General features: G+C 68.8%; 94 protein-coding genes (1 of these 94 running past the window's edge). 29 read left to right on the forward strand and 65 right to left on the reverse strand.

The features are described from left to right. Nucleotides 1–1,501: excinuclease ABC subunit UvrB (gene uvrB, locus ACK4TH_RS00005; protein WP_409620831.1), on the reverse strand; the 1,501-nt coding region annotated here is incomplete at its 3' end. 67 nt (nt 1,502–1,568) lie between these two features. On the opposite strand from uvrB, the gene ACK4TH_RS00010 reads away from it, so the two are divergent. The 3 genes from ACK4TH_RS00010 (at nt 1,569) to rsxB (ending at nt 4,940) form a co-directional block, all read left to right on the forward strand. Further along, a complete protein-coding gene (locus ACK4TH_RS00010) occupies nt 1,569–2,765 on the forward strand; it encodes an amino acid aminotransferase (protein WP_409620834.1) in 1,197 nt (398 codons plus the stop codon). 106 nt (nt 2,766–2,871) lie between these two features. Further along, the gene (locus ACK4TH_RS00015) at nt 2,872–4,257 is read left to right on the forward strand and encodes a polyhydroxyalkanoate depolymerase (RefSeq protein WP_409620837.1); all 1,386 of its coding nucleotides are present in this window, start codon (nt 2,872–2,874) and stop codon (nt 4,255–4,257) included. Beyond that, entirely contained in the window at nt 4,254–4,940 is a 687-nt protein-coding gene (rsxB, locus tag ACK4TH_RS00020; protein ID WP_409620840.1) for an electron transport complex subunit RsxB, read from the forward strand. Before ACK4TH_RS00015 ends, rsxB begins: the two co-directional genes overlap by 4 nt. A gap of 13 nt (nt 4,941–4,953) precedes the next feature. Here rsxB and ACK4TH_RS00025 read toward each other — a convergent pair whose 3' ends face one another. Genes ACK4TH_RS00025 through scpA form a run of 7 tightly spaced genes read right to left on the reverse strand, consistent with a single transcriptional unit; the run spans nt 4,954 to nt 12,994 of the window. Beyond that, entirely contained in the window at nt 4,954–5,439 is a 486-nt protein-coding gene (locus ACK4TH_RS00025) for a VOC family protein (RefSeq protein WP_409620842.1), read from the reverse strand. Next, nucleotides 5,436–7,487, reverse strand: coding sequence for an acetyl-CoA carboxylase biotin carboxylase subunit (gene accC, locus ACK4TH_RS00030; protein WP_409620844.1), 2,052 nt, complete (start codon nt 7,485–7,487; stop codon nt 5,436–5,438). Before accC ends, ACK4TH_RS00025 begins: the two co-directional genes overlap by 4 nt. A 21-nt stretch (nt 7,488–7,508) precedes the next feature. After that, nucleotides 7,509–9,041, reverse strand: a complete 1,533-nt coding sequence (locus ACK4TH_RS00035) for an acyl-CoA carboxylase subunit beta (RefSeq protein WP_409620847.1) — start codon at nt 9,039–9,041, stop codon at nt 7,509–7,511. Between the two features lie 2 nt (nt 9,042–9,043). Further along, complete coding sequence (meaB, locus tag ACK4TH_RS00040) at nt 9,044–10,117, reverse strand: methylmalonyl Co-A mutase-associated GTPase MeaB (RefSeq protein WP_409620850.1); 1,074 nt, start codon at nt 10,115–10,117, stop codon at nt 9,044–9,046. Further along, nucleotides 10,114–10,512, reverse strand: a complete 399-nt coding sequence (locus ACK4TH_RS00045) for a type II toxin-antitoxin system VapC family toxin (RefSeq protein ID WP_409620853.1) — start codon at nt 10,510–10,512, stop codon at nt 10,114–10,116. Before ACK4TH_RS00045 ends, meaB begins: the two co-directional genes overlap by 4 nt. 5 nt (nt 10,513–10,517) lie before the next feature. Next, nucleotides 10,518–10,775 carry an antitoxin gene (locus tag ACK4TH_RS00050; protein WP_409620856.1) on the reverse strand — a complete coding sequence of 86 codons (258 nt, stop codon included), beginning with the start codon at nt 10,773–10,775 and terminating at the stop codon, nt 10,518–10,520. A gap of 53 nt (nt 10,776–10,828) precedes the next feature. Continuing rightward, complete coding sequence (scpA, locus tag ACK4TH_RS00055; protein WP_409620859.1) at nt 10,829–12,994, reverse strand: methylmalonyl-CoA mutase; 2,166 nt, start codon at nt 12,992–12,994, stop codon at nt 10,829–10,831. A gap of 166 nt (nt 12,995–13,160) precedes the next feature. On the opposite strand from scpA, the gene ACK4TH_RS00060 reads away from it, so the two are divergent. After that, the gene (locus tag ACK4TH_RS00060; protein ID WP_409620862.1) at nt 13,161–13,808 is read left to right on the forward strand and encodes a GntR family transcriptional regulator; all 648 of its coding nucleotides are present in this window, start codon (nt 13,161–13,163) and stop codon (nt 13,806–13,808) included. A gap of 24 nt (nt 13,809–13,832) precedes the next feature. Here ACK4TH_RS00060 and dusA read toward each other — a convergent pair whose 3' ends face one another. The 4 genes from dusA to phaC all read right to left on the reverse strand — a co-directional run bounded on the left by dusA (nt 13,833) and on the right by phaC (nt 18,746). After that, nucleotides 13,833–14,846 (reverse strand): tRNA dihydrouridine(20/20a) synthase DusA, encoded by a 1,014-nt coding sequence (gene dusA / locus ACK4TH_RS00065; RefSeq protein WP_409620865.1) that lies wholly within the window; start codon nt 14,844–14,846, stop codon nt 13,833–13,835. Between the two features lie 82 nt (nt 14,847–14,928). Further along, the gene (gene phbB / locus ACK4TH_RS00070; RefSeq protein ID WP_409620868.1) at nt 14,929–15,669 is read right to left on the reverse strand and encodes an acetoacetyl-CoA reductase; all 741 of its coding nucleotides are present in this window, start codon (nt 15,667–15,669) and stop codon (nt 14,929–14,931) included. Between the two features lie 60 nt (nt 15,670–15,729). After that, on the reverse strand, nt 15,730–16,908 hold the full coding sequence (locus ACK4TH_RS00075; RefSeq protein ID WP_409620871.1) for an acetyl-CoA C-acetyltransferase: 1,179 nt from the start codon (nt 16,906–16,908) through the stop codon (nt 15,730–15,732). Nucleotides 16,909–16,913: 5 nt separating this feature from the next. Beyond that, nucleotides 16,914–18,746 carry a class I poly(R)-hydroxyalkanoic acid synthase gene (gene phaC, locus ACK4TH_RS00080; protein ID WP_409620874.1) on the reverse strand — a complete coding sequence of 611 codons (1,833 nt, stop codon included), beginning with the start codon at nt 18,744–18,746 and terminating at the stop codon, nt 16,914–16,916. A 216-nt stretch (nt 18,747–18,962) separates the two neighbouring features. On the opposite strand from phaC, the gene ACK4TH_RS00085 reads away from it, so the two are divergent. Continuing rightward, nucleotides 18,963–19,244, forward strand: a complete 282-nt coding sequence (locus tag ACK4TH_RS00085) for a hypothetical protein (protein WP_409620877.1) — start codon at nt 18,963–18,965, stop codon at nt 19,242–19,244. Here ACK4TH_RS00085 and pgeF read toward each other — a convergent pair. Beyond that, the gene (pgeF, locus tag ACK4TH_RS00090; RefSeq protein WP_409620880.1) at nt 19,164–19,991 is read right to left on the reverse strand and encodes a peptidoglycan editing factor PgeF; all 828 of its coding nucleotides are present in this window, start codon (nt 19,989–19,991) and stop codon (nt 19,164–19,166) included. The two genes, ACK4TH_RS00085 and pgeF, sit on opposite strands and share 81 nt — an antisense overlap. Next, nucleotides 19,981–20,655, reverse strand: coding sequence for a maleylacetoacetate isomerase (gene maiA / locus ACK4TH_RS00095; protein ID WP_409620883.1), 675 nt, complete (start codon nt 20,653–20,655; stop codon nt 19,981–19,983). Before maiA ends, pgeF begins: the two co-directional genes overlap by 11 nt. Nucleotides 20,656–20,851: 196 nt before the next feature. Here maiA and ACK4TH_RS00100 point away from each other — a divergent pair, with 196 nt between their 5' ends. Both ACK4TH_RS00100 and ACK4TH_RS00105 read left to right on the forward strand, forming a co-directional pair. Further along, nucleotides 20,852–21,895: a TRAP transporter substrate-binding protein gene (locus ACK4TH_RS00100; RefSeq protein ID WP_409620886.1), complete on the forward strand. Its 1,044-nt coding sequence runs from the start codon at nt 20,852–20,854 to the stop codon at nt 21,893–21,895. Nucleotides 21,896–21,949: 54 nt separating this feature from the next. Further along, complete coding sequence (locus tag ACK4TH_RS00105; RefSeq protein ID WP_409620889.1) at nt 21,950–22,504, forward strand: NUDIX hydrolase; 555 nt, start codon at nt 21,950–21,952, stop codon at nt 22,502–22,504. Between the two features lie 27 nt (nt 22,505–22,531). On the opposite strand, the gene ACK4TH_RS00110 is transcribed toward ACK4TH_RS00105, so the two are convergent. Then, entirely contained in the window at nt 22,532–24,622 is a 2,091-nt protein-coding gene (locus tag ACK4TH_RS00110; RefSeq protein ID WP_409620892.1) for a putative bifunctional diguanylate cyclase/phosphodiesterase, read from the reverse strand. A gap of 136 nt (nt 24,623–24,758) precedes the next feature. On the opposite strand from ACK4TH_RS00110, the gene ACK4TH_RS00115 reads away from it, so the two are divergent. Continuing rightward, nucleotides 24,759–25,103, forward strand: coding sequence for an Hpt domain-containing protein (locus tag ACK4TH_RS00115; protein ID WP_409620895.1), 345 nt, complete (start codon nt 24,759–24,761; stop codon nt 25,101–25,103). Nucleotides 25,104–25,121: 18 nt separating this feature from the next. Here ACK4TH_RS00115 and ACK4TH_RS00120 read toward each other — a convergent pair whose 3' ends face one another. Together ACK4TH_RS00120 and smc are read right to left on the reverse strand one after the other, a co-directional pair. Continuing rightward, entirely contained in the window at nt 25,122–26,183 is a 1,062-nt protein-coding gene (locus ACK4TH_RS00120; protein ID WP_409620898.1) for a cell division protein FtsZ, read from the reverse strand. Beyond that, nucleotides 26,180–29,713 (reverse strand): chromosome segregation protein SMC, encoded by a 3,534-nt coding sequence (smc, locus tag ACK4TH_RS00125; protein ID WP_409620901.1) that lies wholly within the window; start codon nt 29,711–29,713, stop codon nt 26,180–26,182. Before smc ends, ACK4TH_RS00120 begins: the two co-directional genes overlap by 4 nt. Before the next feature lie 43 nt (nt 29,714–29,756). Between smc and dapC the strand changes: the two genes are divergently transcribed. From dapC to ACK4TH_RS00160, 7 genes are read left to right on the forward strand one after another with little or no spacing between them, the layout of a single operon-like run. Continuing rightward, nucleotides 29,757–31,001: a succinyldiaminopimelate transaminase gene (gene dapC / locus ACK4TH_RS00130; RefSeq protein WP_409620904.1), complete on the forward strand. Its 1,245-nt coding sequence runs from the start codon at nt 29,757–29,759 to the stop codon at nt 30,999–31,001. Nucleotides 31,002–31,044: 43 nt separating this feature from the next. Continuing rightward, nucleotides 31,045–31,869 (forward strand): 2,3,4,5-tetrahydropyridine-2,6-dicarboxylate N-succinyltransferase, encoded by an 825-nt coding sequence (dapD, locus tag ACK4TH_RS00135; protein WP_409620907.1) that lies wholly within the window; start codon nt 31,045–31,047, stop codon nt 31,867–31,869. A gap of 38 nt (nt 31,870–31,907) precedes the next feature. Next, nucleotides 31,908–33,074: a PilT/PilU family type 4a pilus ATPase gene (locus ACK4TH_RS00140; RefSeq protein WP_409620909.1), complete on the forward strand. Its 1,167-nt coding sequence runs from the start codon at nt 31,908–31,910 to the stop codon at nt 33,072–33,074. A gap of 27 nt (nt 33,075–33,101) precedes the next feature. After that, nucleotides 33,102–34,268, forward strand: coding sequence for a succinyl-diaminopimelate desuccinylase (dapE, locus tag ACK4TH_RS00145; RefSeq protein WP_409620912.1), 1,167 nt, complete (start codon nt 33,102–33,104; stop codon nt 34,266–34,268). Nucleotides 34,269–34,273: 5 nt separating this feature from the next. Further along, nucleotides 34,274–35,209, forward strand: a complete 936-nt coding sequence (prmB, locus tag ACK4TH_RS00150) for a 50S ribosomal protein L3 N(5)-glutamine methyltransferase (protein WP_409620917.1) — start codon at nt 34,274–34,276, stop codon at nt 35,207–35,209. Continuing rightward, nucleotides 35,206–37,206, forward strand: coding sequence for an ABC-F family ATP-binding cassette domain-containing protein (locus ACK4TH_RS00155; protein WP_409620920.1), 2,001 nt, complete (start codon nt 35,206–35,208; stop codon nt 37,204–37,206). The genes prmB and ACK4TH_RS00155 overlap by 4 nt, the downstream gene beginning before the upstream one ends. A gap of 5 nt (nt 37,207–37,211) precedes the next feature. Next, nucleotides 37,212–38,195 (forward strand): RsmB/NOP family class I SAM-dependent RNA methyltransferase, encoded by a 984-nt coding sequence (locus tag ACK4TH_RS00160; RefSeq protein WP_409620923.1) that lies wholly within the window; start codon nt 37,212–37,214, stop codon nt 38,193–38,195. Nucleotides 38,196–38,202: 7 nt separating this feature from the next. Here ACK4TH_RS00160 and ACK4TH_RS00165 read toward each other — a convergent pair whose 3' ends face one another. Further along, nucleotides 38,203–39,432: an MFS transporter gene (locus ACK4TH_RS00165; RefSeq protein WP_409620926.1), complete on the reverse strand. Its 1,230-nt coding sequence runs from the start codon at nt 39,430–39,432 to the stop codon at nt 38,203–38,205. A 108-nt stretch (nt 39,433–39,540) separates the two neighbouring features. Between ACK4TH_RS00165 and ACK4TH_RS00170 the strand changes: the two genes are divergently transcribed. Beyond that, nucleotides 39,541–40,548, forward strand: a complete 1,008-nt coding sequence (locus ACK4TH_RS00170) for a D-2-hydroxyacid dehydrogenase family protein (protein ID WP_409620929.1) — start codon at nt 39,541–39,543, stop codon at nt 40,546–40,548. A 43-nt stretch (nt 40,549–40,591) separates the two neighbouring features. Here ACK4TH_RS00170 and ACK4TH_RS00175 read toward each other — a convergent pair whose 3' ends face one another. Then, a complete protein-coding gene (locus ACK4TH_RS00175; RefSeq protein WP_409620932.1) occupies nt 40,592–42,484 on the reverse strand; it encodes a FimV family protein in 1,893 nt (630 codons plus the stop codon). A gap of 100 nt (nt 42,485–42,584) precedes the next feature. Here ACK4TH_RS00175 and ACK4TH_RS00180 point away from each other — a divergent pair, with 100 nt between their 5' ends. From ACK4TH_RS00180 to ACK4TH_RS00200, 5 genes are all read left to right on the forward strand, one after another. Continuing rightward, nucleotides 42,585–44,120: a 3-hydroxyacyl-CoA dehydrogenase gene (locus ACK4TH_RS00180; RefSeq protein ID WP_409620935.1), complete on the forward strand. Its 1,536-nt coding sequence runs from the start codon at nt 42,585–42,587 to the stop codon at nt 44,118–44,120. Nucleotides 44,121–44,124: 4 nt separating this feature from the next. Further along, nucleotides 44,125–44,904 (forward strand): oxepin-CoA hydrolase, alternative type, encoded by a 780-nt coding sequence (locus ACK4TH_RS00185; RefSeq protein ID WP_409620938.1) that lies wholly within the window; start codon nt 44,125–44,127, stop codon nt 44,902–44,904. A 75-nt stretch (nt 44,905–44,979) separates the two neighbouring features. After that, the gene (locus ACK4TH_RS00190) at nt 44,980–45,726 is read left to right on the forward strand and encodes a Crp/Fnr family transcriptional regulator (RefSeq protein WP_409621631.1); all 747 of its coding nucleotides are present in this window, start codon (nt 44,980–44,982) and stop codon (nt 45,724–45,726) included. A gap of 45 nt (nt 45,727–45,771) precedes the next feature. Beyond that, complete coding sequence (locus tag ACK4TH_RS00195; protein ID WP_409620941.1) at nt 45,772–46,851, forward strand: phosphotransferase; 1,080 nt, start codon at nt 45,772–45,774, stop codon at nt 46,849–46,851. A 32-nt stretch (nt 46,852–46,883) separates the two neighbouring features. Beyond that, nucleotides 46,884–48,143 carry an acyl-CoA dehydrogenase family protein gene (locus tag ACK4TH_RS00200; RefSeq protein ID WP_409620944.1) on the forward strand — a complete coding sequence of 420 codons (1,260 nt, stop codon included), beginning with the start codon at nt 46,884–46,886 and terminating at the stop codon, nt 48,141–48,143. A 61-nt stretch (nt 48,144–48,204) separates the two neighbouring features. Here the strand turns inward: ACK4TH_RS00200 and ACK4TH_RS00205 are convergent, their stop codons facing one another. From ACK4TH_RS00205 to ACK4TH_RS00235, 7 genes are all read right to left on the reverse strand, one after another. Further along, nucleotides 48,205–50,628, reverse strand: coding sequence for a GspE/PulE family protein (locus tag ACK4TH_RS00205; protein ID WP_409620947.1), 2,424 nt, complete (start codon nt 50,626–50,628; stop codon nt 48,205–48,207). 42 nt (nt 50,629–50,670) lie between these two features. Continuing rightward, the gene (locus ACK4TH_RS00210; RefSeq protein WP_409620949.1) at nt 50,671–50,892 is read right to left on the reverse strand and encodes a DUF2788 domain-containing protein; all 222 of its coding nucleotides are present in this window, start codon (nt 50,890–50,892) and stop codon (nt 50,671–50,673) included. An 8-nt stretch (nt 50,893–50,900) separates the two neighbouring features. Continuing rightward, on the reverse strand, nt 50,901–51,698 hold the full coding sequence (locus ACK4TH_RS00215) for a DUF2189 domain-containing protein (protein ID WP_409620952.1): 798 nt from the start codon (nt 51,696–51,698) through the stop codon (nt 50,901–50,903). Between the two features lie 149 nt (nt 51,699–51,847). Continuing rightward, on the reverse strand, nt 51,848–53,479 hold the full coding sequence (locus ACK4TH_RS00220; RefSeq protein ID WP_409620955.1) for an ABC transporter ATP-binding protein: 1,632 nt from the start codon (nt 53,477–53,479) through the stop codon (nt 51,848–51,850). Beyond that, nucleotides 53,479–54,528: an ABC transporter permease gene (locus ACK4TH_RS00225; RefSeq protein WP_409620958.1), complete on the reverse strand. Its 1,050-nt coding sequence runs from the start codon at nt 54,526–54,528 to the stop codon at nt 53,479–53,481. The genes ACK4TH_RS00220 and ACK4TH_RS00225 overlap by 1 nt, the downstream gene beginning before the upstream one ends. Then, nucleotides 54,512–55,540 (reverse strand): microcin C ABC transporter permease YejB, encoded by a 1,029-nt coding sequence (locus tag ACK4TH_RS00230; protein ID WP_409620961.1) that lies wholly within the window; start codon nt 55,538–55,540, stop codon nt 54,512–54,514. Before ACK4TH_RS00230 ends, ACK4TH_RS00225 begins: the two co-directional genes overlap by 17 nt. A gap of 14 nt (nt 55,541–55,554) precedes the next feature. Beyond that, a complete protein-coding gene (locus ACK4TH_RS00235) occupies nt 55,555–57,513 on the reverse strand; it encodes an extracellular solute-binding protein (RefSeq protein WP_409620964.1) in 1,959 nt (652 codons plus the stop codon). A gap of 46 nt (nt 57,514–57,559) precedes the next feature. Between ACK4TH_RS00235 and fabI the strand changes: the two genes are divergently transcribed. Further along, the gene (fabI, locus tag ACK4TH_RS00240; RefSeq protein ID WP_409620967.1) at nt 57,560–58,366 is read left to right on the forward strand and encodes an enoyl-ACP reductase FabI; all 807 of its coding nucleotides are present in this window, start codon (nt 57,560–57,562) and stop codon (nt 58,364–58,366) included. A 16-nt stretch (nt 58,367–58,382) separates the two neighbouring features. On the opposite strand, the gene ACK4TH_RS00245 is transcribed toward fabI, so the two are convergent. The 4 genes from ACK4TH_RS00245 to aceE form a co-directional block, all read right to left on the reverse strand. Continuing rightward, entirely contained in the window at nt 58,383–59,009 is a 627-nt protein-coding gene (locus ACK4TH_RS00245; RefSeq protein WP_409620970.1) for a c-type cytochrome, read from the reverse strand. 177 nt (nt 59,010–59,186) lie between these two features. Then, nucleotides 59,187–61,046, reverse strand: coding sequence for a dihydrolipoyl dehydrogenase (gene lpdA / locus ACK4TH_RS00250; RefSeq protein WP_409620972.1), 1,860 nt, complete (start codon nt 61,044–61,046; stop codon nt 59,187–59,189). Nucleotides 61,047–61,059: 13 nt separating this feature from the next. Next, nucleotides 61,060–62,415, reverse strand: coding sequence for a dihydrolipoyllysine-residue acetyltransferase (gene aceF / locus ACK4TH_RS00255; protein WP_409620975.1), 1,356 nt, complete (start codon nt 62,413–62,415; stop codon nt 61,060–61,062). A gap of 17 nt (nt 62,416–62,432) precedes the next feature. Beyond that, a complete protein-coding gene (aceE, locus tag ACK4TH_RS00260) occupies nt 62,433–65,153 on the reverse strand; it encodes a pyruvate dehydrogenase (acetyl-transferring), homodimeric type (RefSeq protein WP_409620978.1) in 2,721 nt (906 codons plus the stop codon). Nucleotides 65,154–65,322: 169 nt separating this feature from the next. Here aceE and ACK4TH_RS00265 point away from each other — a divergent pair, with 169 nt between their 5' ends. The 3 genes from ACK4TH_RS00265 to folD are packed head-to-tail and all read left to right on the forward strand — an operon-like array spanning nt 65,323 to nt 69,390. Further along, nucleotides 65,323–67,896 carry a PAS domain S-box protein gene (locus ACK4TH_RS00265; protein ID WP_409620981.1) on the forward strand — a complete coding sequence of 858 codons (2,574 nt, stop codon included), beginning with the start codon at nt 65,323–65,325 and terminating at the stop codon, nt 67,894–67,896. After that, nucleotides 67,893–68,522 carry a response regulator transcription factor gene (locus ACK4TH_RS00270; protein ID WP_409620984.1) on the forward strand — a complete coding sequence of 210 codons (630 nt, stop codon included), beginning with the start codon at nt 67,893–67,895 and terminating at the stop codon, nt 68,520–68,522. Before ACK4TH_RS00265 ends, ACK4TH_RS00270 begins: the two co-directional genes overlap by 4 nt. 13 nt (nt 68,523–68,535) lie before the next feature. After that, nucleotides 68,536–69,390: a bifunctional methylenetetrahydrofolate dehydrogenase/methenyltetrahydrofolate cyclohydrolase FolD gene (folD, locus tag ACK4TH_RS00275; RefSeq protein WP_409620987.1), complete on the forward strand. Its 855-nt coding sequence runs from the start codon at nt 68,536–68,538 to the stop codon at nt 69,388–69,390. 20 nt (nt 69,391–69,410) lie between these two features. Here the strand turns inward: folD and ACK4TH_RS00280 are convergent, their stop codons facing one another. From ACK4TH_RS00280 to rpsB, 20 genes are all read right to left on the reverse strand, one after another. Continuing rightward, the gene (locus ACK4TH_RS00280; RefSeq protein WP_409620990.1) at nt 69,411–69,908 is read right to left on the reverse strand and encodes a DUF4149 domain-containing protein; all 498 of its coding nucleotides are present in this window, start codon (nt 69,906–69,908) and stop codon (nt 69,411–69,413) included. Beyond that, entirely contained in the window at nt 69,905–70,381 is a 477-nt protein-coding gene (greA, locus tag ACK4TH_RS00285) for a transcription elongation factor GreA (protein ID WP_409620993.1), read from the reverse strand. Before greA ends, ACK4TH_RS00280 begins: the two co-directional genes overlap by 4 nt. 138 nt (nt 70,382–70,519) lie before the next feature. Continuing rightward, nucleotides 70,520–73,786 (reverse strand): carbamoyl-phosphate synthase large subunit, encoded by a 3,267-nt coding sequence (gene carB, locus ACK4TH_RS00290; RefSeq protein WP_409620996.1) that lies wholly within the window; start codon nt 73,784–73,786, stop codon nt 70,520–70,522. Between the two features lie 4 nt (nt 73,787–73,790). Then, on the reverse strand, nt 73,791–74,963 hold the full coding sequence (carA, locus tag ACK4TH_RS00295; protein WP_409620999.1) for a glutamine-hydrolyzing carbamoyl-phosphate synthase small subunit: 1,173 nt from the start codon (nt 74,961–74,963) through the stop codon (nt 73,791–73,793). A gap of 138 nt (nt 74,964–75,101) precedes the next feature. Next, a complete protein-coding gene (locus ACK4TH_RS00300; RefSeq protein WP_409621002.1) occupies nt 75,102–75,902 on the reverse strand; it encodes a TrmH family RNA methyltransferase in 801 nt (266 codons plus the stop codon). Further along, on the reverse strand, nt 75,899–76,624 hold the full coding sequence (gene rnhB, locus ACK4TH_RS00305) for a ribonuclease HII (RefSeq protein WP_409621005.1): 726 nt from the start codon (nt 76,622–76,624) through the stop codon (nt 75,899–75,901). The genes ACK4TH_RS00300 and rnhB overlap by 4 nt, the downstream gene beginning before the upstream one ends. Next, nucleotides 76,597–77,793, reverse strand: a complete 1,197-nt coding sequence (gene lpxB / locus ACK4TH_RS00310; RefSeq protein ID WP_409621008.1) for a lipid-A-disaccharide synthase — start codon at nt 77,791–77,793, stop codon at nt 76,597–76,599. Before lpxB ends, rnhB begins: the two co-directional genes overlap by 28 nt. Before the next feature lie 19 nt (nt 77,794–77,812). After that, nucleotides 77,813–78,625 (reverse strand): acyl-ACP--UDP-N-acetylglucosamine O-acyltransferase, encoded by an 813-nt coding sequence (gene lpxA / locus ACK4TH_RS00315; protein ID WP_409621011.1) that lies wholly within the window; start codon nt 78,623–78,625, stop codon nt 77,813–77,815. Between the two features lie 16 nt (nt 78,626–78,641). Continuing rightward, entirely contained in the window at nt 78,642–79,085 is a 444-nt protein-coding gene (fabZ, locus tag ACK4TH_RS00320; protein ID WP_409621014.1) for a 3-hydroxyacyl-ACP dehydratase FabZ, read from the reverse strand. Then, nucleotides 79,082–80,152: a UDP-3-O-(3-hydroxymyristoyl)glucosamine N-acyltransferase gene (gene lpxD, locus ACK4TH_RS00325; RefSeq protein WP_409621017.1), complete on the reverse strand. Its 1,071-nt coding sequence runs from the start codon at nt 80,150–80,152 to the stop codon at nt 79,082–79,084. The genes fabZ and lpxD overlap by 4 nt, the downstream gene beginning before the upstream one ends. Continuing rightward, the gene (locus ACK4TH_RS00330) at nt 80,149–80,667 is read right to left on the reverse strand and encodes an OmpH family outer membrane protein (protein WP_409621020.1); all 519 of its coding nucleotides are present in this window, start codon (nt 80,665–80,667) and stop codon (nt 80,149–80,151) included. Before ACK4TH_RS00330 ends, lpxD begins: the two co-directional genes overlap by 4 nt. Further along, a complete protein-coding gene (bamA, locus tag ACK4TH_RS00335) occupies nt 80,667–82,979 on the reverse strand; it encodes an outer membrane protein assembly factor BamA (protein ID WP_409621023.1) in 2,313 nt (770 codons plus the stop codon). Before bamA ends, ACK4TH_RS00330 begins: the two co-directional genes overlap by 1 nt. Before the next feature lie 21 nt (nt 82,980–83,000). Next, entirely contained in the window at nt 83,001–84,362 is a 1,362-nt protein-coding gene (gene rseP, locus ACK4TH_RS00340) for an RIP metalloprotease RseP (protein WP_409621026.1), read from the reverse strand. 38 nt (nt 84,363–84,400) lie between these two features. Beyond that, nucleotides 84,401–85,612 carry a 1-deoxy-D-xylulose-5-phosphate reductoisomerase gene (dxr, locus tag ACK4TH_RS00345; protein WP_409621028.1) on the reverse strand — a complete coding sequence of 404 codons (1,212 nt, stop codon included), beginning with the start codon at nt 85,610–85,612 and terminating at the stop codon, nt 84,401–84,403. A gap of 55 nt (nt 85,613–85,667) precedes the next feature. Then, a complete protein-coding gene (locus tag ACK4TH_RS00350; protein ID WP_409621031.1) occupies nt 85,668–86,507 on the reverse strand; it encodes a phosphatidate cytidylyltransferase in 840 nt (279 codons plus the stop codon). Nucleotides 86,508–86,538: 31 nt separating this feature from the next. Further along, nucleotides 86,539–87,294, reverse strand: coding sequence for a polyprenyl diphosphate synthase (uppS, locus tag ACK4TH_RS00355; RefSeq protein WP_409621033.1), 756 nt, complete (start codon nt 87,292–87,294; stop codon nt 86,539–86,541). Nucleotides 87,295–87,304: 10 nt separating this feature from the next. Next, the gene (gene frr / locus ACK4TH_RS00360; protein ID WP_409621036.1) at nt 87,305–87,868 is read right to left on the reverse strand and encodes a ribosome recycling factor; all 564 of its coding nucleotides are present in this window, start codon (nt 87,866–87,868) and stop codon (nt 87,305–87,307) included. 19 nt (nt 87,869–87,887) lie between these two features. Beyond that, on the reverse strand, nt 87,888–88,598 hold the full coding sequence (gene pyrH, locus ACK4TH_RS00365) for a UMP kinase (protein WP_143968113.1): 711 nt from the start codon (nt 88,596–88,598) through the stop codon (nt 87,888–87,890). A gap of 114 nt (nt 88,599–88,712) precedes the next feature. Then, nucleotides 88,713–89,609 (reverse strand): translation elongation factor Ts, encoded by an 897-nt coding sequence (gene tsf, locus ACK4TH_RS00370; protein ID WP_409621039.1) that lies wholly within the window; start codon nt 89,607–89,609, stop codon nt 88,713–88,715. Between the two features lie 108 nt (nt 89,610–89,717). Further along, the gene (gene rpsB, locus ACK4TH_RS00375; protein WP_409621042.1) at nt 89,718–90,461 is read right to left on the reverse strand and encodes a 30S ribosomal protein S2; all 744 of its coding nucleotides are present in this window, start codon (nt 90,459–90,461) and stop codon (nt 89,718–89,720) included. A 216-nt stretch (nt 90,462–90,677) separates the two neighbouring features. On the opposite strand from rpsB, the gene ACK4TH_RS00380 reads away from it, so the two are divergent. Beyond that, nucleotides 90,678–92,270, forward strand: a complete 1,593-nt coding sequence (locus ACK4TH_RS00380) for an NAD(P)H-hydrate dehydratase (RefSeq protein WP_409621045.1) — start codon at nt 90,678–90,680, stop codon at nt 92,268–92,270. A 24-nt stretch (nt 92,271–92,294) separates the two neighbouring features. Then, a complete protein-coding gene (locus ACK4TH_RS00385; RefSeq protein WP_409621048.1) occupies nt 92,295–93,950 on the forward strand; it encodes an acyl-CoA synthetase in 1,656 nt (551 codons plus the stop codon). Between the two features lie 12 nt (nt 93,951–93,962). Here the strand turns inward: ACK4TH_RS00385 and ACK4TH_RS00390 are convergent, their stop codons facing one another. Both ACK4TH_RS00390 and ACK4TH_RS00395 read right to left on the reverse strand, forming a co-directional pair. After that, nucleotides 93,963–94,559, reverse strand: a complete 597-nt coding sequence (locus ACK4TH_RS00390; RefSeq protein WP_409621051.1) for a thermonuclease family protein — start codon at nt 94,557–94,559, stop codon at nt 93,963–93,965. Continuing rightward, nucleotides 94,556–95,398: an IclR family transcriptional regulator C-terminal domain-containing protein gene (locus ACK4TH_RS00395; RefSeq protein ID WP_409621054.1), complete on the reverse strand. Its 843-nt coding sequence runs from the start codon at nt 95,396–95,398 to the stop codon at nt 94,556–94,558. Before ACK4TH_RS00395 ends, ACK4TH_RS00390 begins: the two co-directional genes overlap by 4 nt. Before the next feature lie 158 nt (nt 95,399–95,556). Between ACK4TH_RS00395 and pobA the strand changes: the two genes are divergently transcribed. Then, nucleotides 95,557–96,750 carry a 4-hydroxybenzoate 3-monooxygenase gene (gene pobA, locus ACK4TH_RS00400; protein ID WP_409621057.1) on the forward strand — a complete coding sequence of 398 codons (1,194 nt, stop codon included), beginning with the start codon at nt 95,557–95,559 and terminating at the stop codon, nt 96,748–96,750. Here pobA and ACK4TH_RS00405 read toward each other — a convergent pair. Continuing rightward, nucleotides 96,708–99,164 carry a YgiQ family radical SAM protein gene (locus ACK4TH_RS00405; protein ID WP_409621060.1) on the reverse strand — a complete coding sequence of 819 codons (2,457 nt, stop codon included), beginning with the start codon at nt 99,162–99,164 and terminating at the stop codon, nt 96,708–96,710. The genes pobA and ACK4TH_RS00405 overlap by 43 nt on opposite strands. Nucleotides 99,165–99,304: 140 nt before the next feature. Continuing rightward, nucleotides 99,305–100,276: an alpha/beta hydrolase gene (locus ACK4TH_RS00410; protein WP_409621063.1), complete on the reverse strand. Its 972-nt coding sequence runs from the start codon at nt 100,274–100,276 to the stop codon at nt 99,305–99,307. A gap of 87 nt (nt 100,277–100,363) precedes the next feature. Here ACK4TH_RS00410 and ACK4TH_RS00415 point away from each other — a divergent pair, with 87 nt between their 5' ends. Then, nucleotides 100,364–101,512, forward strand: coding sequence for an iron-containing alcohol dehydrogenase (locus tag ACK4TH_RS00415; protein ID WP_409621066.1), 1,149 nt, complete (start codon nt 100,364–100,366; stop codon nt 101,510–101,512). A 37-nt stretch (nt 101,513–101,549) separates the two neighbouring features. On the opposite strand, the gene ACK4TH_RS00420 is transcribed toward ACK4TH_RS00415, so the two are convergent. The 11 genes from ACK4TH_RS00420 to ACK4TH_RS00470 form a co-directional block, all read right to left on the reverse strand. Beyond that, entirely contained in the window at nt 101,550–102,650 is a 1,101-nt protein-coding gene (locus tag ACK4TH_RS00420; protein ID WP_409621069.1) for a patatin-like phospholipase family protein, read from the reverse strand. Further along, nucleotides 102,647–103,453, reverse strand: coding sequence for an HDOD domain-containing protein (locus tag ACK4TH_RS00425; RefSeq protein WP_409621072.1), 807 nt, complete (start codon nt 103,451–103,453; stop codon nt 102,647–102,649). Before ACK4TH_RS00425 ends, ACK4TH_RS00420 begins: the two co-directional genes overlap by 4 nt. Before the next feature lie 9 nt (nt 103,454–103,462). Then, on the reverse strand, nt 103,463–104,290 hold the full coding sequence (locus tag ACK4TH_RS00430) for an HDOD domain-containing protein (RefSeq protein WP_409621075.1): 828 nt from the start codon (nt 104,288–104,290) through the stop codon (nt 103,463–103,465). A gap of 12 nt (nt 104,291–104,302) precedes the next feature. After that, complete coding sequence (locus tag ACK4TH_RS00435; RefSeq protein ID WP_409621078.1) at nt 104,303–106,669, reverse strand: Tex family protein; 2,367 nt, start codon at nt 106,667–106,669, stop codon at nt 104,303–104,305. A gap of 471 nt (nt 106,670–107,140) precedes the next feature. Further along, nucleotides 107,141–108,049: an SDR family oxidoreductase gene (locus ACK4TH_RS00440; protein ID WP_409621081.1), complete on the reverse strand. Its 909-nt coding sequence runs from the start codon at nt 108,047–108,049 to the stop codon at nt 107,141–107,143. A gap of 17 nt (nt 108,050–108,066) precedes the next feature. Further along, on the reverse strand, nt 108,067–109,086 hold the full coding sequence (locus ACK4TH_RS00445; protein WP_409621084.1) for an NADP-dependent oxidoreductase: 1,020 nt from the start codon (nt 109,084–109,086) through the stop codon (nt 108,067–108,069). Nucleotides 109,087–109,125: 39 nt separating this feature from the next. Further along, a complete protein-coding gene (locus ACK4TH_RS00450) occupies nt 109,126–109,596 on the reverse strand; it encodes a PaaI family thioesterase (protein WP_409621087.1) in 471 nt (156 codons plus the stop codon). Then, nucleotides 109,577–110,368 (reverse strand): SDR family oxidoreductase, encoded by a 792-nt coding sequence (locus ACK4TH_RS00455; RefSeq protein ID WP_409621090.1) that lies wholly within the window; start codon nt 110,366–110,368, stop codon nt 109,577–109,579. Before ACK4TH_RS00455 ends, ACK4TH_RS00450 begins: the two co-directional genes overlap by 20 nt. A 59-nt stretch (nt 110,369–110,427) precedes the next feature. Next, on the reverse strand, nt 110,428–112,272 hold the full coding sequence (locus tag ACK4TH_RS00460) for an acyl-CoA dehydrogenase (protein WP_409621093.1): 1,845 nt from the start codon (nt 112,270–112,272) through the stop codon (nt 110,428–110,430). Further along, on the reverse strand, nt 112,272–113,447 hold the full coding sequence (locus ACK4TH_RS00465; RefSeq protein WP_143968133.1) for an acetyl-CoA C-acyltransferase: 1,176 nt from the start codon (nt 113,445–113,447) through the stop codon (nt 112,272–112,274). The genes ACK4TH_RS00460 and ACK4TH_RS00465 overlap by 1 nt, the downstream gene beginning before the upstream one ends. A 29-nt stretch (nt 113,448–113,476) precedes the next feature. Continuing rightward, nucleotides 113,477–115,343 carry the 3' portion of a 3-hydroxyacyl-CoA dehydrogenase NAD-binding domain-containing protein gene (locus ACK4TH_RS00470; protein WP_409621096.1) on the reverse strand. 251 nt of this gene lie beyond the right edge of the window, so only the last 1,867 of its 2,118 coding nucleotides appear in the window; its start codon lies off the right edge, out of view — the gene reads right to left on this strand; the stop codon is at nt 113,477–113,479.

Below are 115,343 nucleotides of genomic sequence, written 5' to 3' on the forward strand. Positions count from 1 at the left end.
AGTGCAGGTAGCGCACACGCACACCGTTTTCGGACAGGTAATCGGTGAGTTGTTCGGCCATGCGTTTGGTCAGCGTGGTCACCAGCACGCGCTCGTCCCGCTGCACGCGCAGGCGGATCTCCTGCAGCACATCGTCCACCTGATGGGTGGCCGGCCGCACCTCCACCACGGGATCGACGAGACCGGTGGGGCGAACCACCTGCTCCACCACCTGCGAGGAGCGACGCAGCTCGTATTCCCCCGGGGTGGCCGAGACAAAGATCACCTGCCGCATGCGTTGCTCGAATTCCTCGAACTTCAACGGCCGATTGTCCAGCGCGCTCGGCAGGCGAAAGCCGTACTCCACCAGGGTGGTCTTGCGCGCCCTGTCCCCGTTGTACATGCCGCCCAACTGGCCGATCATCACATGGCTCTCGTCCAGGAACATCAGCGCATCGCGCGGCAGGTAGTCGGTGAGCGTGCTGGGGGGCTCGCCGGGCGCGGCCCCCGACAGGTGACGCGTGTAGTTTTCGATGCCCTTGCAGTGCCCCACTTCGACCAGCATCTCCAGGTCGAAACGGGTTCGCTGCTCCAGCCGCTGGGCCTCGAGCAGCTTGCCCATGCTGACCAGTTCCTTCAATCGGGCGTCCAGCTCGTGCTTGATGCCCTCCACCGCCTGCAGCACCTGCTCGCGCGGGGTCACATAGTGGCTGCTGGGGTAGATGGTGAAGCGCGGCAGCTTGTGCCGGACCCGTCCGGTCAGCGGGTCGAACAGGGCCAGAGACTCCACCTCGTCGTCAAAGAGCTCGATGCGCACCGCCAGCTCGGAATGCTCGGCGGGGAAGACGTCGATGGTGTCGCCGCGCACGCGGAACTTGCCGCGCACGAACTCCTGCTCGTTGCGCTGGTACTGCATGCGCACCAGTTGCGCGATGATGTCGCGCTGCCCCAGCCGGTCGCCGGTGCGCAGTGTCAGGATCATGCGGTGGTAGTTCTCGGGCTTGCCGATGCCGTAGATGGCGCTGACGGTGGCGACGATGACGACATCGCGCCGCTCCAGCAGGCTTTTGGTACACGACAGGCGCATCTGCTCGATGTGCTCGTTGATCGCGCTGTCCTTTTCGATGTAGAGATCCCGCTGCGGGACGTAGGCCTCGGGTTGGTAGTAGTCGTAATAGCTGACGAAGTATTCGACCGCGTTCTTGGGAAAGAACTCGCGGAATTCGCTGTAGAGCTGCGCCGCGAGCGTCTTGTTGGGGGCAAACACGATGGCCGGCCGTCCGAGCCGCGCGATGACGTTGGCCATCGTGAACGTCTTGCCCGAGCCCGTCACCCCGAGCAGCGTCTGGAAAGCCTCGCCGTCCTGCACCCCCTCGACCAAGCGGGCGATGGCCTGCGGCTGATCGCCGGCGGGCGGATAGGGCTGATACAGCTCGAAAGGTGAGCCGGGAAAGGTCACGAACGCCCCCGGGGCGGCATGGCCGTCCTGGGTGGCAGCGTCGACGATCGTCTCGGTGGTCATGGCGGCGGGCCGCGGGCAGGCCGCGGGTAAAATTTCGGATTATCTAACCGCCCCCGAAGGACTGCACATGTCGCTTTTCTCCGCTGTCGAAATGGCCCCTCGTGATCCCATCCTGGGCCTGAACGAACAGTTTGCCGCGGACACCCGCCCCAACAAGGTCAACCTGGGCGTTGGCGTTTATTACGACGACAACGGCAAGTTGCCGCTGCTGCAATGCGTGCAGGCGGCCGAGCAGCACCTGATGGAAAAGCCCGCCCCGCGCGGCTACCTGCCCATCGACGGCATCGCGGCCTATGACAACGCCGTCAAGGCGCTGGTGTTTGGCGCCGACAGCGACGTGGTGCGCAGCGGCCGCGTGGCCACGGTGCAGGCGCTGGGCGGCACGGGCGGCCTGAAGATCGGCGCCGATTTCCTGAAAAAGCTCACCCCGGCCGCCAAGGTGCTGATCAGCGACCCGAGCTGGGAGAACCACCGAGCCCTGTTTGCCAACGCGGGCTTTGCGGTGGACACGTATACCTATTACGACGCGGCCAAGCGCGGCGTGAACGTGGATGGCATGCTGGCCAGCCTGCGCGCGGCCGAGGCGGGCACCATCGTCGTGCTGCACGCCTGCTGCCACAACCCGACCGGCTACGACCTGACGCCTGAGCAGTGGGACGCCGTCGTGGCCGTGGTGCGCGAGCGCGGCCTGGTGCCCTTCCTCGACATGGCCTACCAGGGCTTCGGTCACGGCATCGCCGAGGACGGTGCGGCGGTGGGCAAGTTCGTCGCGGCCGGACTGGACGTGTTCGTCGCCACGTCGTTCTCCAAGAGCTTCAGCCTCTACGGTGAGCGCGTCGGCGCGTTGTCGGTGGTGTGCGCCAGCAAGGACGAGGCCGAGCGCGTGCTGTCGCAGCTCAAGATCGTGGTGCGCACCAACTACTCCAACCCGCCGACGCATGGCGCCGCCGTGGTGGCCATGGTACTGAACACGCCCGAGCTGCGCGCGCTGTGGGAACAGGAGCTGGGCGCCATGCGCACCCGCATCAAGGCCATGCGCCAGCGGCTGGTGGACGGGCTGGCGGCCGCCGGCGTCCGGCAGGATATGTCCTTCATCACCCAGCAGATCGGCATGTTCAGCTACTCGGGGCTGACCAAAGAGCAGATGGTGCGCCTGCGCACCGAGTTTGGCGTCTACGGCACCGATACGGGCCGCATGTGTGTGGCTGCCCTCAACAGCCGCAACATCGACTACGTCTGCCAGTCGATCGCGGCCATCCTTTGATCCGCATGACTGTCCCCGAGGCGACGACGCCTCGGGGTTCGGCCGCATGGCGCCCTGGACGACTTCCTGCTATATTTGCTGCACTGCAACATAACCAACCGACGCCATGCTGTATCACCTGTACGAAGCCCAACGGGCGTTGATGGAGCCGTTTTCCGACTTCGCGCTGGTGACGGCCAAGCTGTTTGCCAACCCCTCCTCGCCCCTGGCGCAGACGCCGTTTTCGCAGCGTGTGGCAGCCGCCTATGACCTGCTGCACCGTCTGGGCAAGGACTACGAAAAACCCGAGTTCGGCATCCGCAGCGTGGACATCGGCGGGGTGCATGTCGTGATCCACGAGCGGGTGGAGATCGACAAACCCTTCTGTGAGTTGCGCCGCTTCAAGCGCTATTCGGACGATCCCCAGACGCTGCTGCGCTTGAAGGCGCAGCCGGTGGTGCTGATCGTGGCGCCGCTGTCGGGGCACTACGCGACGCTGCTGCGCGACACCGTGCGCACCATGCTGCGTGACCACAAGGTCTACATCACCGACTGGAAAAACGCCCGAACCGTCCCGCTGTCCGAGGGGGAGTTCCACCTCGACGATTATGTCAACTACGTGCAGGAGTTCATCCGCTACCTGCAACGGCAGTACGGCAACTGCCATGTGATGAGCGTGTGTCAGCCTACGGTGCCGGTGCTGGCCGCCGTATCGCTGATGGCCAGCCGTGGCGAAAAAACGCCGCTGTCCATGACCATGATGGGCGGCCCGATCGACGCGCGCCGCTCGCCCACCGCGGTCAACAACCTGGCCGTGCAGCGCAGCTACGAATGGTTTGAAAACAACGTGATCTACCGTGTGCCGGCGGGCTTCCCCGGCGAAGGGCGGCGCGTTTATCCGGGCTTTTTGCAGCACGCCGGATTCATTGCGATGAACCCGGACCGCCATGTCAACAGCCACTACGACTACTTCCTGCAACTGATCAAGGGCGACAACGAAAGCGCCGAGGCGCACCGCCAGTTCTACGACGAGTACAACGCGGTGCTCGACATGGACGCGAACTACTACCTGGAGACCATCCGCACGGTATTCCAGGAATTCAAGCTGGTGCACGGCACCTGGGACGTTCGCGCACCCGACGGCACGCTGGAGCGGGTGCGCCCGCAGGACATCCGGAACACGGGCCTGCTGACGGTCGAAGGCGAGCTGGACGACATTTCTGGCAGCGGGCAGACGCGCGCGGCACATGACCTGTGCACGGGCATCGAGTCCCGCGAGCAGCGTCATTTCGAAGTCGCGGGTGCCGGCCATTACGGCATCTTCAGCGGGCGGCGCTGGCGCGAGAAGGTCTACCCCGTGGTGCGGGACTTCATCCTGGCGCACCAACCGCCGGCGGGTGGCGCCGATGTGGCCGCTGCCCAGGCCGAGGCCGATTTGATGGCGTCTGCCATCCGCCAGGACGAGCCGGCGCCGACGCGCGGCCGTCGCCGCAAGACCGAACCGGGGGCATGAGCGCGGGCGACGCAAACGCCAGCGCCCCGACGCTGGCCGACCGCATCGATGCCGCCCTGCCGCAGACGCAGTGCACACGCTGCGGCTATCCGGATTGCCGCCGCTACGCGGAGGCGATTGCCCACGGTGAAGCGGACATCGACCAGTGCCCGCCGGGGGGCGAAGAAGGCGTGCACCGGCTGGCGGCACTGACCGGCCGCGCGCCCAAACCCCTGAACGCCGCCCACGGAACCGAGGGGCCGATGGGTGTGGCCGTCATCGACGAGACCTGGTGCATTGGCTGCACCCTGTGCATCAAGGCCTGTCCGACCGATGCCATCGTCGGTGCGCACAAGCGCATGCACACCGTGATCGAGCTCTACTGCACCGGCTGCGAGCTGTGCATCCCGGCGTGCCCGGTGGACTGCATCGCGATGGTCCCCATCAGCGGAGACCGGCGCGGCTGGGCCGCGTGGTCACCCCGGCAGGCCGAGCAGGCCCGCACCCGCTATCAAGCCCGGCTCGCTCGCCTGGCCCGCGCGGCCGACGAGCAGGCCGAACGCCGCTTGCGCAAAGCCGAGGCCAAGCTGGCCGACCTGCCGGCCCACTCCAAGCACACCGACCCTGCCGTTCTCGACCGCAAGCGCGCCCTGATCGAGGCGGCCATCGCCAAGGCGCGTGCAGCCCGCACCGCACCGTCTTAGTCGAGCGCGCCGGTCACCGATGGGCGGCCGCCAGCGCGCGAAAGGCCTGGATCACCTCGGGCGGGGCTTGCACCAGCTCGATCAGCACGCCCTCCCCGCCCACGGGGAACTCGTCGTTGCCTTTGGGGTGGATGAAGCAGATGTCGAAGCCCGCGGCCCCCCGGCGAATACCGCCGGGGGCAAAACGCACCCCTTGGGCGCTGAGCCAGTCGACCGCGCGCGGCAGATCGTCCACCCATAGGCCGACGTGATTCAGCGGGGTGGCGTGGACCGCGGGTTTTTTCTCCGGGTCCAGCGGCTGCATCAGATCCACCTCGACCTTGAACGGGCCGCTCCCGGTAGCACAGATGTCCTCGTCCACGTTCTCGCGCTCGCTGACGAAGGTGCCGGTCACCTCCAGCCCGAACAGGTCCACCCACAGGCGGCGCAACCGCGCCTTGTCCGGCCCGCCGATCGCGATTTGCTGGATGCCCAGCACCTGAAACGGGCGCACGCTCACTTTTCGAACTCCACGATAGGCTGATCCACGACGAGGGATTCGCCCTTGCTGGCCAACACCTTGGCCACGACACCGTCGGCCGCGGCGAACAGCACGTTCTCCATCTTCATGGCCTCGATGACGGCGACGCGCTCGCCGGCCTGCACTTTCTGACCGGGCTGGACCGCCACATCGACCAGCAGCCCCGGCATGGGGGACAGCACGTAGCGGCTCATGTCCGGTGGCGCCTTGAAGGGCATCAGCCGGTGCAGCTCCGCCATGCGGGGCGACACCACCAAGCACTCCAGCTTGGTGCCGTTGTGTTGCACGACCAGGGCCAGGGGATTGCGGGGGCTGCCGCGTTCGATCTGTGCGGTGAAGGGCTGGCCGTTGACCTCACCGGTGATGATGATGTCGTTCAGGCGCGAGGGCGAGCTGATCTTGTAGCGCTTGTCCCCCACCAGCACTGAGGCGTAGCCGGTTTCGCCCGCGAACTCGTCCACATGGACCGGGATGTGGCGGTGCTGGCCGTCGGCGGACAGGCGAATGACGGTGTAGTCTTTGCCGACCTTGACGCCGTAGCCGGGGAGCTGGCCGCTGATCGCGGCCGCCCGCTCGCGGCTCTTGCGGCGCACGAAGGCGGCCAGTGCCACCAGGAAGTCCTCGTCGTCGTGCGGCACGTCTTCGGCGCGGAAACCGCTGGCATAGTGCTGGGCGATGAAGCCGGTGTTGAAACGGCCGGCGACGAATTCCGGATGCGCCAGCAGCGCAGCCTGGAACGGGATGTTGCTGTTGATGCCGCGGATGGCAAAGCCGTTGAGCGCCTCGCGCATCTTGGCAATGGCGTCCAGGCGGTCCTTGCCGTGCACGATGAGTTTGGCGATCATCGAGTCGTAGTACATCGGGATCTCGCCGCCCTCGAACACCCCGGTGTCCACGCGCACGCCGTAGCGGTGTGCGGTGTCGGCCGCCCACATGGTCTCCTTGGGCGGTTTGAAGTGCACCAGCCGCCCGGTGGAGGGCAGGAAGTTGCGGAACGGGTCTTCGGCGTTGATGCGGCACTCGATCGCCCAGCCTTCGCGCGTGACATCGGCTTGCGTCAGCGGCAGTGGCTCGCCGGCGGCCACGCGGATCATCAGCTCCACCAGATCCAGCCCGGTGATGCACTCGGTGACCGGGTGCTCGACCTGCAGGCGGGTGTTCATCTCCAGGAAGTAAAAGCTCTGATCCTTGCCGACCACGAACTCCACGGTACCGGCGCTTTGGTACTTCACCGCTTTGGCCAGCGCCACGGCCTGCTCGCCCATGGCCTTGCGGGTGGTGTCGCTGATGAAGGGGCTGGGCGCCTCCTCGATCACCTTTTGGTGGCGGCGCTGGATGGAGCATTCGCGCTCGTTCAGGTAGATCACGTTGCCGTGCGCATCGCCCAGCACCTGGATCTCGATGTGGCGCGGCTCCTCGACGAACTTCTCAATGAAGACGCGGTCGTCGCCGAAGCTGTTGCGCGCCTCGTTGCGGCAGGAGGTGAAGCCCTCCAGCGCCTCCTTGTCGTTGAAGGCCACGCGCAGGCCCTTGCCGCCGCCGCCGGCGCTGGCCTTGATCATCACGGGGTAACCGATGCCGCGCGCGATCTCCACCGCCTGCTCGGCCGACTCGATCGGGTCGTTCCAGCCCGGGATGGTGTTGACGCCGGCCTCCTGGGCGAGCTTCTTGGAGGCGATCTTGTCGCCCATGGCCGCGATGCTGTGGTGCTTCGGCCCGATGAAGACGAGGCCCTCCTCCTCGACGCGGCGGGCGAAGTCCTCGTTTTCGGACAGGAAGCCGTAGCCGGGGTGGATGGCCTCGGCGCCGGTGGACTTGGCCGCGGCGATGATCTTGTCGGCCACCAGATAGCTCTCGCGGCTGGGCGCCGGGCCGATGCAGACGGCCTCGTCGGCCAGGCGCACATGGCGCGCCTCGCGGTCGGCCTCGGAATAGACGGCCACGGTGGCGATGCCCATCTTGCGGGCGGTGGCGATGACGCGGCAGGCGATTTCACCGCGGTTGGCAATCAGGATTTTCTTGAACATGGTGTGTGCTCCCCCCTCGCCTCACAGCGGGATGTTGCCGTGCTTGCGCCACGGGTTGTCCAGCTTCTTGTCCTTGAGCATGACGAGGCTGCGGCAGATGCGCTTGCGCGTCTCGTGCGGCAGGATGACGTCGTCGATGTAGCCGCGCTCGGCGGCGACGAACGGGTTGGCGAAGCGGCGCTTGTACTCGGCCTCGCGTTCGGCCAGCTTGGCCGGGTCCTTCTTGTCCTCGCGGAAGATGATCTCCACCGCCCCCTTGGCGCCCATGACGGCGATTTCGGCGTTGGGCCAGGCCAGGTTCACATCGCCACGCAGGTGTTTGGAGGCCATCACGTCATACGCACCGCCGTAGGCCTTGCGCGTGATGACGGTGATCTTGGGCACGGTGGCCTCGGCATAGGCGTACAGCAGCTTGGCGCCGTGCTTGATGATGCCACCGTATTCCTGCGCCGTGCCGGGCATGAAGCCGGGCACGTCGACGAAGGTGATGACCGGGATGTGGAAGGCGTCGCAGAAGCGCACGAAGCGCGCGGCCTTGATGCTGCTCTTGATGTCCAGACAGCCGGCCAGCACCAGCGGCTGGTTGGCCACGATGCCCACCGTCTGGCCGTCCATGCGCGCAAAGCCCACGATGATGTTCTTCGCGTAATCGGGCTGGATCTCGAAGAAGTCGCCGTCATCGACGGTCTTCAGGATCAGCTCCTTCATGTCGTAGGGCTTGTTGGGATTGTCCGGCACCAGGGTGTCCAGGCTCAGCTCGGCACGGTCGATCGGGTCGCCGCTTTGGCGAACGGGCGCCTTCTCCCGGTTGGACAGCGGCAGGTAGTTGAACAGACGGCGCACCATCAGCAGTGCCTCGACGTCGTTGTCGAAGGCGCGGTCGGCCACGCCGCTCTTGGTGGTGTGGGTGAGCGCTCCGCCCAGTTCCTCGGCCGTCACCTCCTCGTGCGTCACGGTCTTGACCACGTCGGGGCCGGTGACGAACATGTACGAGGTGTCCTGCACCATGAAGATGAAGTCCGTCATCGCAGGCGAATAGACCGCCCCGCCTGCGCACGGCCCCATGATGACGCTGATCTGCGGGATGACGCCGGAGGCCAGCACGTTGCGCTGGAACACCTCGGCATAGCCGCCCAGGCTGGCCACGCCCTCCTGGATGCGCGCGCCGCCCGAATCGTTGAGGCCGATGACCGGGGCGCCCACCTTCATGGCCTGGTCCATGATCTTGCAGATCTTCTCGGCGTGCGCCTCGGACAGCGCGCCGCCAAAGACGGTGAAATCCTGGCTGAAGACGAACACCAGCCGACCATTGATCATGCCGTAGCCGGTGACCACGCCGTCGCCCGGCACCTTCTGCTCGGCCATGCCGAAGTCGGTGCAGCGGTGCTCGACGAACATGTCCCACTCTTCGAACGTGCCTTCGTCGAGCAGGACTTCGATGCGCTCGCGCGCGGTCAGCTTGCCCTTGGCGTGCTGGGCGTCGATGCGCTTGACCCCACCGCCCAGGCGGGCGGCGGCGCGCTTGCGCTCGAGCTGTTCGAGTATTTCGTGCATGGTCACAGGCTCCTGTCGTTCAGGGAAGGTGAAGGGGTCGCGTCGCTGCCCAGCGGCAGGGCGTGGAAAAAGGCGGCCAGCAAGGTGCGTGCGGCGGCCGAGGCCACCATGCGCCCTGCCAGCACGTCTTCGGTGAGCTGGGGTAGGCGCTCGCGCACCGCGGCATGGTGGGCAAACGCCTCGCGCAGGCCGCTGTCGATGCGCTCCCACATCCAGGCGCGGGCCTGCCGTTGGCGGCGCGCGGCCAGCCGTCCGTTGGCCTGCTGCAGGCGCCGGTAATCGCTGACTGCCTGCCAGAAGGCATCCACCCCGCGGCCCTGCAGGGCGCTGAGCTGGATGACGCGCGGGTGCCACAGTGTCTCGTCGTGGTGGGCCGTCTCCGGCCGTCCATGCAGGCCCAGCAGGCGCAGCGCCGACGTGATCTGGGCCTGGGCGCGCATGGCGGCGTCGGGGTCGAGATCGGCCTTGTTGATGACGACCAGATCCGCCAGCTCCATGATGCCCTTCTTGATCGCCTGCAGGTCGTCGCCGGCGTTGGGCAGCTGCAGCACGCAGAACATGTCGGTCATGTCGGCCACGGCCGTTTCGCTCTGGCCGACGCCGACCGTCTCGACGATCACGATGTCGTAGCCCGCCGCTTCGCAGACCAGCATGGCTTCGCGCGTCTTGGCCGCCACGCCACCCAGGTTGCCGCCGCTGGGACTGGGCCGGATGTAGGCATGCTCATGCACGGAGAGATGCTCCATGCGCGTCTTGTCACCGAGGATAGAGCCGCCCGAGACGCTGCTGCTCGGATCCACCGCCAACACGGCAACGCGGTGCCCCTGCCCGATCAGGTACAGCCCCAGCGCCTCGATGAAGGTGCTTTTGCCCACGCCGGGCACACCGCTGATGCCCAGACGAAACGCCTGCCCCGTGTGCGGCAGCAAGGCGTTGAGCAGGGCGTCGGCCTCGCGCCGGTGGTCGGGCCGCGTGGACTCCAGCAGCGTGATCGCCTTGGCCATCGCCCGCCGCTTTTGGGGGGGCGTGCCGTGCAGCACGTCGGCCAGAAGGCGGGATGCTTGCAGCGCGCTCATGCCGCCCAGTTCTCCAGCTTCAGGCCGTCGATGCGCTCGAATTCGCGGGTGTTGTTGGTGACCAGCACCGCATCCAAGGCCAGAGCCTGGGAGGCGATGAGCAAATCCAACTCGCCAATGGGCTGGCCCAGCCTTTTGAGCCGCGTTTTGTGCTGCGCGAAGTGCCACATGGCGGATGCGTCCCACGGCACCACTGTGATGAGCCGCATAAAACCTTCCAACGCCAGCCGGTTTTGCTCCACACGCGTGCTGTGCTCGACGCCGTAGGCCAGCTCCGCCGCCACCAGTGCCGAGATGGCCAACTCATGGGGCTCAACTGCACGAAACCTGGCCGTGACCGCGGGGTAGCGCCTCGAAATGAAGTAGGCGCAGATGTTGGTGTCCAGGAAATACATGCCCATCAGTCCAGGCGCACCGGATCACCCAGCCCTGAGCGGTCGCGCTCGATGTGTTCGGGCATGCCCTCAAAACCGTCGAGCACCCTTTCCATCGCAGCCCACCATTCGTCTTTGCGCGTCAACTTGGGCCTCAAAACAACGGCATCGCCCACCTTTTCAATGGTGACTTCCGCCGTGTCAAACCGAAACGCCTTGGGCAGGCGCACGGCCTGGCTGCGGCCGGTGGTAAACACTTTGGCAGTGGCAACTGGGGGGGTCATGGCTCGCCTCCTTTGATTGAGTACATATTAAAAATATATACCCAAACCACCCATCACGCGGCACCCGCTGAGGCCACCGCCCTCTTGATGTGCTCCAGCACATCCTTGGCGCTGGCTGGGATGGGGGTGCCGGGGCCGTAGATGCCCTTCACCCCGGCGTCGTAGAGGAATTCGTAGTCCTGCCGAGGGATGACGCCCCCCACGAAGACGATGATGTCGTCGGCGCCCTGATCTTTCAGCGCCTGAATGATGGCGGGCACCAGCGTCTTGTGGCCGGCCGCCAGCGTCGAAATACCGACCGCATGCACGTCGTTCTCGATGGCTTGGCGCGCGCACTCCTCGGGGGTCTGGAACAGCGGGCCGATGTCGACGTCGAAACCCAGGTCGGCGTAGGCCGTGGCCACCACCTTGGCGCCCCGGTCGTGTCCATCCTGGCCCAGCTTGGCGATCATCACGCGCGGGCGGCGGCCGTGCTGTTCGGCAAATGCAGCGATTTCCTGCTGGAGCTTTTCCCACCCTTCGGCGGAGTCGTAGGCGGCGGCATACACCCCGGTCACCTTTTGTGTATCGGCGCGGTGGCGCCCGAAGACTTTTTCCAGCGCGTCGGACACCTCGCCGACGGTGGCCCGCAGGCGAATGGCCTCGACGCTGAGCGCCAACAGGTTGCCCTGACCCGTGCGCGCGCACTCGGTCAGCGCATCCAGCGCACGTTGCACGGCGGCGGCGTCGCGCGTGGCGCGGATGCGCTGCAACCGCGCGATCTGCGCCTCGCGCACTTTCAGGTTATCGACTTCGAGAATCTCGACCGGGTCCTCTTTGGCCAGCTTGTACTTGTTGACGCCGACGATGACGTCCTTGCCGCTGTCGATGCGCGCCTGCTTCTCGGCGGCGCTGGCCTCGATCTTGAGCTTGGCCCAGCCGCTGGAGACGGCCTGCGTCATCCCGCCCATGGCATCGACTTCTTCGATGATGGCCCAGGCCTTGTCCGCCATGTCCTGGGTGAGCTTTTCCATCATGTACGAGCCGGCCCAGGGGTCGATCACACTGGTGATGTGCGTCTCTTCCTGCAGGATCAGCTGCGTGTTGCGCGCGATGCGGGCACTGAACTCGGTGGGCAGCGCGATCGCCTCATCGAAACTGTTGGTGTGCAGGCTCTGCGTGCCGCCGAACACCGCCGCCATCGCCTCGATGGTGGTGCGCACGATGTTGTTGTAGGGGTCCTGCTCGGTCAGCGACCAGCCGCTGGTCTGGCAGTGGGTGCGCAGCATCAGGCTCTTGGGGTTCTTGGCACCGAAGCCTTTCATGATGCGGCACCACAGCAGGCGCGCGGCGCGCATCTTGGCGATCTCGAGATAGAAGTTCATCCCGATCGCCCAGAAGAAGCTCAGCCGCCCGGCGAACTCGTCGACATCCAGCCCCTTGGCCAGCGCGGTCTTGACGTACTCCTTGCCGTCGGCCAGCGTGAAGGCCAGCTCCAGCGCCTGGTTGGCGCCCGCCTCCTGCATGTGGTAGCCGGAGATGCTGATCGAGTTGAACTTGGGCATGTGTCGCGCCGTGTACTCGATGATGTCGCCGATGATGCGCATCGAGGGTTCGGGCGGGTAGATGTAGGTGTTGCGGACCATGAACTCCTTGAGGATGTCGTTCTGGATGGTCCCCGAGAGCTGGTCCTGCGCCACCCCCTGTTCCTCGGCCGCGACGATGTAGCCCGCCAACACGGGCAGCACCGCGCCGTTCATCGTCATCGACACGCTGACCTTGTCCAGTGGAATCCCGTCGAACAGGATCTTCATGTCCTCCACGCTGTCGATGGCGACGCCCGCCTTGCCGACGTCGCCGACCACGCGCGGGTTGTCGCTGTCGTAGCCGCGGTGCGTGGCCAGATCGAAGGCGACGCTGACCCCCTGCCCGCCAGCGGCCAGCGCCTTGCGGTAGAAGGCGTTGGACTCCTCCGCCGTGGAGAAGCCCGCATATTGCCGAATGGTCCACGGACGCACCGCGTACATGGTCGCCTGCGGCCCGCGGATGAACGGCTCGAAGCCCGGCAGCGTGTCCGTGTACGGCAAGCCCTGCAGATCGGCAGCGGTGTACAGCGGCTTGACCGTGATGCCCTCGGGCGTGACCCAATGGAGCTGCTCGATCGAGCCGCCCTTGAGGGATTTGCGGGCGGCGGCCTCCCAGTCGGCGAGCGTGGCGGTGCGGAATTCGGTGTTGGACATGGAACCCCCGAGGTCGGCAGGTGGATGACGGTCGGTGCGGCGCGGGCGCACGTGGTGCGCAATCCCGCGCAAACCGATGCGATGATGGCGCAAACGCCGGACAACGCCGAGTGTAACGCATTCATAATTATTGATGCAGAATCTCTCTGACGCTATCATCGCGCCCATGACTGCCGTTCCCCTGCTGTCGCGCGCACTGTACGAGGAAGTGGCCGAGCTGCTGCGCCAACGCATCTTCAGCCGCGAACTGCCCCCCGGCGCCTGGATCGACGAACTCAAAATCGCCGAGGAGCTGGGCATCAGCCGAACGCCCTTGCGCGAGGCGATCAAGGTGCTGGCGGCCGAGGGGCTGGTGACGATGAAGGTGCGCCGCGGCGCCTACGTGACCGAGGTGTCGCAGCAGGACTTGCGCGAGGTGTACGAGCTGCTGGCGCTGCTGGAGGCGGACGCCGCCGAATCCGCCTGCTGGCGCGCCACCGACGAGGACCTTGCCGCGCTGGAGCGGATGCACACCGATCTGGAAGCCGCCGCCGACCCCGAGACGGGGTCACGCGAGCGGTTTTTCGAGCTCAACGAGGCGTTTCACTTGCGTCTGCTCGATCTCGGACAAAACCGCTGGCGCAAGCAACTCGTCAACGACCTGCGCAAGGTCATGAAACTCAACCGCCACGGCTCGCTGTTCAAGCAGGGGCGCATCGCCGAGTCGCTGGCCGAACACCGCGCCATCCTGGACGCCTTGCGCCGGCGCGACGCCGCCGGGGCCGCGCAAGCGGTGCGGGTGCACTTTGCCAACGGGTTGCAGGCGGCGGTGTGAACAAGGGCGCGCGCCGGGCGCGCATCACGCGGCGCTGGAGGCAGGGGCGCGCAGCGCCGAGCGGGCGAGTTCGGCCACCTCGTGCGGCGGCCGGCGTTTGAGCCGGTGATCGCTCCAGACTTGGCGCCAGCGCCTCGCCCCCGGCTGGCCGTGGCGCAACCCCAGCATATGGCGCGCGATGGCGTACCAGCCGCCGGGCAACGACGGCCCTTCGCGCGCCATGTAGTCCACCATGCGCGCCTCCACCGTGTCGCGGTCGGGCACGGCGTGTGGCGCGCCAAAGTACGCCGCGTCCCACGAGGCCAGCCACCACGGGTTGTGGTAGGCCTCCCGGCCCACCATCACCCCGTCGACCTGGGCCAGGTGCTCCGCCACTTGGGCGTCGGTGGTGATGCCGCCGTTGATGGCGATCGTCAAATGCGGAAAGTCGCGCTTGAGCAGATGAACCACCTCGTAGCGCAGCGGCGGCACGGTGCGGTTCTCGGCGGGGCTGAGGCCATCGAGCCAGGCGTTGCGCGCGTGCACGATGAAGACCTCGCAGCCGGCCTGCGCCACCGTGCCGACGAAGTCGCGCACGAAGCCGTAATCCTCCACCCGGTCGATGCCGATGCGGTGCTTGACCGTCACGGGCACGCGCACGGCGTCGCGCATCGCGCGCACGCAGTCGGCCACCAGGCGCGGGTGCTCCATCAGGCAGGCGCCGAACGCGCCGCGCTGCACGCGCGGACTGGGGCAGCCGCAGTTGAGGTTGATCTCGTCGTAGCCCCAGGCCTCGCCCATGCGGGCCGCCACGGCCAGCTCGCGCGGGACATTACCGCCGAGTTGCAGCGCCACCGGATGCTCTTCCGCCCCAAAGCGCAGATGGCGCGCGACATCGCCGTGCAGCAACGCGCCGGTGGTGACCATCTCGGTGTACAGGCGCGTATGGCGGGTGAGCTGGCGGTGAAACCAGCGGCAGTGGCGATCGGTCCACTCCATCATCGGCGCGACGCTCAGGCGCCAGGGGTTGTGGCCAGGGTTGGGCAGCGACTCACTCATGGGGCGGCGATTATCCCCGACGCCAAGAAAAACGCCCGCCAGAGGCGGGCGCTGGGGCGGTTCGCGATGGCGCTCAGGCCCGTCAGCCCATATGCAGACCGCCGTTGCATGAGAAATCAGCCCCGGTGGTGAAGCCCGCATCGTCGCTGGCCAGCCAAGCGACGATGGAGGCGATTTCGCGCGGCTCGCCCAGGCGCTTGACGGGGATGGTGGCGATGATTTTTTCCAGCACGTCGGGGCGGATGGCCTTGACCATGTCCGTGGCGATGTAGCCCGGGCTGACGGTGTTGACGGTCACGCCCTTGGAGGCCAGCTCCTGCGCCAGGGCCATGGTGAAGCCGTGCATACCCGCCTTGGCCGCCGAGTAGTTGGTCTGGCCAGCCTGCCCCTTCTCGCCGTTGACGGACGAGATCTGGATGATGCGCCCCCAGCCCCGTTCGACCATGTCCGGCACGACCTGTTTGGTGACGTTGAACATGGAGGTCAGGTTGGTGTTGATGACGGCGTCCCAGTCCTCCTTGGTCATCTTGAGGAACAGGCGGTCGCGCGTGATGCCGGCGTTGTTGACCAGCACATCGATCGGGCCATGCTCGGCCTTGGCCTTGGTGAAGGCCTGGACCGTGGAATCCCAGTCGCCGACGTTACCCACGCTGGCATAAAAGGTGTAGCCGAGCGCCTTTTGCTCGTCCAGCCACTTTTGATAGTCGCGCGTGGGGCCGCAGCCGGCGATGACTTTGAAACCCGCATTGGCGAGCGCCTGACAAATGGCGGTGCCGATGCCGCCCATGCCGCCGGTGACGTATGCGACGCGTTGTTGACTCATGAAACTGCTCCTCTGTGTGTTGGACGTGGGTGGAGTGGCAAAAACCAGGGGACGGTGGACTCAGCGCTCGACGCACAGCGCCACGCCCATGCCGCCGCCGATGCACAGCGCGGCCAGGCCCTTGCGGGCGTCGCGGCGCTGCATCTCGTGCAGCAGCGTGACCAGCACGCGACAGCCAGAGGCACCGATCGGGTGGCCCAGCGCGATGGCGCCGCCGTTGACGTTGACCTTGGCCGGATCGACCCCGAGCGCCTGGTTGACCGCGCAGGCCTGGGCGGCGAAGGCCTCGTTGAGCTCGAACAGGTCGACGTCGGCCACCGACCAGCCGGCGCGCGCCAGCGCCTTTTGCGAGGCCGGCACCGGGCCCATGCCCATGGTGGCCGGATCCAGCCCGCTGGTGCCGAAGCTGGCGACGCGCGCCAGCGGCTGCAAGCCGAGTTGCGCGGCTCTGGAGGCCTTCATGACCATCACGGCAGCCGCGCCGTCGTTGATGCCGCTGGCGTTGCCGGCGGTCACCGTGCCGGCCTTGTCGAAGGCGGGCTTCAGGCCCGCCAAGGCCTCGGCGCTGGTCTTGCGGTTGAGGTACTCGTCGGTGTCGAAGACGAGCGGATCGCCCTTGCGCTGCGGGATCGTCACCGGCACGATCTCGTCCTTGAACTTGCCAGCGTCCTGCGCGGCGGCAGCGCGGCGCTGGCTCTCCAGCGCGAGCGCGTCTTGCATCTCGCGCGTGATGCCGTGGGCCTTGGCGACGTTTTCGGCCGTGATGCCCATGTGGTACTGGTGGTAGACGTCCCACAGGCCGTCGACAATCATCGAGTCGATCATCTTCCAGTCGCCCATGCGCTGGCCCTCGCGGCTGCCCATCAGCACGTGCGGAGCGAGCGACATGTTCTCCTGCCCGCCGGCGATGACGACCTCGCTGTCGCCCCAGGCCACCGCCTGCGCGGCCAGCATCACGGCCTTCAGGCCCGAGCCGCACACGGCGTTGATGGTCAGCGCCGGGGTTTCCTTGGGCACGCCAGCCTTCATCGCGGCCTGGCGCGCCGGGTTCTGGCCACAGCCGGCCGCCAGCACCTGGCCCATGATGACCTCGCCGACCCGCTCGGCCGGCACGCCGGTGCGCTCCAGCAGGGCGCGGATCACGGTGGCGCCGAGATCCATCGCAGGGGTCTTGGCGAGCGTGCCGCCGAACTTGCCGATGGCGGTGCGCACGGCACCGACGATGACGATGTCGTCCATAGAAATCATCCTTTCGCTGCGGAGGTGACGGGGGTGAGCGGGGTGGTGACGAGCGTGGCCAGGGCCTCGTCGGCCTTGACGCGCACATAGCGACCGGGGGCCGGCTCGATCGGGCGGTAGCGGCGGTTGCCGTAGCTGCGCGGAGCCGGGATCTGGCGGCCGCCGTGGGCTGCCAGCCACGGCGCCCAGTCGGTCCACCAGCTGCCCTTGTGCTCGGTGGCGGCGGCGATCCAGTCGTCCACCGATTCGGGAAAGTGCCCTTCGGGCCCGGTCCAGAAACTGCGCTTGCCCTTGGAGGCCGGGTTGATGACGCCGGCGATGTGCCCCGAGGCGCCCATGACAAAGCGCATCGGCCCCCCGAGGTGACGCGTGGTGGCGTAGGCGCCGCCGATCGGCACGATGTGGTCCTCGCGCGAGCCGTAGATGTAGGCCGGGATGTCGATCGCGCCCAGGTCCACCGGCACGCCGCAGACGGTCAGCTTGCCGGGCTGGCAGAGTTCATTCTGCAGGTAGGTGTGGCGAAGGTACCACGCGTACCACTTGCCCGGCAGGTTGGTGCTGTCGCTGTTCCAGTACAGCAGGTCGAACGGCGGCGGTGTCTCGCCCTTGAGGTAGTTTCCGACGACGTAGTTCCAGACCAGGTCGTTCGGGCGCAGGAAGCTGAAGGTGGTGGCCAGATCCCGCCCGGGCAGCAGCCCGCCGTGCGCGTACTGCAGCTCGCGCAGCGCGACGAAGGCCTCGTCGATGAAGACGTCGAGCACCCCGGTGTCGGTGAAGTCCAGCAGCGTGGTCAGGAAGGTGACGCTTTCGACCTTGCGCTCGCCACGCGCGGCCAGCACCGCCAGCGCCGTGCCCAGCATCGTGCCGCCGACGCAGAAGCCCAGCGTGTTGATGGTGTCGGCCTTGCCGATCTCGCGCACGACGTCGATGGCGCGGATGACGGCGTCGTCGATGTAATCGTCCCAGGTGGCCTGCGCGAGCGTCGCATCCGGGTTGCGCCAGCTGATGACGAAGGTGCGGTGGCCCTGCTCGACCGCGAAGCGCAGGAAGGAATTGTCCGGCTGCAGGTCGAGGATGTAGTACTTGTTGATGCACGGCGGCACGACGAGGAACGGCCGCTCGTGCACCTTGGCGGTCAGGGGCTTGTACTCGATGAGCTGGAACAGCGCGTTCTCGTAGACCACCTGCCCTTCGGTGGTGGCCACGTTGCGCCCGACCTCGAAGGCGTTGTGATCCGTCATGGAGACGAACCCCTGCTTCATGTCGTGGAGCAGGTTTTGCACGCCCTTGGCGATGCTCTCGCCCTGGGTGTCCAGGGCTTTTTGCTGGGCCTCGGCGTTGAAGGCGAGGAAGTTGCTCGGGGCGGTGGCGTCGATCCACTGCTGCACCGCAAACCGGAGGCGCGCCTTGGTTTTCGCGTCGGCCTGCACGGCCTCGGCCATGCGCATGAGCGTGCGGGCGTTGAGCAGGTACAGCGCTGCGCTGTACGCCGCAACGGGGTTGCGCGCCCAGGCATCGGCCGCAAAGCGCCGATCCTCGCGCGGTGGCTGGATCTGCAACCCCTGCTGCCAGAGTTCACCCGCCTCGCGAAGGTAGTCCCGCTGGATCTCGGCCCAGGCGCCGGGGTCCAGTTGCACCGCCGAGCCCACCAGACGACGCAACAGGTCTGACAGACCCCCGACCTGACCCCAGCCCGGCCCGGCAGCACCCGCCGCGGCCGCAAAGGCCGGTTGCCCGCCCCCTTGCAGGGCCGCCTGCACCGCCTGCGTCCATTGCTGGAAGGCCTGTTGCGACCATTCGATCCAGGACGATTGACCGTCGGTGCGGAATTGCGTCATGCGCGTGTCTCCTGTCGGTATTACGCCGTTATCGTAACGCGCTCGGCCGTCGTTTCGATGACAATCGGGGCCATGCCGCGTTCGGGCTTACCCGGGGAACGTTGCGCCGCGCCACGGGATGGATGCAGTGTCGCAGCAACGCCTTCCATGACGCTGACACCGCGAGGCTTCCGTCGCCCGGATCGGTCATTCGACACCCACTCGAGTCCAGCGCCGATGTATCTCGTCCTTCTTGCCTGGGGTTATGTCGTCGTCATGATGGCGATCGCCGAGGCCTTGAGTCCGCAGGGCACGGTGTTGGGTGCGTTTTTCACGTTGCTGCTGTACGGCTTGGGCCCGATGGCGCTGGCGATCTATGTCATGGGCACACCCCTGCGGCGCAAAGCGCGGCGCCGGCAGGCCGCCACGGCCAGCGGTTCAGGCGCGCCAGATGGCCGCGCCGAGCCGCCCGCTGTGCCCCAGGAACCGCGCATCCCGCCGGTGCGAGAAGAACCGTGAGGGGTTGCCGACCGTGCACCAGGGAGCGGTCCCGTCGTTGCCCGTGACGGGGCCAAAGCCCAGCCGCGCCAGGCGGCGTCGTGCCAGCCCCGGCAGATCGGCCAGCCACCGGTCGGCGTTTTGCGCAGAGGGCCGAAACGCCTCGGCATCGCTGGCGCACGCCGCCACGAAGGCGTCCCGCACGTCGCTCCCGACTTCGAAGGCCTGCGGGCCGATCGCCGCACCGATCCACACCCGGATCGTGCGTCGGCGCTCGGGGTCTTGGGCGGCTGGCCAGTGAGCGCACAGGGCTTCGAGCACCCCGTGTCCGTCGTGACCCGCCAGCCCACGCCAGCCCGCGTGGACCGCGGCCACCGATTGTCCGTTTGGGGCGGCCAGCAGGATGGGCAGGCAGTCGGCCACCAAAACGGTGCAGGCCACCCCACGCGCGTCGGTCCAGCAGGCGTCGGCCTCGGTGCCGTCTGGCGTTGCCGCGTCGAGCCGCACCACCCGCGTGCCGTGGACTTGCCGCAAAAAGACCGGCCGCCCCCCCAGAGCCCGTGCCCACTGCGCGCGGTTGCGGGCTACGGCATCGGGCGCATCCCCGACGTGATCGCCCAGATTCAGCGACGCCCACGGCCCGACCGACACGCCGCCGGCCCGGGTGCTCATCCAGCCCTGCGCGCCGGGGCCCACGTCGGCCGCCAGGCCGATCAATCCCCCACGAACCACCTCGGTGGGCCGGGTGGCGCCGGCCTCATTCGGCATCGGGGCAGCGCGACGGGTGCGCGCGTTGGAAGGCGTCGAGTTGCATGCAACGCTCGAACACCGCCAGCGTCAGCGGGATGCCCTCGTACGCCAGGCCGAAACGCCGCCCGTTGACGATCTGCGGCACCAGGCAGCAGTCGGCCAGCGTGGGCGTGTCGCCATAGGAGTACACCGAGGGCGGCAAGCCCAGACGGGCGCGCTCCTGTGCCAAATCTTGCAGACGGCGTTCGTAGGCGCGCAGGCCCTCCATCACCCAATGGTTGTACCAGTCGGTGCGCTGCTGCTCCGAAAGGCCCAGCGGCCCGGCCAGGTATTTGAGGATGCGCAGGTTGTTGATCGGGTGGATTTCACAGGCGATGGTCTGCGCCAGCGCCCGCACCCGCGCGCGGCCGAGCGGATCGCGCGGCAGCAGCGGCGGCTCGGGGTGGGTTTCGTCCAGATATTCGATGATGGCCATCGACTGGCTTAAGCGCGAATGGTCGGGATCGCCCTCCACGTCGAGCACCGGCACGAGCGAATCGGGGCTGAGGGCGCGGTAGGCGTCGCCGTGCTGCTCCCCTTTGGCCAGGTGCACGGGGATGTACTCGTAGTCGAGTCCTTTGAGGTGCAGGGCGATGCGCACGCGGAACGAGGTGCCGGAGCGGAAGTAGTTGTAGAGCTTCATGAATCGACGACGGGGGAAGGCGACAGCCCCGCAGTCTAGCGGCTGTGTCGCCACCCGGGCAAACCCCGATGAACCGCATCGGGGCAATCGCCTCCAAGCGCGTACACTGCGACGCGTGCAAGCGCCGCCGAAATGCCGGTCCGTGCGGCAGGCGTGGCGCTTCGATCACTTTCGTCGTTGCCTGGAGTTCGATGCCATGATCCACCGCCGCACCGTGCTGAAGTCGGGTGCCGCCGCCGCGCTGGGCGCCCCCGGCCTGATCGGTTTTGCGCAGCAGAGCGTCACGCTCAAGTTCCACACCTTCATGTCGCCCACCTCCAACGTGTGGCTGAACATGCACAAGGCGTGGATGGACAAGGTGGGGAAAGAGTCGGGCGGGCGCATCAAGTTCGAGGCCTACCCTGCGATGCAGCTCGGCGGCTCGCCGGTGCAGTTGTACGACCAGGCCAAAGATGGGGTGGTCGATATCGTGTGGACGCTGCCGGGCAACACCCCGGGGCGCTTTCCGCGCACCGAGGTGTTCGAGCTGCCTTTCATGATGACGAACGCCGAAGCCACCTCCAAAGCGTTTTGGGAGTTCGTCCAGACCAAGGCGGCCGACGAGTACCGCGACATCCACCCGATCGCCTTTCAGGTGCACGGCCCCGGCATGTTCCATGTCAAGACGCGCCTGATCACGCAACCGGATGATTTGCGCGGCCTCAAGATGCGCGGCCCGACGCGCCAGATCACGAAGATGCTGGGCTATCTGGGCGCCACCCCAGTCGGCATGCCGCTGCCGCAAATCCCCGATGCGCTGTCCAAAGGCGTCATCGACGGCTGCGTCATCCCCTGGGAAGTGGTGCCCTCGGTCAAGGTGCACGAGCTGGTGAACAACCACAGCGAATTCGACCCCAAGGGCGGCGCGCTGTACACGACGACCTTCGTCATGGGGATGAACAAGGCGCGCTACGCCTCGCTGCCGCCCGACCTCAAGAAGGTGATCGACGCCAACTCGGGGTTGGAGACGTCCGCCTTCCTGGGGCGCACCCAGCAAGCGGGCGACACGCCGGCGCGCAAGCAGGCCGTGGACCGCGGCAACAAAATCCACACCATCGGGCAGGCCGAGGCGCAGGAATTCCGCCGCAAGGCCCGCCAGGTGGAAGTCGAGTGGGTGCAGGACATGGACAAGCGCGGCCTCAATGGCCGCGAGCTGCTGGACACCGCCCGCAAGCTGATCGAGAAGCACACCAAGGCCTAAGCCCGCCCTGCCCCGCCCCGGCGCGTCGGGTGGGGCGGCACTACACTTGGGCGCATGTTTCGCAGTCCCATCCGGTTTTGTCGTGCCTGTGCGGCGGCGGTGGAGCATCGCATTCCCGACGACGGGGACACCCGCGTGCGGGCGGTGTGCCCCTCGTGCGGCACCATCCACTACGAAAACCCCCTCAACGTCGTGGGGACGGTTCCCTATTGGGGGCAGGACGGCGCCCAGGTGTTGCTGTGCCGGCGCGCCATCGAGCCGCGCTGGGGCAAGTGGACGCTACCGGCCGGCTTCATGGAACTGGGTGAAACGACCGAGCAAGGCGCCCTGCGCGAGACGGTGGAGGAAGCGGGCGCGCAGATTGCGCTGGAGGGCTTGTTCACGCTGCTCAACGTTGCGCGGGTGGGGCAGGTGCACATCTACTACCGGGCGCGCCTGTTGAGCGATCGCTTCGATCCCGGGCACGAGACGCTGGAGGCGCGGCTGTTCCACGAACACGAAATCCCATGGGAGGAACTCGCCTTCCGCACGGTCCACGAGACGCTGCGCCGCTACTTCGATGACCGCCGCAAGGGGTGTTTCGGCGTGCACACCGGCGACATCGCCTGATGGGCCGAGCGGGCAGCCCGCGCGGAATCAGACCTCACGGCGGTAGCTGCGCGCGAGAGCTTCGAGCTGGTCCGGCGGCATCGGGCGACCGATCAGGTAGCCCTGCACCTGGGTGACACCGATGGCCTCCAGAAAATCGCACTGACGCTGGTTTTCCACGCCTTCCGCGATGATCTCCACCCCCAAGGACTGCCCCAGGGCGACCACTGCCCGCACGATGGCGCGGTCGGCGCGTCCGCGCGTGATGTGGGTGACGAACGCCCGGTCGATCTTGATCGCATCGATGGGGAACTGCAGAGCATACGCCAGCGACGAGTGGCCGACCCCGAAGTCGTCGATGGCCACCATGACCCCGGCGTCACGGCAGCGGTGCAGCAGGCGGATCGCATGATCGACGTCCTGCATGGTGAGACTTTCGGTGATTTCCAGCTCGATGCATCCAGGCGAAACACCGGACGACTGCAGCGCGGACTGGATGTGCTCCATCAGCGACGGGGCCAGAAACTGCCGCGGCGACAGGTTGATGCCCACCCGCAAAGGCAGCCCGGCGCGCTCCCAGGCGGCAGCCTGTTGCGCGGCGCTGGCCAGCACCCATGCCCCGACGTCGATGATCGATCCTGACTCCTCCAGCAGCGGCACGAACTCCGCCGGTGACACCTCGCCCCATTCCGGGCTGCGCCAACGGATCAAGGCCTCGCAGCCGACGATGCGCCCGGAGGCAAAATCCATCTGCGGCTGATAGGCCAGGTAGAACTCCTGCCGCTCCAAGGCCCGGTGCAGCGCCTGCTCGAATGCCAGGAGCCGCTGGCGGCGCTGCGACAGCGCATCATCGGCCTCGGCCCCCAGATCGTCTCGCCCTTGGGCGCGGGCGCGGCGCTGCGCCTCTTGCGCCAGGGTCAGCAGCGGCTCCGCCTCGTGGCCGTGGGTGGGGCAGACGGCCCAGCCGGCGCTGAACGGCACCACCAGTTCCTGCTGTTCCAGATGCACCGGCTGTCGCAGGGTCTGTAGCACACGTTGGAAAACGGCTATGGCGGCTGTACTGTCGTTGGCCTGGATCGCGACCGCGAACTCATCACCACCGACACGAGCCACTTCGAGCACGGTTCCGGCGTCCTGGTGGTGCTTCAGGCGCTGGCCCCACAGCGCCAGCAGACGGTTGGCCCCGCCCTCCCCCAAACTTTCGTTGAAGCGCGCAAAGCGGTGGATGTCGATGGTGCCGATGAGCAGGACGCGGTCGCTTTTGACGCGCAACGCCTCGATGCGCTCGGCTGCGCGGCGCAGAAACAGTCGGCGATTGGGCAAACCCGTGGTCTCGTCGTGCAGCGCGAGGTAGTCGACCAACGCCTCGGTGCGGCGGATGCCCGTCAAATCCTGGAATACGCCGAACACGCGGTCGGCGTCCTCCCCTTGCAGGCCCCGCTCGCCCACCACGCGCAAAATGCAGTCCGACGACCGCAAGTGGATGCGAAACTCCAGGTCCAGGCGCGCACCGACATCGCGCGCACGCTCCATGGCATGGTGTAGCCGCTGCCGGTCATCCGGGTGGACGCGGGTCAGAAACTCCTCGCGCGGCACGCTGTCTTGCGCGCGAATGCCGGCCAGCGGCTCGAACTCCTCGCTCCAGCTCAAGCGGTCGCTGGACAGCAGCCACTCCCAATACCCCAACCCGGCGATGCGGCGTACCGACAGCTCGCGCAGCCGCGCACGCCGCACTTCGCGCGTCAGGTTGCCGGCGCGCAGGGCGTAGCGCACACGCTCGCGCAGCAACGGCCAACTGATGGGCTTGGTGATGAAATCCGTCGCCCCGGCCTCGAAGGCGGTCTCGATCGACGCAATGTCGTCGGCGGCCGTCAGCATGACGATGGGCAGTGCGTCATCCGCCAGCAGCACCCGGATTTGTGCACACGCCGCATGGCCGTCCAGCCCCGGCATCATGACGTCCATCAGGATCAGATCGGGCCGCTCGGTCTGCACGGCGGCGACCGCCTCGTGTCCGTCGCCCGCCTCCAGGATGCGATAGCGCTCGCGCGCCAGCACGGCGCGCACCACGGCCCGGGTGGCGCGATCGTCGTCGACGACCAGCACGGTCGCGACTGGCGCCTCGGGCGCCGGGGCCATCTGTGGTGGGCTGGATGTGGCCGCAGGAAGGTCCAAGGTGTTCATCGTCAGCGAGGGCGCCCGCACGGGTGGGCAGGCTCACCCCGTACAATAGCATCGACCGGGAGCCCCCGGTTGGGCGACACCGGTTTTTTCCATGACCTCCCCGCTGATCAACTCCGCCAACCTCGACGAGCTGCTGTCTCTGCTGGGGGACGAGTTTCGCGATATCACTCGGCTGTTCGTCGAGCAGCTCGAGGGCGAGCTGGCGGACCTGCGCGCGGCGCGGGCCGCGCAGGATTGGCAGGCACTGTATCGCCGCGCGCACGCGCTCAAAGGCAGCAGCGGCAACATGGGCGCCACCGCGCTGTCCGAATCGGCCGCGCGCCTGGAGCGGGCTGCACGCGATGGTGACGCGGATGGGGTCGAGCGGGAGATAGCCGCCATCGAGCTCTTGGCACCTCAGACGGTACAGGCGCTGCGGGCTGGTCGCTACGTGTGACAGGCCCGCACCCGCCGTTCAACTGAACAGGCGGCGGGCATCGGGCGACCCGGCAGGGAATGCCCGCTCCTCCAGAGCCTCGTAGAGCTGCTCGAGCTCACCGCCGATGCGGTCCAGCGCTTCGGTGTCCAGCAACTGCCCCGCCTCATCCGTCACCCAGCCGTCCATCGAGGCGGCCAGCGCCGTGGACAGTTCGCGCAAGCGCTGATAGGGGCGCTCCTCGCGCGGCACATGGGTGGCTTCGAGGGTCAAGCGGACTTCGCGCAACACGGCGAGTTCGGGGTCGTCGGCCAACGCGGCCTGGGTTTCGAACCGCAGCACCAGCAGTGGCGCCCCCCCGGGCTGGGTGGCCGGCAATACCATGCGGCCCGGCAGGGCCCCGGGCACGAAGCCCAGACGGCCCGCGTGCTGCGCCACGTAACCCGGGCTCCAGGCGGCGCGCTGCGCCCGCAGGGTGAAGGTGAGCTGGGCGTCGTGCACGGCGGCGAACTGGTCCAGTTCGCGGGCTTGCTGCACGACGGCCATCATGTCGGGAAAATCCGCCACGCCCAACAGGTGCTCGGCCCAGGCTTCGAGCTTTTGGACGAATTCGGAGTACTCGATTTCGTTGAGCGGGCCGGCCCGGTTGGCCAGTTGCAACCCGGCGCGCAGGGCGCGGTAGCGCTGACCCGGGCGCGGCGGCTCCCAGGCGCTGTCGTCGGCGGCGTCCTCGGGCAAACCTTCGATGAAGAAGGGCTTGCTGCCAATGCGCCGTGTGCCCGGCAAGGACTGCAGCACGGCATCGCCGGAGACGGGCTTTTCCAATTGCAGCGGCACGATCACGTCCAGCCGCGGCGACAGTCCTCCCAGCCCGGCGGCGGCCGGGGCGGCCGTGCGGTCGGGGCTGACGGTGGCGGCGTCGGCACCCAGGGTGGGTTCGAGCCGCTCGGCGCTGGGCGGTGCCCCGTCCGCATCGGCCGCGGCGGCAGGCGCGCGGCGCGGCGCCAACCGCCGCGTCTGCCACCGGTGATAGGCCCAGACGCCCAGGAGCACGACCACGCCGACGGCGATCAGGCCGATTTGCAAGGGACTCAGCGTCATGGTGTCGGGTTCTCCATCATGGACACGGCGCCGGCGATGTCGACGGCGACGATGCGCGAGACGCCCTGCTCCTGCATGGTCACGCCCACGAGTTGCTGGGCCATCTCCATGGCGATGCGGTTGTGGCTGATGAACAGGAATTGGGTCTCGCGGCTCATTTGGGTCACGAGGCGTGCGTAGCGTTCCGTATTGGCATCGTCCAGCGGCGCGTCCACCTCGTCCAGCAGGCAAAACGGCGCCGGATTGAGCTGGAAGATCGCAAACACCAGGGCGATGGCGGTGAGCGCCTTTTCGCCACCGGACAGCAGATGGATGGTCTGGTTCTTCTTGCCCGGGGGTTGGGCCATGACCTGCACACCAGCATCCAGGATTTCCTCGCCGGTCATGATCAGGCGCGCCTGTCCACCGCCGAACAGTTCGGGGAACATGCGGCCGAAGTGGCCGTTGACGGTCTCGAAGGTGTGCGCGAGCAGTTCGCGTGTCTCGGCGTCGATCTTGCGGATGGCGTCCTCCAGCGTCTGGATGGCCTGCTGCAGATCCTGCGATTGGCCGGCCAGAAACTGCTGCCGCTCGCGCGCGGCGCTGAGCTCCTCGAGGGCCGCGAGGTTGACCGCCCCCAGGGCCGCGATCTCGCGCTGCAATCGGTCGATCTCGCCCTGCAGGCCTTGCAGGCGTACGCCGTCGGCCTCGACCGACTGGCCGACCGCCTCCAGATCGACCCCCGCCTCGGCCAGCCATTGGCTGTATTGGTCCAGAGCCAGTTGCGCCGCCTGTTCCTTGAGTTGGAACTCGGTGATGCGCGCGCGCAGGGGCTCGAGTTCGCGCTCGCCACGCAGCCGGTGCTCGTCCGCCGCGCGCAGCCGCGCGGTCAGCTCGTCGTAGCGGCTGCGCTCGGCGGCCAGGGCCTCTTCGCGCCGCTGGCGCTCGGCGAGCGCGTCCTGCAGGCCGTTGCGCGCGGCGTCATCGGTCAAGCGTTGCAACTCGGTCTGCAGGTGGTCGTATTCGGCCGCCAGACGCGCCTGCTGCTCCTGCGCCGTGTCGGCCTGGCGCTGCAGTTCGGCGCGGCGCGCAGCCATGGCGCGCTGGGCAAACGCGGCTTCCTGCGCCTGGCGCTCGGCTGCGCGCACCTGCTCGCGCGCCGCAGCCACATGGCGCTCGGCCTCCAGGGCGGCGTCTTCCAGGTGGGTCAACTGCTCCTGCGTGTCGGCCAATTGCAGATCCAGCGCCTCGAAGCGCGCTTGGGCCTCCAGACGCCGCGCCTCCAGCGCCTCGAGGTCAGCCTGCACCTCGGCCATGTCCTGCGCCAGCCGCTCCTGCCGCAGGCGCACCTGCTCGGCCGCCTGCTCGCCTTTGAGCAGCTCGACCTGGATGGCGTGGCGGCGCTGCTGCGCCTCGGCCAGATCACGGCGGGCTTGCTGAACCTGCTGCATGGTCTCGGCCAGTTGGGCCTCGGCACGCTGCACGCGGGTGCGCGCCTCGTCGTGGATCAGGGTCTGGGCGCGCAGGGCGCGTTCCAGGTTATCGATCTCGTGGGCCCGCGCCAACAGGCCGGATTGCGGATCATCGGCGGCATAGAAGGCCACGTCGTGTGCCCCGACGCTGTGGCCCTGCGGGGTGTAGATGCGCTGACCAGGCGTGAGGCTGCCGCGCAGGTGCAGGGCGGTGTCCAGATCGGGCGCCGTCCAGTCGCCGTGCAACCATGCGGCCAGCACGGGGTGCAAGGTCGCATCGTGCAGCCGCAGGCGCTCGATCAGGGGTGTGCAACCGGGTAGAGCGTCGGCCTGTGCCGCCGATGTCCCGCCCACCACGGCGGTGAAGAAGGCCATCTTGGCCGGTGGGGCCTCGCGCGCCAGAGCGCGCACGGCGTCGAGCTGGCCGATCTGCAGGGCACGCAGGCGTTCGCGCAGCGCGGCCTCCAGCGCAGTCTCCCACCCCGGCTCGGTATCCAGCCGGGTCCACAGGCCAGCCAACCCCTCCAGGCCGTGGTGCTGCAGCCAGGGTTGCAGTCGCTCGTCGGTCTGCAGCTTGTCCTGCAGGGCGCGCAAGGCCTGCAGGCGGGCCTGCAACTCGGCCGCGCGTCGCGCCTCGGCGTGCTCGGCCTGCTGGGCGTCGCGGCGCTCGGCCTCGGTGTGCGGCAACGCGGCTTCACCGTCGGCGAGGCGTTCCTCGGCGATGGCCAGGGCGGCCTCGGCCGCCTCCAGCTCCGCGCGCCAATGGAGCAGGCGCTCGGCATCGGGCGGGGCGACGGCGGTTCGCTCACCGTGCAACCGGTCGAGGCGCTGCCGCAGCTGCCGGGCCTGCTCGTCCAGGGCACGCTGCTCGGCCGCCAGCACGCCGATGGCCTGCTGGACCTCGTGCACGCGCTGGCGCTGCTGGGCCAGGCGCGCTTGTGCCTGGCGTTGGGCATCCTCCAGCGCCGGCAGGCGCAACGACTGCTCTTCCAGCCGAGCGGCCAGCACCTCGGCCTGCTCGGCGGCGCCGACCTCTTGCTCGTCCAGCGCTGCCAGCGCGTCGGCGGCGGCCTCGGCGCGTGCGCGCCAGTCGGCGATTTGCTGGGTCAGGGCCACCTGGCGCTGCTCGGCGCGCTGGCGGCCCTCGACGACGAAGCGGATTTCCGCTTCCAAGCGGGCCACCTCGGCGCCCGCCTCGTACAGGCGACCCTGGGCACGGTTGACGGTCTCACCCGCGTCGTAGTGGGCCTGGCGGATGGCCTCCAGGTCCGCCTCGATGCGGCGCAGCTCGGCCATGCGCGCCTCCAGCGCATTGAGGGCCTGCAGCCCCTCCGCGCGCACCTGGGCGAGCTGGGCATCGGCCTCGCGGCGCTTGAGCCACCAGAGCTGGTGCTGGCGGCGCGTGGCGGCGGACTGCAGTTCGTGGTAGCGCCGGGCGACGGCGGCTTGCTGCTCCAGCCGCTCCAGATTGGCGTTGAGTTCGCGCAGGATGTCCTCGACCCGGGTGAGGTTCTCGCGCGTGTCGGCCAGTCGGTTGGCGGTTTCGCGCCGCCGCTCCTTGTACTTGGAGACGCCCGCGGCCTCTTCCAAAAACAGGCGAAGTTCCTCCGGGCGGCTCTCGATGATGCGGCTGATGGTGCCCTGGCCGATGATGGCATACGCGCGCGGCCCGAGGCCCGTGCCAAGGAAGACGTCCTGCACGTCGCGCCGGCGCACGGGTTGCTGGTTGATGTAGTAGCTGCTGGTTCCGTCGCGCGTCAGCACGCGCTTGACGGAAATCTCGGCATACTGGTTCCAGGGGCCGCCGGCACGGCGCGCGCTGTTGTCGAACACCAGCTCGACGCTGGCGCGCTGGGCGGGCTTGCGCGTGGTGGTGCCGTTGAAGATGACGTCCTGCATGGACTCGCCGCGCAGCTCGCTGGCCTTGGACTCGCCCAGCACCCAGCGCACGGCATCCATGATGTTGGATTTGCCGCAGCCGTTCGGGCCCACCACCCCGACCAGCTGCCCCGGGAGCTGGAAGGTGGTCGGCTCGGCAAACGACTTGAAGCCGGATAACTTGATGGTCTGCAGGCGCACGGGACGCTAGTGTACGTGCCCACAACGGCTACCATTGCGGCCCATGGTCCCCGACGTCAACCCGCTGCTGCAGCGGCTGCAGCCCTACCCCTTCGAACGCTTGCGCGCGCTGCTGGCCGGCGTCACCCCCAACCCGGCCCTGCGCCCCATCAACCTGGGCATCGGCGAGCCCCGGCACCCCACGCCGGCGGTGCTCAAGGACGCGCTGCACGCCGCCATCGACGACCCTGCAGGCGGGCTGTCCGCCTACCCCGCCACGGCCGGCACGCCCGTGCTGCGCAACGCCTGCGCCGACTGGCTGCGGCGCCGCTACGGCATCGCGGTCGATGCCGCCACGCAGGTGCTGCCGACGCTGGGCTCGCGCGAGGCGCTGTTCGCGCTGGCGCAGGTGGTCATCGACCCGCGCGCCTTCGTCCGCGGCCCGGAGCCCGTGGTCGTCTGCCCGAATCCGTTCTATCAGATCTACGAAGGCGCGGCGCTGCTGGCCGGGGCCACCCCCTGGTACGCGCCCAGCGACCCGGCACGCAACTTTGCCGTGGATTGGGACAGCGTGCCCGACGCGGTGTGGGCGCGCACCCGGCTGGTGTATGCCTGCTCGCCGGGCAACCCGACCGGGGCGGTGATGCCGCTGGCGGAGTGGCAGCGCCTGTTCGAGCTGAGCGACCGGCATGGCTTCGTCATTGCCAGTGACGAGTGCTACAGCGAGATCTATTTCCGCGACGAACCGCCACTGGGCGCGCTACAGGCCGCGGCCGCGCTGGGCCGCAGCGACTTCCGCCGCCTGATCATGCTGACCAGCCTGTCCAAACGCAGCAATGCCCCCGGGTTGCGCAGCGGCTTCGTCGCGGGGGACGCCGCGCTGATCCGTGCCTTCACCCTCTACCGCACCTACCACGGCAGCGCCATGAGCGTGGCCGTGCAGCAAGCCAGCGCTGCCGCCTGGGCGGACGAGACCCACGTCATCGCCAACCGCGAGCAGTACCGCGCCAAGTTTGCCCAAGTGACGCCGCGGCTGGCGCAGGTGATGGATGTGCGATTGCCCGATGCGGGTTTTTATCTGTGGGCGCGGGTGCCGCCGCGCTTTGGCGGGCGCGAGGGCGGCAGCGACGCCGACTTTGCCCGGGATTTGCTCGCCCAATACAATGTGACGGTGCTGCCGGGCAGTTATCTGGCCCGCGAGGCGCAGGGAATCAACCCCGGCGCCGGCCGCATTCGAATGGCGCTGGTGGCCGAGGTGGACGAATGCCTCGAAGCTGCCGAGCGCATCGTCCGCTTCATCCGGGGTTGAAGGCCGTTCCTGCCGCCCCGCCCCACGATCCACGCTTACGACCATGACCCAACAACTGCAGCAGATCATCGAAAACGCCTGGGACAACCGTGCCCAGCTCTCGCCCGGCAACGCCCCGCAGGAAGTCGTCGATGCCGTCGAGCACGTGATCAGCGAACTCAACAATGGGCGGCTGCGCGTCGCCACCCGCCAGGGCGTGGGGCAGTGGACGGTGCATCAGTGGATCAAGAAGGCGGTGCTGCTGAGCTTTCGCCTGAACGACAACGAAATCATGCAGGCGGGGGATCTGGCCTTCTACGACAAGGTCAAGACCAAGTTTGCCCACCTCAGCCCGCAGGAGATGGCCGCCACCGGCGTGCGTGTGGTGCCGCCGGCGGTGGCGCGCCGCGGCAGCTTCATCGCCAAGGGCGCGATCCTGATGCCGAGCTACGTCAACATCGGCGCCTACGTCGACGAGGGCACGATGGTGGACACTTGGGCCACGGTCGGCTCGTGCGCCCAGGTCGGCAAGAACGTGCACCTGTCGGGCGGCGTGGGCCTGGGCGGCGTGCTGGAGCCGCTGCAGGCCAACCCGACCATCATCGAGGACAACTGCTTCATCGGCGCGCGCTCCGAAATCGTCGAGGGCGTGATCGTCGAGGAAAACTCCGTCATCTCGATGGGCGTCTACATCGGCCAGAGCACGCCGATCTACGACCGCACCACGGGCGAGATCCTGTACGGGCGCGTGCCGGCCGGCTCGGTGGTCATCAGCGGCAGCCTGCCCAAGGACGGCGGCCGGTACAGCCTGTACGCCGCCATCATCGTCAAGCGCGTGGACGCGCAGACGCGCGCCAAGACCAGCCTCAACGAGCTGCTGCGCGACTGAAACCGACCCCGAGCGTTACCGCAAGAAAGACACTGGCGATGGGCCCGATGGAGCAGCTGCTGCGGCTGATGGCCGAGAAGAAGGCGTCCGACATCTATCTGTCGGCCGCGTCGCCCGTGCTCATCAAAATCAACGGCGTGTCCATGCCAGTCAACGCCCAGGCCTTGCCAGCGGACGGTCCGTACCGGCTGCTGGCGGAGGTGGTCACGCCCGAGCAGTTGCAGGAGTACGACCGCACGGGCGAGCTCAACATCGCCATACCCATGCCCGAGGTCGGGCGCTTCCGCATCAGCGCGATGCGCCAGCGGGGCACCTGCGCGGTGGTGGTGCGCTTCATCAGCGGGCAGATCCCCAAGGTCAGCGAGCTCGGCATCCCGCCGGTGTTGACGCAGATGATCATGGCCAAGCGCGGCCTGATGCTGGTGGTGGGTTCGACCGGCTCGGGCAAGAGCACGACGCTGGCCGCGCTGCTGGACCATCGCAACGAGAACACCACCGGCCATATCCTGACGATCGAAGATCCGATCGAGTACCTGTTCAAGAACAAAAAGAGTGTGGTCAACCAGCGCGAGGTGGGCACCGACACCGCCTCGCTCAACGTCGCGCTGAAGAACGCGCTGCGCCAGGCGCCGGACGTCATCCTGATCGGCGAGATCCGCGACCGCGAGACGATGTCGCAGGCCATCGCCTACGCGCAGTCGGGCCACCTGGTGCTGGCCACGCTGCACGCCAACAACAGCTACCAGGCGCTCAACCGCATTCTCAACTTCTACCCGGTGGAGGTGCGGCCGACCATGCTGAACGACCTGGCTTCGTCGCTGAAGGCCATCGTGTCGCAGCGGCTGCTGCGCACGGTCGACGGCGGCCGCACGCCGGCGGTGGAGGTCATGGTCAACACGCGGCTGATCAGCGAGCTGATTGAGAAAGCCGACTTCTTCGGCGTGCGCGAGGCGCTGGAAAAGTCCATGGCCGAGGAGTCGCAGACCTTCGAGGCCGACCTGGCGCGGCTGATCCTGTCCGGGCGCATCACGCGCGAGGAGGGACTGGCCTACGCCGATTCGCCGACCAACCTGCTGTGGCGGCTGCAAAATGACGACCGCGCACGCGCCGCGGCGACCGCACACGCCGCGGCGCCCGCCACTACGGGCGAGCCCGGAAAGGGTGGCGGCCCGTCGTTCGACGGTTTTCTTCCCCCCAAATCCTGAGCGCCACGGGCGCTGCGCTTTGTCCCGATGACCGAGACCCTCCGCCTCACCGAGGCTTTGATTCGCCGTCCCTCCGTCACGCCCGACGACGCCGGCTGCCAGGCGCTGCTGGCCGAGCGGCTGACGGCGTTGGGCTTTGCTTGCGAGACGATCGCCAGTGGCCCGGATGATTTTCGCGTGACGAACCTGTGGGCGCTGCGGCCCGCAGCCAGCCCTGACGCGCCGGTGCTGGTCTTTGCCGGCCATACCGACGTGGTGCCGACCGGGCCCCTGGAGCGCTGGCACAGCGACCCGTTTGCCCCCACCATCCGCGATGGCAAGCTCTACGGCCGCGGTGCCAGCGACATGAAGGCGTCGCTGGCCGCCATGGTCGTCGCGTGCGAGGCGTTTTTGCATGCGCACCCGACACCGGCGTTGTCGATCGGCTTTTTGCTCACGAGCGACGAGGAGGGACCCGCGCGCGACGGTACCGTGGTGGTGTGCGAGGCGCTGCGCCAGCGCGGCCAGCGGCTGGACTGGTGCATCGTCGGCGAGCCCACCAGCGTGCAGCGCACCGGCGACATGATCAAAAACGGCCGCCGCGGCACCATGAGCGGGCGACTGACCGTCAAGGGCATCCAGGGCCACATCGCCTATCCGCACCTGGCACGCAACCCCATCCACCTGTTGGCGCCCGCCTTGGCCGAGCTGGTGGCCACGCGCTGGGACGAGGGCAACGCCCACTTCCCGCCCACCAGCTGGCAGGTCAGCAATATCCATGGCGGCACCGGAGCCAGCAACGTCATCCCCGGCACCGTGGTGGTGGACTTCAATTTCCGCTTCAGCACCGAATCCACCCCGCAGGGGCTGCAAACCCGCGTGCACGAGATTTTGGAGCGGCACGGCCTGCAGCCCGGCACCGACTACGAGCTGAGCTGGACGGTCGGTGGCCTGCCCTTCCTGACCCCACGCGGGCCGTTGGTCGATGCGGTGAGCGCCGCGATCCGCGACGTCACGGGACTCGACACCGAACTCTCCACCACCGGCGGCACCAGCGACGGGCGCTTCATCGCGCAGATTTGCCCGCAGGTGGTGGAACTGGGCCCGCCCAACGCCACCATTCACCAGATCGACGAGTGCATTGCGCTGGCCGATCTGGAGCCGCTCACGGAGATCTACCGCCGCACGCTGGAGCGGTTGGCGGGCGTGGCATGACGGGGATGAGCACCCTCGCCGCCCTCATCGACGAGGCCGAACGCCGGCTCGACGCCGCCGGCGTCGCCTTTGGGCACGGCACCACCAACGCCCGGGACGAAGCCGCCTGGCTGGTGCTGTGGCGGCTGGGCCTCCCCCTCGACCTCGACCTGCACGCCCACGCCGCCGACCCGGTGGCACCCGGCGACGCCGAGGCGGTGCGCACGCTGATCGACACCCGCATCCGCACCCGCAAGCCGGCCGCCTACCTGACCGGTGAGGCATGGCTGCAGGGCGTGCCGTTCGATGTGGACGAGCGCGTGATCGTGCCGCGCAGCTTCATCGCGGAGCTGATCGCGGCCGCCCCGCAGGCCGACCCCATCGACCCCTGGCTGGGCGCGCACACGCACCGGGTGCTGGACCTGTGTACGGGCAACGGGTCGCTGGCCGTATTGGCGGCACTCGCGTGGCCCGAGGTCACGGTCGATGCGAGCGACGTCAGCGCCGATGCCCTGGCGGTCGCGGCCCGCAACGTCGCGCGCCACGGACTGCAGGACCGCATCCGCCTGCTGCAGTCGGACGGTTGGTCCGCGCTGGGCGACCGCTACGACCTGATTTTGTGCAACCCCCCTTACGTCAGCCGCGCGCGCATGGACGCCCTACCGGCGGAGTATCGTGCCGAGCCGGCACTGGCCCTGGATGGCGGGCCTGACGGTGGCGACGACGGCATGGACTTCGTGCGGCACCTGCTCGCCCATGCGCTCGACCACATGAATCCGGACGCCGTGCTGGTGCTGGAAATCGGGCACGAGCGGGCGCACTTCGAGCGCGCTTTTCCCACCCTGCCCGTGGTTTGGCTGCACACCAGCGGCGGCGATCATGCCGTGCTGCTGATCACCCGCGACGCACTGGCCGCGGCTCAGGCCGATCTGCCCCCCGACCCGCACCGTCCCACACCATGATCACCTTGCGCGACGTCAGCCTGCGACGGGGCGCCAAGGTCGTGCTGAACGGCGCCAGCGTCACCCTCCACCCCGGCGAGAAGGTCGGCCTGGTGGGCCGCAACGGTGCCGGCAAATCCAGTCTGTTCGCGCTGTGGCTCGGGGATTTGCACGAGGATGGCGGTGAATCCACCCTGCCCCGCCACTGGCGCATCAGCCATGTGGCGCAAGACATGCCCGAGACGGCCGAGCCGGCCACCGACTTCGTGGTGGCGGGCGACACCCGTTTGCTCGAGGCGCGCGCGCAACAGGCCGCGGCCGACGCCAGCGGCGATGGCGAGGCGATCGCGCTGGCACACACGGCCCTCGCCGATGCCGGTGCCCACGACGCCCGGGCACGTGCCCAGGCCCTGATGCTGGGCCTGGGCTTCGGTCCCGCGGATTGGGACCGGCCGGTCAACGGATTTTCCGGCGGATGGCGCATGCGGTTGCAACTGGCCCGCGCGCTGATGTGCCCGAGCGACCTGCTGCTGCTCGACGAACCAACCAACCACCTGGACCTGGACGCCCTCGTCTGGCTGGAGAGCTGGCTGCAGCGCTATGAAGGGACGCTGGTCGTCATCAGCCACGACCGGGAGTTTTTGGACGCGGTCACCCGCGTCACCCTGCATCTGGATCAGGGCCGGCTCACGCGCTACGGCGGCAACTACAGCCGCTTCGAAGAGATGCGCGCCGAGCAGATCGAGCAGCAGCAGGCGGCCTATGCGCGTCAGCAGGAGCGCATCGCGCACTTGCAGCGCTTCATCGACCGCTTCCGGGCCAAGGCCACGAAGGCGCGACAGGCGCAAAGCCGCCTCAAGGCGCTGGCGCGCATGGAGCGCCTCGCCCCCGTGCTGACGAGCGCGGACTTTCAGTTCGAGTTCGCCAACCCCGACGCCCTGCCCAACCCCATGCTCACGCTGCACGACGTGTCCGCCGGCTACCCGGGTGCCGACGGTCAGGCCCCGCGCGCCGTCGTGCAAGGCATCCGGCGCAGCGTGTTGCCGGGGCAGCGCATTGGCATTCTGGGCGCCAACGGCCAGGGCAAGTCCACGGTGGTCAAGACCATCGCTGGCGCGTTGCCGCCGCTGGCAGGCCGCATCGTGCCCGGCAAGGGCCTGCGCATCGGCTACTTTGCGCAGCAGGAACTGGACATCCTGCGCGCCGACGACAACCCGCTGCAACACCTGGTGCGCATCGCCCGCGAGGCCGAGGCGGCCGGAACCCTGATCGGCCAGTCCACCCGAGAGCAGGATTTGCGCACCTTTCTGGGCAGCTTCCAGTTCAGCGGCGACGCCGTGACGCAGCCCGTGGGCACGATGAGCGGTGGCGAGAAAGCGCGGCTGGTGCTGGCCCTGCTGGTGTGGCAGCGGCCCAACCTGCTGCTGCTGGACGAGCCGACCAACCACCTCGATCTCACCACCCGCGAGGCGCTCGGCATGGCCCTCAACGCCTTCGAGGGCACGGTGATGCTGGTCAGCCACGACCGCGCCCTCCTGCGCACCGTCTGCGATGAGTTTTGGCTGGTCAGCGACGGACGGCTCGCGCCGTTCGAGGGGGATTTGGACGACTACCAGCGCCACTTGCTGGACGTGGCCCGCCAGCGCCGCGAGGCCCTGACCCACCGCGCCGACGGGCGTGAAAACACCGCGCCACGCTCCCCCTCCGTCACCCCCCAGGAGCGGCGCCGCCAACAAGCGCAGCGACGCCAACAACTGGCCGAACGCCTCAAGCCCCACCGGCGCGAGCGCGATGCGCTGGAAGCGCGGCTGCATACCCTGCAGGCCGAGCAGAGCGCTCTGCACGAGCGGCTGGCCCACAGCGCCGACCGCACCGACATCGCCGAAGCCGGCCGGCGCCTCAAGGCCGTCGAGGCCGAACTCGCAGAAGTCGAGGAGCGTTGGCTGATCGTCGCAGAAACCATTGAAACGCTGGAGCGCGAGTCGGCCCAGGCCGATGCGGACGCCACACCAACCTGACCGCCGTGACCGCGCCGCTGTCATCCCCGACCTTGCTCGCCCAGCCGGCACTGCCCCCGTTGCCGCCAGCCTTCTCGGCCGTGCTGGACGCGTTGATACCGCCTGTTCTGCGGCCGCGCGTGGACGCCAGCTACACCGCGCCGAAGGCGGTGGTGTTTCGCGTCAATCCGCTACGCGCGCCGGAAGCGGCGGCGGTACTGGCCGCCCTGGCACCGCTGCGCCCGGAGCCGGTGGCGGGCGTCGAGGGCGTGTTCCGACTGCTGGCGAATGAACGGGACGCGCTGACCCGCCATCCGCTGGCCACCGATGGCAGCCTTTACATTCAGGGCGTGGCCAGCATGGCGGCGGTGTGGGCGCTGCAGCCCCAACCGGGTGAAGAGGTGCTCGATCTGGCCGCCGCCCCCGGCGGCAAGACGGCGTTGATTGCTGCCTGCATGGCCAACCGGGGGCGCCTGGCCGCGGTGGAGCCGGTGCGGGCGCGTTTCTTTCGCCTCAAGGCCAATTTGCAGCGGCTGGGGGTGCGCAACGCCCAGCTCTACCTGAAAGACGGCGCCCAGGTCGGGCGTCTGGTCCCCGGTCGATTCGACCGTGTGCTGCTGGACGCTCCCTGCTCGTCCGAAGCGCAGTTCACGCGGCTAGACCCCACGTCGTGGGCGCACTGGAGCCCCAAAAAAGTTCGGACCAGCGCCACGCTGCAAAGCCGGCTGCTGCGCTCCGCGGCCGATGCGCTCAAACCGGGGGGCGTGCTCGTCTACAGCACCTGCTCCCTGTCGCCCGAGGAGGACGAGTGCGTACTGGATGCGCTGCTGCGCGAGCGAGATGATCTCTGGCCAGAGCCCCTGCCCTGGCCGGTGGATTTGCCCGCGCTGCCCGGCCTGACGGCGTGGCGCCAGCAGCCCCTGCATCCGGACCTGGCACTCGCCCGTCGCGTGCTGCCCACCGAATGGACGGACGCTTTTTTCCTGTGCCGGCTGCGCAAGCGCGGCTGACCTTGGCTCACGCCGCGCGCGTGCGGCCACCCACCGCCAGCGCCGCGCCGACGGCCAGCACCAGCGTCAGCGCGCCGCCCGCCAACGTCGCGGCGTACCAGCCGTGGTCCATGAGCACGCCAAACACCAGCGGCGCAATCGCAAAACCGGTATCCAGGCCAGAGTACACCGTGCCGTAGACGCGCCCTGTGGCGCCTTTCGGAGTGGCGCGCTTGATCAACATATCGCGGCTCGGCCCCCCGATGCCGACCGCCAGCCCCGTGATCGCCAGCAAGGCCATCGAGCCGCTGCCCCCCAGCCAGCCGGTCGCGGCCAGCAGCATCAGTGCCGCGCCCGCGGCCATGGCCCAGGCCACCACGCGATCGACGGCGCGCGCCCGGGCGGCGACGAAACCGCCCACGAACATACCCACTGCCCCCGCCAGCATGTAGGCGGTCACGGTCAACGTCGCCGTCTCGAACGGCACGGCGTGCACCGCCTTCAGTATCGACACCGAATAGGTCTGAACCACCGCCAGCGTCATGGTGGACAGCAGGAAGAAGCCAAAACACCACCACACCACGGGCAGCCGCAAAAAGGCCAGATCGTCAGCTCGGGTGGCCCCGTGGCGGCGCGGCACCACCTCGGTGTAGAGATGTTCGCGCTGCCACCACAGCACCGCCAGCACCCCCGCATACACGGCAATGGCCGCCCAATACGCCCAGCGCCAGTCGCCCAGCGCGGTAATCCCCACGAGAAACACCGGCGCCAGGGCCCAGCCCAGGTTGCCGGTGAGCCCGTGCGCGCTGAAGGCGTGCCCCAGGCGCGGAGGCGAGACCCGCTGGTTGAGGATGGAGAAATCCACCGGGTGGAACGGCGCATTGCCCAGCCCGGCCAGGACCGCGGCGAGCAACAGCCCGGCATACCCGTGGGACAGGGCCGCCGCCAGGGCCGACCCCATGAACAGCAGGATGGAGCCGAACAGCACGGGCCGGGCCCCGACGCGGTCGACCAGAAAACCCGACAGCGCCTGCCCCACACCCGAGATGACGAAAAACACGCTGGTCAACAGCCCCACCTGGGAGAAGCTCAGCCCGAACTCCCGCATGAACAGCGGAAACAGCGGCGCCAGCAGCAGGTGCGAAAAATGGGAGGTGGCGTGCGCCAGCCCGACCAGACCGATCACGGTCGCATCGCGCTGCCAGGGCACGGGGGCGGGCGCGTGGGGACGGCCCGCTTCGGGAGGGACGGTGGACATGACCGCCATGGTACGCGAGCCGCCCCCGCGCAGCGGGCGCCGGGGTGACAGTGGCCCGGAAGGCGGCGCGAGGCGGCGGGCGCCGGCCAAGGGGCACAATAGCCCTCTATGAACATCGTGATCCTCGACGATTACCAGGACGCCGTGCGCAAGCTCGCCTGCGCGCACAAGCTCGACCCCTACCCGGCCAAGGTGTACACCAACAACGTCAAGGGGGTGGGGCAGCTATCCGTACGCTTGCGCGACGCGGACATCGTCGTGCTGATCCGCGAACGCACCCAGATCACGCGCCAGTTGCTCGACAAATTGCCGCGGCTCAAGCTGATCGCTCAGACGGGCTCGGTCGGCCGCCACATCGATGTGCAGGCCTGTACCGAGCATGGGGTGGCCGTGGCGGAAGGGGTGGGCGACCCAGTAGCCCCCGCCGAGCTGACCTGGGCGCTGATCATGGCCGCCATGCGGCGCATCCCGCAGTATGTGAGCCACCTCAAGCACGGGGCTTGGCAGCAGTCGGGGCTGAAGGCGGCGTCCATGCCACCCAATTTTGGGCTGGGGCAGGTGCTGCGCGGTCGAACACTGGGTATCTGGGGCTATGGCCGGATCGGGCAGATCGTCGCCGGATACGGACGGGCCTTCGGCATGCGCGTCGCCGTCTGGGGCAGCGAAGCCAGTCGTGCGCGCGCCGCGGCCGATGGTCACGACACCTTCGACAACCAAGCCGACCTGTTCGCCCACAGCGATGTGCTGAGCCTGCATCTGCGGCTGGCGGATGCAACGACGGGCTGCGTCACGCTGGAGGACTTGTCGCGCATGAAACCCACCGCGCTGCTGGTCAACACCTCGCGCGCCGAACTGATCGAGCCCGATGCCCTGGTCGCGGCCCTCAACCGCGGTCGCCCCGGCATGGCCGCCGTCGATGTGTTCGAGACCGAACCCATCCTGCAAGGCCACGCCCTGCTGCGGCTGGAAAACTGCATCTGCACGCCGCACATCGGCTTCGTCGAGCTCGACAGCTACGAGAAATATTTTTCGGCCGCGTTTGACAATGTGGTCAACTACATCAAAGGCACGCCCACCCACATCGTCAACCCGGGGGCGCTGCACGTGCGCCGCTGACGCCGTACGCCAAAGCCGCCCGGGCTCCGAGAGCCTCGACTCTTCAGCGGGGCGGGGGCGCGCTGCTGGCTGGCGGCTGCCAACCGCTCCAATTGAAGTCCAGCGCCCCATCGGATGGCGCAGCACCGGCGGCAAGCGGTGCCGGTGTGGGTGTCATCGTGGGCGCGGGCGGCAAATCGGTGATGTCCGGCAGCTCGAAGTCGAGCGCCGAGGCCACGCCATCGGCCGCAGCCGCCGGCGAGTCTGCCGGTGCGGCCGATGGAGCCTGCGGGGCCTGTGCCAACACCGGCAGCAGATCCAGCACCCCGTGCAGCACGATCAGATCATCGAACGCCGCCAGGGTGCGCACCTGCAGTGGCGCGGAAGGATCCCCCGGTTGGGAGGCGAGCGCCGACTCGAGCATCGCCCGCGCGGCATCCCCCGGCCAGCCACGCGTCAAGGCTCGCACCAGCCCCGGGTCGGCCTCCACGCCATCGGCCGACTCGGCAACCGCCAGCAGGCGCTGGTAATGCTGTTCGTACATGGCCTGGGGCGAGCGTGTGTCCAGACCGTGCTTGCGGGCCAGGGCCCACCAGCGCAAATACGGCGCTTCGCTGGCGCGGGGGTGCGCCAGCACGAAGGCCCGCAAGGCGGCCACTGCATCCGCAGCCTGCCCGAGCGACTCGAAGAAATCGACCCGCTCCCACAGCTCGTGCAGCGCAGCGACGTCGAGCAGCGCAATCGGCACCTCCTGGAACACCGATGCCCCGGCCTCGCTGACCTCCAGACCGGCCATGTGATCGCCCAGCCTCGGAGCGCTCGACCCGGTCGTGGCCGCCGTGACATCGCCCGCTGTGGCCGACTGGATCGGTGCCATCGCCTCGGCGGCGGGCGTCGGCACCGGCGCCGGGGGAGCATCCGCCCCCGCACCGCGCTGTGCGGGCGCCGCCCACCACGGGGCGGAGGGGACCGGGGCCACCGGTGCGGGACGCCGCCGCAGCAGCCACAGCAGGGCGCCCAACAGCACCACGATCACCCCGGCGAGGGCATACAGAATGCCGTCACCGCGGGTGTTGCGGGCGGCCGTCAATTCGCGGTTCAGGCTCTCGACGGCAAGCAGCAGGCGCTGTTGCTCGGCGCGCAGCGAGGCCAGCTCCTGCTGCACGGCCGGGTTCGGCTCCGCGGCGGGTGCCGTGGCATCGGCAGGGGCGGCTGCCGGTACACCGGCCGGGTCGCCACCCGCCTTGGTGCCGGGCGCCTGTGCGATATCCACCGGCTCCAGCTCCAGCCGGGGCCCGGCAGGGGATGCGGGCACCGGGGGGGCGGGGCGGGCTTGTCCCCTCGCCTCGCGCACCGCAGGCGCCGCCGCAGCCACCGGCTTGGCCTTGGAGGCCAGACGCGCGACGCCCGCCGGGCGCGGGGCCGTGGTCAGCGGCCGGATTGGGGTCTCCGGTGCCGATTGTCGTGCGACGGGGGCAACGGGGTTGGCCGGTGAGACCACCGCCGCGCTGGGCCGATCCGCCGGCGCCGGGGCGGCCGACGGCGCCCGAACGGGCGCCGCTACCGCAGACGGGGGCGCGGGGCGAACCGGCTCCACATCTGCCAACAGCATGTAAGCGCGGGTCAAGCGCATGGGGCAGCCGACGCGCAGTTCGAGGGTGACGAACGGCTCGTTGACCGGCAGGCGTGTGCGCACCCGCAACACGCCCGTCGCCTGCGCCGCATCGCGCTCGACAGTGACGCTGACATCCGACGGGCTCAGGCGCATTTCGCCATAGCGGACATCCGCCTGCACGCACTGAGCGCCCGAGTCGTCCCCCGTGGCCCCTGGGCTTTGCACCACAATATCGAGCGGCCGCCCGATAATGACGGCGCCTTGTACCGCCCCCAGCGATTGGGCGTGACCCTGCACGGCCGCCACGAGCAGCAAGCTGGTCAACGCGGATTTGGGGTGCATGCGGGGATTTCTGTGGACTGACCGATACGCGCTTCGAAACGCACTCTCACTCTGGTTGGCCGATTCTGTCACATCCGTTCCAAACGAGACCGCATTGAGCATGTCCCAAGCCTCCAACCGTTTGACTTTTTGCAACATTGGCCTCGTGGGCACCGGCGCCATGGGTCGCGGCATCGCCCAAATCGCCGCCCAGGCCGGCAGCACCGTGCACCTGGTGGATGCGCAACCCGCTGCCGTCGAGGCCGCCCGCACCGCCCTGCGCGACACCTGGGACAAGCTGGTGGCCAAGGGCCGCATGACCGCCGATGAGGCCGCGGCGTGCCTGCAACGGCTGGTGCCGGCGGCGGGGGTGGAGGCGCTGGCGGACTGCGACCTCGTCATCGAAGCCATCGTCGAGCGGCTGGACGTCAAGCAAGCGCTGTTTGCCCAACTGGAGGACATCGTTGGACCGGATGCGGTTCTGGCCACCAACACCTCGTCGCTGTCGGTCACCGCCATCGGCAGCCGGCTGCGCGCCCCGCAGCGGCTGGCGGGCTTTCACTTCTTCAACCCGGTGCCGCTGATGAAGGTGGTGGAGGTCATCCGCGGCCTCAAGACCGACCCGGCGGTGGGCGAACGGCTGGCCGCCTTCGCGCGCGAGATGGGCCACACCCCGGTGCTGGCGCAGGACACGCCGGGCTTCATCGTCAACCACGCCGGGCGCGGCTACATCACGGAGGCGCTGCGCATCGCCGGCGAGTGCGTGGCCGACTTCGCCACCATCGACCGCATCCTCAAGGACCAAATGGGGTTTCGCCTGGGGCCGTTCGAGCTGCTGGACCTGACGGCGCTGGACGTCTCGCAGCCGGTGATGGAGTCGATCTACCACCAGTATTACGAGGAGCCACGCTTTCGCCCCAGCGTGATCGCGGCGCAGCGGCTGGCCGGCGGGGTGGTCGGGCGCAAGGTGGGCGAAGGCTTCTACCGCTATGTCGATGGACAGGCGCAGGTGCCGGCCGAGCCCTCTGCGCCGGTGCTGGACACGCTGCCGCCGGTGTGGTTGCCCGGGCGCGCCGCGCGCCGCGCGGAACTGCTGCAGTTGCTGAAGGACCTGGGGGCAACGATCGAGACCGCCGCCCAACCGTCGCCGCACGCACTGATCGTGGTGGCTCCCCTCGGCCACGACGTCACGACGGTGGCGGCGGTGGAGCGGCTCGACCCCGGCCGCACCGTCGGCATCGACATGCTGCTGCCGGATGGTGCCGTCAAGCGCCGAGTGCTGGCCACCAACCCCGCCACGCGCCACGACATGCGCGCCGCGGCGCACGCCCTGTTCGCACGCGACGGCAAGCCGGTCAGCGTCATCCGCGACAGCGGCGGCTTCGTCACGCAGCGCGTGGTGGCCACCATCGTCAACATCGCCGCCGACATCTGCCAGCAAGGCATCTGCACGCCCGGCGACCTCGAGACCGCCGTCACGCTGGGGCTGGGCTACCCGGCCGGGCCGCTGGCCATGGGCGACCGCGTCGGTGCCGCCAGCGTGCTGGAGATCCTGTTCAACCTGCAGACCGTCTATGGCGATCCGCGCTACCGCCCCTCGCCGTGGCTGCGCCGCCGCGGTGCGCTGGGCCTGAGCCTGCTGCACCCGGAGGAGTGATGCGATGACCGCCACGCTCAAAAGCCACAGCCACGGCGGCACGCTGGTGCTGACGATCCACAACCCCGAACAGCGCAACGCACTGGCGCCGGAGATCTACGTCGCCGGCATCGAGGCGCTGATCGCCGCCGAACGCAACGCCGAGGTGCGCAGCGTCATCCTCACCGGCGACGGCGGCACCTTCTGCGCCGGCGGCAACCTGCAGCGGCTGCTGGCCAACCGGCAGCAGCCGCCGGAGGTGCAGGCCGACAGCATCGAGGCGCTGCACAGCTGGATCGAGGCGATCCGCAGCTTTCCGAAGCCCGTCATCGCCGCGGTGGAGGGCGCCTGCGCCGGGGCAGGGTTTTCGCTCGCGCTGGCGTGCGACCTGCTGGTGGCCGCGCGCGACGCGGTGTTCGTGATGGCCTACGTCAACGTGGCGCTGTCGCCCGACGGCGGCGCCACCTGGAGCCTGCTGCGCCAGCTGCCGCGCGCCACCGCGCTGCAGCTGCTGATGCTGGGCGAGCGCGTCGGCGCCGAGCGGCTGCACCAACTCGGCCTCGTCACGGCGGTCAGCGCCCCGGGTGCGGCGCTCGCCGACGCGCTGGCGCTGGCGGAGCGGCTCAACGCCAAGGCCCCCAACGCGCTGGCCAGCATCAAGGCGCTGGCCAATGATGCGCTGACGCAATCGCTGCCGGCGCAACTGCGCGACGAGCGCGACCATTTCGTGCGCAATCTGCACCACCCCAATGCGGGCGAAGGCATCCGTGCCTTCCTGGACAAACGCGCCGCCCAATACCGCTGAGTGAACCGGCTGCGCCGCCGGCAGGGCCCTTGCGCCACGCCGGCCGGCGCGGGTCACCGAGGAGACAAACCCATGATGCCCCAGTCGCTCATACGACAGCCTTTCGACGAGCCCATTCTGACAATGGAAGAACGGGAAGCGATCAACCAAGGTCGCTGGTTTTCCAGTCTTTCACCGTCGCTGCGGCACGACATCCTCCGATGCGCCTTCGTCAAACGCTACCAGGACGGCGATCTGATCGCCGCACGCGGCGATCCGCCGGCGCTGTGGACCGCCGTGGCCAAGGGTGCCGTGCGTGTGAGCTCCACCTCCATCACGGGCAAGCAGATCACACTGACCTACGTGGAGCCGGGCGTGTGGTTTGGCGACATCGCGATGTTCGACGGCGACGCGCGCACCCACGATGCCTACGCCCACGGACCGACGACCTTGTTGTGCGTGGCGCGCAGCGATCTGCAAAAAATCCTGGACCAGCATGTGGAGCTGTACGAGGCGCTGCTGCGCTTGCAGGCGCGGCGCCTTCGCACGCTGTTCGGTCTGGTGGAGGATCTGAACACCCTGCCCCTGCGCTCGCGGCTGGCCAAGCAGCTGCTGCATTTGTGCCGCTCCTACGGCGTGCCTTGCCTGTCGAATGGGCAAGAAACGCGCATCGGCCTGCAACTGGCCCAGGAAGAGTTGGCCCAGTTGCTCGGTGCGTCGCGCCAGCGCGTCAACCAGGAGCTCAAGGCCATGGAGCGCGACGGTGCCATCCGCATCGAACCGGGTGGCTTGGTGATCCGCGACCGTGGCCAGCTCATGCGCATCGTCGAATCCGAACCCTGACCCCCGGCCGGACGGCGGGTGGGTCGGCTTGTCCCCCTGCCAGCCATGCCCGAAACCCCCTCGCCTGCTGACACCGTCGCCCGCCACGCTCTCGACGTCGCCGCGCTGGAGCGCTGGCTGACCGCGCACTTGCCGGGCTTTGCCGGGCCACTGTCCATCGAAAAGTTTCCCGGCGGCCAGTCCAACCCGACCTATCGCCTCGTCACCCCGGAGCGGGTGTATGTCATGCGCGCCAAGCCCGGACCGGTGGCCAAGCTGCTGCCGTCGGCACACGCCATCGAGCGCGAGTTTCGCGTCATGCAAGCCCTCGCCGCCACCGACGTGCCCGTGGCGCGCATGCATGTGCTGTGCGAGGACGAGTCCGTCATCGGCCGCGCGTTCTACGTCATGGAGCACGTCGAGGGCCGCGTGCTGTGGGACCAGTCGCTGCCGGGGATGGACCCCGATCAGCGCCGCGCGCACTACCTGGAAATGAACCGCGTGCTCGCCGCCCTGCACCGGGTGGATGTGCGGGCCGTGGGACTGGCCGATTACGGCAAGCCCGGCAATTACTTCGAGCGCCAGATCGCGCGCTGGAGCAAGCAATACGTCGCCTCCATCACCGACCCCATCCCCGAAATGGATGCGCTCATGGCCTGGTTGCCCGCCCACCTGCCCGACATGGCGCGCGACGAACGGCTGGTCAGTGTGGTGCATGGCGACTACCGGTTGGACAACCTGATGTTCCACCCCACGGCGCCGCGCATCGTGGCGGTGCTGGACTGGGAGCTGTCCACACTGGGGCATCCGCTGGCGGACTTCAGCTACCACTGCATGTCCTGGCACATCGAACCCGGTGCCTTCCGCGGTATCGCCGGGCTGGACTGGGCGGCCTTGGGCATCCCGTCCGAGGACGAGTACATCGAGCGCTACTGCCAACAGACCGGTTTTGCCACCCCGCAGGCCTTGCGCCGCGACTGGCCGTTCTACCTGGCCTACAACGCCTTCCGCTTGGCGGCCATCCTGCAAGGCATCGCCAAACGGGTGGAGCTGGGCATCGCCTCCAGTGCCCAGGCCCGCCAGAGCGCGGCCGGCGCCCGCCCCCTCGCCCAGTTGGCCTGGCGTTTTGCGCAACAGGCGCGCTGACCCCCACCCCTGACCCGACCCCGGAGACCCCGATGGACTTTGCCTACAGCCCCCGCGTCCAAGCCCTGCGTGAACGCCTGATGGCCTTCATGGACGAACACATTTACCCCAACGAGGACCGGTACGAGGCGGAGGTCGAAGCCAACCGCGCCACCGGCAACGCCTGGATCCCCACGCGCCTGATCGAAGACCTCAAGCCCAAGGCGCGCGCCGCGGGCCTGTGGAACCTGTTCCTGCCCAACTCCCCGCGTGCCCCGGAAGGTCTGAGCAACCTCGAATACGCGCCGCTGTGCGAGATCATGGGCCGCGTGCCGTGGGCCGCGGAGGTGTTCAACTGCTCCGCCCCCGACACCGGCAACATGGAGACGCTGGAGCGCTACGCCAGCGAGGCCCTCAAGGAGCGGTGGCTGGAGCCGCTGCTGCGCGGCGAAATCCGCTCGGCGTTCCTGATGACCGAGCCGGAGGTGGCCTCGTCGGACGCCACCAACATCCAGTGCCGCATCGAGCGCGACGGCGACCACTACGTCATCAACGGGCGCAAGTGGTGGTCGTCCGGCGCAGGCGATCCGCGCTGCGCGGTCTACATCGTGATGGGCAAGACCAACCCCGAGGCGCCGCGCCATACCCAGCAGTCGATGATCGTGGTGCCGGCCGACACACCCGGCATCCGCGTCGTGCGCGCGCTGTCGGTGTTCGGCTACGACGATGCACCGCATGGCCACATGGAGATCGAGCTGAAGGACGTGCGCGTGCCGGCCGACCACATCCTGCTCGGCGAGGGGCGCGGCTTCGAGATCGCGCAGGGGCGGCTCGGCCCCGGGCGCATCCACCACTGCATGCGCTCGATCGGTGCGGCCGAACGCGCGCTGGAGCTGATGTGCCGCCGGCTGAACGAGCGCGTCGCCTTTGGCAAGGCGATCGCCGCGCAGACCGTCTGGCAGGAACGCATCGCGGAGGCGCGCTGCATGATCGAGCAGGCGCGCCTGCTGGTGCTCAAGGCCGCCTACATGATGGACACGGTCGGCAACAAGGCCGCGCGCGCCGAGATCGCGATGATCAAGGTCGTCGCCCCCAACGTCGCCTGCCAGGTGATCGACTGGGCCATCCAGGCCTACGGCGGCGCCGGCGTCTCGCAGGTCACGCCGCTGGCGCGCAGCTACGCCAACCAGCGCACGCTGCGCCTGGCCGACGGCCCGGACGAGGTGCACCGCAACGCGATCGCCAAGCTGGAGCTGGCCAAGCACCTGGTGCGCGCGCCGGAGGTGGAGATGCCGATCACGCGCGGCTGCTGAGCCGGCTGGCGCGGGCGGCGGCGCGGTTACAGGCACCGCTTCGGGTGTTGCCCGGGCGCCGTCACAGGTTGCTCGAGGCGCGCACCTCGGCCAGCGTGGTCAGCCCCATCAGGACCTTCTCGATGCCGTCCTGGCGCAGCGTGCGCATGCCCTCGCGGATGGCCTGGGCCTGAATATCGCCGGGGCGCGCGCGGGACTGCACCAGACGCCGCACCTCGGGGCTGGCAATCAACAGCTCGTGCATCGGCAGGCGGCCGCGGTGACCGGTCTGCCCGCAATCCGGGCACCCCTGAGCCTGAGCCATCGTCAGCTGGCCATCGCGGCTGAAGCGCTCACGCCACTCCCGCTCCAGCGCGTCGGGGTCCTGCAACGGGTGGTCGTCCGGCAGTTGCGCGCGGTAGTCCTGCATCAACTCGCGCAGCCGCTCTGGGGTCACCGGCACGTGCCGCACGCAAGCCGAGCACAGCCGGCGCACCAGCCGCTGGGCCAGGATACCCTGCAAGGAGTCCGCAAACGAAAACGGATCCACCCCCAGATCATCCAGGCGCAAAATGGTCTCGGCCGCCGAGTTGGTGTGCAGCGTGGACATGACCAGATGCCCCGTCAGCGAGGCCTCGATCGCCATCTCGGCCGTCTCGGCATCGCGGATCTCGCCCACCATGATCACATCCGGGTCCGCACGCAACAGCGAGCGCAACGCGTTGGCGAACGTCCAACCGATTTTCGCGTTGACCTGGATCTGGCGCAGTCCGCGCTGCGTGATCTCGACCGGGTCCTCGGCGGTCCAGATCTTGCGCTTGGGCGTGTTGAGCCGCTGCAGCGCGGCATGCAGCGTCGTGGTTTTGCCCGAACCGGTGGGACCGACACACAGGAACAGCCCATACGGTCGCTCCAGAATGTGCTCGATGGCCGCGAGGTTGCGCGGGGACAGCGCCAGCCCCTCCAGCGGCATCGGCGCCGAGGAGTTGAGGATGCGCATCACCACATCCTCCAGCCCGTCGGCGGTCGGAATGGTCGCCACGCGCAACTCGATCGGCAGCCCCCCGAAACGGCGGAAATGGATCTTGCCGTCCTGGGGCTTGCGCCGCTCCGAGATATCCAGGTTGCACATCACCTTGATGCGGGCGATGAGCGCATTGCGGTAGTTGGCGGGCAGCTCCAGATAAGGGCGCAGCTCGCCATCGACCCGAAAACGGATGATCACCTTCTCCCGCCCGGGATACGGTTCGATGTGGATGTCGGAGGCGCGCTGGTGGAATGCCTCGACGATCATCGAATTGACCAGCTTGACCAGCGTGTTGTCCGACTGCTCGATCGGCCGCTCGTCAACGCCTTGCGACGAGGCCTCGCCGGCCAGCTCGACGGCCAGTTGCCAGGCCTCCACATTGGACGCGGAACCGGAAGACGGCGTGACGGATTCCACCGTCGCCGGCACGGCTTCATCCGCCATGCCGATGGCGCGATAGGCCTCCGCGATCTTGGCTTGCAGGTCGGCGGCCGAGCTCACCACCGGGATCACCTTGCGCTGCGCGGTGAACTCCAGCTCGTCGATCGCCTTGAACTGCAAGGGATCCGGCATCGCGACCACGACCGACGAGCCCAGGATGACGATCGGCAGCACCCGCAGCCGAGTGGCGAGCGCCATCGGCACCAGCCGCAGCGCCGCCGCGTCCAGCGGAAACTTGCGGACATCCACGAAGGGATAGCCCATCTTGCGCGCCAGCGCGATCTGCAGATCGGCGGGCTGGATCAGTCCCATCTCGACCAGCGTCTGTCCGAGCGGGGTTTTGGGCTGCACTTTCTGGCGCTCCAGCGCGCGCAGCAACTGATCGGGCGTGATCTTGCCCAGGCCCATCAGGGCCTCGCCAATGGGCACGGGTTTGAGCGTCGCCTGCCGCTCCAGCGCGGCCTTGAGCTGCTCGAGGTTCTCGACCATCGAGGACTCGATGTGTCGCAGCGATTCCGGCGACACCTCCTCGGTGGCGCTCAGCAGCGTCTCGCTGAAGCCGCTGTCGGCCAGCAGGCCGCCGTCTCGGCTCTGCATCTCGTAGCGGATGATGCCGCTCTTGGGCACGAACACCCGCTCCGGGTCGCCCTCGCGCGCCATTTTGGGAAACACCCACAGCCCGTACGGTGTACGCCGGCAGCCGTGGCACAGTCCCGAATACACCGACCCATCGCGCAACTGCACCACGAAGGAATGCAGAACCTCGTCCGCGTATCCCGATGGGGCCCCGAGCGACGGATGCGCGTCCCGCGGGTCCACGCGCAAGCGCTTGACCTGGTTGAAGCGCAGCGACAGCAAGCGGGGGGGCTCCTCGACCAGAATCTTGATCGTGCTGCCCTCCGGTTGAAAGTCCGCCAACGCGCCGCGCAGGACGCGCCCGTTCCACCCCTCGACGGCCACCGGCAGGCTCGGCTGACCCGCGACGTAGGTTTCGTCGGTATCGCGGTTGGGAATTGCAAATTGGGCGTTGGGGGCCATGGGGTCAGCTTGGTGTTTGTCGCCACCGTGTGATGACGAATGCTACATACCCAGAATCCATTGAATCACATTCTTGGCCAGAAACCCCAGCATCCCCAGCGACAACACCAGGAACAGCACGAAGGTGCCGAACTTGCCCGCCTTCGACTCGCGCGCGAGATTGAAGACGATGAAAAGCATGTACAAAATGAAGGCCCCCACCCCGAAGGTGAGCCCAAACTGCGCGATCTGCGCCTCGGTATAACCAAACAACGTCCCGTTCATCGCGCCCTTCACCCGCGCAGCGGCCGAATCAGCCCGGCCCGCTCGAAATCCCGATAGGCGTGCCAGCTGGAGTACGCCACGACCGGCACCGTCAGCATCAGCCCCACCATGGCCAGCGCCATGCCCAGCGCGACCAGCGCCACGATGCACACCGCCCACACCCCCATGACCACCGGATGGCTGCCAACGGCCCGCCAGCTCTCGCCCACCGCATGCCACAGCGGGGTGGGCGTGTCCACCAGCATCGGCAAGGTCATGACGCTGGAGGCAAACACCGGCGCGGCCAGCCAGGCCCCGAGCAGCAGCCACACCTCGAACAGCCCCACCCCTTGGGCCAGGACCACATGCAGCACGAAGTCGATGGGCCGCTGCACCGGTGCGGGCGCCCACAGCGTGATGAGGGCCGCCGATGTGAGCACCCAGCCCGTCCCCGCCAGCCCCAGCAACAACCCAAAGCCCATCAAGCGCCGATCGCCCGACGACCACAACCGCACGACCTCGGCGCAGCACACCTTCTCGCCGCGCTCCAGATAGCGGCTCACCGCATACAGGCCGGACGCCAGCACCGGCGCGATGATCAAAAACCCGGAAAACGCGCCCGCCAGCAACCAGAACTCATCGCGCAGCGCCAGCCACAGAATCAGCCCGAACAGCGCCATCATGCCGCCGTGCAGCACCCCCGGCAGGGGATTGGTCACATAGTCGCGCCATCCCAGCCGCAGCCAGCGCAGCGGTGCCGCCCAACCGATGGCGGCCGCGGGTTGCCGGTCGCCGGCGACGGCGGGCGGGGGCGATGGAGTCATCATGAGAACCTCTCCCGGAAATCACGCACGAATCGAACGGGCCGCCCCCATGACGGCATGGCGGCCCCGCCCCGAATTGGACCACAACCGTTGCTCGGCTCCACGTCCGCGCCCCCACTGGCCTCCGGAGCCGTCGTCGAGTCGCCCGGAGGTCAAGCGGCCAGCGGACCAGCGCTCTCGAGCAACTGGCGCGTGTAGGGCTCGCGTGGCGCGCGCAGCACCTGCAGCGCGGGCCCCGACTCGATCACGGCCCCCGCGCGCATGACCAGCACTTCGTGCGCCATCGCCCACACCACATCCACGTCGTGGGTGATCAACAGGTACGACAGGCCGCGCTCGCGCTGCAAGCGCAGCAGCAACTCGATCACCTGCCGCTGCACGGTGACATCCAGGGCACTGGTCGGCTCATCCAACACTAGCAGGCGCGGCTGCACGATGAGCGCGCGGGCGATGGCAATGCGCTGCCGCTGCCCGCCCGAAAACGCGTGGGGATAGCGCTGCAGCCACGCCGCGACCTCGGCAAGCGTCGCCGAGGCGGGCAGCAAGCCGACCTCCTGCAAGGCGGCCACGACGCGCTCGCGCCGCTCGGCCGCGGACAGCTTCGGCTCGTGCACCCGCAAGCCCTCCTCGACGATCTGTTCGACCGTCAGGCGCGGCGACAGCGACGAGAACGGGTCTTGGAACACGACCTGCACCTCGCGGCGCAGGGGGCGGTCCGACGCCCCACCCTGCCAAGCCCGCCCCATCACCGCCAGGCGCCCCTGCGCCGGAAGCAGGCCCAGCGCGGCCAGCGCCAGCGTCGACTTGCCCGATCCGGACTCCCCCACCACCCCCAGCGTGCGGCCGGGCAACAGCCGAGCCGACACGCCGCGCACCGCGGTGAATTGCCCGGCGCGAAACCACCCCCGCCACCCCGGGCGCGGCACACGGTACGTCACGCTCACGTCGTCCAGTTCCAGGCATGGGCGAGCGTCCGCGGCGGGCGCATCCGCTTGCAGCCAATCGGGCCGCACCGGGCGGCTGCCCAGCAAGCGCAGCGTGTACGGATGCGCCGGCGCGTCAAACACCCGGGCCACCGGACCTGCCTCGACCACCCGCCCCTGTTCCATCACGACCACACGGTCGGCAAAGCGGCGCACCAGGTTCAGATCGTGCGTGATCAGCAAAACCGCCAGCCCCAGGCGGCGCTGCAAATCCTCCAACAGCGCCAGAATTTGCAAACGGAGGCTGGCGTCCAGCGCCGTGGTCGGCTCGTCCGCAATCAACAGGCGCGGCTCGCCGGCCAGCGCCATGGCGATCATCGCGCGCTGACGCTGCCCTCCGCTGAGCTGGTGGGGATACTGGCGCGCCCGGCGTGGGGCGTCGTCGATGCCGACCTGGGCCAACCACTCCACCGCGCGCGCCCAGGCCTGGCGCGGCAGCAGCGCCCGCTTCAGGCGCAGCACCTCGGCGATCTGCTCGCCCACCGGATACAGCGGATCGAGCGCCGTCATCGGCTCCTGAAACACATAGGCCACCGCATCGCCACGCAAGGCACGCAGCGCGCGCTCCGGCAGCGTCAACAACGACTGCCCGTCGAAGCGCACCTCCCCCTCGACGCGGGCATCGGGCAACAGCCGCAGCAGGCTCAGCGCGGACACCGTCTTGCCCGAACCGGACTCCCCCACCAGGGCCACTTTCTCGCCCGCCCCCACATCGAAGTCGATGCCGTGCACCACGGGCCGTCCGCCCAATGCGATGCGCAGGCCGCGCACGGTCAGCAGCGGGGTCGCCTGTCCGTCCATCAGTCGGCCTTTCGGGGGTCGAGCGCATCACGCAGCGCGTCACCCATGAAGGTCAGCAGCGTCAGCGTCAACACCAGCACACCAAAGGTGGACAGCGAAATCCACCAGGCATCGATGTTGTTCTTGCCCTGGGCCAGCAGTTCGCCCAGCGACGGTGTGCCCGGCGGCACGCCCAGCCCCAAAAAGTCCAGCGACGTCAGAGCGAGGATCGCCGCGCTCATGCGAAAGGGCAGAAACGTCACCACCGGGGTCAAGCTGTTGGGCAGCACATGCCGCCAGATGATGGCCGCATGCGACAGCCCCAGCGCCCGCGCCGCGCGCACATAATCGAGCTGACGGTTGCGCAAAAACTCGGCGCGCACATAGTCGGCGAGCCCCATCCAGCCGAACAGGCTCAGCAGCACCAGCAACAGCGTGACGCTGGGGGCAAACACCGCGCTGAAAATGATGAGCAGATACAGCTCCGGCATCGACGACCAGATCTCGATGAGCCGCTGCATCGTCAGGTCGAGCCGGCCACCAAAATAGCCCTGCACCGCGCCAGCGAGCACCCCCAGCACCACGCCAATCGCGGTGAGCGCCAGCGCAAACAGCACGCTGATGCGAAAGCCATAAATGAGTTGCGCCAGCAGATCGCGCCCGCGGTCGTCGGTGCCCAGCAGGTTGGCGCGGCTCGGTGGTGCGGGGTGCGGCCCTGGCGCCCAATAGTTGAGTGCCTTGGGGCCATACGGATTGGGTGGGTACAGCGCCCAGTTGCCGCCTGTCGTCAGCCGCTCGCGCACATACGGGTCCAGGTAGTCGGTCGGCGCCTCGAAGTCGCCGCCAAACGTGGTCTCCGGGTAGTCGTGCAGCAATGGCAGGTACCACTGGCCCTCGTAACGCACCAGCAGCGGGCGATCGTTGGACAGCACTTCGGCCAACAGACTGGCGGCCACCAGCGCCACGAACAGCACCCAACTCCACCAGCCGAGCCGGTTGCGCGCGAAGCGCCGCCAAGCCCGCCGCGCCGGGCTTGGGGACGCGTAGGAAGCGTCAATCGAACTTGACACGGGGATCCACCCACACGTAACACAGGTCGCTGACCAGCTTGGTGATCAGCCCGATCAGCGTGAACAGAAACAGCGTGCCCATGACCACCGGATAGTCGCGACGGATCACGCTCTCATAGCTCAGCAGCCCCAGGCCATCGAGCGAGAACAGCGTCTCGATCAACAGGCTGCCGGTAAAAAAGGCACCGATGAAGGCGGCCGGGAAACCCGTCACGATCGGAATCATCGCGTTGCGCAGCACGTGCTTCCAGAGCACCTGTCGCTCGCTCAGACCCTTGGCGCGCGCCACCAGGACGTACTGCTTGCGGATTTCCTCCAGAAAGGCATTCTTGGTCAGCATCGCGGTCACGGCAAAACTGCCCAGCACCATTGACAGCACCGGCAGCGTGATGTGCCACAGGTAATCGACGATGCGCGCCGGCCACGACAGCTCGGCCCAGTGATCGCTGACCAACCCGCGCAGCGGAAACCACTGCAACTGCCCCCCGAAGATGACCAACAGGGCCACCCCCAGCACGAAGCCCGGAATCGCATACGCCACCAGGATGATCAGGGAGGTGACGACGTCGAAGCGCGAGCCGGCGCGCACGGCTTTGGCCACCCCCAGGGGGACCGCCACCGCGTAGCTGATGACGAAGGTCCACAGGCCCAGGCTCATGGACACGGGCAGCTTCTCCCAAATCAGTTGCGCCACGGGCTTGTTCTGGAAAAAGCTCTGCCCCAAGTCGAACCGCGCGAACTGCTGCAACATCTGCCAGAAGCGCTCGTGCGGCGGCTTGTCAAAGCCGTAGAGCGCCTTGATCTGCTCCAGCCGCTGGGGGTCCACCCCCTGTGCGCCCCGGTAGGCGGAGCCCCCACCCTCGGCCCCCGCCCCCAGCCCGGCCCGCGCCTCGGCCAGATACTGGTCCACCGGCCCACCGGGCACGAACTGAATCACCACGAAGGTCAGCAGCAACACCCCGAACAGCGTCGGGATCATCAGCAGCAAGCGCTTGAGGATGTAGGCCCACATGGGTGCGGCTCCCGTCAGCGCGCGGCCGGGGCGGCCGATGCCGCCCACCAGGTTTCGATCGCCCAGCCCTCGCCGCCGGCGTACGGGGGCATGTCGGCGGGCCGCGCCAGGCGCCACGCGTTGTAGGCCATGCGGTGCGTCGGCGCGGACCATTGAGGAATCAGCACCTGGCTGTGCGCCACCACACGCTCCAGTGCCCGGCACGCCGCCAAGAATGCGGGCTCGGTGTCCGCCTGCACCATGCGCGCGATCAGGTCATCCACCGCGGGGCTGGCCAGTCCGCTGAAATTGCCGGAGTCCTCGGTGCGGGCGGCCGCGCTGCCAAACAGATCCGCATACTCCGCACCCGGGCTGTGCGTGCCCTGGAACGCCAGAGAAATCACATCGAAGTCGAAGGTGCGCAGCCGCTGCTGGTACAGCGCAAAGTCCACCGGCCGAAAGCGCAGCTCCACGCCCAGCCGCGCCAGGTTGCGCGCCCACGGCGTGACGACGCGTGCGCCGGCTTCGTTGCTGTCCAGGTACTCCAGCACCAGCGGCTGCCCTCGGGCGTTGCGCAGCGCCCCGTCGCGGTAGGTCCAACCCGCCTGCGCCAGCAGCGCCTGCGCCTGACGCAGGTTGGCGCGCAACCGCTCGGGCGTGCCAGCCACCGGCGGTTCATACATCGGCCCGAAGACTTCCGGCGGCAGTTGCGCGCGCCACGGCTCCAGCAGCCGGCGCTGCGCCGCGTCCGGCTCGCCCTGCGCGGCGCAGGCCGTGTTGCCGAACAGCCCGCGCACGCGCTCGTAGCTGCCGTAGAACAGCCGCTCGTTCATCCACTCGAAATCCAGCGCCAGCGCCAGCGCCTGGCGCACGCGCCGGTCGTCGAGCGGCGGCCGGCGCGTGTTGAGCACGTAGCTCTGAAACCCCGTCGGCAGCCGGTGGCGGAACTCGGCCTTGACCAGCTCGCCGCTGTCGAAGCGCCGGCCCTTGACGCGCCGTGCCCAGTCGCCGGCGGAAAAGAAGCGCATCAGGTCGAACTCGCCGGCCTTGAGCGCCTCCAGCCGCGCGGTGTTGTCCTTGTAGATCTTGACGGTGATGCGGTCGAAGTTGAACGTGCCGCGCCGCACCGGCAGGTCGCGCGCCCAGTAGCCGGGATCGCGCACGTAGGTGATGTCCTTGCCGAACTTGACCGGCCCGATGCGGTACGGCCCGCTGCCGATCGGCACGTCCATCACCACCTCGTTGAACGGCTTGCGCCGGCCCGTGGCCGGATCCACCCCCCAGTCGCGGCTGAAGATCGGGATGCCGCCCACCGTCAGCGGCAGCTCGCGGTTCGGACGCTTGAAGCGAAAGCGCACCGTGCGCGCGTCCAGCACGTCCACGCCATCCAGATCCGCCAAGATGGTCTTGTACACCGGCGAGGTATGCGGCCCGAGCAGCGTCTCGAAGGTGTGGCGCACGTCCTCGGCCTGCACCGGCTTGCCGTCGTGAAAACGCGCCTCGCGGCGCAGGCGGAAGGTGACGCTCAGGCGATCCGGCGCCACCTGCACATCCTCCGCCAACAGCCCGTAGGCGGCGCCGACCTCGTCGGCCGCGCCGGCCAACAAACTGTCGAACAGCAGGTATGCCAGATAGGCCGGCGCACTGCCGCGCAGCGTGAACGGGTTGTACTTGTCAAAGGTGGACGTGCGCAGGTTGCTGACCAGCCGCAGCTCGCCCCCCTTGGGCGCGTCCGGGTTGACGTAGTCGAAATGCGCGAAGCCCGGTGGGTATTTCAAGTGCCCCCACAGCGCATAGCCGTGCGCGGCCCAGGCCGGCGCGGCCGACACCAGCACCACCAGCAGCCCCCCCACCGCACGGCGCACAGCGGCGGCCGTCCACAGGCCCCAGCGCCACAGGTCGCCCGACGCGCTCCCAGCCCCCATCCCGCCATGACCGCAGCGGGCGGCGCGAGGCAGGCGCGAAAGGCTTGGCGAATGGGGCCAGTCATGCATGCGACAATTCTGCAGGATTTTTCCCGCACCACGAGGAGCACGAACCATGGGTTTTTTGGCCGGCAAGAAGCTGCTGATCACCGGGGTACTGTCCAACCGCTCGATCGCCTACGGCATCGCGCGCGCCTGCCGAGCCCAGGGGGCGGAGCTGGCCTTCAGCTACGTCGGTGAACGCTTCAGGGACCGCATCACCGAATTCGCGGCGGAGTTCGGCTCCAACCTCGTGTTCGAGTGCGACGTCTCGGACGACGCCCACATCGAGCGGCTGTTCCGTGAACTGTCGGCGCACTGGCCGACGTTCGATGGCTTCGTGCACAGCATCGGCTACGCGCCGCGCGAGGCCATCGCCGGCGACTTTCTCGACGGCCTGTCGCGCGAGGCCTACCGCACCGCGCACGAGATCAGCGCCTACAGCTTCCCCGCCATGGCCAAAGCGGCGCTGCCCTACCTCAACGACGGCGCCGCCCTGCTGACGCTGACCTACCTGGGCAGCGTGCGCATGGTGCCAGCCTACAACACGATGGGGCTGGCCAAGGCCAGCCTGGAGGCCAGCGTCCGTTACCTGGCCGAGTCACTCGGCAGCCGCCGGCGCGGCTGGCGTGTCAATGGCATCTCGGCCGGCCCGATCAAGACCTTGGCCGCCAGCGGCATCAAGGGCTTTGGCAAGATCCTGAACGTGGTGGAGAGCAACGCCCCGATTCGGCGCAATGTGACGATCGACGACGTCGGCCACACGGCGGCCTTTCTGCTCAGCGATCTGGCGGCCGGCATCAGCGCCGAGGTCATCTACGTCGACGGCGGTTTCAGCCAAGTGATGGGCGGCTTGTCGGCCGGCGACGCCACCGAGGCGTAAACCGCCCCGCGGGCGGTCACTTCAAGTTGCCCAGGTAGGCCGCCACCGCCTCCAGCTCCAGGTCGCTCAGACGGTGCGACATCACGCGCATGATGGCGTTGTCGCGATTGCCCGTGCGCTCCTTGAACGCCTGCACCTGACGGATGATGTACTGCGGGTGCTGACCTGCCAGGCGCGGCAGTTCCGTCGTGCCGGTCGCCCCGGGCCCATGGCACGTGGCGCACGGCGGCAAGCCGCTGTGGCGGTTGCCCCGCTCGTACACATAGCGCCCCACGGCCAGCAGCAGGTCGTCCCCGCTGGGGGTGTGCCCCGGCTTTTGGCGCGCGTAGTATTCGGCGACCGCTTCGATGTCGCTGGGGCTCAGGCCCTTGACCTTCTCGGTCATCGCGGTGTCCTTGCGCTCGCCGCTGGCAAAGGCCTGGAGCTGGCGCGCCAAATACCAGGCATTCTGGCCCGCCAGACGGGGGAAATTGGGCGCTACGCCCTGCCCGCACGGGCCGTGACAGACCGCGCAGCGGTCCCGGGCGATGACCTCGCCGATCACCAGTGGATCGGTGGACTGGGCTTGCGTCCCCCAAGCCGCCAAGCCCATGCCCGCCGCCACGATCGTGCGGCGCAGGGCCATCTGCCAAGCCTTACGCATGTGTTCCTCCAGGGATGGATACGGGGTCGCCAACGACCACTGTCACCATCCTAGAGAAACCCCGCCAAACGACCTTGACGCGCATCAAGATCACTGCATCGGCATGCAACGATGCGCAGACGCGCGCGGACGACGCGCCACGGGGCACCCGGCCCCCAGCGCGACCCGACCCGTGTCTTAGCGCCGCGGCGGCGGCAGATCGGTGCAACTGCCGTGCGCCACCTCCGCCGCCATGCCGATGCTTTCGCCCAGCGTGGGGTGCGGGTGGATGGTTTTGCCGATGTCCACCGCATCGGCCCCCATCTCGATGGCCAGCGCGATCTCGCCGATCATGTCGCCGGCGTGTGTGCCCACGATGCCGCCGCCCAGGATCTTGCCGTGGCCATGCGCCTCGGGGCGGTCGTCGAACAGCAGTTTGGTCAAGCCTTCGTCACGGCCGTTGGCAATGGCGCGGCCCGAGGCCGTCCATGGGAACAGGCCTTTCTTGACCGCAATCCCCTGCGCCTTGGCCTGCTCCTCGGTCAGACCCACCCAAGCCACCTCGGGATCGGTGTAGGCCACACTCGGGATCACCCGCGCGTCAAAAGCCCTGCGAGCCAGGGCCGCATCCCCCAGCAGTTCGCCAGCGATCACCTCCGCCGCCACATGGCCTTCGTGCACGGCCTTGTGCGCCAGCATGGGCTGGCCCACGATATCGCCGATGGCGAAGATGTGCGGCACGTTGGTGCGCATCTGGATATCGACGTTGATGAAGCCCCGGTCGGTCACGGCCACGCCGGCCTTGTCGGCCGCGATCTTCTTGCCGTTGGGCGTGCGGCCGACGGCCTGCAGCACCAGGTCGTACAGGCCCTCGCTGGTGGCGCCGTCCAACCCTTCGAACTGCACCCGGATGCCCTCGGGCGTGGCCTGCGCCCCCACGGTCTTGGTTTTGAGCATGATGTGGTCGAAGCGGCCTTTGTTCATCTTCTCCCACACCTTGACCAGATCGCGGTCGGCGCCCTGCATCAGGCCGTCCATCATCTCGACCACGTCGAGCCGCGCGCCCAGAGTGGAGTACACAGTGCCCATCTCCAGGCCGATGATGCCGCCGCCGATGATGAGCATCTTTTTCGGCACGCCCGGCAGCGCCAGGGCACCGGTGCTGTCCACGATGCGCGGATCGTCGGGCAGGAACGGCAGCCGCACGGCCTGCGAACCGGCCGCGATGATGCACCGCTTGAACGCCACCACGGTTTTGCGGCCGGTTTTGTCCTGGCCGCTGCCGGTGGTCTCCTCCACTGCGACATGGTTGGGGCCGACGAAGGCCCCATAACCCCGCACCACCGTGACCTTGCGCATCTTGGCCATGGCGGCCAGCCCACCCGTGAGCTTGCCGATGACCTTTTCCTTGTGCCCGCGCAGCTTGTCGAGGTTGACCACCGGACGCCCGAACTCCACGCCCAGGTCGGCCATGTGGCTGACTTCGTCCATCACGGCGGCCACGTGCAGCAGCGCCTTGGACGGGATGCAGCCCACGTTCAGGCACACGCCGCCCAGCGTGGCGTAGCGCTCCACGATCACCACCTTCAGGCCCAGGTCGGCGGCGCGGAAAGCGGCGGAGTAGCCGCCCGGCCCCCCACCCAGCACCAGCACGTCGCACTCCAGGTCGGCGCTGCCGCTGAAGCTGGCCGCTGCCGGTACCACCGCGGGCGCCACCGGCACGGCGGACGGAGCCGGGGCCGCCACCGAAGCCACGGCGGGCGCAGAAGCCGGGGCAGCAGTGGCCGGTGCCGAGGAGGGAGCCGCCGCAGCCGCCTCGCCGGCCACTTCCAGCGACAGAATCACCGAGCCCTCGCTGACTTTGTCGCCCAGCTTGACCTTGAGTTCCTTCACCACACCCGCGTGGCTGGAAGGGATCTCCATCGACGCCTTGTCGGACTCCACCGTGATGAGCGACTGATCCACCTGGACCGTGTCGCCCGGCTTGACCAGCAACTCGATGACCGCCACGTCCTTGAAGTCGCCGATGTCGGGAACCTGGATATCGATCAGTGCCATATTCCGACTCCCTTCACAGCAGCACGCGGCGGAAGTCCGCCAGGATCTGGCCCAGATAGGCGTTGAAACGCGCGGCAGCCGCGCCATCGATCACGCGGTGGTCCCACGTCAGCGACAGCGGCAGCATCAGGCGCGGCACAAACTGCTTGCCGTCCCACTTGGGCTCCATCTGGCTCTTGCACACCCCCAGAATGGCCACCTCCGGCGCGTTGATGATGGGCGTGAAGTAGCGCCCGCCAATGCCACCCAGGCTGGAAATGGTGAAGGTGGCACCGCTCATGTCCGCGGGGCCCAGCTTGCCTTCGCGCGCCTTCTTGGCCAGTTCGGCCATCTCCTGGCTGATCTGCAGGATGCCCTTCTGGTCGGCATGCTTGATCACGGGCACCACCAGGCCGTTGGGCGTGTCGGCGGCAAAGCCGATGTGCCAATAGTGCTTGAAAATCAGCGCGTCGCCGTCCAGCGAGCTGTTGAACTCCGGGAATTTCTTGAGCGCGGCCACACAGGCTTTGATGAGGAAGGCCAGCATCGTGACCTTGATGCCGCTTTTCTCGTGCTCCTTGTTGAGCTGCACCCGGAAAGCTTCGAGTTCGGTGATGTCGGCATCGTCGTGGTTGGTGACGGCCGGGATCATCACGGCGTTGCGCATCAGGTTGGCGCCGCTGATTTTCTTGATCCGACCCAGCTCCTTGCGCTCGATGGGGCCGAACTTGGCAAAGTCCACCTTGGGCCAGGGCAGCAGATCCAGCCCCACGCCGGTGCCGGCGGCAGGCGCCGGCGCGTGGGCGGCCTGGGCCTGCGTTTGCACAGTGCCCGCCATGACGGCTTTGGTGAAGTTTTGCACATCCTCCAGCGTGATGCGGCCCTTGGGCCCCGAGCCTTTGACCTCGGCCAGCGGCACGCCCAGTTCCCGGGCGAATTTGCGCACCGACGGAGAAGCATGCGGCAGGCCGAGCACCGGGGCGGATGCGGGTTGGTGGGGGGCGGCCGGCGTCGAGGCGACGGCAGGGGCCACCGTGGGTGCCGGCGCTTCGGCCGGTGTGGGCGCTGGCGCAGTAGCAGGCACCGCAGCGGCCACGGCGGGGGCCGCCACCGGCGCGGGAGCGGGCTCAGGGGCGGCCGCGGCCGCTGCGCCTTCGGCCTCCAGCGTCAGCACCACCGAGCCCTCGCTGACCTTGTCGCCGAGTTGTACTTTCAGCTCTTTGACCACGCCCGCGTGGCTGGAGGGAATCTCCATCGACGCCTTGTCGGACTCCACCGTGATCAGCGACTGATCCACCGCCACCCGGTCACCGGGCTTGACCAGCAACTCGATCACCGCCACGTCTTTGAAATCCCCGATGTCCGGGACCTTCACATCGATCAATGCCATTTATCGTCTCCCGGCCATCAGGCGTGCAGGGGGTTGAGCTTTTCGGTGTCGATGCCGTACTTGGCGATGGCCTCGGCCACCTTGGCTGCCGGCACGGTGCCTTCTTCGGCCAGGGCCTTGAGCGCGGCCACGACGATGTAGTGGCGGTTGACCTCGAAGTGCTGGCGCAGCTTGCTGCGGAAGTCACTGCGGCCAAAGCCATCGGTGCCCAACACCTTGTAGCTGCGCCCCTTGGGGATGAAGGCGCGAATCTGATCGGCGTAGGCCTTCATGTAGTCGGTCGAGGCCACCACAGGACCGGTGTGCTTGTCCAGCTGCTGAGTGACGAAGGGCACGCGCGGCGGCTCGGTGGGGTGCAGCAGGTTCCAGCGCTCGCAGTCCTGACCGTCGCGGGCCAGTTCGTTGAAACTCGGGCAGCTCCACACGTTGGCGGCCACGCCCCAGTCTTTCTCCAGCAGTTCCTGCGCAAACAGGCTCTCGCGCAGGATGGAGCCGGAGCCGAGCAACTGCACCCGCGGCGTGAGCTTCGCGCCTTCTTTGAACAGATACATCCCCTTGATGATCTGCTCCTCCGTGCCGGGGGTCAGGCCCGGCATGGCGTAGTTCTCGTTGAGCAGGGTGATGTAGAAAAACACGTTGTCCTGCTTTTCCACCATGCGTTTCAAGCCATGGTGGATGATGACCGCCACCTCGTGCGCGAAGGTGGGGTCGTAGCTGATGCAGTTGGGAATGGTGCCCGCCAGGATGTGGCTGTGGCCGTCCTCGTGCTGCAGGCCTTCGCCGTTGAGCGTGGTGCGGCCACTCGTGCCGCCCAGCAAGAAGCCGCGCGCCTGCATGTCGCCCGCCGCCCAGGCCAAATCCCCGATGCGCTGGAAGCCGAACATCGAGTAGTAGATGTAGAACGGCACCATGATGCGGTTGTTGGTGCTGTAGGACGTGGCCGCCGCGATCCAGCTGGCCATGCCACCCGCCTCGTTGATGCCCTCTTGCAGGATCTGGCCGGCCTTGTCCTCGCGGTAGTACATCACCTGGTCTTTGTCCACCGGGGTGTAGAGCTGGCCCTTGGGGTTGTAGATGCCGATCTGGCGGAACAGCCCCTCCATGCCGAAAGTGCGGGCCTCGTCCACCAGGATGGGCACCACGCGCGGACCCAGGGCCTTGTCGCGCAGCAGCTGTGTCAGGAACCGCACGTAGGCCTGGGTCGTGCTGATCTCGCGACCCTCGGTCGTCGGCTCCAGCAACGCCTGGAACGTCTCCAGCGACGGCACGGTGAACTGCTCGTCGCTCTTGACCCGGCGCTTGGGCAAATAGCCACCCAACGCCTTGCGCCGCTCGTGCAAGTACTTCATCTCCGGCGTGTCGTCGGCCGGCTTGTAGAGCGGGATCTTCGGCAGCTCGCTGTCGGGGATGGGGATGTTGAAACGGTCGCGGAAGTAGCGGATGTCCTCGTCGGTGAGCTTCTTGGTCTGGTGCGCGGTGTTCTTGCCTTCGCCGGCGCGGCCCATGCCGTAGCCCTTGACCGTCTTGACCAGCAGCACCGTCGGCTGGCCGGTGGTGTTGTGGTGCGCGCGGTGGAAGGCGGCATACACCTTCTGCGCATCGTGGCCGCCGCGGCGCAGTGCCCAGATGTCATCGTCGCTCATCTTGGCCACCAACTCCAGCGCCTTCGGGTGGCGGCCGAAGAAATGCTTGCGCACGAAGGCACCATCGTTGGCCTTGAACGCCTGATAATCGCCATCCAGCGTGTCGAGCATGATCTTGCGCAGCACGCCGTCCTTGTCGCGGGCCAGCAGCGGGTCCCAGTTGCTGCCCCACAGCAGCTTGATCACGTTCCAACCCGAGCCGCGGAACTCGCCCTCCAGCTCCTGGATGATCTTGCCGTTGCCGCGCACCGGGCCGTCGAGCCGCTGCAGGTTGCAGTTGACCACGAAGATCAGGTTGTCCAGCCCCTCGCGCGCGGCCAGCCCAATGGCGCCCAGGCTCTCGGGCTCATCCATTTCGCCATCGCCGCAGAACACCCACACCTTGCGCTGGCTGGTGTCGGCAATGCCACGCGCGTGCAGATACTTCAAAAAGCGCGCCTGATAGATGGCCATCAGCGGCCCCAGCCCCATCGACACGGTGGGGAACTGCCAGAACTCCGGCATCAGCTTGGGGTGCGGATAGCTGGACAAGCCTTTGCCATCCACCTCCTGGCGAAAGTGCAGCAACTGCTCCTCGGTCAGCCGCCCCTCCAGGAAGGCGCGGGCGTAGATGCCCGGGGCGCTGTGGCCCTGGATGTAGATCAGATCGCCGCCGTGCGTGCCGCCCTGGTCGGTGTCGTCGGCGTGCCAGAAGTGGTTGAAGCCGCAGGCAAACATGTGCGCCAGCGACTGGAAAGAGCTGATGTGCCCGCCCAGGTCGCCGCCGTCGGGCGGGTTGAGCCGGTTGGCCTTGACCACCATGGCCATCGCGTTCCAGCGCATATAGGCCCGCAAGCGGCCCTCGATTTCCAGGTTGCCGGGGCTGCGCTCCTCCTCATCCGGCTCGATGGTGTTGACGTAGCCCGTGGTGGCCGAAAACGGCAGATCGATGCTGTGCTCGCGCGCCTCCTCCAGCAACTGCTCCAGCAGAAAGTGCGCGCGCTCGGGGCCCGTGCGTTCGATGACGGCATCCAGGGCGTCGAGCCACTCACGCGTCTCCTGCGGATCGGCGTCGGGGGCCACGAGCGGGGAAATCGGTTGGGCGGGTTGGGACATGGTGTCGTCTCCTCGTTGGCACGGAAAAGGGTACGGCGAAGGCGTCTTCGTGTCCACGAAGTTTCGCACGAAATCGATCTATTTCCAAACTGCGGTTATTTATTTCACATTGCGAATTTTTAAACGTCCGCCGTGCGAGGTCGCTGCGGGTTTGCCCTAAACTGCTGGCATGGCCAGCCCGACATCCGACGCCCACGCCCCGCGCGGCCCCCGCTGGTGGTCGGCGCCGCGCCGCTGGTGGCGCCAGTGGTGGGACCGGCTGCCGCCGAGCCGGCAGGACCGGCTCGCCGTGTTCGGGCCCCTGCTGTCCGTCCTGCTGTTTCTGACGGCAATTTTTTCGGCCCTGGCCTACTTCACCCATGAAGAGGCCAACCGTGAGCAGGAAGCGGTGATGCGCGACACCGAGTACGCGCAACAGCGCCTGCGCCTGCGCCTGCTGGAGCGGCAGGAGCAGCTCATGCGTCTGGCGCGCGACATCGCCAACCGCTCGGTCGAAGAAACCGAGTTCGTCTTTCAAGCCGAGGCGGTGGTGATGCAGAACCCCGAACTGATCTCGGCGCACTGGATCGGCCCGTTCCGGGAGGTGGTCACGGGCTACGCCTCTCCCAACGCACCGGCGCACGCCCAGCGGCGCGCGGGCGATCTGCTGCCGCCCAACAGCACCGATGGCGCATTCGAACTGGCCCGCGACCTGCACCAACCGATCTACTCGCGCCCGCTGCGCTGGCCCGACAGCGGCAGCACCATCGTGCTGCTGGTGCCCTTCGAGGACCAGCGCCGCTTTGGTGGCGCCGTTCTGGCGGAGTACTCCGTCGAGGGGCTGCTGCGCTATGGCGTCCCGGCCGAGGTGCTGGCGCGCTACGCCGTCACATTCGTCGGCGAAGACGGCACCCTGCACGCGGGCACGCCCCTCAAACCCATCAAGACCCCGCTGTCGCGCCTGCCCTGGGCGGCGCAGGCACAGCGGCACGAGCTGCCGATTTCGCCCATCGGCAACAGTCTGCTGGTGCGGGCGGAGGGCCTGCGCGCCGACCGCGACACGGGCAGCGAGGCGTTCTTCTGGATCGTCGGCGCGATGAGCATGGCGACGATCTGGATGCTGCTGGGCAATATGCGTCACACGCGCCGGCGCCTGCAGGCCCAGCGCGCACTGGTGGCGGAAACGAACTTCCGCCGCGCCATGGAAAACTCCATGCTCACTGGGATGCGCGCCCTGGACATGGAGGGCCGCATCACCTACGTCAACCGCGCCTTCTGCAACATGACGGGTTGGAGCGAGGCCGAGCTGATCGGCACCACCGCCCCCTTCCCTTACTGGCCCGAATCGGAACACGACACGTTGATGGCCCGTCTGCAGGACGAGATCGCCGGCCGCAACGCCCCGGGCGGCTTCGAGGTGCCCGTCAAGCGCAAAAACGGCAGCATCTTCTACGCGCGCATGTACGTCTCGCCGCTGGTTGACGCGCAAGGGCGGCAAACGGGCTGGATGACGTCGATGACCGACATCACCGAGCCCAAGCGCATCCGCGAGGAGCTGACGGCCTCGTACGACCGCTTCGCAACCGTGCTGGACAGCCTGGACGAGGCCATCTCCGTCGCGCCGCTGCACAGCAACGAACTGCTCTTTGCCAACCACATGTACCAGCGCTGGTTTGGGCAGGGTGCAGCAGGCCACGAGCGCATGCTGGAGCTGTGCGCGTCCGTCCCGGTGCTGCCACCGCAAGATCACACCGACCATGTGGACAGCCTGGTCGGCCTGCCCGCCGATGCGCTGTTCGAGGCGATCGCCGAGCACACACAGATCCTGGTGCCCGAGTTGGGCAAGTGGCTGGAGGTGCGCACCCGCTATCTGACCTGGGTGGACGGACGGCTGGTGCAGATGCTGATCGCCAGCGACATCACGGCTCGCCGCCATGCGGAGGAACAAGCCGCCCTGCAAGCCGAGCGTGCCGAAACCGCCAGCCGCCTGATCACGATGGGCGAGATGGCCTCCAGCGTCGCGCACGAACTCAACCAGCCACTGACCGCCATCAGCAACTACGCCAGCGGCATGATCAGCCGGCTGCAAAAAGGCCAAATGGGCCCCGAGGATCTGCTCGGCGCGCTGGAAAAAACGGTGCGGCAGGCACAGCGCGCGGGCCACATCATCCAGCGCATCCGCGCCTTCGTCAAAAAAAGCGAACCCAACCCGACGCTGTCCGAGGTCGCGCAAATGGTGGCGAACGCCACCGAGCTGGCCGACATCGAGCTGCGTCGCCACATGGTGCGCCTCAACATCTACGTCGCGGCTCGCCTGCCGCGCTTGATGGTCGACCCCATCCTGATCGAACAAGTGCTGATCAACCTGCTGAAAAACGCGGGCGAGTCCATCCAGAACGCCCAGCGGCCACCCGGGCAACGCCACGTGGAGCTGCAGGTCGTGCCGCGTACCGTCGAGGGCCGTGACGTGGTGGAATTCACCGTCCGCGACAGCGGCAGCGGGATACCGCAAGACCGCCTCGACCGCATCTTCGAGGCCTTCTACAGCACCAAGGCCGAAGGCATGGGAATCGGCCTGAAGCTGTGCCGCTCGATCATCGAATCCCACCACGGCCGGCTGCATGCGCGCAACCTCTACAATGGCACCGAGGTCGCGGGCTGCGAGTTCACATTCTGGATCCCGGTGTCGCCTCAGGACGCCGCGGAGTCCCGTGTTCATCCCCCCTCTGTCAACGAAGCGCAGACGCCCGAAGGACAACGATGAGCCTGATCCCCAAACGCGGAACCGTGTACGTGGTCGACGACGACGAAGCCGTGCGCGACTCGCTGCAATGGCTGCTGGAAGGCAAGGACTACCGGGTGCGATGTTTCGAGTCGGCCGAGGCGTTTTTGGCGCGCTACGACCCGCGCGAGGTTGCCTGCCTGATCGCCGACATCCGCATGGGCGGCATGAGCGGCATGGAACTCCAAGACCGGCTGCTGGAGCGCCAGTCGCCGCTGCCGATCTGCTTCATCACCGGTCACGGCGATGTGCCGATGGCGGTGGAGTCCATGAAGAAAGGTGCGCTGGACTTCATCCAAAAGCCTTTCGACGAAAACCAGCTCGTGGCGCTGGTCGAGAGGATGCTCGATGTCGCACGCGAGACGTTCGCCGTGCACCAACAGGCCGCCACACGCGAGGCGCTGCTGGCCAAGCTGACCACGCGCGAATCGCAGGTGCTCGAGCGCGTCGTCGCCGGGCGGCTCAACAAGCAGATCGCCGACGACCTCGGCATCAGCATCAAGACGGTGGAGGCGCACCGCGCCAACATCATGGAAAAGCTCGGCGCCAACACCGTGGCCGATCTGCTCAAGATCGCGCTGGCGCCGATTCCCCCCTCCAAAGTCTGACCCCTCCCTCCCCATGACCGCCCAACTGATCGACGGCGTGGCGCTGGCGCGCCACTGGCGCCAACGCGTGGCCGAACGCGCCGCAGCGCTCGCGGCCCGCGGCCACCGCCCGGGCCTTGCGGTGATCCTGGTCGGCGACGACCCCGCCAGCCAGGTCTACGTTCGCAACAAGGTCAAGGCCTGCGGCGAGGCCGGCATCCACTCCGTGCTGGAAACCTACCCCGCCAGCCTGACCGAGGACGAGCTGCTGGCACGCATCGCTGCCCTCAACGCCGACCCCGCCATCCACGGCATCCTGGTGCAGCTGCCGCTGCCGGCGCATCTGAATGCCCAGCGGGTCATCGAGGCCATCGCGCCGGACAAGGACGTCGACGGCTTTCACGTCGCCAACGCCGGCGCGCTGCTGGTCGGCCAGCCGGCCTTCCGGCCCTGCACGCCATACGGCTGCATGAAGATGCTGGAGCACATCGGCCGCACCGACCTGCGCGGCCAGCACGCCGTGGTCGTGGGCCGCAGCAACATCGTCGGCAAGCCGATGGCGCTGCTGCTGCTGCAGGCCGGCGCCACCGTGACGATCTGCCACAGCGGCACCGCGGACCTGGCTCACCACACGCGCCAGGCCGACATCCTGGTGGCCGCCGTCGGCAAACCGCGCATGATCGGCGCCGACATGGTCAAGCCCGGTGCCGTCGTGCTCGACGTCGGCATCAACCGCCTGCCCGATAGCAAGCTGTGCGGCGACGTCGACTTCGACGCTGTGCGCGAGGTGGCCGGCTGGATTACCCCGGTGCCCGGCGGTGTGGGGCCGATGACGATCGCGATGCTGCTGCTGAATACGGTCGAGGCAACGGAGCGCGCGGTCGGCTGAGCCCCTCACTCGTTCACGCCTCAGCGACCGCCCACCTCTGACGCACGGCGGTCCCGCCCGGCCAGCCACCACAGGCTGCGCAGCGCACACAGCCACTGCAGCGCCACCAGCAGCGTCCCCAGGCCGTGCCACAACGCCAGGTTCGCACCGGTCTGGCGGGCGGTGAGGATGCGCTGGGCCACCCCAAACTCCTGCACCAGCCCCGCCAACGCCCCGAGCAGCAGCCACGGCAGCAGCGCCCAGCTGGCGTCGCCTGCCTGGCCGCGGCCGCGCTGCGCGCGGCCCCACAGCAGCAGCGCCAGGGCCGCAGCCACACTCACCCACGACTGCACCTGGAACAGCCGCGCGGCCATGCCGCCGGCCACCGCCGGGTTGTCGAAGTGGGCAAACAGCAGTGGCACGGCGACGAAGCTCCACGCCGTCACCGCCCCCCACCACAGCGCCGCCACCAGCAGCGGCCAGCGCTGCGTCCAGGCTTGCCAGGGTTGCCAGAGGGCCCGCACCGGCTGCGCCCTCACGCGTAGCGCACGGCCACGATCTCGTAGCGGCGCACGCCGTTGGGTGCCTGCACCTCGGCGACGTCGCCCTCCTCCTTGCCGATCAGCGCGCGCGCGATGGGGCTGGAGACGTTGATCAGCCCGAGCTTCAGGTCGGCCTCATCCTCGCCGACGATCTGGTAGGTGACGGTCTCGCCGGTGGCCTCGTCCTCCAGCTCGACGGTGGCGCCGAACACCACCTTGCCGCCGGCGTCGAGCTGCGCCGGGTCGATGATCTGGGCCGCGGCGAGTTTGCCCTCGATCTCCTTGATGCGGCCTTCGATGAAGCCCTGGCGGTCCTTGGCGGCGTCGTATTCGGCATTCTCGCTCAGGTCGCCCTGCGCGCGCGCCTCGGCGATGGCCTGGATGACGGCGGGACGCTCGACGGTCTTCAGACGGTGCAGCTCCTCTTTGAGCTTGTCGGCACCGCGCTTGGTCAGCGGAATGGTGGGCATGGAAGCAATCCTTGTCGCACAAAAGCAAACCGCCGAGCGTTGCCGTTCGGCGGTGTCGTGTCGCCTGCAATGATAACCGGTTTACCGCACGATCACCCCGCCAGACGGCCAGCCCGGCGGGGCGCTGTGGTCACCGCATCACACCAGTTGGGCGTGCAGCTCCGCCAGCGCATACACCGGCAGGTCGTCCATCACCTTCATGCCCTCTACCGCCGCCTCGGCGCCGAAGATCGTCGTGATGGTGGTCACGCGGTTGGCCAGCGACGCCACGCGGATGTAGCGCGAGTCGGCGATCGCGTTGCGGCGCTCCTCCACCGTGTTGATGACCATGGCGATCTCGCCGTTCTTGATCATGTCGACGATGTTGGGGCGGCCCTCGGTGACCTTGTTGACCACCGCGCACGGGATGCCGGCGGCCTGGATCGCCGCGGCGGTGCCGCGCGTGGCCACGAGCTCGAAGCCCATCGCCGCCAGGTCGCGCGCGATCGGCACCACGCGCGCCTTGTCGCCGGGCTTGACGGACAGGAAGATCTTGCGCACCGCGTCGGTGGGTCGCGGCAGGCGCACGCCGGCGCCGAGCTGGCTCTTGACGAACGCCTCGCCGAAGGTGCGGCCCACGCCCATCACTTCGCCGGTGGACTTCATCTCCGGCCCCAGGATGGTGTCCACGCCCGGGAACTTGACGAACGGGAACACCGCCTCCTTGACGCTGAAGTACGGCGGCGTGACCTCGCGCGTGACGCCCTGCTGCGCGAGCGTCCTGCCGGCCATGCAACGCGCCGCCACCTTGGCCAGCGGGATGCCGGTGGCCTTGGAGACGAACGGCACGGTGCGGCTGGCGCGCGGGTTGACCTCCAGCACGTAAATCACGTCGCGCTTGGCGCCGCCCTCCTCGACTTCTTGAATGGCGAACTGCACATTCATCAGGCCAACCACCTGCAGCGCCTCGGCCAGCGCCGCGGTCTGGCGCTTGATCTCGGCCACGGTGGCCGCGGACAGATAATACGGCGGCAGCGAGCAGGCCGAGTCGCCTGAGTGCACGCCCGCCTGCTCGATGTGTTCCATCACGCCGCCGATCAGCACCTGGCCGCTGGCGTCGCGAACGCAGTCGACGTCGCACTCGATGGCGTCGTTGAGGAAGCGGTCCAGCAGCACCGGCGAGTCGTTGCTGACCTTGACCGCCTCGCGCATGTAGCGCTCCAGATCGCGCGGCTCGTGCACGATCTCCATCGCGCGCCCGCCCAGCACGTAGCTCGGCCGCACCACGAGCGGGTAGCCGAGCTCGGCGGCCTTCTCCATCGCCTCGGCCTCGGTGCGCGCGGTGGCGTTGGGCGGCTGCTTCAGGCCCAGCCGGTGCAGCATCTGCTGGAAGCGCTCGCGGTCCTCGGCGGCGTCGATCATGTCGGGCGTCGTGCCGATGATCGGCACGCCGGCGCGCTCCAGCCCCAGCGCCAACTTCAGCGGCGTCTGGCCGCCGTACTGGACGATGACGCCTTCGGGCCGCTCCACCGCGACGATCTCCAGCACGTCCTCCAGCGTCAGCGGCTCGAAGTAGAGCCGGTCGCTGGTGTCGTAGTCGGTGGAAACAGTCTCCGGGTTGCAGTTGACCATGATGGTCTCGAAGCCGTCCTCGCGCAAGGCGAGCGCCGCGTGCACGCAGCAGTAGTCGAACTCGATGCCCTGGCCGATGCGGTTGGGGCCGCCGCCCAGCACGATGATCTTGCGCCGATCGCTCGGCGCGGCCTCGCACTCCTGCTCGTAGGTGGAGTAGAGGTAGGCGGTGTGGCTGGCGAATTCCGCCGCGCAGGTGTCGACGCGCTTGTACACCGGACGCACGCCCAGCGCATGGCGGCGTGCCCGCACGGCGTCCTCCGTGGTGGCCAGCAGCTTGGCCAGCCGCCGGTCGGAAAAGCCTTTGCGCTTGAGCGTGCGCAGCGTCGCGGCCTCCAGCGCCTCCAGCGCCCGCGCGCCGTGCTGCGCCGTGTGGCGGTCCAGCGCCAGCTCGATCTGCACGATCTCCTGGATCTGCACCAGGAACCACTTGTCGATCTTGGTGAAGTGGTGCACCTCCTCCAGCGACCAGCCGGCCGCGAAGGCGTCGCCAACGTACCAGATGCGCTCCGGCCCCGGCTCGCCGAGCTCGCGCTCGAGCGTCTCGCGGTCCTGGGTCTTCTCATTCATGCCATCGACGCCGACCTCCAGTCCGCGCAGCGCTTTCTGGAAGCTTTCCTGGAACGTGCGGCCGATGGCCATCACCTCGCCGACCGACTTCATCTGCGTCGTCAGGCGGTCGTTGGCCTGCGGAAACTTCTCGAACGCGAAGCGCGGGATCTTGGTGACGACGTAGTCGATGGTCGGCTCGAACGACGCCGGCGTGGCCCCGCCGGTGATGTCGTTGCGCAGTTCGTCCAGCGTGTAGCCGACCGCGAGCTTGGCCGCCACCTTGGCGATCGGGAACCCCGTGGCCTTGGACGCCAAGGCCGAGGAGCGGCTCACGCGCGGGTTCATCTCGATGACGATCATGCGCCCGTTGGCGGGGTTGATCGCGAACTGCACGTTGGAGCCGCCGGTGTCCACCCCGATCTCGCGCAGCACGGCGATCGAGGCGTCCCGCATGCGCTGGTATTCCTTGTCGGTCAGCGTCTGCGCCGGCGCCACGGTGATCGAGTCGCCGGTGTGCACGCCCATCGGGTCGAGGTTCTCGATCGAGCAGACGATGATGCAGTTGTCTGCCTTGTCGCGCACCACCTCCATCTCGAACTCTTTCCAGCCGACCAGCGACTCCTCGATCAGCAGCTCCGAGGTCGGTGAGGCCTCCAGCCCGCGCTTGCAGATGGTCTCGAACTCCTCCGGGTTGTAGGCGATGCCGCCGCCCGTGCCCCCGAGCGTGAAGCTGGGCCGGATCACCGCCGGGAAGCCCACCGCGCGCTGCACCGCCCAGGCCTCCTCCATGCTGTGCGCGATGCCGGAACGGGCCGACTCCAGCCCGATGCGCGTCATCGCCTCCTTGAACTTCTGGCGGTCCTCCGCCTTGTCGATGGCCTGCGGGCGGGCGCCGATCAGCTCGCAGCCGTAGCGCTCCAGCACGCCGTGGCGCCACAGATCCAGCGCGCAGTTCAGCGCGGTCTGCCCGCCCATGGTCGGCAGGATGGCGTCCGGGCGCTCCTGGGCGATGATTCGCTCGACCGTCTGCCAAGTGATCGGCTCGATGTAGACCGCATCGGCCGTGGCCGGGTCGGTCATGATCGTGGCCGGGTTGCTGTTGATCAGAATGACGCGGTAGCCCTCCTCGCGCAGGGCCTTGCAGGCCTGCACGCCGGAGTAGTCGAACTCGCACGCCTGGCCGATGACGATGGGCCCGGCGCCGATGATGAGGATGCTGTGAAGGTCGGTGCGCTTGGGCATGGAATCACTTTCCGGCAGCGGCCATCAGGGCCGTGAAGCGGTCGAACAGGTAGGCGATGTCATGCGGGCCGGGGCTGGCCTCGGGGTGGCCCTGGAAGCCGAATGCCGGGCGGTCGGTGCGCGCGATGCCCTGCAGCGTGCCATCGAACAGACTGACGTGGGTGGCGCGCAGCGTCGCGGGCAGGCTGGTCTCATCGACCGCGAAGCCGTGGTTCTGGCTGGTGATGCTGACGCGCCCGGTGTCGAGGTCTTTGACCGGGTGGTTGGCGCCGTGGTGGCCAAACTTCATCTTGAACGTGCGCGCACCGCTGGCCAGCGCCAGAATCTGGTGCCCCAGGCAGATGCCGAACGTCGGCACGCCGCGCTCGATGACGGTGGCCGCCGCCGCAATCGCGTAATCGCACGGCTCGGGATCGCCAGGGCCGTTGGAGAGGAACACGCCGTCCGGCCGCAGCGCCAGCACGTCCGCGGCTGGCGTGCGCGCCGGCACCACGGTGACGCGGCAGCCGCGCTCGGCCAGCATGCGCAGGATGTTGCGCTTGACGCCAAAGTCGTAGGCGACCACATGAAAACGCGGCTGCGCCAGACGCCCGTAGCCGCGCGTGCCGTCCTCGCGCTGCAGCCGCCACTCGGTCTCGGTCCACTCGTACGGCTGGGCGGTGGTGACGGTCTGCGCCAGATCCAGCCCGGCCATGCTGGGCGCCGCGCGCGCGGCGGCCACGGCCTCGGCGCGCACGGGGTCGGTGATCGCCTCGCCCGGACGCAGCGCGACAATGGCGCCATTTTGCGCGCCGTGCTCGCGCAGGCGGCGCGTCAGCGCGCGCGTGTCCAGCCCCGCGATGGCGACGATGCCCTCGCGGCGCAGGTAGTCGCCCAGGGACTGATCGGCGCGAAAATTGGAATGAAGCTGGGGCAGGTCCTTGATGATCAGGCCGGCGGCCTGGATGGCGCCGGATTCGATGTCCTCGCCATTGACCCCGACGTTGCCGATGTGCGGATACGTGAGGGTCACGATCTGCTGGCGGTAGCTGGGGTCGGTGAGGATTTCCTGATAACCGGTGAGGGCGGTATTGAACACCACCTCACCCACGGTCTGGCCGGTCGAACCGATGGCCACACCTTCAAAGACCGTGCCGTCTGCGAGCGCGAGGATGGCGGGTGCAAGGACGGGAAACACGGACACTCTCCAGGAAGGTTTGGACGCACCCGCACCCACCCGGCCCCGTCCGCCGCAGCGCCCGGGGACCGCGGGGCGGTCGGGGGGCTCGCAGGACAGTCACCGAGTGGACACGGACGGTCTGGGTAAACCTTGGAATTATAGCCCGCCGAACACCGCCGACGCGCTGGCGTGCAGGCAGATCGCCGCGGCGGCGGCCACGTTGAGCGACTCCTCGCCGCCGGGCTGGATGATCCTCACCGTCTGGGCCGCCTGCGCCAACAGGTCCGGGCGCACGCCCTGCCCTTCATGGCCCAACAACCACGCGCACGGCCACGGCAGGCGGGCTTCGTGCAGCCAGTCCCCGTGATGGGAACTGGTGGCCAGCAGCGGCACCTGCAAATCGGCCAAACAGGTGGCGTCCACCGCCTCGACCAGGGTGAGGCCGAAGTGCGCCCCCATGCCGGCACGCAGCACCTTGGGCGACCACAGCGCCGCCGTTCCGCGCAGCGCCACCACCTGCCGAAAACCGAAGGCTGCCGCACTGCGCAGGATGGAGCCGACGTTGCCCGGGTCTTGCAGCCGGTCCAGCACCACGGTGGGCACACCGGCCTGCATGGTCGGAGAGGCCGGCACGGGGACCAGACAGCCGACGTGGGCAGCCGACTCCAGCGGACTGAGCTGCGCCATCAGCGCCTCGGTCAACACCCAGACGGGCACCTCGGGCGCGAGGGCGCCGGCCTGCCGCCACGCATCCACCCAGGTCAAGCCAGCGGGGCTGGCGACCACCGCCTCGGGTTGCCAGCCGCGGGTCAGCAGGGCGCGGCACAAATGGTCGCCTTCGACCCAGACGACGCCCTCGCGCCGGTAGGCACTGCCATCTTGCACCAGGCGCCGCAGGCGTTTGACGCGCGGGTTGTCGCGCGAGGCAATCGGCTCGGGTGGGCGCAGCGGGGTCATGCGGCAGCCCCCACAGTCGATGCGCGCAGCGCCTCGGCCACGGGCGCGAAGCTGCGCCGGTGCCACGGCGTGGGGCCGTACTGCCGCAGGGCGCGCAGGTGCTGCGCCGTGCCATAGCCGCGGTGCCGGTCGAAGCCGTATGCCGGGTGGGCGGCATGTGCCTCGTCCATCAGGCGGTCGCGCGTCACCTTGGCCACGATCGAGGCGGCGGCGATGGCCGCCACGGTCGCATCGCCGCGCACCACGGCTTCGGCCCGCATCTCCAGCACCGGCAGGCGATTGCCATCCACCAGCACCAGCGACGGCCGCAGCCGCAGCCCGGCTACCGCGCGCTGCATGGCCAGCAGCGTCGCCTGCAGAATATTCAGCCGGTCGATCTCTTCCACACTGGCGATGCCGACGCCCAGGCACAGCGCCCGCGCCCGAATGATTTCATAAAGCGCCTCGCGCCGGGCGGCAGTCAGGGTCTTGGAATCGGCCACGCCGTCGATCGGATCTTGATCATCCAGGATGACGGCGGCGGCCACGACTGGCCCGGCCAGCGGTCCCCGGCCGGCCTCGTCCACCCCAGCCACCAGGCCCCCATCGCCCCAGTCGAAAGCATATTGATGGACCGCAGCCTGGGCTTGAACCAGCGGCGTCCGGTTGCGGCGGCCCGCACGGGCAGATGCGGGCCTGGACAACGGGTCGGTGCTCACGCCGCCCCCCCGCGTCCGATCCATGGGGCGATCGCCTGCACCGCCAGCGCCGCGGTGTCGCGCCGCAGCTCGGCGTGCAGCGCGTCGAAGCGCGCCACCAGGCGCTCGCGCCGCACGTGCGCCGCCGCGTCGTCGGCCAGCCACGCCAGCGTCGCCTCGGCCAACGCCGCGGGCGTGGCGGCGTCCTGCAACAGCTCCGGCACGACGAACTCGCCGCACAGGATGTTGGGTAGCCCGACCCACGGCTGGCGCATCTTGCGTCGCGTCAGCCACCACGACAGCGGGTGCATGTGGTAGGCGATCACCATCGGGCGCTTGAACAGCGCTGCCTCCAGCGTCGCGGTGCCGCTGGCCACCAGCACGGCATCGCAGGCGGCCAGCGCCGTGTGCGCCTGCCCGCGCAGCACGGTGATCGCCGCCGCGTGGGGACTGGCAGCCACCTGGGTGCGGATGAACCCTTCCAGCGCCGGCACCGCCGGCAGCACGAAGCGCAGCCCCGGCCGCTCGGCGCGCAGGATCGCCACCGCCGCGAGAAAGCGCGGCAGCAGATGGTCGATTTCGGCGCGGCGACTGCCGGGCAGCAGCGCCACCAGTGGCTGCGCGTCGTCCAGGCCCAGCGCCGCACGCGCCCCGGCGCGGTCCGGCCGCAGCGGGATGACGCTGGCCAAGGGGTGGCCGACGTAGGTGGCGGCGATGCCGTGCGGGGCCAGCAGCGCCGGCTCGAACGGGAAGATGCACAGCACGTGGTCGCAGGCGCGGCGGATCAGCTCGACGCGCTCCGGGCGCCAGGCCCAGATGGCCGGCGCGACGAAGTGCACCGTCGGGATGCCCGCCGCGCGCAGGTCGGCCTCCAGCGGCAGGTTGAAGTCCGGCGCATCGACGCCGACGAACAGCGCCGGGCGCTCGTGCAGCAGCCGCGCGCGCAGGCGGCGGCGGATGCCGACGATCTCGCGGTAGTGGCGCAGCACCTCGACATAGCCGCGCACGGCGAGCTTGTCGCTCGGCCACCAGGCCTCGAAGCGCTGCGCCTGCAGCGCCGGCCCGCCGATGCCGGCGGCGTGCAGCGCCGGCCAGCGCGCGCGCAGCCCCTGCAGCAGCTGCGCGGCCAGCACGTCGCCCGAGGCCTCGCCGGCCACCAGCGCCAGCCGCGGCGCAGCCGCGTCGTGGGACGTGTCCTGAAGCACGTGGCTCATCCGACCCCGTGGCGCTCGCTCAAGCCTCGCCGCGGCGCGCGCGCACGATGCCGCGCTGCGCATCGACGCCGGCCAAGAAGTCGCGCATCAGCGCCACGTCCGCGGCGGCCTCGGGGTGCGACTGCGCCAGCGCCTCGATGCGCTCGAGCGCCTGCACGAGCGTCAGCCCTTCGCGGTAGAGCGCCTTGTGCATCGCCTTGACGGCAGCGATGCGCTGCGCCGAAAACCCGCGGCGGCGCAGCCCCTCGAAGTTCATCGAGCGCGCCTGCGCCGGCTGGCCCTGCGCCATCACGAACGGCGGCACGTCCGCGAACAGCAGCGCGCACATCGCCGTCATCGCGTGCGCGCCGACGCGCACGAACTGGTGCACGACCGTAAAGCCCCCCAGGATCGCCCAATCGCCGACCTGCACATGGCCCGCCAGCTGCGCGTTGTTGGCGAAGATCGTGTGGCTGCCGACCACGCAGTCGTGCGCCAGGTGGGTGTAGGCCATCATCCAGTTGTCGTCGCCCAGGCGCGTCACGCCCCCGCCCTGCACGGTGCCGACGTGGTAGGTGCTGTATTCGCGGATGGTGTTGCGATCGCCGATGACAAGCTGGCACGGCTCGCCGCGGTATTTCTTGTCCTGGTTCGGCAGCCCCAGGCTGACGAACGGGTAGATGCGGTTGTCGCGCCCGATCGTCGTGTGGCCGTCGAGCACGCAGTGCGCGCCGACCGTGGTGCCGGCACCGATGCGCACATGCGGGCCGACGAGGGTGTAGGGGCCGATCTCGACGTCGGCGTCGAGCTCGGCCTTGGGATCGACCAGCGCGGTCGGGTGGATGCGGGCCATCGGCAGCGATCCGGGCTCAGCCGGCGATGCGGCGCATCGTGCACATCAGCTCGGCCTCGCAGGCGATCTCGTCGCCGACGCGGGCCACGCCCTTGAACTTGAAGATGCCGGCCTTCATGCGCTCCAGCGTCACGTCCATCACGAGCTGGTCGCCCGGCTCCACCGGCCGCTTGAAGCGCGCGCCGTCGATGCCGGCGAAGTAATACACCGTCTGGTCGTCCGGCGTCACCTCCAGCGTGGCAAAGGCCAGCAGCGCTGCCGTCTGCGCCAGCGCCTCCAGCATCAGCACGCCCGGAAACACCGGGCGATGCGGAAAGTGCCCGGTGAACACCGGCTCGTTGATGGTGACGTTCTTCAGCGCGCGGATCGAGGCGCCTTGGTGCAGCTCCAGCACCCGGTCCACCAGCAGGATCGGGTAGCGGTGCGGCAGTTGCTTGAGAATCTGGTGGATGTCCATCATGGGGTCGTGCGTCGTTCCAGGGCCTTGAGGCGCTCGCGCAGCGCGTGCAGCTGGCGCAGCGTCGCGGCGTTCTTCTCCCAGGCGCGATTGTCGTCGATCGGGAAGATGCCGCTGTACTGCCCCGGCTGCTGAATCGAGCGCATCACCACCGACGCCGCCGAGATGTGCACGTGGTCCGCGAGTTCCAGGTGGCCGAGCACGATGGCCCCGCCACCCAGCGTGCAGAACGCCCCGATGCGCGCCGAGCCGGCGATGCCGACGCAGCCGGCCATCGCGGTGTGACGCCCCACGTGCACGTTGTGGCCGATCTGGATCAGATTGTCGAGCTTGACGCCGTCTTCCAGCACCGTGTCACCAAGCGCGCCGCGGTCGATGCAGCAGTTGGCGCCGATCTCCACGTCGTCGCCGATGCGCACGGCGCCGAGCTGCTCGATCTTCTCCCAGCGTCTGCCCTCGCCGCCGGGCAGCGGCACCGGCGCGAAGCCAAAGCCGTCGGCGCCGATCACCGTGCCGCCGTGCACCAGGCCGCGCGCACCGATGCGGCAGTCATACCCGAGCACGACGTGGGGCCCGAGCCGCGTGCCGGCGCCGACGTGCGCGCGCGCCTGCACCACCGCATGCGCACCCAGCTCGGCATCCTCCTCGACCACCGCGCCCTCCTCCACCACCGCGAAGGGGCCGAGCCGCGCCGTCGGGTGCACGCGCGCACCCGGCGCCACCCAGGCGGTCGGGTGCACCCCGCAAGGTGCCGGGCGCGGCTGCACGTGCGCGCGCCACCATTGTGTCAAGCAGGCGAAAGTGTGGTAAGGATCCGGGCTTTCCCAACACGCCCAGCCGCCGGCAGGCGGCTCGGGACGGGCCAGGACATCCGCGACCAGATCGGGCGGCGCGATCACCACTCCAGCCCGCGAACCGGCCAACGCCGCGCGGTAACGTGGATGGGCGACGAAGGACATGGCATCCTCCCCAGCCTCGGCCAGCGGCGCGATGCGTGCCACGACCCGATCGCCCGCGCCATGCAAAACGCCGCCCAGGGCGGCGCGCAGGTCGGTCAGGCGAGCGCTCACTTGGCGTTGTTCAGCCCCGAAATCACCTTGTCGGTGATGTCGTGGCGCGGGGCGATGTAAACCGCTTCCTGGAGGATCAGATCGTACTTTTCGGTCTCGGCGATCTGCTTGATCACACGGTTGGCGCGTTCGATGACCTGCTGCAGCTCTTCGTTGCGGCGCTGGGCGAGGTCCTCCTGGAATTCGCGCCGGCGGCGTTGAAAGTCGCGATCCAGTTCGGCCAGTTGGCGCTGGCGCGTCGCGCGCTGCGATTCGGACAACGTCGGCGCGTCTTTTTCGAGCTTTTCGGTCGCTTGGCGCAACTGGTTGCCCAGGGCGTCGATCTCACGCTCCCGGCGCGAGAACTCCTGCTCCAGGCGGGTCTGGGCGGCCTTGGCCGCGTTGGAGTCACGCAAGATGCGTTCGGTGCTCACGAAGCCGATCTTGAGATCCTGGGCAAGCGCCGCGGTGGAGGCTGCGGCAACGGCCACGGCAAGCACCCAGCGGGCGCCCCAGGTCCGGGTCATGTGTTTCATCAGAAAGCGGTACCGATCGAGAATTGGACGGTCTGCGTCTTGTCGCCGGCCTGCTTGCGCAGCGGCTTGGCGAACGCGATTCTAAGCGGGCCGACTGGCGAAATCCAGCTCACGCCGATGCCTGCGGAGGCGCGCAGATCAGACAACGAGAACTTCTGATCCGGCGCGTAGACGTTGCCGACATCGAAAAAGCCGAACATGCGCAAGGTGCGGTCGTTGCCCGCGCCGGGGAAGGGCGTGATCAGCTCGGTGTTGAGCAGCACCATTTTGTTGCCGCCCAGATAGGCCTTGTCGGTGCTGTTGGTCAGCGCGCTCTGCAGGCCCAGCGTGCCCTGCTCGAAGCCGCGCACCGACCCCAGACCGCCGCCGTAGAAATACTTGAACAGCGGGACGGGCTTGCCGCTCAGGCCCTTGGCCCAGCCGGCCTCCGCGTTGAAAGCCAGAGTGAACTTGCGGTTCAGCGGGATGTACTGCTGGTATTGGGCGCTGGCTTTGACGTAGCGGGTATCGCCGGCGATGCCGACCTCGCCGTTGACGCGCTTGAGGGTGCCCTGGGTTGGCACGAGGGCGCTGTCGCGTTCGTCGCGCGCCCAGCCGATCGTCAACGGCACCGATGTCGGCGAGCTGCCGAAGTCGCGGATGAAGTCGTTGTAGGCCACGGGCATGCGGTCGCCCGGCTCGATCTTCGTCTTTTCGATGCCGATGCCGAAGAACACCGTGTCGGTCTCGGTGAAGGGCACGCCGAAGCGGATGCTCGCCCCCGGCGTCACCAGACGGTAGTCGCCCTCCTGGGCATCGAGCGGACGGGTCGTGCGGTAGTACACGTCCAACGTGCGCGAGATGCCGTCCTCGGTGAAATACGGGTTGGTCGTGCTGAGCACGAACTGCCGGTTGAACTTGCTGGTGTTGACGTTGAGCCCGAGGTAGTTGCCCGTGCCAAAGACGTTCTCCTGCTGAATACCGGCCAGCAGCGAGAGCTTTTCGGCCTGCGAGTAACCCGCGCCCACCGTGAGGTTGCCGGTCGGTTTTTCGACCACCGTCAGGACGAGGTCCACCTGATCCGGTGCGCCGGGCACCTCTTGGGTGTCGATGCGCACCTCGGTGAAAAAGCCCAAGCGGTCCACCCGGTCGCGCGACAGACGAATTTTGTCGCTGTCGTACCAGGCCGACTCGAGCTGGCGGAATTCGCGCCGGATGACTTCGTCGCGGGTGCGGTTGTTGCCTTCGATCTGAATGCGGCGCACATACGCCCGCCGCGACGGTTGCCCGCGCAGCACGAGGGCGACGCGGTTGCGCTCGCGGTCGATCTCGGGCACGGCCTCGACGCGCGCGAAGGCATAGCCAAACGCCCCGTAATAGTCGGTGAAGGCCTTGACGGTCTCGGCCACCTGTTCGGCGTTGTAGGCCTGCCCAGGCTGGATGCGCACGAGCGACTGGAACTCGGCCTCCTTGCCCAGATAGTCCCCCTCCAGCCGCACCGCGGATACCGCGTAGCGCTGGCCTTCGGTGATGTTGATGGTCAGCGTCAGCGTGGACTTGTCCGGCGACAGCGCCACCTGGGTGGAGTCGATGTTGAACTCCAGGTAACCGCGCGTCAGGTAGTACGAGCGCAGCGTCTCCAGATCGGCGTTGAGCTTGGCGCGCGAATAGCGGTCGCTCTTGGTGTACCAGCTCAGCCAACCGCCAGTGTCGAGGTCGAACAGGTCCAGCAGCGTCTTTTCGGGGAAGGCCTGCGCGCCGACGATGCGGATCTCGCGGATCTTGGTGACGTCGCCCTCGACGACGTTGAAGTTGAAGTTGACGCGGTTGCGCTCGATCGGCGTGACGGTGGTCGTCACCTGCACCGCGTACATGCTGCGGTTGAGGTACTGGCGCTTGAGTTCCTGCTCCGCGCGGTCGGCGAGCGCCCGGTCGAACGGCCGCCCCTCCGTCAGCCCGATGTCGCGCAGTGCCTTGCGCAGCACCTCGTTGTCGAACTCCTTGACCCCGGTGAAGCTGACGTCGGCCACCGTCGGGCGCTCCTCGACGATGACCACCAGCACGTCACCATCGACCTGCAGCCGCACGTCCGAAAACAGCCCCAAGCCGAACAGCGCGCGAATCGCCGCGGCGCCCTGCTCGTCCGAATAGGTATCGCCCACGCGGAACGGCAGCGACGCGAACACCGTGCCCGGCTCGACCCGCTGCAGGCCTTCGACGCGGATGTCACGGACGGTGAAGGGATTGACGGCCCAGGCCGGCAGGGCGGTGGCCAGCGTCGCCAGCAGGACGCCGGCGCGCACGCGCCAGGAGCGCTCGTGAGATGGTTTCATGCGGTGCGGGTCTGCCCGGGGTCAGCCGAGCAATCGGGCAAGATCGTTGAAGATGGCCAGCGACATCAGGGCGACGAGCAGGGCCACGCCCCCTCGCTGCAGCCGGTCCATCCACACCTCGGACGGCGGCCGGCCGGCCACCGCCTCCCAAAGATAATACATCAGGTGCCCCCCATCCAGGACGGGCAGCGGCAGCAGGTTGAGCACGCCCAGGCTCACGCTCACCAAGGCCAAAAACGTCAGAAACGGGATCCACCCCAGGCTGGCGGACTGCCCGGCGTAGTCGGCAATCGTCAGGGGGCCGCTCAGGTTGCGCAGCGAAGCCTCGCCGATCAGCATCTTGCCCAGCATCTGCAGCGACAGGACGGACACCTCCCAGGTGCGGCGCAGCCCCTCGCCCAGGGCGTCCAACACCCCATGCTCGACCACCGTCATCGCGGGGGCCGCGCCCACCATGGCGCCCACCCGGCCCACCCAGGCATCGCCTTGCTGCTGCGGGCGTGGTGTGACCGTCACCTCTTGCACGGCCCCGTCGCGCTCGATGCGCCAGCGCTGGGGCCGTGCTTGGCCGCGCTCGTCCACGGCAGAGCGGATGCGCGCGCGCAGTTGCTGGGCATCGACCATGATCTCGCCATCGACCGCCAGCACGCGATCGCCCGGGCGCAGGCCCGCCGCAGCAGCGGCGCCATCCGGCATGACCTCGCCAAGCTGCGGCGCCGACCACGGGGCCACGATGCCTATGCGCTCGAACAGGCGTGCATCGACGTCGTGCACATCCAGGGTGGACAGCGGCAGCGTGACCTCACGCCCCGGGGACTGCGGTCCGTCGCCGAGCCACAGCCGCAGATCTTGACCCTCCAACGCCGCCTGCGTCAGCCGCCAGCGCAGTTCGTCGAAGGAGCGCACCGCCTGTGGGGCCTCGTCGGCCGTGGCGGCAGCGCTCACCCATTCACCGCCGCGGATGCCGACCCGCTCGGCCAGCGAAGCCGCGGTCGGGCTGGCGAGCACGGGCTGCGCCTGCGGCACCCCCCACCACGCCACGAAGGCATAGAGCGCGACCGCCAACAGCAGATTGGCGGCCGGCCCGGCCGCCACGATGGCCGCCCGACGGCGCAGCGGCTGCGCATTGAAGGCCAGGTGTCGCTGCGCGGCCGCCACCGGCGCCTCCCGCTCGTCGAGCATGCGCACATAGCCGCCCAGAGGCAAGGCCGCGACGACGAACTCGGTGCCCCGGCGGTTGCGCCACGTCAACAGCGGCCGGCCCAAGCCGATCGAAAACCGCAGCACCGGCACCCCGCAGGCCACCGCCATGCGGTAGTGCCCCCACTCGTGCACGGCGATCAGGACGGCGATCGCGACCAGAAACGACAAAACGGTAATCATCGGGTGTCTTCCATGGGGTCGCGCAGACGGCCACGCCTTCAGTGCCGCGCCAACCCCCGAACGCGCTCGATGGCCCGCGCCCGCGCCTCCCGGTCGATGGCCAGCAGGTCGTCCAGCGACCCCGGTTTGGAGGGGACGAAGGCTTCCAGCGTTCCGTGGTTGACCGCGTGGATATGGTCGAAGCGCAGCCGCCCGGACAGGAAAGCGTCGACCGCCACCTCGTTGGCGGCATTCAGCACGGCGGTCGTGCCTGCCGGGGCGCGCAGCGCCTCCCAGGCGAGGAACAGGCCGGGAAAGCGCCGTGGGTCCGGCGGCTCGAACGTCAACGCGCCCAGCGTCGCGAAGTCGAGGGGCTCGGCCCCCGATGCGATGCGCTCCGGCCAACTCAGCCCGTAGGCGATGGGCACGCGCATGTCCGGCGTGCCGAGCTGCGCCACGACGGAGCGGTCGCGGTACTGGACCATCGAGTGCACCACGCTCTGCGGATGGATGACCACGTCGATCTGCTCCGGCGCAAAGCCGAACAGGTAGCGCGCCTCGATGACCTCCAACGCCTTGTTCATCATCGTCGCCGAATCGACCGAGATCTTGCGCCCCATGACCCAGTTGGGGTGGGCGCAGGCCTCTTGCGGCGTGACCGTGGCCAGCGTCGCGGGATCGCGCTGCCGAAACGGCCCGCCCGAGGCGGTCAGCACGATTTTCTCGACCCGCTCGGCCCAGGTCTCGGGATGCTCGGGCAGGGCTTGGAAGATCGCCGAGTGCTCGCTGTCGATCGGCAACAGCCGTGCCCCACCGGCGCGCACGGCGGCCAGAAACACCTCGCCCCCGACGACCAACGCCTCTTTGTTGGCCAGCAGCAGGCGCTTGCCCGCATGGGCCGCCGCCAGACAGGGGGCGAGTCCCGCCGCTCCGACGATGGCCGCCATGACGGTATCGACCTCGGGGTGCGCGGCCATCTCGTTCAGCCCGGCCGGCCCGCCCAGCGCCTGCGTGGACAGGCCACGCTGGCGCAGGCCGGCCGCCAGTTCATCGAGCCGGGACGCGCCAATCACCGCCCAGCGGGGACGGAAGCGCTCGCACAGCGCCAGCAGCGCATCGACCTGCCGCTCGGCGCTCAGGGCCACGACCTCGAAGCGGTCCGGGTGGCGGGCCACCACGTCGAGCGTGTTGGTCCCGATCGAGCCGGTGGCGCCGAGCACCGCGATGCGCTGGCGGGGGGACGAGGCCTCGGTGGGGATGGCGGGGGTCATGCGGAATGATCCAAGGGGCCGGAGACGAAAGGCGTTGTGGTCGCCAGGGGTCGGTTCACGCCGCGCTCGCCAGCAGCGCCATCGCCGCCGGCAACACCGGCAGCAGTGCATCGACGCGGTCGAGCACCCCCCCATGACCAGGCAGCAGCGCGCTGGAGTCCTTGACTCCGGCGCTGCGCTTGACGAGCGATTCGAACAAATCTCCGGCGACACTGCCGGCCGTCAACAGCAACAGCGCCGGAATCGCCACCCCCAGCCCGCGCGCAACGAGGATGGGGTACAGCCCCTGCGTGGCCGGCTCCCACACGGCGGCCAGGGCCGTCCAGGCGAAGGCCAGCGCCAAAACGGCCAGCGCGCCGCTGACGACCCCCTCCCAGCTCTTGCCCGGGCTGATGCGCGGCGCGAGCTTGCGCCGGCCAAACGCCTTGCCGCCAAAGTACGCGGCGATGTCCGCCACCCACACCAGAAGCAGCGCGCTCAGCAGCACACCCAGGCCGCGGGCGTGCAGGCTGACGAGCGCCCACCACGCGCCCGCCAGAGCCAACCAGCCCAAGGGCAGCCGCAGCGCGACGGGCCAACGCCCCCAAGCCTCCACCCCTTGCCGCAAAGCCAGCACCAGCACGGCGGCCCACAGCGCAGTGATGCCCCACCAAACCATCGCCGGCCAGGGCGCATCGCCCCATACCCCCCACGCCAGCCCGAGCACGCCCGTCAGGCCCACACCGCTGACGAGAGCCCCCTTGGGGCCACCGCCGTTCAACCGGGACCACTCCCATCCAGCCGCCCCCATCAACACGCCGGTGACGGCCGCGAACGGCAGCGACCCGGCATACACCATGGCCGGCAACAGCACCAGCAGCAGCGCCACCGCCGTGATCACGCGTTGCAGCAACATGGGGGTATCCTGTTGTGCGGTTGGCCGCGCCTCAGGCCGCCCGCGAGGCCTGCACCTGCTCGGGCGTGCGCCCAAAGCGCCGCTGGCGCTGCGCATACGCCGCCAAGGCGCGGTCGTACTCCGCTTCGTCAAAGGCGGGCCAGAGGCGGTCGGTGAAAAACAGCTCGCTGTAGGCGATCTGCCAGAGCAAAAAATTGCTGATGCGCTGTTCCCCCCCCGTGCGGATCACCAGATCCGGATCCGGCACATGGGCCAAGGCCAGGGTCGCCGACAGGGAGGATTCCGTGATCGGCTCGCCGCGCGCTGCGAGCGCCTGCGCGGCCTGCACGATGTCCCACCGCCCGCCGTAGTTGAAGCACACGTTGAGCACCAGCCGATCGTTGCCGGCGGTTCGGCGCTGCGCCTGGGCAATGCCTTCCACCAGCGCGGAGGGCAGCCCCTCGCGCGAGCCGGGCACATGCAAGCGCACGCCGGCCTCGTCCAGCCGGGGGACCTCATCCATCAGGGCCTGGACCATCAGGCGCAGGATGGCGCCGACCTCATCCTGGGGACGGTTCCAGTTTTCTGACGAGAACGCGAACACGGTCAGCACCCGGACACCGCGCTGCACGCTCCAGCCGATCACGCGGCGCAGCGTCTCCATGCCCGCGCGGTGTCCGGCCACGCGAGGCAGCAGCCGTTGGCGCGCCCAGCGGCCATTGCCGTCCATGACGATGGCCACGTGGTGCGGCACCCGGCCCGTGACGTCGGGGGCGGCGCCGGGGGCCGCGGCGGGAGTGACGGACATGCAGCCCGCCTCAGATGGCCATGATGTCGGCTTCCTTGGCCGCCACCATCTTGTCGACCTCGGCGATCATGCGGTCGGTCAACTTCTGGATGTCGTCCTGCGCGCGACGCTCGTCGTCCTCGGAGGCGAGCTTGTCCTTGACCAGGCGCTTGACGTGTTCGTTGGCGTCGCGGCGCAGGTTGCGGATCGCGACTTTGGCATGCTCGCCTTCGGCCTTGACGACCTTGGTCAGCTCGCGGCGGCGCTCCTCGGTCATCGGCGGAATCGGCACGCGGATCAGATCGCCGTGCGAGGCCGGGTTGAGACCCAGATCGGACTCGCGGATCGCCTTTTCGATCTTGGCGCCCATGCCCTTTTCCCACGGTGCCACACCGATGGTGCGCGCATCGAGCAGCGACAGATTGGCCACCTGACTGATCGGCAGCATGCTGCCGTAGTACTCGACCTGCACGGTGTCCAGCAGCGCCGGGTTGGCGCGGCCCGTGCGCACCTTGGCCAGGCTGCTGCGCAGCGCCTCCAGCGACTGCTGCATCTTTTGTTCGGCGGTTTTCTTGATGTCGGGGATGCTGCTCATCGATTGACCTCTCGTTGTCTCAGACGTGCACCAGTGTGCCCTCATCCTCGCCCTGCACCACGCGCTTGAGCGCACCGGGCTTGAAGATGGAGAACACGCGCACCGGCAGGTTCTGGTCACGGCACAGCGCAAAAGCCGTCGCATCCATCACCTGCAGTTGGCGCACCATGGCTTCGTCAAAGCTGATGCGCTGGTAGCGGGTGGCGTTCGGGTCTTTTTTGGGGTCGGCGGTGTAGACACCGTCCACCTTGGTGGCCTTGAGCACGATCTCGGCGCCGATTTCGGCGCCGCGCAGGGCCGCGGCGGTGTCGGTGGTGAAGAATGGGTTGCCGGTGCCGGCGGCAAAGACCACCACCTTGCCCTCTTCCAGATACTGCAGCGCCTTGGGGCGCACATAGGGCTCGACCACCTGGTCGATCGCGATGGCCGACATGACGCGCGCCTTGGTGCCGCTGCGCTCCAGCGCGTCGCCAATGGCCAGCGCATTCATGACCGTGGCCAGCATGCCCATGTAATCGGCCGTGGCGCGATCCATCCCCACCGCCCCGCCAGCCACGCCGCGGAACAGGTTGCCACCGCCGATCACGATGGCCACCTGCACACCCAGGCGACTGACCTCGGTGACCTCGGCCACGATGCGCTCGATCGTGCCGCGGTGGATGCCGAAGGCCTCGTCGCCCATCAGGGCTTCACCGGAGAGCTTGAGGAGGATGCGCTGCAATGCGGGCATGGCGGGACTCGCTACCTTGGAAGGATTGTACGGGGGACGGGTTGCGACGAGGCGGGCTGCAAAAACGGCCGACCCCTGGACAGGAGCCGGCCGTTCGGAAGGGGGAGGCGCCGGTCAGGCCTTTTGCGCCGCAGCGACCTGGGCCGCCACTTCGGCCGCGAAGTCGTCCTGCTTCTTCTCGATGCCCTCACCCACCACGTAGAGCGTGAAGCCCTTGACGGTGGTGTTGGCGCCCTTCAGGTACTGAGCCACGGTTTGTTTGCCGTCGGCGGCCTTGACGAACACCTGATCCAGCAGCGACACCTCCTTGAGGTACTTCTGCACGGCACCCTCCACCATCTTGGCGATGATCTCGGCGGGCTTGCCCGACTCGGCGGCCTTCTGTTCGGCGATCGAGCGCTCCTTAGCCACCAGCTCGGCCGGCACGTCGGCCGACGAGGTCGCCACCGGCTTCATCGCGGCGATGTGCATGGCCACGTCCTTGGCCGCCACGGCATCGCCGTCAAACTCGACCATCACGCCGATGCGCACGCCGTGCAGGTAGGTGGCCAGTTGACCACCGCCCGAGTAGCGCTTGAAGCGGCGGATCGTCATGTTCTCGCCGATCTTGCCGATCAGGCCTTTGCGCACGTCCTCGACGGTCGGGCCGAAACCTTCCATCGACAGCGGCAGGGCGGACAGGGCCGCCACATCGGCGGGGTCATTTTCGGCCACCAGCTTGGCCAGCGCGGCGCAAAAGCCGGCAAACAGCTCGTTCTTGGAGACGAAGTCGGTCTCGCAGTTGACCTCGATCAGCGCACCGGTGTTGCCGGCGATGTGCGAGGCGACCACGCCCTCGGCGGTGACGCGGCTGGCGGCCTTGCCGGCCTTGTTGCCGAGCTTGACGCGCAGGATTTCCTCGGCCTTCTCCATGTTGCCGTCGGCCTCGGTCAGGGCCTTCTTGCACTCCATCATAGGGGCGTCGGTCTTGGCGCGGAGTTCCGCGACCATGCTAGCGGTGATAGCTGCCATCGTATTGCTCCTGTGGGCGGCGCGCCGCCCGAATGTAATTCCGGGTATGTGTCCGCACGGTGACAAAAAAGGGGCACGCAGCCCCTTCGTTCACCGCGCGGCTGGGGCTCAGGCTTCCTCGACCTCGACGAACTCGTCGTCGCCGGCGCGCGCGGCCTGCACGACGTTGTTCACGGCGGCGTTGCGACCTTCCAGCACGGCATCGGCGATGCCGCGGGCATAGATGGCGACCGCCTTGGCGGAGTCATCGTTGCCCGGAATCACGTAATCGATGCCTTCCGGCGAGTGGTTGGTGTCCACCACACCGATCACGGGGATGCCCAGCTTCTTGGCCTCGGCCACGGCGATCTTGTGGTAGCCGACGTCGATCACGAAGATCGCATCCGGCAACGCCGCCATGTCCTGGATACCGCCGATGTCTTTCTCGAGCTTTTCGATCTCGCGATTGAACAGCAGCTGCTCTTTCTTGGACATGCTGTCCAGGCCGGCTTCTTTTTGGGCCTGCATGTCCTTCAGGCGCTTGATGGAGGTTTTGACCGTCTTGAAGTTGGTCAGCATGCCGCCCAGCCAGCGCTGCTCGACGTAGGGCATGCCGGCGCGGCGCGCCTCGGCGGCCACGATGTCACGCGACTGGCGCTTGGTGCCCACCATCAGCACCGTGCCGCCGTTGGCGGTGAGCTGACGCACGAACTTGCGGGCTTCCTCGAACAGCGGGACCGTCTTTTCGAGGTTGATGATGTGAATCTTGTTGCGATGGCCGAAAATGAACGGGGCCATCTTGGGGTTCCAGAAGCGCGTCTGGTGCCCGAAATGGACACCGGCTTCCAGCATTTCGCGCATGGAAATGGACATGATCGTCTTTCGTTCCTGAGGTTGGGTCTAAAGCCGGCCCGGATCGGCTGGCGGAATACCCCGCCATGACCGACACCTGGAAGGGCCGTCTCGCGATTGGTTTTGCATCCGTTCCTGGCGGGAGGTGCGATCTGCAAAACCTGTAGATTATAGCCCGATGCCGGGCTCGGCGCCCGATTGCTCTCTCAGACCCACCTCCCCCTATACTGCGGACGCATGGAGCGCATCGTACCGATCGGCGACGGCACCGAGGGCGCGGCGCCGGGGTCGGCCCGCCGCTGGCCCCTGTACGGCAGCGCCGCGTCGAGAACGATCGAGCGGCAGGCCGCCGAGGGACTGCCCCCGCACACGCTGATGCAACGCGCCGGCCGGGCGGTGGCACGGCTGGCGCGCGCTTGGCGCCCCCACGCACGGCGCGTGTTGGTGGTCACGGGGGGCGGCAACAACGGCGGGGACGGGTGGTTGGCCGCCGCCCTGCTGCAGCGCCATCTGCGCGGTATCCCGGGTGCCGGCGTACAGGTCTGGCCGCTGGGCCCCACCGCCCGGATGCCGGACGACGCCCGCTGGGCGTGGTCCGAAGCCCGCGCCGCCGGGGTCGAGATCATCGATGCCCCCACGCCATCGGCCACGCCGGCCGATCTGATCATCGACGCGGTCTTTGGCCTGGGGCTGTCGCGCCCCGTGGACGGGCCGGCGCGGGAAGCCCTGCGCTGGCTGCACGCCTGCCGAGTGCCCAGCCTGTGCGTGGACCTGCCCAGCGGGCTGGACGCGGACACCGGGCGCTGGTGGATCGATGCGCCGCCGCAGCCCGGCGCGCCCCGCATCACCCTCTCGCTGCTGACCCTCAAACCCGGCTTGTTCACGGGGCTGGGCCGCTCCTGCGCGGGCGAGGCGATGTGGTTCGACGACCTGGGCGTGGCCCCGGCCCCGCACCACGCCCCCGATGCCTGGCTGGCCACGCCCGCCCGTTGGCCGGATGTGCCGGCATTGCGTCGGGCGCACGACAGCCACAAGGGCAGCCGGGGGGATGTCGTCGTCGTTGGCGGCCAGTTGCCGAGCGCCGGTCACGGCGTCGGTATGGCCGGCGCCGCCGTGCTGGCGGCGCGCGCCGCCTTGCGCGCGGGCGCCGGACGGGTGTACCTGGGGCTGCTGAACGGCGAGGCGAACCTGCCGCCTTGGGATGGCGGTCAACCCGCGCTGATGCTGCGCACCGCCCAGGCCGTGCTGGCATCCGCGCTGCCGGAACAGGCGGTGGTGGTCGCCGGCTGCGGCGGTGGCGCATCGATGGCCGAGGTGCTGCCCGCGCTGCTGGCCCGCGCGCCGCGTTTGGTGCTCGACGCCGACGCGCTCAACGCGCTTGGGCCCGCGGCACGCGAGGGCAGTCCCAGCCAGTCGACACCGGACGCCCCCTGGGCACGGCGGCGTGCCGCGGGCTGGCGCACCGTCCTCACCCCTCACCCGCTGGAGGCTGCCCGCCTGCTCGGCACCGATGTGGCCAGCGTGCAGGCCGACCGATTGGGTGCGGCCCAGGCACTGGCGCACCGGCTCGGCGCCATCGTCGTGCTCAAGGGCAGTGGCACGGTCATCGCGGCGCCGGACGCGGCCCCCATCGTCAATGCCAGCGGCGATGGCCTGCTGGCCAGCGCGGGCACCGGGGATGTGCTGGCGGGCCTGATCGGGGCCCGGCTGGCCCACGGTAACGCGGGCGATCCGTCCGCCGCCATCGCCGAGGCGGTGGCCGCCCACGGTCGGCTGACCCAGCGCTGGACAGGCGCATGGGCGCCGACCGCCACCGATCTGCTCGACTGAACGACGCCCGAAGGACGCCACACTATGCCCATCGACGACCGCGACCTGCCCCGCTGCGAGGCCAACCATGTGCCGCTGACGCCGTTGTCTTTTTTGGACCGCACGGCGGAGTTGTATCCCGATCGACTGGCCATCGTGCACGGGCTGGGCGAGACGGCGCTGCGCCAGACTTGGAGCGAGACGCGCACCCGCTGCCGCCGGCTGGCCAGCGCCCTGCGCCAAGCCGGCATCGACCGCCAGGACACGGTGGCGGCCCTGCTGCCCAACACGCCGCCCATGGTGGAAGCCCACTTTGGCGTGCCGATGGCGGGCGCGGTGCTCAACACCCTCAACACCCGGCTGGACCCGGAAGCCATCGCCTTCATGCTCGACCACGGCGAGGCGCGCGCGGTGCTGGTGGACCCGGAGTTTGCCGCGCTGCTGGCGCGCGCCCTGCCCTTGCGCCAACGGAGCGATCCGCTGTTGGTGATCCAAACGCAGGATGCGAGCTTCGGCGCGCCGACGGCCGCGCTGGAGGCCGTGGACTACGAGGCCTTTCTGGCCGGTGGTGATCCGGATTTCGCGGGGGTGATGCCGCTCGACGAATGGGATGCGATCGCCCTCAACTACACCAGCGGCACCACGGGCAACCCCAAAGGCGTGCTCTACCACCACCGGGGGGCCGCGCTCAATGCGCTGTCCAACATCCTGGAGTGGGACATGCCCAAGCATCCCGTCTATTTGTGGACACTGCCGCTCTTTCACTGCAATGGCTGGTGCTTCCCCTGGACACTGGCGGCGCGCGCGGGCGTCAACGTCTGCCTGCGCCGCGTGGAGGCGGCGACGGTGTTCGACCTGATGCGGGCGCACGGCGTGACCCATTACTGCGGCGCACCAATCGTGCACGCCATGCTGGCCCACGCCCCCGAAGCGCTCAAGGCCGGGCTGCAGCGCGGCATCCGGGGCATGGTCGCCGCGTCGGCACCACCGGCGACATTGCTGGAAGCGATGGAGCGCATGGGCATCGAGCTGACCCACGTCTATGGCCTGACCGAGGTCTACGGCCCCGCCACGGTCTGCGCAGCGCAGGCCGGCTGGGCCGAGCTGCCCATCGAGGAGCGGGCCCGCCTGAACGCGCGCCAGGGCGTGCGCTACCACCTGCAGCACGAGGCGCGGGTGCTCGATCCGGACACCTTGCAGCCCGTGCCCTGGGACGGCGAAACCATGGGCGAGATCATGTTCCGTGGCAACATCGTCATGAAGGGCTATCTCAAAAACCCGCAGGCGACGGCGCAAGCCTTCGCGGGCGGCTGGTTCCACACGGGCGATCTGGCGGTGCAGTACCCGGACGGCTACATCAAAATCAAGGACCGCAGCAAGGACATCATCATTTCGGGCGGTGAGAACATCTCGTCCATCGAGGTGGAGGACGTGCTCTACCGCCACCCCGCGGTGCAGGCAGCGGCTGTCGTGGCCAAGCCCGATCCCCGCTGGGGCGAGACGCCCTGCGCCTTCATCGAGCTGAAAGAAGGCGCCGAGGTCACAGCCGAGGCCATCATCGCGCACTGCCGGGCGCATTTGGCGGGCTTCAAGGTCCCGCGGGCGGTCGTGTTTGGCGAATTGCCCAAGACCAGCACGGGCAAGATCCAGAAGTTCGAGCTGCGCAAGCGGGCCGGGTCGGTGCAGGCAATCGACGTCTGAACCCGGCCGCGCTCAGGGATCCGGCGCCCCGGCAACAAGGTTTGCGCCCCCGTCCCCCACGGCCTGCGGAGCAGAGCTGCCGCGCCGCTCGCGCCGCCACGCCCAGGGGGGCTGCGGATCGGGCTGCGCCCACAGTCCCAGCCGACTGGTGCGCGCCAGGGTTTCGGCCATCGCATAGCGCCAGCGTTCGGTCAGGGGTTGTTCCCGCGCGTGGGCGGTGTAGTGCCAGGCCAGTCCCTGCTCGACGACCCACAGGGCAAGGTCCTGCGGCTGGGCATCGCCGGGCAGCCACAGCACGGCCAGGGTGCGGCCATACCGGTCGCGGCCACGGGGCTCCAGGGTCACCGCGCGGCCCAGGGCGCGTTCGCGGACGGCCTCGCGCGCCTGCGGACCGTACGGCTGCTCCAGTTCCGGCGCATCGATGGTGGCCAACCGAACCGCGTACACACGGCCACTGGCGTCGCGCACGCGCACCGTGTCCCCGTCGTGCACCGACACCACGGTCACGGCGCGCGCGGCGGCTTCGGACGGCGGACCGGACGGCCCGGGCCCGCCGCAGGCGGCCAAACCCAGTGCAAAGGCCACCGCCAGCCACAGGCGCTTCGTCATAGCTGGGGCCGCAGTTCGAGCGCCGCCTCGTGCAGCAACGGCAGCAGTTCCCGCTCCACGGCGCCGTCGCGCAGGCGGTTCTGGGACAGCACGGCGTTGAGGGCGGCGACGGTGCGGCCTTGCATGTCGCGCAGGGGCACCGCGACGGCGTGCACGCCCAGCTCGTGCTCCTCGCTGCAAACGCAATGGTCCGTCTGCCGCACCTGCTGGACGATGCGCCGCAACGCCTTCGGCTCGGTCACGGTGTAGGGAGTCAGACGCGGCAAGCTGCCGGTGACTGCGCTGCGTTCCGTCAGCCATTGCGCCAGCGCGGGCCGCGCCAGGGCCGCCAGCAGCACACGGCCGGTGGACGTGGCATGGGCGGGCAGGCGCGCACCCAGGTGCAGCCCATGCGCCGTCCAGCGCGCCCGGGCCCGGGCCGCGGACGGATCGCCCAGCGACGCCCCTTGCCAGTCGCCGACGCCCTCGGCCGGGGGCGCGACGCTGCGGGCGACGACGACCACTGCTTCGCCGTCGAGCACGGCCACCGAGAAGGACTCGCGCGCCTGCGCCGCCAGCCGGTTGAGCACCGGCTGCACCGCGCGCGGCAGGCGCGCCGACGCCAGATAGCTGCCCGAAAAGCGCAGCACCTTGGGCGAGAGCCAGAAGTAGTGCCCATCGGTCTCCAGATAACCCAGATGGGCCAGCGTGAGCAGATGGCGGCGTGCGGCCGCGCGCGTCAGGCCGGCGCGCTGCGCGGCCAGTGTCGCATTGAGGCGTTGGCGCTCGGTGTCGAAGCTCTCCAGCACCGCCAGGCCTTTGGCCAGCCCGGCGATGTAGTCCGCAGCGGCGATATCCATGACGCAACGATACCCGATTCGACCGCTGCATGCGCAATTTTGCGCGGTGATCGCACCACTTGCACGATCAGCGTGCAATCGATGCCGGGCGAGATCGCGCGGGACACGCGCGGCGCCTAGCATGACCGCGTCACGGATTCCTCGAGGAGACTGCCCCTATGCGCACCCAAGTCGTCATCGTCGGTGCAGGCCCATCCGGGCTGCTGCTCGGCCAATTGCTGCACAAGGCCGGCATCGACAACGTCATCGTCGAGCGCCAAAGCGCCGACTATGTTCTGGGTCGCATTCGCGCCGGCGTGTTGGAGCAGGTGGCGGTGGACGTGCTCGACGAAGCCGGGGTGGGCCAGCGCATGCACGCCGAGGGCCTGCCGCACAGTGGCTTTGATCTGCTGTTCAAGGGGGCGCGCCACCGCATCGACCTGGCGGGCCTGACCGGCGGCAAAAAGGTGCTGGTCTATGGCCAGACCGAGGTGACGCGCGATCTGATGGCCGCGCGCGCCGCCAGCGGACAGACGACCGTGTACGAGGCCGCCCACGTGGCCATCCACGGCTTCGACGGCGCACACCCCCACGTGACCTACGAAAAGGACGGGCAGACCCTGCGCATCGACGCCGACTTCATCGCCGGCTGCGACGGCTTTCACGGGGTGTGTCGCGCCAGCGTGCCGCGCAGCGCCATCACCGAGTACGAAAAGGTCTACCCCTTTGGCTGGCTGGGCCTGCTGTCGGACACACCGCCGGTGCACGAAGAGCTGATTTACGTCAACAGCCCGCGTGGGTTTGCCCTGTGCTCCATGCGCAGCCGCACGCGCAGCCGCTACTACCTGCAGGTGCCGCTGTCAGACACGGTGGACAGTTGGTCGGACGCGGCGTTCTGGGACGAACTGCGTCGCCGCCTCGACCCCGCCGCGGCCGAGGCGCTGGTCACCGGCCCGTCGATCGAAAAGAGCATCGCCCCGCTGCGCAGTTTCGTCAGCGAGCCGATGCGCTTCGGCCGGCTGCTGCTGGCCGGCGACGCCGCCCACATCGTGCCGCCGACCGGGGCCAAGGGGCTCAACCTCGCCGCCACCGACGTCAAATATTTGGCCGATGCGCTGATCGAACACTTCCACGAGCGCTCGGACGCCGGAATCGAGGGCTATTCGGAGCGCTGCCTCAAGCGCATTTGGCGCGCGGAACGGTTCTCGTGGTGGTTCACCAGCCTGATGCACCGCTTCCCCGGTGAGGGCGAGATCGCGCAGAAATTCCAGGACGCCGAGTTGGACTACCTGATTCACAGCGAGGCCGGCGCGCGCACCATCGCCGAAAACTACGTCGGCCTGCCGCTGGACTTTGGTTTGCGGCGCGCCTGACGCCCCACCCCCGCCGCGCTGCGGGGCGCGGATGACTCGCTGGACTCGCCTCCCGTGACCCGTGGGGGCAAGCCGGTGTGCTGGGTCAGCAGCCGGCCTTTGGCCGGCTGGGAGGTGCGGCTCGGCGCCGCCGCCGCCCGCGGCCGCCCACCGGGCGGGGTGGAGTTCGCCCGGCGTGGGCTCAGATAGCCCCCGTCCGTCAACGGCTGGTAGGTAGGAACGAGGTGATGCTTGCCGTTGCCGATGAGATCGGCGCGGCCCATGCGCTTGAGCGCCTCGCGCAGCAGCGGCCAGTTGTTGGGGTCGTGGTAGCGCAAAAACGCCTTGTGCAAGCGCCGGCGTTTTTCGCCCTTGACGACGTCCACCGACTCGGCCCGCTCGTCGCGGTGAATGCCTTTGAGCGGGTTGAGCCCGGTGTGGTACATGGCCGTGGCCGTGGCCATGGGGCTCGGGTAGAAGGTTTGCACCTGGTCGGCGCGAAAGCCGTTTTTCTTCAGCCACAGCGCCAGGTGCATCATGTCCTCGTCGCTGGTGCCGGGGTGCGCGGCGATGAAGTATGGGATCAGGTACTGCTCTTTGCCCGCTTCGGCGCTGAACTGGTCAAACAACTGCTTGAAGCGGTCGTAGCTGCCGATGCCCGGCTTCATCATCTTGGACAGCGGGCCGGGCTCGGTGTGCTCGGGCGCGATCTTGAGGTAGCCGCCCACATGGTGCTGCACCAGTTCCCGGACGTACTCGGGGCTTTTCACCGCCAGGTCGTAGCGCAGGCCGGAGCCGATGAGGATTTTCTTGATGCCGGGCAGCGAGCGGGCACGGCGATAGATGCGGATCAGGGGGCCGTGGTCGGTGCTGAGGTTGGCGCAGATGCCGGGATAAACGCAGCTCGGCTTGCGGCAGGCGGCCTCGATCTCGGGGCTTTTACAACCCAGGCGATACATGTTGGCCGTGGGGCCGCCCAAATCCGAAATGACGCCGGTGAAGCCCACGACCTTGTCGCGGATCTCCTCCACCTCTTTGATGATGGAGTCCTCGGAGCGGCTCTGAATGATGCGGCCCTCGTGCTCGGTGATGGAGCAGAAGGTGCAGCCGCCGAAGCAGCCGCGCATGATGTTGACCGAGAAGCGAATCATTTCCCACGCCGGGATTTTGGTCGGGCCGTCGTGGCGGCCGCGCTCGTCGGCGTAGGCCGGGTGCGGGCTGCGGGCGTAGGGCAGGCCGAATACCCAGTCCATCTCGGCCGTGGTCAGGGGAATGGGCGGTGGGTTGATCCACACGTCGCGGGCGGTCGGTCCGCTGCCGTGGGCCTGCACCAGCGCACGGGCGTTGCCGGGGTTGGTCTCCAGGTGCAGCACGCGGTTGGCATGGGCGTAGAGCACCGGGTCGGCCTTGACCTGCTCGTAGCTGGGCAGGCGGATGACGGTGCGCTCGCGTGGCGGGCGGCCCCGATGCGGCAAGGCCGGATTGGCCAGGAAGCGCAGCGGTTGCGCCTGCCCAGCTTGCGCGGCTTGCGCCTTCTGGCCCGCGGCACGGCCCACCGCCATGTCCGGCGCGGCCTGGGCCTCATGCGCTGCGGCCTGCGCTTCTTCTTCCCGCGCGCAGGTCTGGCCTTGGGCCTTGGCCTGCTCCGACACCATCAGGTACGGGTTGACATGCGCATCCACCCGGCCGGGCTGGTCCACCTCGGTGGAGTCGATCTCGAACCAGCCCTCGGGCGTGCTGCGCCGCACGAAGGCGGTGCCGCGCACGTCGGTGATGGACTCGATCGGCTCGCGCCGGGCCAGGCGGTGGGCCACCTCCACCAAGGCGCGCTCGGCGTTGCCGTACAGCAGCAGGTCGCATTTGCTGTCGAGCACGATGGAGCGGCGCACCGTCTCGCTCCAGTAGTCGTAGTGGGCGATGCGGCGCAAGCTGCCCTCGATGCCGCCCAGGATGATGGGCACGTCCTTGTACGCCTCGCGGCAGCGCTGGCTGTAGACGATGGCGGCGCGATCCGGCCGTCGGCCGCCCTGCCCGCCCGGGGTGTAGGCGTCGTCGGAGCGGATCTTGCGGTCGGCCGTGTAGCGGTTGATCATGGAGTCCATGTTGCCCGCCGTCACGCCCCAGAACAGATTGGGCTTGCCCAGGGCCTTGAAGGCTTCGGCGCTGTGCCAGTCGGGCTGGGCGATGATGCCCACGCGAAAGCCCTGCGCCTCCAGCACGCGGCCGATCACGGCCATGCCAAAGCTCGGGTGGTCCACATAGGCGTCGCCGGTGACCAGGATGACGTCGCACGAATCCCAGCCCAGCGCCTCCATCTCGGCGCGGCTCATGGGCAGGAAGGGGGCCACCCCGAAGCGCTTGGCCCAGTACGGCTTGTAGCTGGTCAGCGGCTTGGCGTGACGCGGGAAGAAAGAGACGTCGACCGGGGCATTCATGGGGGCAGGCGTCCACAGAAAAACCGTGCAGTGTACGCCGGCGGGGGAAGCACCGTAACCCGGTGCGACGAGCGGCCTCGCTGGGAACAGGGGGACTGGGGCGGCGCGCCCGGCTCGCGGCGCCCCGTGCGGTGCAGTGGTCATGCGCCGGTGTCCCCGAACGCGTGCCGCAGCGCCCGTGCCGCGTCCTGGTGCGCGCGCAGCGCCTCCGGGATCGCGCGGCCCATCTTGATGAACTCGTGCGTCACGCCGCGGTAGATCTCCAGGTCCACGGCGACACCGGCCATGCGCAGGGCATCGGCGAGCAGAATGCCTTCGTCGACCAGGGGATCGCACTCCGCCAAGCCGATCCAGGCCGGCGCCACATGGTCGAAGTCGGGGGCCAGCAGCGGGGCAAAGCGCCAGTCCTCCCGCTGGCTGTCGTCCAGGTAGTGGCGGAAGAACCACTGAATGGTCTCGGCCTCCAGCAGAAAACCGTGACCGAAGCGGCGGTGCGACGGCGTGTCCTGCCATGCCGAACATCCCGGGTAGAACAGCAGCTGCAGCGCCAGCGGCCAGCCGGCGTCGCGCGCCTGCAGGGCCGTCACCACCGCCAGGGTGCCACCGGCGCTGTCGCCCCCGACGGCGATGCGCCCCGGATCCAGCCCCAGCCCCGCAGCGGCCCCGCGCAGCCAGGCCAGGGCATCGAAGGCGTCGTGCACCGCCGTCGGGAAGCGGTGCTCCGGCGCCAGGCGGTAATCCAGCGACAGCACGGCGCAGCCGGCCAGATGCGCCAGGTGCCGGCACAGGGGCGCGTGCGTGCGCACGCTGCCCACCGTAAAGCCCCCGCCGTGCAGATAGAGCAGCACCGGCGGCGGTGTGGCGTGCGGCGGCCGATGCGGCACGACAAGTTCGGCCGCCAGCCGCGCACCGCCGCGGGCGGGGATCGCCAGAGACTCCACCCGCGCCATGCGATGCGGCGGCAGGTCCAGCACATTGGCGCCCGCCTCGTAAAAGGCCCGCGCCTGCTCGGGCGTCAGGGCATGCAGGGGCGGCCGCCCCGCGCGGGCCATGCGATCCAACACCCCGCGCATGGCAGGGGTCAGCAATTGGCGGGGATGGGTGTGCGTCATGGGGCGGATTGTCGCGCGCGAGCCAGGCCGTCACCGCTGGCTCGCGCTACAGTCCGGCCCACCACCCCATGATGAGGAGACTCCCCCGTGGCCGAAATCCGCTACCTCACCACCATCCAGATCGAATCCGGTGCGCTGCGCCTGTTGCGCAGCGAGTGTGCTCGTGTGGGGATCGCCCGCCCGCTGATCGTGACCGATGCCGGCGTGCGCGCGGCCGGTCTGCTGGAGCGCGCGGTGGCAGCCCTGGGGGACGGCGGCCCCACCCTGCCCCACGCCGTCTACGACGGCACGCCCTCCAACCCGACCGAGGCGGCCGTGCGCGCGGCCGCCTCGGTCTATCGCGAGGTGGGCTGCGACGGGCTGATCGCGCTCGGTGGCGGAAGCGCCATCGACTGCGCCAAGGGCGTGGCGATCGCCGTGGCGCATGACGGGCCGCTCAAGACCTACGCCACCATCGAGGGCGGCTCGCCGCGCATCACGGACCGGGTGCCGCCCCTGATCGCGGTGCCGACGACGGCGGGCACCGGCAGCGAGGTGGCGCGCGGCGCGATCCTGATCGTCGACGACGGGCGCAAGCTCGGCTTTCACAGCTGGCACCTGCTGCCCCGCGCTGCGATCCTGGACCCCGACCTGACCCTGGGCCTGCCGCCGCGGCTGACCGCGGCCACGGGCATGGACGCCATCGCGCACTGCATCGAGACGTTCTTGGCGCCGGCCTTCAATCCGCCGGCGGACGGCATTGCCCTGGACGGGCTGGAGCGCGGCTGGGCCCACATCGAGCGCGCCACGCGCGACGGACAGGACCGCGAAGCGCGGCTGCAGATGATGAGCGCCAGCATGCAGGGGGCCATGGCGTTTCAGAAGGGTCTGGGCTGCGTGCACTCGCTCAGCCACAGCCTCGGGGGGCTGAACCCCGCCCTGCACCACGGCACGCTCAATGCCGTCTTTTTGCCGGCGGTGATCGCCTTCAACGCCGGGGCCGAGAGCGTGCAGCGCGAGCGCCGGCTGCAGCGCATGGCGCGAGTGATGGGGCTGGCGGGTCCGGACGACATCGGCCCGGCCATCCGCGCGCTCAACGCCCGGCTGGGCCTGCCCGCCGGGCTGGGCGACATGGGGGTGACGCCGGCGATGTTCGAGCGCATCATCGACGGGGCGATGGCCGACCACTGCCACAAGACCAACCCGCGGCTGGCCACCCGCGACGACTACCGCGCGATGCTCGAAGCGTCGATGTGACCGGTTCCCGGGGGAGGGGCGAACGGCCGCTGTCCGATCAGAGCGGCTCGACGCGGGCCGGATCCGGCCGCTGTAGCCATGCGGCGAATTCGTCCGCCAGGCGCTGCGCCTCGCGCACGGCGGTCTGCCACGCCTGCATGCGCTCGGCCAGGCGATGGCCATAGCGTGGAAAGTCCGTGCGATCGGGCAACTTGCCATTGGGCAGCCGCCGCACCCAGTCCGGATCGGGCGACAGCACGATGGTGTGGTCCAGCGCAGCCGTAGGTCGGTGGCGCCAGCGCAGGCCCTTGTCGAGCCATCCCGGGATGACCTGCCGCTGGAAATGTGGATACAGCACGAGCCCGCGCGCAGGGCGCCAACGCAGGTGCAGGTGGTAGTCGGTGATGCCACCGTCCCAGTACGCACCGGGCGGGGCGGCCGGAATGTGGTGCACCGCCTGGAGCACGAACGGGATCGAGCAACTGGCCTGCAGCGCGGGCATGAAGTTATCGGCCTGCAGCGGCACCTGGCGCGTGCGGTAGTCCGTGGGGTCGAAGGGCAGCTCCGGCAGGCCGCCGCCCCGTTCGGGGCCGGCCACCGGGGCGGAGAACACCACCCGCTCCAGCCACGCCCCCATGGCGCGGCGGCGCAGCGCATTGGTCAGAAAAGCGCCGGCGTACCCCAACGGCGTTCGCCAGCGCCCCTCGTGGCCGAGCAGGTGGCGGCCCCGCGATGTGACGATATGCAGCCGATAGCGCGGATGGTGCAGCACTTCGGCCAGGCGGGCACCAAAAAAGTCGCGCAGATTACGGGCAAACGAGGCACTGACATGCTCCGGCGTGGGGCGGCTGCGCCCCGGCTCGACTGCGTAGTCCTGGGCGATGTAGTCCCGCTCCAGTCGCTCGAAGGCCGCCACCGGGTCGTCCAAACAGGCGGTGGCCATGCGCCAGGCCCCGATCGACGCTCCCACCAGATCGACCGCATGACCCCCCTGGGGCAGCCACTCGCCAAACAGAAAGCGGTCCAACGGCCCCAGGATCAAACCCTTGGGCCCGCCGGCGGCACCGGGAATCACGCCGACCGCAGCGGGTTGCAACCCGTCGCGGCGCAGGTGTGCGAGCGCCGCCGGGCCGGCATGGATGCGCAGCGCCCGGGTCATGCCCCGCCCTCGATATCCACCCCACCGGGATCGACCAGGGTGTCGGGGTCCAACTGCAGCAGCTCGCCCACCGCGTCGGGGTAGGTGTGGATCAGGGCATCGCGCTGGTTGCCCAGCGTCCACAGGCGGGCACGCCACGCCGCGATGTGGACGACGGCGGCCAGCGGTTCAGCCGATTCGCGGTGCAGCGGGTCGACGTGGTGCTCGATGGCCTGCACCAGCACGCGCGGCAAGCGCCAGTGCTGCGCGAGCGCCGCGCCCGCCTCGGCATAGGAATAGCCCAGCGCCTGGTACTCCGCACCGGCGCGCTCCAGGGCAAACCAGGGCCGCTCGCGGTCCAGGTCGCGCATCACGTCGGGCAGGGCCTGGTGCATGACGAGTTCGCCCACGGCGTGCAGCAGCGCGGCGGTGAAGGCCACGTTGTCGTCGAGCCGCCGCGGGGCGCACACCCGGCGGGCCACCGACGCCGCAACGAAGCTGTACGCCCAAAAGCGCTCCAGATCGATGCCCGGTGGGGCCGGAAAGCGGCTTTGCACCGCGGCGGCCAGCACCAGTTCCCGCACCCGATGCAGCCCGAGCACCGTGACCGCATCGCGCACGCTGTGCACGGGCCGCAGCAGCCGCAAAAAGGCCGAGTTGGCCTGTTGCAACAGCCGCGCCACGAGGGCGGGGTCGCGCTCGATGTCCGCAGTCACGGCGTTGAGGTCGACCTCGTCACGCCCAAAGGTGGCGATCAAGCGCGCGGCCACCTCGGGCACCACGGGCAGCGCATCCGGTCGCTGAAGCAGGGCCTGCAGTCGCATCGCCGGCCCTCAATGCAAAAAGGCCGCCAGTTCACCGGCCGAGGTCCATTCCTGCGGATCCTTGTCGAGCACGGTTTCCAGGCTCAAACCGAGCAGTATCGCCACCACGTCCGGGAAGGTCGCGGCCATCGCGTCGCGGTCCAGGTTCATCTCCTGCGCGCGCGCGCGCCACGACGCCATGTGGATGACGCCGGCCAGCGGCTCATAGATATCGCCCTCGAAAGGGACGAGCTGGTGGCGCAGCGCCTTGACGATGACCTCGGGGAAGTCCCAGCGCTGCGCGAAGGCCGCGCCCACGTCGGCGTAGGTGTAGCCCAGCACCGATCGTTCGACCTCGGCGCGCTTCATGTCGAACGGCGAGACGCGCCAGTCGATCTTGGCCACGACATCGGGCATGCCGATGTGCATGACCAGGTCACCGACGGCGTGCACCAGCCCCGCCGTGAAGGCGGCCCCCTCCGGCAGCCGCAGGCTGCGCGCCAGCGGCCGGCAGATCTTGGCCGTGTTGAGGCTGTAGCGCCAAAACTGCTCCAGATTGACGCCCGGCACGGTCTTGAAGCTGGTCCCCAGCGCCACGGCCTGCACCAGCGTGCGCAGGTGGTTGAAGCCCAGCACCGTGATCGCCTCGCCGACGCTGTCGATCTGCCGCGTCAACCCGAAGAAGGCCGAGTTGGCCAGCTTGAGCAGGCGCGCCGTCAGCCCCGGGTCGGTGGCGACCAGATCGGCGATGTGTCGCGGATCGGGATCGTCGCGGTCGAGCTCGGCTGTGACCTCCGAGACCACACGCGGGATACTCGGGATCGCCTTGGCCTGGTTGAGCAGTTCGTCGAGCGTCATATCAGCGTGCCATTATCCGCGCTGCCGCAGCTGCTGCAGCTTGGCGAATGCCGATGCCATGGCCGTGGCGGCCGGCTCGGCCGGGCGGGCGCGCACGCGGGCACCCCCGGCCCCGTTGCCGGCCCCGCCGGCGCTCCGCGCCGACGGCGCCTGCCCCGGCTGCGCATCCAGCCGCATGGTCAGCGCGATGCGCCGGCGCGGCAAGTCCACCTCCAGCACCTTGACGCGCACGATGTCGCCGGCCTTGACCACCTCGCGCGCATCGGCCACATACCGGTTGGCCAGTTGGCTGACGTGCACCAGCCCGTCCTGGTGTACGCCGACGTCCACGAACGCGCCGAACTGCGCCACGTTGGTCACCGTGCCCTCCAGCACCATGCCGGGCTTGAGGTCCTTCAGATCTTGCACCGTGTCGTCGAAGCGCGCGACCCGGAAGTCCGGCCGCGGGTCGCGCCCGGGCTTTTCCAGCTCGCTCAGGATGTCGCGCACCGTCACCGCCCCGAAGCGGTCGTCGGCAAAGGCCTCGGGCTTGAGCGTGCGCAACACCTCGGCCTTGCCCATCACGGCCTCGATGGGGCGGCCCGCCGCGGCCAGGATGCGCTCGACGACGGGATAGGTCTCCGGGTGCACACCGGTCATGTCCAGCGGGTTGTCACCGCCGCGGATGCGCAGGAAGCCCGCGCACTGCTCGAACGTCTTGGGCCCCAGCCCCGTCACCTGCAGCAGTTGCTGCCGGTGGCGGAAGGCCCCATGGGCGTCACGCCAGCGCACCACGGCGCGCGCCGTCGCCGCGGACAGGCCGGAGACGCGCGCGAGCAACGGCACGCTGGCCGTGTTCAGGTCCACCCCCACGCCGTTGACGCAGTCTTCCACCACGGCATCCAGCGTGCGCGCCAGGGCCGCCTGGTTGACGTCGTGCTGGTACTGGCCGACGCCGATGCTCTTGGGGTCGATCTTGACCAGCTCCGCCAGCGGATCCTGCAGCCGGCGCGCGATGCTGACCGCCCCGCGCAGGCTGACGTCCAGATCGGGCAGCTCCTGCGCCGCGGCCTCGCTGGCGCTGTAGACGGAGGCGCCGGCCTCGCTGACGACGACCTTTTGCGGCAGCGGGCTCGCCCCGCCCTGGCGCAGGCGCTGCAACAGCTCGGCCACCAGCCGGTCGGTCTCGCGGCTGGCGGTGCCGTTGCCGATGGCGATCAGCTCCACGCGGTGGCGCTGCACCAGCGCCGCCAGCGTCGCCAGGGCGCCTTCGACATCGCGCCGCGGCTCGAACGGATAGACCGTGGCGGTGTCGACCACCTTGCCGGTGGCATCCACCACCGCCACCTTGACGCCGGTGCGGATGCCGGGGTCCAGTCCCATCGTCGGGCGCGCGCCGGCCGGTGCGGCCAGCAGCAGGTCGCGCAGGTTGGCGCCGAACACCTGGATCGCCACCGCCTCGGCCTGCTCGCGCAGGCGGGCGAACAGGTCGCGCTCGATCGACAGGCTCAGCTTGACGCGCCAGGTCCAGGCCACACAGCGGCCCAGCAGGTCGTCGGCGGCGCGGCCTTGGTGGCTCCAGCCCAGCAGCCGGGCCAGCCGCACCTCGGCCTCGGACGGCTGCCCCGCCGGCGCCTCTTGTGGCTGCGCCAGGCGCAGGTCCAGCACCTCCTGCGCGCGGCCGCGCAGCATCGCCAGCGCGCGGTGCGACGGCACGCGCGCGATCGGCTCGTCGTGCTCGAAATAGTCGCGGAACTTGGCGACCTCCGGGTCGTCCGGGTTGCGCGCCTCGATGCGGCGGCTGCGCAGCAGCCCCTCGGCCCACAGCCATTCGCGCAGCGGCTGCACGAGGGCGGCGTCCTCGGCCCAGCGTTCGCTCAGGATGTCGCGCACGCCGTCCAGCACCGCGGCCACGGTGGTGAAGTCGCTGCCGTCCTCGCCCCTGGCCTCTTTCACATAAGGCTGGGCGGCGGTGTGCGGATCCAGCGTCGGGTCGGCCCACAGGGCATCGGCCAGCGGCTCCAGCCCCGCCTCGCGCGCGATCTGGCCCTTGGTGCGGCGCTTGGGCTTGTACGGCAGGTAGAGGTCTTCCAGGTCCTGCTTGGTCGAGGCGGCCTCCAGCGCCGCGCGCAGCTCGGGCGTGAGTTTGCCCTGCTCCTCGATGCTGCGCAGGATCGCGGCGCGGCGTTCCTCCAGCTCGCGCAGGTAGGTCAGGCGCTGCTCGAGCTCGCGCAGTTGCGTGTCGTCGAGGCCCCCGGTGGCCTCCTTGCGGTAGCGGGCGATGAAAGGGACGGTGGCGCCGCCGTCCAGCAGGTCCACGGCGGCCTGCACCTGGGCGGCGCGCACGCCGAGCTCGTCGGCGAGGCGGGCAACGATCGTCGTGCTCACGGTCGATGGCATGAGGTGGTTCGATACGAAAACCGGCAAGTGTGCCACGGCGCCCCCGGCACGCCGTTTGCTCAAGGCTCGATATGGTCTGCCCGCAGGAGGCGCAGGCCATCCTGCCAACGTCGGCGGCTTCGCCACCGACCGCGTGCTGGGCGAGTTCGTCGCCGGGCGGGCGCGCGACGTCGAGGCGGTGCGCGCGCGGCTGCGGTCGTGCCGGCGCAAGCAGTCTGCGGCCCTGGTCCGGCTGCCGCCGCCCACCGACCACACCGCCGTGCGGCACTTCATCTGGGTGTCTGACCGCGGGCGGCTGCTGTGGATTCACCTGCCGCCCGAGAGTGCGCTGCAAGGCAGCCAGATTCTCCTGGTCGAGCAGGAAGGTCAGACCGCCGGCCTGCTCGTGGATGAGCGGCATGCGGTGCCGGAATTCGGCGCCGACGAGATCATACCGGCGCTGTTCGGCGGCGCCGCAACGCCCCCGCCGTCTCAGCCGCCTGAGCGCAGCGCCGCGCGCAGCTGCGCGCCGACCTCCGGTCGGTCGGCGAACGGGTCGGGCGGGTTGCGGCCCTCCACGATCGCCTGCAGCCGCTGCGCCACCGGTGCCAGGGCATGCGGGTGGCTGTAGATGTAGAAGCGGTCCTGCTCCATCGCCTGGAACACCTGCCACGCCACTTCGGCTGCGGTTACTTTGCCGCTGCTGACCGCCTTCTCGCTCATGGCCTGCCCGATGAGCTGGCTGCGCGTCGGGGCGGCCGACGGCAGATCCGCCGGTCGGTTGCGTTGGCTTTGGCTGATGCCGGTCGGCACGAAATATGGGCACAGGACGCTGGCTCCCACCTGGTCCGTGACCAGCCGCAGGTCCTGATACAGGGTCTCGGTCAGCGCCACCACCGCGTGCTTGCTGACGTTGTAGATCCCCATGTTGGGCGGCGTCAGGAGCCCAGCCATGCTGGCGGTGTTGACGACGTGGCCGCGCCAGGTGGGATCGGCCTGGGCCGCGGCCAGCATCATGGGGGTGAAGACCCGTACGCCGTGGATGACGCCCCACAGGTTGACGCCCAGCACCCACTGCCAGTCGGCGACGGTGCTTTCCCACACCAGCCCGCCGGCGGCCACCCCGGCGTTGTTGAACACGAAGTGCGGCGCCCCGAAGCGGGTCTGAACGGCCTCGGCCAAGGCGTCCATCTGGGCCGCGTCGGACACATCGACGCGCCGTGCCAGCACGGGCACGCCGGCCGCCTCGGCCTCGGCGCGGGCGCGCTCCAGCGCATCGGGCTGGACATCCACCAGCACCAGATTCATGCGGCGCTGCATCGCGATGCGCGCCACCTCCAATCCGAAGCCGGAGCCGGCCCCGGTGATGACGGCCGTGCGGCCGGCAAAGTCGCTGAGCATGGGCGGAACCTCTCCGTTCAATCCACCAGCTTGACGAGCTGCTTGCCGAAGTTGCGCCCCTTGAGCAGCCCCAAAAACGCCTCGGGTGCCGATTCGATCCCGTGCGCCACGGTCTCGCGCGGGCGGAAACGTCCGCTGCCGACCAGCTCACCCAGCTCCGCCAGTGCCTGCGGCCACACCTCCATGTGCTCGCTGACGATGAAGCCCTCGATGCGCATGCGGTTGATGAGGATCAGCGACGGATTGAGCATCGGCAGCGGCTGGCCGTCGTAGCCGGCGATCATGCCGCACAGGGCCACGCGCGAGAACGCATTCGCGCGCAGCATCACCGCGTCCAGTACGGTGCCGCCGACGTTTTCGAAGTGACCGTCGATGCCGTTCGGACAGGCGGCCTTCAGCGCACGCGCCAGCGCACCCAGATCGCGGTGCTCCCGGTAATCGATGCAGTCGTCAAAGCCCAGTTCGTCGCGCACATAGGCGCATTTGTCGGGCCCGCCGGCGATGCCGACCACGCGGCAGCCGCGCTGCTTGGCCAGCACGCCGACCGCGCTGCCGACGGCCCCGCTGGCGGCGCTGACGGTCACCGTCTGGCCCGGCTTGGGGTCGATGATCTTGACCAGCCCATACCAAGCCGTCACCCCCGGCATCCCCACCGCGCCCAGGTAGTGGCTGGGGGGCACGCGCGAGACGTCCACCTTGCGCAGCAGCCCCGGCTGTTCGGCATCGACCACGCTGTACTGCTGCCAGCCGCCCATGCCCACGACCCAGTCGCCGGGCGCATAGCGCGGGTGGCGGCTGTCCACCACCTGGCCGACGGTGCCGCCGATCATCACTTCGTTCAGCGGCTGCGGCGCGGCGTAGCTCTTGCCCTCGTTCATGCGCCCGCGCATGTAGGGGTCCAGGCTCAGGTAGTGGTGGCGCACGAGCACCTGGCCGTCGGCCAGCGCGGGGGTTTGCGTTTCCACCAAGCGGAAGTTGTCGACGGTGGCCTCGCCCTGCGGACGGCTGGCCAAAAGGATCTGCTTGTTCAGCGGCATGAAACTCCACTCCAGAAAAGGCTGCGGGATGGCCCGCGGTCAGTCGGTGGGGACGACGCCCGCCTCGGTCGCGGGGCCGTTCAGGTCGCGCACGTCCCGCCCTGGGGCGGGCAAACGGCGCACGTAGCGAAAGGTGCCGGTGGCGTGGGCGCAAAGACGCCCGGCCGCGTCGCGGATCTCGCCATCGGTGAAGGCCATCGTCGCCGTGCGGTGCAGCAGCCGCGCATGCGCCACCAAAGGCCCCTGCGCCGCCTGCATGAAGCTGGTTTTCATCTCGATGGTCACGACCCCCATGTCGCGCTGCACACTGCGCGCGGCATGCGCCATCACCACGTCGAGCAGCGTCATGCTCGCCCCGCCGTGCACCACGTCGAACGAGTTCAGGTGCTCGGCGTTGGGGTCGAAAGCGATTTCCGCCTCGCCCTCCGCCCAGCGCCGCAGGCGAAAACCCAGCAGCTCGACGAAGGGGATGCGGACGCTGAACGGCAGGTCAGCCGCCGGTGACGACACTGACGCCCCCGTCCACGGCCAGCCACTGCCCGGTGATGTGCTTGCCCGCGTCCGACGCGAACAGCACCACCGTGCCCTTGAGGTCCTCGTCGTCGCCCAGGCGCTGCAGCGGCGCGTGGGCCGCCAGCCGCTCCTCGCCCATGGCCTGCAGCGTCCCACGCGTCATTTTGCTGGGGAAGAAGCCCGGGCAGATGGCGTTGACGCGGATGCCGTAGCGCCCCCACTCCGCCGCCAGCGCGCGGGTGAAGTTGACCACCGCGCCCTTGGAGGTGTTGTAGGCAATGGTCTTCATGTCCGGCGGGTTGCCGCCCAAACCGGCGATCGAGGCGACGTTGACGATGCTGCCACGGCGGCGCGGGATCATGCTGTGCTTGCCCACGTATTGGCTGAGGATGAAGTAGCCGCGGATGTTCAGGTTCATCACCTTGTCCCAGGCCTCCAGGGGATGCTCCTCGGCCGGTGCGCCCCAGGCGGCGCCCGCGTTGTTGACCAGGATGTCGATGTCGCCCAGGCGCTGCAGCGTCTCGGCGGCCAGCCGATGGATGTCGTCCTCGCGGGCACAGTCGGCGGCGATCCAGCGCGCATCGATGCCTTGCGACTGGAGTTGGGCCGTGGCCTCCTCCAGCTCATCGGCCTTGCGGGCGGTCAGCATCACCTTGGCGCCGGCCTCGCCCAGCGCCTGGGCCAGTTGCAGGCCCAGGCCGCGCGAGCCGCCGGTGACGAGGGCCGTGCGGCCACTCAGATCGAACAATTGCGCAATCGTGCGGGTCATGTCGGGGTCTCCTCGGGGTGTTCGGATTCGGAAGGGCAAACGCTCAAACGGTCCAACGATCAAAAGGCGTCTTCGGGCATCTCGGCGCAGGTCAGATCGCGCTCGCGCACGACTTGCAGCCACGCCGCGGTCTTGGGCAGTTCGTAATGAAAGAAATACCGGCAGGCCAGCAGGCGACCGCGGTTCGCGGCATCTTCCCGGCCGGCGGCGGCCAGCGCCACATCCAGCCAGATCCAGGCAAGCACGGTGTGGCCAAAGGCCTGCAGATAGGGCACCGCATTGGCCAGGGCGGGCACCGGGTCGCCATCCGCCCAGGCCGCCTGCGTGGCGGCACGGACCGCGTCCCAGGCGCCGTGCAGGGCATCCGCATGCGCGGCCAGGGCCGGCACCCCACGGGCGCGTGCGATGGTGGCGGCCATGCGCGCACCCAGCAATTGCATGCCCCGCCCTTCCTCCATCAGCACCTTGCGGCCCAGCAGGTCCAGCGCCTGGATGCCGTGCGTGCCTTCGTGGATCATGTTGAGGCGGTTGTCGCGCCAGTACTGCTCGACCGGAAAGTCGCGCGTGTAGCCGTAGCCGCCGTGCACCTGGATCGCCAGGCTGTTGGCCTCCAGGCACCATTCGCTGGGCCAGCTCTTGGCTATCGGGGTCAGCACCTCCAGCAGCAGGCGTGCCTCGTCGGCCGCTGCGGCGTCGCCGGTGTGCTGCTCGTCCACCAGGCGCGCGCAATACAGCTCCAGCGCCAGCGCACCCTCGCAATAGGCTTTCTGGGCCAGCAGCATGCGCTTGACGTCGGCGTGCTCGATGATGCGCACGGGCGGCTGGGCCGGGTCTTTGCCCGCCGGGCCGATCGGGCGCCCCTGCGGGCGGTTGCGTGCATAGTCCAGACTCGCCAGATAACCGGCCATGCCGAGCATGGTGGCGGCCATACCGACCCCGATGCGCGCCTCGTTCATCATGTGGAACATGTAGCGCAGGCCCTGCCCCGGCTCGCCGACGCGGTAGCCGATGGCACCGGCGCCCCGGCCGTCCAAGCCCGGGGCACGCACGGGGTAGCGGCCTTCGCCAAAATTGAGCAGGGTGTTGGTCGTGCCACGCCAGCCGCATTTGTGGTTCAGACCGGCCAGGGCCACGTCGTTGCGCTCGCCGGTCAGCCGGCCGTCGGCGTCCACCAGCTTCTTGGGCACGATGAACAGCGAAATCCCCTTCACCCCCGGCGGCAGCCGACCGTCGGGGCCGGGGATCTTGGCCAGCACCAGGTGGACGATGTTCTCGGTCAGCTCGTGCTCGCCGGCCGAAATCCACATCTTGTTGCCGCGCAGCCGGTAGCGCGGCCCCAGCGGGTCGGCCTCGTAATCATCGCCGTCGGGCACCGCGCGCGTGGCGATATCGCTCAAACTCGAGCCGGCCTGCGGCTCGCTCAGGCACATGGTGCCGGAAAAGCGCCCGGCGAACTCGTGCCGTGCGAAGGCGCGGCGCTGCGCCTCGGTCCCGTGCGCCATCAGCAGGTTGGCGTTGCCCACCGTCAGCATGCCGGCCCCGATGCTGACCGAGGCCGCCGCGAAGAAGGCATTGCCCGCCGCCTCCACCGTGTAGGGCAGTTGCATGCCGCCGATGGCGTAGTCCTGCGCGGCACTGAGCATGCCGCTGTCGGCGTAGGCCTTCCACGCCTCGTGCGTGGCAGCCGGCAGGATCACCCGCTCGCCGTCGAAGCGGGGCTCCTCCGTATCCACCAGCCGGTTGAAGGGCGCGTACTTTTCGCGTGCGATGCGCTCGCAGGTATCGAGCACCGCATCGAACGTCTCGCGCGAGTGATCGGCAAAGCGCTCCCGAGTGGCCAGGGTCTGCGCCTGCAGCCACTCGTACAACAAAAAGTCGATGGCTGCGCGCAGACCCTGGGCCATCACAGCACCTCGAACACGCCGGCGGCGCCCATACCGCCGCCGATGCACATGGTCACACAGACGCGTTTGGCACCGCGGCGCTTGCCTTCGATGAGCGCGTGGCCGGTCAAGCGCTGCCCTGACACCCCGTACGGATGGCCGATGGCGATGGCTCCGCCGTTGACGTTGAGCCGATCGGCCGGGATGCCCAGACGATCGCGGCAGTACAGCACCTGCACCGCGAAGGCCTCGTTGAGCTCCCACAGATCGATGTCGCCCACCGTCAGGCCCAGCCGGTCCAGCACCTTGGGCACGGCAAAAACGGGGCCGATGCCCATCTCGTCCGGCTCACAGCCGGCCACTGCAAAGCCCAGAAAACGGCCCAGTGGCTGCAGCCCCTTGCGCTCGGCCACCTTCTCATCCATCACCACGCAGGCGCCCGCCCCGTCGGAAAACTGGCTGGCGTTGCCCGCCGCCACCACCCCGCCGGGCAGGGCCGGCTTGATGTTGGCGATGGCCTCCACGGTCGTACCCTCGCGCAGCCCCTCGTCGCGGGAGACGGTGACCTCGCGCGTGATCAGGCCGCGCTGCTTGTCGTACACCCCCGCGGTGACGGTGATGGGCACGATCTCGTCATCGAATTTGCCCGCGGCAGCGGCGGCACAAGCCCTTTGCTGACTGGCCGCACCGTACTCGTCCATCTGCTCGCGCGTGATGCCGTAGCGCTTGGCCACCTGCTCCGCGGTCTGCAGCATGGTCCAGTAGATCTCGGGCTTGCGGGCCGCCAGCGCGGGATCGAACAGCATGTGCTTGTTCATCTCGTTTTGCACACACGAGATGCTCTCCACTCCACCGGCGACGTAAATCTCCCCCTCGCCCGCGATGATGCGCTGCGCGGCCAGGGCGATGGTCTGCAGCCCGGAGGAGCAGAACCGGTTGACCGTGAGACCCGAGACGCTGACCGGGCAGCCCGCAGCCAGCGCAATCTGTCGCGCGATGTTCATGCCGGTCGCGCCCTCGGGGTTGGCGCAGCCCATGATGACATCCTCCACCTCGGCGGCATCGAGGCGCGCGCGCTCGATGGCGGCGCGCACGACGTGCCCACCCAGGGTCGCCCCATGGGTCATGTTGAAAGAGCCCTTCCAGCTCTTAGCCAGCGGCGTGCGGGCGGTCGAAACGATGACGGCATTGCTCATGTTCGGTTCTCCGGAAATATCGGCCGGCGTCAGGCGGCGGCAAAACCCTTACCCTCGGCAACCAGGCGGGCGATCAGCGGCGCGGGCTGCCAGAAAGTGGCGTCGTCGTGCGGGTTCTTGGCAAAACGCTTCATCGCCTGCATCACGTTGAACAGGCCGAACTGCTCGGCGTAGTGCATCGGGCCGCCGCGCCAGGCCGGAAAGCCATAGCCGGTCAGGTACACCATGTCGATGTCGCTGGCGCGCGCGGCGATCTTTTCCTCCAGGATGTGGGCGCCCTCGTTGACCAGCGCGAACACCAGCCGCTGCACGATCTCCTCGTCGCTGATCTTGCGCGGGGTGATGCCCCGCTCCTTGCGGTAGTCCTCGATCATCTGGTTGACGGCCGGGCTGGGGATGGCGTCGCGCTTGCCCGGCTGGTAGTCGTACCAGCCCGCGCCGGTCTTCTGCCCGAAACGTCCCATTTCACACAGCCGATCGGCGATCGGCGAATAGCGCAGGTGGGGCTTCTCGACGTAGCGGCGCTTGCGGATGTACCAGCCCACATCGTTGCCGGCCAGGTCACCCATGCGGAACGGCCCCATCGCAAAGCCGAACTTCTCGATCGCGCGGTCCACCTGCTCGGGCGTGCAGCCCTCCTCCAGCAAAAAGCCGGCCTGCCGGCTGTATTGCTCGATCATGCGGTTGCCGATGAAGCCATCGCACACGCCGCTGACGACGCAGGTCTTTTTGATCTTTTTGCCCAGGGCCATGACAGTGGCCAGCACATCCTTCGCGGTGGCCGCCCCGCGCACCACCTCCAGCAGCTTCATGACGTTGGCCGGGCTGAAGAAGTGCGTCCCGATCACGTCCTGCGGCCGTTGGGTGAAGGCGGCGATCTTGTTGACGTCCAGCGTCGAGGTGTTGGTGGCCAGGATCGCGCCCGGCTTCATCACCGCGTCGAGCCGCTCGAACACCTGGCGCTTGACCTCCAGGTCCTCGAACACCGCCTCGATGACGAGGTCGGCGTCGCGGATGTCGTCGTACGACAGCGTGGTGCGCAACAGACCCAGGCGCTGCTCGGCCTGCTCGGGCTTGAGCTTGCCCTTCTTGATCTGCCCTTCGTACACCGAGCGGATGTGGGCCACGCCGCGCTCCAGCGCCTCCTGCTTGGTCTCCAGTATCGTCACCGGCAGCCCGATGTTCAGGAAGTTGATCGAAATGCCGCTGCCCATGGTGCCCGCCCCGATCACGGCGACCTGACGAATCTCGCGCAGCGGCGTGTCCTCGGGGACGTCGGCGATCTTGCTGGCGGCACGCTCGGCGACGAACAGGTGGCGCAACGCCATGCACACCGGGGTGTTCATCAGGTTGACGAAGATCTCGCGCTCATGCGCCAGCCCATCGTCGAACCGTTGGGTCGTGGCCGCCTGCACCGCGTCGATACATTTGAGCGGGGCCGGGTAGTGCTTGGCCTGCGCGCCGACCATGTTGCGCGCGAACTGGAAATAGGCGTCGCCCTGCGGATGCCGGCACGGCAGGTGGCGCACCAGCGGCAGCGGGGCGCCAGCGGCATGCTGTGCCGCCACCTCGCGCGCCAGCGCCAGCGCCTCGTCCAGCAGCGACGCCGCCGAGGTCGCCATGCGGTCGAACAGCTTCTGTCCCGGCAGGCTCGCCAGCAGCTCGCTCGGCACCGGCTCACCGCTGACGATCATATTGAGCGCGGCTTCCACCCCAATGACGCGCGGCAGACGCTGCGTGCCGCCCGCGCCGGGGATCAGGCCCAGCTTCACCTCGGGCAGCGCCACCTTGGTGCCGGGCGCGGCGATGCGGTAGTGCGCCCCCAGCGCCAGCTCCAGCCCGCCGCCCATGCAGACGGTGTGGATGGCCGCCACGACGGGTTTGGCCGAGTGCTCG

The sequence above is a fragment of the Tepidimonas sp. genome (genome assembly GCF_046292505.1).
GTDB lineage: Bacteria > Pseudomonadota > Gammaproteobacteria > Burkholderiales > Burkholderiaceae_C > Tepidimonas.

Coding starts and splice junctions, on each gene's coding strand:
- ACK4TH_RS00010 (WP_409620834.1), top strand. CDS start 1,569: ATGTCGCTTTTCTCCGCTGTCGAAATGGCCCCTCGTGATCCCATCCTG.
- ACK4TH_RS00015 (WP_409620837.1), top strand. CDS start 2,872: ATGCTGTATCACCTGTACGAAGCCCAACGGGCGTTGATGGAGCCGTTT.
- rsxB (WP_409620840.1), top strand. CDS start 4,254: ATGAGCGCGGGCGACGCAAACGCCAGCGCCCCGACGCTGGCCGACCGC.
- accC (WP_409620844.1), bottom strand. CDS start 7,487: ATGTTCAAGAAAATCCTGATTGCCAACCGCGGTGAAATCGCCTGCCGC.
- ACK4TH_RS00035 (WP_409620847.1), bottom strand. CDS start 9,041: ATGCACGAAATACTCGAACAGCTCGAGCGCAAGCGCGCCGCCGCCCGC.
- meaB (WP_409620850.1), bottom strand. CDS start 10,117: ATGAGCGCGCTGCAAGCATCCCGCCTTCTGGCCGACGTGCTGCACGGC.
- ACK4TH_RS00045 (WP_409620853.1), bottom strand. CDS start 10,512: ATGTATTTCCTGGACACCAACATCTGCGCCTACTTCATTTCGAGGCGC.
- ACK4TH_RS00050 (WP_409620856.1), bottom strand. CDS start 10,775: ATGACCCCCCCAGTTGCCACTGCCAAAGTGTTTACCACCGGCCGCAGC.
- scpA (WP_409620859.1), bottom strand. CDS start 12,994: ATGTCCAACACCGAATTCCGCACCGCCACGCTCGCCGACTGGGAGGCC.
- ACK4TH_RS00060 (WP_409620862.1), top strand. CDS start 13,161: ATGACTGCCGTTCCCCTGCTGTCGCGCGCACTGTACGAGGAAGTGGCC.
- dusA (WP_409620865.1), bottom strand. CDS start 14,846: ATGAGTGAGTCGCTGCCCAACCCTGGCCACAACCCCTGGCGCCTGAGC.
- phbB (WP_409620868.1), bottom strand. CDS start 15,669: ATGAGTCAACAACGCGTCGCATACGTCACCGGCGGCATGGGCGGCATC.
- ACK4TH_RS00075 (WP_409620871.1), bottom strand. CDS start 16,908: ATGGACGACATCGTCATCGTCGGTGCCGTGCGCACCGCCATCGGCAAG.
- phaC (WP_409620874.1), bottom strand. CDS start 18,746: ATGACGCAATTCCGCACCGACGGTCAATCGTCCTGGATCGAATGGTCG.
- ACK4TH_RS00085 (WP_409620877.1), top strand. CDS start 18,963: ATGTATCTCGTCCTTCTTGCCTGGGGTTATGTCGTCGTCATGATGGCG.
- pgeF (WP_409620880.1), bottom strand. CDS start 19,991: ATGCCGAATGAGGCCGGCGCCACCCGGCCCACCGAGGTGGTTCGTGGG.
- maiA (WP_409620883.1), bottom strand. CDS start 20,655: ATGAAGCTCTACAACTACTTCCGCTCCGGCACCTCGTTCCGCGTGCGC.
- ACK4TH_RS00100 (WP_409620886.1), top strand. CDS start 20,852: ATGATCCACCGCCGCACCGTGCTGAAGTCGGGTGCCGCCGCCGCGCTG.
- ACK4TH_RS00105 (WP_409620889.1), top strand. CDS start 21,950: ATGTTTCGCAGTCCCATCCGGTTTTGTCGTGCCTGTGCGGCGGCGGTG.
- ACK4TH_RS00110 (WP_409620892.1), bottom strand. CDS start 24,622: ATGGCCCCGGCGCCCGAGGCGCCAGTCGCGACCGTGCTGGTCGTCGAC.
- ACK4TH_RS00115 (WP_409620895.1), top strand. CDS start 24,759: ATGACCTCCCCGCTGATCAACTCCGCCAACCTCGACGAGCTGCTGTCT.
- ACK4TH_RS00120 (WP_409620898.1), bottom strand. CDS start 26,183: ATGACGCTGAGTCCCTTGCAAATCGGCCTGATCGCCGTCGGCGTGGTC.
- dapC (WP_409620904.1), top strand. CDS start 29,757: ATGGTCCCCGACGTCAACCCGCTGCTGCAGCGGCTGCAGCCCTACCCC.
- dapD (WP_409620907.1), top strand. CDS start 31,045: ATGACCCAACAACTGCAGCAGATCATCGAAAACGCCTGGGACAACCGT.
- ACK4TH_RS00140 (WP_409620909.1), top strand. CDS start 31,908: ATGGGCCCGATGGAGCAGCTGCTGCGGCTGATGGCCGAGAAGAAGGCG.
- dapE (WP_409620912.1), top strand. CDS start 33,102: ATGACCGAGACCCTCCGCCTCACCGAGGCTTTGATTCGCCGTCCCTCC.
- prmB (WP_409620917.1), top strand. CDS start 34,274: ATGAGCACCCTCGCCGCCCTCATCGACGAGGCCGAACGCCGGCTCGAC.
- ACK4TH_RS00155 (WP_409620920.1), top strand. CDS start 35,206: ATGATCACCTTGCGCGACGTCAGCCTGCGACGGGGCGCCAAGGTCGTG.
- ACK4TH_RS00165 (WP_409620926.1), bottom strand. CDS start 39,432: ATGTCCACCGTCCCTCCCGAAGCGGGCCGTCCCCACGCGCCCGCCCCC.
- ACK4TH_RS00170 (WP_409620929.1), top strand. CDS start 39,541: ATGAACATCGTGATCCTCGACGATTACCAGGACGCCGTGCGCAAGCTC.
- ACK4TH_RS00175 (WP_409620932.1), bottom strand. CDS start 42,484: ATGCACCCCAAATCCGCGTTGACCAGCTTGCTGCTCGTGGCGGCCGTG.
- ACK4TH_RS00180 (WP_409620935.1), top strand. CDS start 42,585: ATGTCCCAAGCCTCCAACCGTTTGACTTTTTGCAACATTGGCCTCGTG.
- ACK4TH_RS00185 (WP_409620938.1), top strand. CDS start 44,125: ATGACCGCCACGCTCAAAAGCCACAGCCACGGCGGCACGCTGGTGCTG.
- ACK4TH_RS00190 (WP_409621631.1), top strand. CDS start 44,980: ATGCCCCAGTCGCTCATACGACAGCCTTTCGACGAGCCCATTCTGACA.
- ACK4TH_RS00195 (WP_409620941.1), top strand. CDS start 45,772: ATGCCCGAAACCCCCTCGCCTGCTGACACCGTCGCCCGCCACGCTCTC.
- ACK4TH_RS00200 (WP_409620944.1), top strand. CDS start 46,884: ATGGACTTTGCCTACAGCCCCCGCGTCCAAGCCCTGCGTGAACGCCTG.
- ACK4TH_RS00205 (WP_409620947.1), bottom strand. CDS start 50,628: ATGGCCCCCAACGCCCAATTTGCAATTCCCAACCGCGATACCGACGAA.
- ACK4TH_RS00210 (WP_409620949.1), bottom strand. CDS start 50,892: ATGAACGGGACGTTGTTTGGTTATACCGAGGCGCAGATCGCGCAGTTT.
- ACK4TH_RS00215 (WP_409620952.1), bottom strand. CDS start 51,698: ATGATGACTCCATCGCCCCCGCCCGCCGTCGCCGGCGACCGGCAACCC.
- ACK4TH_RS00220 (WP_409620955.1), bottom strand. CDS start 53,479: ATGGACGGACAGGCGACCCCGCTGCTGACCGTGCGCGGCCTGCGCATC.
- ACK4TH_RS00230 (WP_409620961.1), bottom strand. CDS start 55,540: ATGTGGGCCTACATCCTCAAGCGCTTGCTGCTGATGATCCCGACGCTG.
- ACK4TH_RS00235 (WP_409620964.1), bottom strand. CDS start 57,513: ATGCATGACTGGCCCCATTCGCCAAGCCTTTCGCGCCTGCCTCGCGCC.
- fabI (WP_409620967.1), top strand. CDS start 57,560: ATGGGTTTTTTGGCCGGCAAGAAGCTGCTGATCACCGGGGTACTGTCC.
- ACK4TH_RS00245 (WP_409620970.1), bottom strand. CDS start 59,009: ATGCGTAAGGCTTGGCAGATGGCCCTGCGCCGCACGATCGTGGCGGCG.
- lpdA (WP_409620972.1), bottom strand. CDS start 61,046: ATGGCACTGATCGATATCCAGGTTCCCGACATCGGCGACTTCAAGGAC.
- aceF (WP_409620975.1), bottom strand. CDS start 62,415: ATGGCATTGATCGATGTGAAGGTCCCGGACATCGGGGATTTCAAAGAC.
- aceE (WP_409620978.1), bottom strand. CDS start 65,153: ATGTCCCAACCCGCCCAACCGATTTCCCCGCTCGTGGCCCCCGACGCC.
- ACK4TH_RS00265 (WP_409620981.1), top strand. CDS start 65,323: ATGGCCAGCCCGACATCCGACGCCCACGCCCCGCGCGGCCCCCGCTGG.
- ACK4TH_RS00270 (WP_409620984.1), top strand. CDS start 67,893: ATGAGCCTGATCCCCAAACGCGGAACCGTGTACGTGGTCGACGACGAC.
- folD (WP_409620987.1), top strand. CDS start 68,536: ATGACCGCCCAACTGATCGACGGCGTGGCGCTGGCGCGCCACTGGCGC.
- greA (WP_409620993.1), bottom strand. CDS start 70,381: ATGCCCACCATTCCGCTGACCAAGCGCGGTGCCGACAAGCTCAAAGAG.
- carB (WP_409620996.1), bottom strand. CDS start 73,786: ATGCCCAAGCGCACCGACCTTCACAGCATCCTCATCATCGGCGCCGGG.
- ACK4TH_RS00300 (WP_409621002.1), bottom strand. CDS start 75,902: ATGACCCCGCTGCGCCCACCCGAGCCGATTGCCTCGCGCGACAACCCG.
- rnhB (WP_409621005.1), bottom strand. CDS start 76,624: ATGGATCGGACGCGGGGGGGCGGCGTGAGCACCGACCCGTTGTCCAGG.
- lpxB (WP_409621008.1), bottom strand. CDS start 77,793: ATGAGCCACGTGCTTCAGGACACGTCCCACGACGCGGCTGCGCCGCGG.
- lpxA (WP_409621011.1), bottom strand. CDS start 78,625: ATGGCCCGCATCCACCCGACCGCGCTGGTCGATCCCAAGGCCGAGCTC.
- fabZ (WP_409621014.1), bottom strand. CDS start 79,085: ATGATGGACATCCACCAGATTCTCAAGCAACTGCCGCACCGCTACCCG.
- ACK4TH_RS00330 (WP_409621020.1), bottom strand. CDS start 80,667: ATGAAACACATGACCCGGACCTGGGGCGCCCGCTGGGTGCTTGCCGTG.
- bamA (WP_409621023.1), bottom strand. CDS start 82,979: ATGAAACCATCTCACGAGCGCTCCTGGCGCGTGCGCGCCGGCGTCCTG.
- rseP (WP_409621026.1), bottom strand. CDS start 84,362: ATGATTACCGTTTTGTCGTTTCTGGTCGCGATCGCCGTCCTGATCGCC.
- dxr (WP_409621028.1), bottom strand. CDS start 85,612: ATGACCCCCGCCATCCCCACCGAGGCCTCGTCCCCCCGCCAGCGCATC.
- ACK4TH_RS00350 (WP_409621031.1), bottom strand. CDS start 86,507: ATGTTGCTGCAACGCGTGATCACGGCGGTGGCGCTGCTGCTGGTGCTG.
- uppS (WP_409621033.1), bottom strand. CDS start 87,294: ATGTCCGTCACTCCCGCCGCGGCCCCCGGCGCCGCCCCCGACGTCACG.
- frr (WP_409621036.1), bottom strand. CDS start 87,868: ATGAGCAGCATCCCCGACATCAAGAAAACCGCCGAACAAAAGATGCAG.
- pyrH (WP_143968113.1), bottom strand. CDS start 88,598: ATGCCCGCATTGCAGCGCATCCTCCTCAAGCTCTCCGGTGAAGCCCTG.
- tsf (WP_409621039.1), bottom strand. CDS start 89,609: ATGGCAGCTATCACCGCTAGCATGGTCGCGGAACTCCGCGCCAAGACC.
- rpsB (WP_409621042.1), bottom strand. CDS start 90,461: ATGTCCATTTCCATGCGCGAAATGCTGGAAGCCGGTGTCCATTTCGGG.
- ACK4TH_RS00380 (WP_409621045.1), top strand. CDS start 90,678: ATGGAGCGCATCGTACCGATCGGCGACGGCACCGAGGGCGCGGCGCCG.
- ACK4TH_RS00385 (WP_409621048.1), top strand. CDS start 92,295: ATGCCCATCGACGACCGCGACCTGCCCCGCTGCGAGGCCAACCATGTG.
- ACK4TH_RS00390 (WP_409621051.1), bottom strand. CDS start 94,559: ATGACGAAGCGCCTGTGGCTGGCGGTGGCCTTTGCACTGGGTTTGGCC.
- ACK4TH_RS00395 (WP_409621054.1), bottom strand. CDS start 95,398: ATGGATATCGCCGCTGCGGACTACATCGCCGGGCTGGCCAAAGGCCTG.
- pobA (WP_409621057.1), top strand. CDS start 95,557: ATGCGCACCCAAGTCGTCATCGTCGGTGCAGGCCCATCCGGGCTGCTG.
- ACK4TH_RS00405 (WP_409621060.1), bottom strand. CDS start 99,164: ATGAATGCCCCGGTCGACGTCTCTTTCTTCCCGCGTCACGCCAAGCCG.
- ACK4TH_RS00410 (WP_409621063.1), bottom strand. CDS start 100,276: ATGACGCACACCCATCCCCGCCAATTGCTGACCCCTGCCATGCGCGGG.
- ACK4TH_RS00420 (WP_409621069.1), bottom strand. CDS start 102,650: ATGACCCGGGCGCTGCGCATCCATGCCGGCCCGGCGGCGCTCGCACAC.
- ACK4TH_RS00425 (WP_409621072.1), bottom strand. CDS start 103,453: ATGCGACTGCAGGCCCTGCTTCAGCGACCGGATGCGCTGCCCGTGGTG.
- ACK4TH_RS00430 (WP_409621075.1), bottom strand. CDS start 104,290: ATGACGCTCGACGAACTGCTCAACCAGGCCAAGGCGATCCCGAGTATC.
- ACK4TH_RS00435 (WP_409621078.1), bottom strand. CDS start 106,669: ATGCCATCGACCGTGAGCACGACGATCGTTGCCCGCCTCGCCGACGAG.
- ACK4TH_RS00440 (WP_409621081.1), bottom strand. CDS start 108,049: ATGCTCAGCGACTTTGCCGGCCGCACGGCCGTCATCACCGGGGCCGGC.
- ACK4TH_RS00445 (WP_409621084.1), bottom strand. CDS start 109,086: ATGCCGCTGAACAAGCAGATCCTTTTGGCCAGCCGTCCGCAGGGCGAG.
- ACK4TH_RS00455 (WP_409621090.1), bottom strand. CDS start 110,368: ATGACCCGCACGATTGCGCAATTGTTCGATCTGAGTGGCCGCACGGCC.
- ACK4TH_RS00460 (WP_409621093.1), bottom strand. CDS start 112,272: ATGGCCCAGGGTCTGCGCGCAGCCATCGACTTTTTGTTGTACGAGTGG.
- ACK4TH_RS00465 (WP_143968133.1), bottom strand. CDS start 113,447: ATGAGCAATGCCGTCATCGTTTCGACCGCCCGCACGCCGCTGGCTAAG.